Raw genomic sequence first — 115,343 nt, 5'->3', positions numbered from 1 at the left:
GCGCGGTCCGGTCGGTCTGGTCGCCCGACACCGGCGCGGTGACCAGCCGGACCAGCGAACTCGGCACGATCGGCAGGTCGTCGGAGGTGGAGAACACCACCGGCTCCTCGGCCTCCCCGCGCGCGGTGGCGACCTCGGTGCCCGCCAGGAGGTGCACGGTCTCCGGCTGCGGCGCGGACAGCCAGAAGTCGATCTCGGCCCGCGCCACGGTCGGCGGGAACAGCGTCACGCCCAGCAGGTCGAGGAAGGCCGCGTAGTTCTTGTCCGGCACCCGGTTCAGCCGGTACAGCAACTGGTCGACCAGGTAGGCGAACGTCTCGATCAGCGTGACCCCGGGGTCCGACACATTGTGGTCGGTCCACTCGGGGGAGCGCTGCTGGACGTACCGCTTGGCCTCGTCGACGAGCTGTTGGAAGCGCCGGTCGTCCAGGTTGGGCGAAGGCAGGGCCATCAGCGCACTCCCGCTTCCCGAGCAGTTCCGGACGAGCCCTCGGAAGAGCTCTCCGGCGACGGGATCGTGTAGAAGGGAAAGACGAGGTTGCGCAGGTCGTTGGTGGCCCGCACGGTGTAGTGCACGTCGATGTAGAGCGTGCCCTCCTCGATCGCGTCGAACGCGATCACCACGTCCGTCACCTCGATGCGCGGCTCCCACCGCTCCAGCGAGGTGCGGACCTCCTGCGCGATCCGCCCGGCCGTCGCCCCGTCGCCCGGCGCGAAGACGTAGTCGTGGATCCCGCAGCCGAACTCCGGGCGCATCGGCCGCTCGCCCGGCGCGGTGCCGAGAACCAGGCCGATCGCCTCCTCGATCTCCCGGTCCCGCTCGACCAGCGCGATCCCGCCCGTCGGCCCGACCCGCAGCGGGAAGCCCCAGCCGCGCCCGATGAATCCGCTGCCGTTCACATCGGACCCCCGATCAGGACGTTCAGCGCGCCGCTCAGGATGGGCGCGCCACAACTGGTGTTGTCCCGCATCCGGGCGGCGGGCAGCCCGCCGATCAGCACCTGACCGGTGAGCGCGGCGGCCGGGTTGGGCATGATCACGTTGGTCGGCCCCAGCGCGGCGTGCGGCGGGACGACGCACACATGGAGGCTCCCGGTGACGGCCGCGGGCCGGCCGCCGATGAACACGGTGGCCACGGCCACCGCGCCCGGGGGCGGGGAGCCGATGAGACCACCGTGGGCGGTGCTGTCGCCCGTGCGGGCTGCGGGGGGCATGGCCGGGGTTCTCCTTGCTGTGAGAGGGATGTCGCGGGGGCGGGAGTCGGAGCGCGGGGAGACGGGCCGTGGGGGACGGGCCGTGGGACAGGGGGCGCGGCCGGGTCAGTTGATCCTGATGATCTTGGCCTTGAGGATCCCGAGCAGTCCGCCGTCGACCGTGACCCCCGTCTTGCCGTTGACGCTCACCGAGCGGCCCCTGATGTTCACGTCGCCGGTGGCGCCGGCGTCGAGCGTGATGCCCGACGCGGACAGCGTCACCGAGCTGAGCTCCCGGGTGCCGCCGAGGGCCTTCACCGTCAGGGTGATCTCGCCCTTCTTCTCGTCGAGCACGACGTCCAGCCGCTTGTCGCCGGTGGCGATGCGCACCCCGGAGGGGCCGCGCGGGGCGTCCAGCAGCTCCAGCCGGTTGCCTGAACGCGACACCAGGGAGCGGCGGTTGACCTTGCCGCTCGTCGGGTCGACCAGCGGGACGTCGTGCGGCGAGGGCTTGTCGATCCCGTTGTAGAGGCCGCCGAGCACATACGGGCTGTCCAGCAGCCCCTGCTCGAACCCGACCAGTACCTCGTCGTTGACCTCGGGGCTGAACACCCCGCCGCCGCCCTGGCCGCCCCACTGCACGGTGCGGACCCAGTCGGTGACGTAGGTGTCGTCGAGCCACGGGAACTTCAGCCGCACCCAGCCGCGTTGGCCCCTGCCCTCCTCGCGGATGTCGGTGACCACCCCGATCGCCAGGCCCGGCATGCGCGGGCCGCGCGAGGGGGCGTTCCCACCGGAGGCCAGCCCGGACAGCGAACGGTCCGGCGAGGCGCTGACGATCACCGTCGTGCGGTAGCCGGTGTCCGGTTCGAGGACGTGGTGCGCGGCGGTGGCGGTGTAGCGGCCGGAGAACGCGGGCCCCACATTGCCGAGGGCCACCGGCAGGCCCGCCCGCAGCTGCGGGTTCCCGTAGGCGACCGCCTCGATCTCCCCGAAGCCCGAACTGACCGAGGCCGCCAGCGAGTCGGCGACGGCACGCGTCTCCGCCTGGGTGCGGTAGGGGGTGTCGGCGATCGTCGTCAGGGAGTTGGATCCGAACATCTTGGCCGCCGTCGACGGGCTCATTCCGGGGGTGACCGTATCGCTGCGGACGGCCTGCTTCCGGGCCACCAGCCGGGTCTTGGTGTCGACGTTCCAGCCGCGCACCTCGACGCTGTCCGCCCCGTCCGCGCCGGTCAGCACCGCCCGCAGGGCCAGCAGGTTGTTCCCGTACTCCAGGACCATCGGGTTGTTCGTGGCGGAGGTCGAGGGGGAGGGGGCGGAGGAGGCGGGGTCCGGCTTGGTGAACTGGAGCCGGCCCTTCTCGTCCACCCGTACGGTGGCCCCGCTCTCGGCCGCGAGGTGCTGGAGGAACTCCCAGTCCGACACGTTCGGCTGGGTCAGCTGCTTGTACGTGATCGGCGCGGCCTCGACCTTTCCGCAGGTGAGACCCGCGCCGGCGGCGACCTTGCGGACGATGTCCGCCGTCTTCATGTTCCGGTACGCCACGACCTTCCGGCCGCGCTGGAGCCGGTGCGCCTTGGAGAACGCCCGCACCACGGTGAACGAGCCGGTGGTGTCGGTGTCCAGCTCGACCGCCGTGACCTCCCCGGTGAACAGCCGCTCGCGCGCCCGGTCCCGCGCGGTGACGACCGAGATCTTCAGCGGGGTGCCCATGCCGATGCCGGTCGCGGTGAGGAAGGTGTGGTCGGGGTCCCGGTACATCAGCACGGCGGTGTCCGGCAGCCCCACGTTCTCGTCGACCACACAGCTCACCAGCTGGGTGGCCCAGGCGGCGGGCAGCTCGGCGGGCGCCTCGACGATCGGGTCGGCGGCGAAGGAGCGGCCGGGGGCTTCCTTGCCGCTCATCGGCTCTCCTCCGCCAGGTGGTCTTCCCGTCCGGGCACCAGGAGCTCACTGCCGGGGGTCAACCGCATCGGGTCGTCGATGTCGTTGGCGTGCGCGATGGTCCGCCAGGCGGTGGCGTCGCCGTACTCCCGCCAGGCCAGCAGCGGCAGGCTGTCCCCGGCCACGACCCGGTGCGTGCGCCGTGCCTCCTTCGAACCCGAGGTGGGGTTCTGGCCGGCCGGGCCGATGCTCGCCTCCTCGATCGACAGGGAGCAGGTGGCGCGTAGCGGCTTCCCGTCGACGTCGAACAGGGTGTAGGAGACCGAGAGGTTGGAGAGCACCCCGTCGAACGAGGTCGTCTTGGACGTCCCCCAGTCGAAGCGCACCCAGGGGCTGGCCGGCGTCTTGCGGGCCAGGCTCTTGGGGGTGGGGACACAGGCGGTCATCAGCTTCTCCACCGCCTTCTCCACGGAGTTGTCGTGGGTGGCGGTTGCGTCGAGGAAGACCTCCAGCGACAGGGACCGGGGCCCGCTGCCGACGAACTCGGGCAGCGCGGACTGCCCGGCCATCCGGGACGGAGTGCGCCGCCACTCGGTGCTCTTGCTCAGCGACAGCTGCGCGGGGTTGAACTGCAACGTGAGCCGGGCGAGCGCCCCGCCGGGCTTGGCGCCGACGGTCGAGGGCGGCTCCATGATGGTCAGCTGGGCACGAGCGCGGCTCGCGCGGAGCGCGGGTGACATTGCGTTCCTCCTTCCTTCGTCCGGTTCCTGTACCTGGTTGTGCCGGGCGCGGTCAGGAGGGCTCGAGACCCTCGTGCGCGATCTCCAGCGTCTCGATCGCCGCCTCGGAGTTGGCGGGGTCGAAGGACGGCCCCTGCCAGCGCACCGGCACGATGCCGTGGACCTGCCAGCTGATGATCCGGCTGAGGTCGGGGCGCAGCGCCACGATCTCGCCGTCCTTGGGTTCGACCCGCTGGATCGTCTCGTTCAGCCAGCGCGCGATCTTGAGGGTGTCGGCGGTCACCGGGCGGGTCAGCGTGATGTTCGTCCAGCTGATCCGCCCCGGCAGCTGCCAGGTGAAGCCGTTGTTGCCGCCCTCGGCGTACGTCTCCATCTCCACCTCGGCGCCGAGGCCGGAGCAGGTGTGGAACGCGCCCAGGTCGCTGCCGCCGATCGCGAGCTTGAAGAACACGCTCGTCGCGAAGATGTTGTCCGTCATGCGTTTCTCGTCTTCTCTGCTGTCTCTCGTACGGGTCGGGGCGTGCGGTGGTGCGCGGGGCGGGGCCCGGGGCGGTGCCCGGAGCCGTCAGCGGCGGCCGTCGTGCAGCCGCCCGCTGCGTTCCCTGCCCCGGCGCAGATCGGCCCGGATGAGCCGGCTCACCGGGTCGAGGAGCCGGCGGGCCAGTTCCTCGATCTCCGTTCCGCTCAGCCGGTTCCCCGGAGAAGCGTCGGAAGCGTCGTCGGATCCGGCGGGCGATCCCGTCGCCCCGGCCGCGGGCCCGGCCGTGGACGCCTGCACGGGAACCCCGGTGATCCCGGCGCGGGCCGCCGCGCGCTGGACCGCCTGCGCCCTGCTCTCCGGGCGACCCGCTCCGGTGGCCCGCGCGGGCGCGCGGGGCGGCACCCGTACGGAGAGGGCCGGCGGCCCGGCGGGAGCGGCGCCGGCCACGGGGGCCGCACCGGCGATGGGCGGACGGGCGCTGTCGGGCACCACCGGCATCGCCAGCCGCTGTACGGGTACGGCGGCGGCTTCCGCCCGTGCCGCCGCGGGCGGATGCGGCCGGACGACGGGAACGGGGCGCGGGCCGGGGGCGGTCGTGGACGACGCCGGGGGTCCCGAGGGCATCGGCCCCTTCCCGGACCGGGACGGCATCGCTGGTGGCAGCACCGGGGCGAGCGGCGCGGCGGGGGCGGCCGGCGCGGTGGCGGCGCGTTGCACGGCAGGGGCGGAGGCAGGGGCCTGTTGCGGGGTTCGGGTGTCGCGACCGGGAGCCGGCTGCGGAGCCGGCCCTGACCCGGGAGCCCCGTGCTGGTGCCGCGGCGGCGGCGTGCCGGGAAGGACGGGCGAGGGCGCTGCGGCCCGCCCGGACCGCTGGACGAGTCGCTGGAGCACACCGCCGGAGGACACGCCGCGCCCGACGTTCCGGGGGGCGGGCGCGGGGGCCGGGTCCGTGGCGGAAGTGCTGCCCCGGTGGGCCGGGTTCGCGGTCGCGGAGCGCTGGACCGGGGCGCCGGGCGTCGCACCGGAGGGCGTCGGCCGCCGGACGCTCGGCAGGCTGCCGGTCCGCCCGCCTGCGGGACCCGCGGCCGGAGCGCCGGCGCCCGGCTGCGGTACGTCGCGCCGCCAGGTGGCCGCCACGACCGGGCGCGCGGTGCCGCCGCCCGCCGTCGTCGCCGGAGGGGCCGAGAACCCTTCGGCGGAACCGGTGTTCACGGTGAGGGCGCGGCTGGGGAGCAGGGTCCGTGACCGCTGGACCGCGGGCGACGGCGTCGTACCGCCGGAGCTCTGTGCCGTCGGCCGGTCCCGGTCGACGGGCCGGACGCGAACCGGCGGCGGGGGAGCGGCGGAGGCCGCGCCCGTCCGCGTACCGGTGCGGGTACGGCCGGGGTCGGAGTCCGCCGCGCGCTGGACGGCCGCCGGTCCCGGCGAGGACGCCGAGGGCACGGGGGAGGCCGCCCGCACCGGCATCGCGGAGGGCGCGCCCGGCGGTGTCGCGGCGGGGTCCGGGACCACGGGCCCGGAGCCCGGACCGGTCGTCGGTCCGGGGCCCGGGGGCCGACCCTGATCCGTTGGTGTCCGGGCGGACCGGCGGTCACCGAGCAGCGGTGCGTCGCCGCCGAGCCGGGCGGTCGGCGGCAGCGAGGGAAGGGGCATGCCGATCCCGCCCCGCGCACGGGCCCGTGCGCCGCCGGAAGCGTCGGGTCGCGGCGCGGGCCGCGTCGTGCCGTCCGGGTCCGCTGCCCGCTGCACCGAGGGGGCGGGCTGCGCCGGCTTCGACGGCGGGGGCGGCTGGGCGGATCGAGGCGTCCGGGGTCGGCCGTCCGGCGACTGCTGCCGCGCCGACGCCTTCGACGAACCGGCCGACGGGGGCGTGGGCGTCGGGGCCCCCGGGGGCGACGCGGACGAAGAGCGCGAAGAGGGCGAGGAGGGTGTCGTGGGCGTCGTGGCCGGAGGGCTCGGCGGGTCCGACGCCCGCCGCTGGAGCACCGGCAGCTCCGCTGCCGGCCGATCCGTCGCGGGGGCGGACGGAACGACGCCCGCCGGTCCATCGGCACCGGCCGGCCGGGCCCCTGCGGGCAGTTCGCGCAGGGGTTTGCCCAGCGCCGGGCGGACGGCCTCGGCGGGGAGCCCGCCGGGGGCACGGCCGGGCGACGGGGCGCCGCCGTCCGAGGCGGGCGCAACCGCACGCTCCGGGCCGCTCTGCCGCTCGGCAGCGACGCGCTGGACCGGGGTGGCGGGAGAAGCCGCCGGAGCGGACGGCGGGACCGAAGCGGAAGCGGCGGAAGCGGCCGAAGACTTGGAGGGAGCGGGGGGAGCGGCGGGCGTGGCGGGCGGGAGCCCGGCGATCTGCCGCAGCGGCATCGCCGGACGGCGGGCGACGATCAGCGGCGGGGCGATCCGCTGCGGACGCACGGCTGCGGGCCGGGTCCGCTGCTCGGAGACCGGTCCGCTGCCGCCGGCTGCCTGCCGCGGCTGCGGCGGGGCCGTCGCGGTGTGCGGGCCGCCGCCGCGCGCCGCCCGCGCGGCAGGCCCCGAGCCGGTAGACCCGGAGCCGGAGGACCGGGCACCGGAAGACGCGGAAGACGCGGACGGGTTGGACCGGGTGGACGGGGCCGTGGAGCCGGCGGACCCGGATGAGCCCGGCAGCGACCGGGACGCGTCGGAGGAGGAGGAGGCCGAACCCCGGCCCCCGCCCGACCGCTGGACCGACGGCGCTCCAGGGCCCGGCTTCCGCTTCCCCGCCGACGCGGGAGACAGGTCCGTCGCGGGCTCCGCGTTCTCGTCGGCGCCCGGGGGCCGGACGGCGCGCAGCAGCAGGGGGCCGCCGGGGGACGCGGTCCGCGCGCCGCCCGGACGGGCGACGCCGTGGATGAGGCCGACCGGGGCCGACGGCAGGACGGCGTGGCCGAGTTCGCCGCCGAGGGCGGGGTTCTGCCACGAGGCGAGCCGCGACCGGAACCGCAGCCCGTCGCTCACCCCGATGGAGGACCGGGCGACGGTCACCGAAGGCGGGGCGACCCGCCGCCAGCCGCCGTCCCAGCCGCCGTCGCCCGTACCGCCGTCGCCCTCGCCCGACATCGCGGAGGCGGGGGCAGGGGCCGGGGCAGGAGCGGGTACGCCGGTGGATCCGCCGCTCTCCCGCGAGGGTGCGCCGGACTGCCGGTCCGCCCGGCGGAACCAGTCCCCGAACCCCACACGATCACCCGCCTTCGTTGACGCGGGTGTTGATCCGCGCTATCTCCCGCACCCACTGCTGACGTTCGCCGTGGGTGAGGTCGAGAATGTCCTCACGCTGCCAATGGAAGTGGTAGGCGACGTACGCGATCTCCTCCCGCAGCCGGGGAAGCGCGTACGTCACGATTCCCCCAGGCGCCCACCCGAGAGATCCACCTCGAACGACCCGTGGCACAGCGGGCAGGTCACCGCGGCATGCGTGTGGCCCTCGCTGTTGATCCGGCGGTAGAAGTCCTGGAGGAACGCCACGTCGGTCGCGTACATCCGCTCGACGACCCCGACGTGCACATCGGTGATCGGGCCGAGTTGGGTGATCACCTGGCTCAGCAGCACCACGGACAGGTACGCCGGGTTCTCCTTCACCCGCAGGTCGATCTGCGGGCGCAGCTCGTCCCGGGCCGTCGCGAGCCGCATGGTGCCGCTCCGGTGCACCTGGCCCTCGTCGTCGACGTACCCGCGCGGCAGCTCGAACGCGAACTCCGTCTGCAGCGTATCCCGTTCCCGGGGGCGGGCCGGAGCGGGCGCGGAGGTCTCCTCGCGCGCGGCGGGCGCCGCGGCGAGGTTGTCCAGGACTTCTTCGAGGCCGCCGCCCGGCGTAACGGTCCTGCGCCTCATTCGACCACGATCTCCTCGAAGGTGATGGTCACCGTCTCGGTCGCCGCGCTGGACTCGCCGGCCTTGAGGGAGGGGCCCTCCCACTTGGAGGCCCAGCCCTGCATCAGCTGGATGCGGCGCACGGTCTCACCGGTCGAGTCCTTGATCTCGATCGTGAGGTTCTGCCGCGCGGTGTCGACGGCCCCGTTGTTGAGGGTCTCCTTGATCCAGGTGGTGAACTCGCTGCTCTGGTCGAGCCCGCGGGTGATCGTCACCTCGCCCGCCTGGCGCGCGCCCGGCTGCTTGCGGATGATCTGCTTGCCCTCGGCGGTCACCTGACGGACCTCGACGACTTCTTCCTCGACGGTCATGCCGCTGATCTCCTGGATGGACTCCACGAGATAGCCGCCGAGCTGTACGCCGAAGACGTGGGTGGAAAGAGCGTCGCCCTCTGCCATGACTCTGTGTCACCTGTTCCGATCGGGAGTGAAGGGGTGGGGGAGGACCGCGAGGGTCACTCGTCGACGAGGCTGGTGCTGTCCGAGAACTGCGAGAGACGGAAGATGACGAACTCCGCCGGCTTCACCGGGGCCACACCGATCTCGCAGACGACCTGACCGAGGTCGATCGACTCCTGCGGGTTGTTGCTCCGGTCGCACCGGACGTAGAACGCCTCCTCGGCCGTGCGGCCGAACAGCGCCCCGCGTCGCCACTCCTCGGTGAGGAACGCGGTGACGTTGCGCCGGATGCTCGACCAGAGACGGTCGTCGTTCGGCTCGAACACCACCCACTGGGTGCCCAGGAGGATGGACTCCTCCAGGTAGTTGAAGAGGCGGCGCACGTTGAGGTAGCGCCAGGCCGGGTCGGAGGAGAGGGTGCGCGCGCCCCAGATGCGGATGCCGCGGCCGGGGAAGGCGCGTACGCAGTTCACGCCGATCGGGTTGAGGAGGTCCTGCTCGCCCTTGCTGAGGCGGATCTCGAGGTCCACCGCACCGCGGATGACCTCGTTGGCGGGGGCCTTGTGGACGCCGCGCTCACCGTCGCTGCGCGCCCAGACGCCGGCCACGTGACCGCTCGGCGGGACCAGGGAGTTGCGGCCGCTCGCCGGGTCGAAGACCTTGACCCACGGGTAGTAGAGGGTGGCGTAGCGCGAGTCGTAGCCGGCGTCCTCGTTGCGCCAGGTCCGCACGCGCTGGGCGTTCATGCCCGGCGGGGTGTCGAGGACGGCGACGCGGTCGCCCATCTGCTCGCAGTGCGAGATGACCGCCAGCTGTACGGTCTTGACGCCCTCGGCGTCGATGTCCCCGCGCTGGAAGGCGCTCATCAGGTCCGGGACGGCGACCATCGTGATCTCGTCGATCGCTTCGAGACCGGCGAACCCGGTACGCGCGGAGGCGTCGCCCACGTACTCGGACGGGTCGATCCGGGCCACACCGGAGCCGGGGGCGCCCGCGGCGGCCGGGGCGAGGGCGAGCGTCTGCTTCTCCGGGCGGCTCTGCGCCGTGCCGGGCTGCTCGGTGACCTGGACGAGCTTGGAGTCGCGGGCCTGGGTGACCAGGTAGCCCTTGACGTTCTTGCGGGTGGAGACGTCGTACGTCTCGACGGCCTTGCCGCCCTTGCGCACCAGCAGCCGGAAGCGGTCCTCCGGGGGGTTCTCGCCCTCGGCGTCGGCGATCTCCACGGAGAGGTCGGCGCCCGCGCCGGGCTTGGCCGAGATCAGGAACCCGCCGAGCGCGACGGGTGCGGGGGCCTGGGCGACCGCGCTCCGGTCCGCACCGTCCGACGCGCCCTGGGCGGGGCCGCCGATGCGCACGATGTAGGCCGCGCCGCCGCCGTTGGCGAAGAAGCCGTAGACGGCGTGCGTGAGGTAGGTGTCGGCGGTGAAGGTGCCGAACGCCTGGACGTACTGGTCCCAGTTGGTCACCAGGGTCGGCTGGTGGAAGGGGCCCGTTTCGGCGAAGCCGACGAAGGCTGCGACCGCGGTGCCGACTCCTTCGATGGGCCGTGCTCCGGACTGCACCTCCTCCACGTAAACACCGGGGGTGAGGTACGACGGCATGCTCGCTCCTTCTGGACGGTCACTCGATCACCGCCCAGTCTTGACCGGCCGGGCAGGCGGAGAGTAGGTCCCAGGGTCCTGCGCGCGGGGCAACGAGACTGCCCTTTCCGGGTCGTCGCGCACCGGGGACGCTGCCCTTGGCGGGCCGGTCGGAACGTGCGCCGTATTCCCGGCCGCCGACGCTTATTCCGCCGGGCGACATGAAGAGAACAAGAACAACGTGTTACGGAACAGTCCGGCGATGCCTCCCCTGCCGGGGATTGGGCGAAAGAGCGGACGGCGCGCCAGGGACCCGATGTGTTTGGTATCTCTTTTTCCCGGTAAACCCCGGAAGGCCGGGGGCCGTCCGGGGTCGTCGGAGAATCGTTCCGCGGTGACGCGATTCGGCCAGAATGCGCCAGGAAGCCGGGCGGATTCGGCCGGACGGCGAGGGGGAAAGCGGGCGCGAGGAGGCTCCGAACGGGCATCCGCCGACCGTCCTTGAACCGTCAGAACCGTTTCTGAGCAGGCCTGTTCGTTCTGACGGCCATCGGAAGCGGATATTCTTCCGATGCCGTCACCGCCGCGGGCGACCGAACTGGTCGAGACCTCTGGGGTATCCGGGAGGGTGAATCCGCCACCGCCCCGGAGGCCGGGCTTCCTCTCGGCCGGGTTTCTGCTGTTGTCTCGTCGACAGGCGAAGCAGAACGCTCGGCGTCGCTGTCTCTATCGTGCGAGATCGCTCAGCACGCCGCTGACATTGAGAACCTGATGGCACCCGGAAGCCTGCGTTCCGGTGGCCGGGGTGCCGGGCTTGGCACAGGTGACGGAAGCGGTGACGGTGGCGTTCTCCGGAATCTGAATGGGGGTGACCCAGTGATAGTCCTGGTTGCGGAAGGTTTCCAGCGCGATGGTCGTGATCTTGCGCTCTCCGAAGGAGATCGTCACGACGCCCTCGTCGCCCTGGAAGTTCGCCACCACGATGTCGGTGACGCCGAACACCTTCCCGGCCGGAACCTTGTAGGCCCGCTCCTCCGTTGCCCCCGCCCGGGTCTGCACGTCGATGGTCTCGGAGGCCTGCTGACCGCCGCCGCCTCCGCCGCCACCCGGGCCGGAACCGCCCGAGCCGGAGCCGCCACCGCCTGTGCCGGGGCCCGTTCCGTCCGGACCGGTTCCCTCTCCCTGACCGCCGGCCGGGTTGTCCTGACCGCCCGGCGGGGTCGAGCCCTGCTCCTTGCCGCGCGCGGTCTCCTCCTGTGCGGCCTCGGTCGCCGCCTGCTTGGCCGTGCTCTTGATCGCGGGCCGCACCAGGGCGAACCACGCGATCAGCAGGGCCAGCAGCGCCGCCAGCACGATCAGCAGCCACTTGGGCAGCACCGGTATCTGGGCGAACTCCCCGGGCAGCGGCTCGGATCCACCGGACTGCTCGTCCTCGGCCCCGTCCTCGACGCCCTCGGCCGCCCGGACCTCGAACGGCCAGGTGACGGGCTCGCCGAACCAGATCAGCTTCCGGGCCCGGACCTTCAGCCGCACCTCCGCCGACTCGCCCGGCTCCAGACGCTTCTTGTCCGGCGTGAAGGCCAGCCGCAGATCCTCCCCCGCCTGCTTGCCCGTGAGGGCCACGTCGACCGGGGTGTTCCCCTTGTTCTGCACCGCGGTACGGAAGCGGGCGCCCAGCCAGCCCCGGCGGCGGCGCGGTTCCAGCTCCGCGCGGAGCTCGTGGAAGGGCTCCACGGTCACCGTGCCCTCGGGGACCACCACCGACTCGGGCCGCTCCGCGGGCAGGACCCGTACGGCCAGGGGGGTTTCGCCCGCCCGGACCTCGTGGGAGCGCGGCGGGGCGAAGGTGAGGGTCACCGTCTCGGAGGTGCCCGGGTACAGCGACACACGCGCCGGCTCGACGGTGCTCCAGGCCGCGCAGTCGCCGACCACTTCGAGTGTGTAGGCCTCGACGATGTCGCCGTCGTTGCGCACGGTCAGGCTGGTCGTCGCGGTACCGCCAGGCGACACCGTCACCGTGGGGCTTTCGAGTTCGGCAGATGTGGTCACTCTGCGACGGTAGGCCGCCCGCACCGTCCGGCAGCAGAGACGCGAGGGCAACAAGCGGGCAGGGGCGGTGCCCCGAGGGCCCACCGGCACGGTGTCCCCGCACCCCCTCCACGGGCCCGCGCACCATGCCCCCGACCGGTGGGGCGACACGAGCAGCGGCAGATATATCGGGCTGAAGTACCTGAGGAAGACGGGCACGGAACGATGACGACGATCACGGACACGAAGCACAGCACGACGACCCGGGGGCACTACCGCAGGCCCGACGCGTCGCAGCGAGGCGCGGCCGGCTCCGGGGCGGCGCCCGGGGGCAGGGTCTCCGTGGCGGTGTACGCGGAGGACCTGATCCTGCAGACCGGCATGATCCACCAACTGCGCGTACGGCCCGAGATAGAACTGCTGCCGGAGGCCGAGGCGGACCGGGCGCAGGTCTCCCTGGTCGTGGTGGACATGGTCGACGAGCCCACCGTCCAGCTCCTGCACCGCCTCCAGCGCAACACCGCCACCCGCACCGGACTGGTCGTCGGGTCCTTCGAGTCGGGCGCCCTCCAGACCATGATCGAGTGCGGGGTCGCCGCCGTCCTCCGGCGCGGCGAGGCCGACCAGGACCGGCTCGTCCACCTGGTGCGGGCGATGGCCAACGGCGAGGGCGTCCTGCCGGGCGATCTGCTCGGCAAGCTCCTCGACCACGTCAGCTCGCTCCAGCGGACGGTCCTCGACCCCCGCGGACTCACCCTCTCCACCCTCACCGCGCGCGAGGCGGAGATGATCCGGCTGGTCTCGGAGGGCTGCGACACCGCGGAGATAGCGCGGAAGACCTCGTACTCGGAGCGCACCGTCAAGAACGTGCTGCACGAGGTGGCGACCCGGCTCGAACTGCGCAACCGGGCCCACGCGGTGGGATACGCGATGCGGCACGGGCTGATCTGAGGGCGGTGCGGGCGAACCCGCGCACGGCGCCCCGTCGCCGCAAAGGGCAGCGGTCCCTTCCCCCGCTCCGGGTACTCGCGGCCTGTCCTTCGCCCCCGCGCGGGGGCGAAACTGGCCGGTGGAGCGTCATCAACAGACTGTGAGGTGGGCCGTGACCGGCACTGCTGGCCCGGCAAAGCATTCCCGGCTGGGCCGACTGACCGGTGCGGTGGTGCTGTTGGCGCCGCTGCTGCTGGTCGGCTCGGCCGCCGCCCCGGACGGGGCGGGCGAGGCCGTCGCCGCCGTGGCGGACGCGGATCCGGCCGAGGCGGGGCGCATCGCCTTCGCCGGTACCGAACACCGCAGCCTGGGGCAGGCCAACGAAGCCGACACCAGCGACCCGCTGTTCGGCGACGGCCCCGTCCACTACGACCAGGACCCCTCCGCCCGCGGTGACGTGCTGGTCTTCACCAGCCTGCGCGACAGCGCCCGGCCCCAGGTGTACGTGCGCGGCGCGGACGGTGCGGTGCGCCGGCTCACCACCGACCGGGACGCGGCCCGCCCCGAACTCTCCCCAAACGGACGGACCGTGGTGTTCGACTCCGCGGAGCCCGGACCCGGCGGCACGGTCCAGCGCGACCTGTGGTCGGTCGGCGTCGACGGCTCGGACCTGCGGCGGCTCACCGACACCCCCGACAACGAGGAGTCCCCGACCTGGTCCCCGGACGGCACGAGGATCGCGTACGCCTGCGACGGCATCGCCTCACTGGGGTGGCAGATATTCGAGCGGGCCGTCGCCGGCGGCCCGCAGACCCGGATCAGCGACGGACCGGCCGGCGACGCCACCGAACCCTCCTGGAACCCGGTCGACGACGACGCCCGCCGGGGCCTCGTCGCGTACACCCTCACCACCGACCCCGATCCCGACGTCGACGACGGCACCGAACTGCGCGCCACCCAGGGCATCGGGACCGACCGGCCGCTGCTGGCCGGAGCCCACGCCGCGTGGGGCACCCGCTCGGCCTCCTGGCTGCCCGACGGCGAGGACATCGTCTTCCTCAGCCCCTACCACACCTGCGGCTGCGACGACTTCGACCACGTCTACCGGGTGACCGCCTTCGTGGACGAGCCGCCGGAGCAGCTGGTCAACGAGAACCGCGAGGTGGGACCGCCCACCTGGTTCCCTCCGGCCGGCACCGTCGTCATCCCCCGGATCAGCGCGAAGCCGGTCGAACTCCTGTCGGCGGCATCCGTCGTGACGCTCCAGGACGTCCGGCAGGACGGCTCCGACCCGCGCGACCTGAACCTCACCATCCTCAAGGAGGACCCGGCGGCGCTGACGAACCAGGACCCGGCGGTGGACCCCCTGTTCACCCCGGGTGAGGGGTTCGACCCGTGGACCGAGCGGCAGAACTACACCCCCGGCGGCCGCCGCATCGTCGTCACCCGCTTCGAGGACACCGACGCCGGGCGGATCGAGCGGATCTGGATGGCCGACGCCGACGGCACCCATGAGGCCGTGCTGCCGCTCGCCGGACGCGGCCCCGGCGACCGGGACACCGACCCCACCTTCTCGCCCGACGGGACCAAGATCGCGTTCACCCGGAGCTCGCCCGATGGCGCCGGGGACTTCGCCGGCACCGGCCGGATCCTCATCGCCGACGTCGCCACGGGCGCGATCCTCGACGAGGTCCGGCCGCCCGCGGGCCTGCCGGCGGGCGGCGACGCCCAGCCCACCTGGTCGTCCGACGGCGTCAACCTCGCCTTCACCCGTAACCAGGTCGTCAACGGCAACGCCGGCAACAAGCACATCTGGGTCGTGCCCGTGGCCACCCTGGACCAGCAGCGGGACCTGAGCGCCACCATCTGCCCCGGTGACTGCGACGTCATCGACGACAGCCCCGCGTTCTCGCCGGACGGTCTGAAGGTGGCCTTCAACCGCAAGGACGGCGGCGGCCGGGTCAACCAGCAGGCCGGCGTCCTCATCAAGCCGCTGCGCGGCGGCGGCTGCCGCGTCGTGCTGCCCTCCGTCCAGAAGGACAACCCCGCCGGCTGCGACCTGCCGGTCCCCGACACCACCGTGACCGGCCCCCACCAGCCCCGGGACGTGGCCTGGTCGCCCGACGGCAGCAAGCTCGTCTTCACCTCGCGCCGGGAGCTCGCACCCAACTCCATGGAGCAGCTCTCCGTGCTCGACGTCGCCTCCGGCGACGTGGCCCCCCTCGACAACGCGCACGACGGACGGCAGAAGGAGCCCGCCTACCAGCAGTCGGTCGACCTCTCGCTGACCGCACCGCCCACCGGACCCGCGGTGGAGGTCGGCGCGAGCACCGAGGTGACGATCACCGTCACCAACCAGGGCCCCTCGCCCTCGCCCGGCACCACGTTCACCGTCGACGCCCCGCCCGGCGTACGGCTGGAGGAGCTGACCACCGACGCCGGGACCTGCGCCCCCGGCACGCCCCAGTGCGACCTCGGCGTCGTCCCGCCCGGCACCGACGTGACGCTCACCGCCCGGCTCACCGGAGTGACCACCGGCGACCAGCGCGTCAACTGGTCCGTCACCGGGGCCGTCCTGGACCCCAACCCCACGGACAACGCCACCGGGACGATCGTCCCGGTCCAGGACGTGCCGCCGCCGTCACCGACCCCCACCCCGCCGACGCCGTCCCCGACGACGCCCGCACCGACCCCCACCCCGCCGCCGACGACCACTCCGCCCCCGCCGCCGGCCCCCGCGCCCCCGCCGCCCGCGCCCGAGGCCGGACCCGGCGTCACCGTGCGGGCCCAGCCCAGCCCCGGTTACGTCGGCGGCAAGGTCGTGGTGACGTACACCGTGCGCAACGGCAGGAACGCGCTCGCCACCGGACTCCGGCTGGACCTCGGACTGCCCCGGAACATCCCCGCTGCGCCGCTCCCGGCCGGCTGCGCCGGCGGCAGCTGCGCGCTCCCGGACCTCGCACCCGGCGCGTCCACGGTGCTCAGTGTCGTCCTGTCGCCCGACCGGGCCCTCCGTACGACGATCACCGCCTCGCTCACCACCACCGGCACCGACGCCAACCTCCGTGACAACGTCTCCCGGATCCCGCTGCGCATCCTCCAGCCGCGCATCATCGCGGTGCCCGCCATCGGCAAGCCCGGGTTCGTCACCTCCGTACGGGGCAAGGACTTTCCGCCGGGCGCACCCGTCACCCTCAGCTGGAAGCCCGGGATCACCGCCAGCGCGCCGCCCACCCGGCCGCTGGGCGACGGCACGTTCATCGCCCAGCTCCTCATCCTGGCCAAGGACCAGACCGGGCCGCGCACGATCACCGCGAAGGGCCCCGGGTTCAGCCCGGTGAAGACGCCGTTCCTGGTGGTGCTCGGCACCATCACCCCGCCGGACGAGGTGATCCGCCGATGATCCACGAAGTCGACGAGGGGCTGCGGCTGCTGCTGGTCGAGACCGGTCTGGAGGAGAGCGGCGTCGACCTGGTCTTCGACGCCCCGACGAAGGACTGGTCCGCCCGCCGCAACGCCCCCACCATCAGCGTCTTCCTGCACGGCATCCGCGAGGACGCGGGCAGGCGACGCACCGGTACCGCCGAGACGCACGACGAGGAGGGCGTGGTCACCGGCTGGCGGACCCCGCCCCGCTGGTTCGAGCTGACCTATCTGGTCACCGCCTGGACCAACCGCCCGCAGGACGAACACCGGCTGCTCTCCGAGGTGTTGCGCGCCCTCGTCCGCTCCGACGTGCTGCCCGCCCGGATGCACACCGGCAGCCTCGCCGAACTCGGCCTGACCGTGGAGCTGGAGGCGGCGGGGCCGGGAGCCGGCGGACCGTCCGCCTCCGACGTCTGGTCCGCGCTCGGCGGCGAGCTGAAGGCCGCCATCGACCTGCGGGTCGTCGCCCCCCTCGCCGGTGAACGCAGCGTCGCCGGCCCGCCCGTCACCGAAGGCCTCGTGATGAAGGCAGCACCCCACCTGAACGGCGGCGACGACGAGCCCGGCCGCCGCCTGCGCTACGACGGGGCCACCGACCCCGGCGGGGCGGGCTTCGCCGCGCCCCGTGAACGACGACTGCCGCCCGGCCGGCGCAGGCGGGGGAACGCGACCCGATGACCCTGGCACCACAACCGACCCGCGGGCACGGCCCGCCGACCGATGTCGAGGAGCTCTGGGAGCGGCTCGGCCGCGTCGAACAGCGGGTCCGGGAGGCCGTCGCGGCACGCCGGGCCGTCGACCCGGACCCCGACGACCCCTACCGGGGGCAGTACCTCACCCCCGAGGGGGCCGGGCGGATCCTGGAGACCCGCGACGCGTTCACGCCCGTACCGGCGTACGAGGACGGAGCCCCGCCGGACGCCCCCGCCGGGGGCAGGCTCGGGCAACTGGCCGAGAGCTTCGGCCTGACGCCGCTGGACGTCGAACTCCTGCTGGTCGCCATGGCCCCGGACATCGACACCCGCTTCGAGCGCCTGTACGGCTACCTCAACGACGACCTCACCCGGCGCCGGCCCACCATCGGCCTGGTCCTGGAACTCTGCGGGCTGCCCGCGGCGGGCTCCGGCCGCTTCCGGTTCTCGCCCGCCGCCCCGCTCGTCGCCGGCGGGCTGCTGGAGACCGCGGAGCAGGAACGCCCGCTGCTCTCCCGGACCCTGCGCGTACCGGACCGGGTCACCGCGTATCTCCTCGGCGACGACGAGACCGACAGCCGGCTGCGCGGGCTCGTCCGGGAGGCCGGGCACCCCCAGGAGCCGGACGAGCGGCCGGAGGCGCTGCGGATCGCGGCGGCCCTCGGCACGGGCAGCGGCCTGGTGCACCTGCTCGACCGGGGCGGCGACCCGCGCGGCCTCGCGGTCGAGGCCCTGCACGCTGCGGGCCGCCGCCCGCTGGTCGTCGACGTCACCGCGCTCGCCGCCGCCCCCGAACCGGCCCCGCTCGTACGGGCCCTGGCCACCGAGGCCCGCCTCGGCCGCGCCGGAGTGATCCTCGGCCCGCTCGAGACGCTCGCCCCCGAACGCCCCGAGGGGGCCCGGTTGCTCGGGTCGCTGTGCGCGGCGGTCGGCGGCACACCTCTGATCGCGTACGGGAAGAAGAACTGGGACCCGCTGTGGACCGCGGAGAGCCCGGTCCCCGTCACCCTCAAGCCCCCCGGCCCCGACGCCGCCGCACGGCGGTGGCGGCGCGCGCTCGCCGACGCGGGCCGCTCGGTCGGCCTGTCCGCCGAGCACGCGGCCGCCGACGACGCCCTCATCGAGGCGTCCGCCGCCTACCGGCTCGACGCCGACCAGCTGCGCCGGGCCGCGACCGTCGCGTCCCGACTGGCCGTGCTCGGGCAGCGGCCGGTGACCCCGGAGGACCTGCGGGCGGCGGTCCGCGCCCAGAACGGCGCGGGTCTGGAGCGGCTCGCCCGCCGCATCGAGCCCGCGGTCGGCTGGGACGACCTGGTGCTGCCCCCGGCGCCCCGCACCCAACTGGCCGAACTCGCCCTGCGCGCCCGCCACCGCGAGACGGTGCTCGGGCAGTGGCGGATGCGGCCGGGCGGCGGCCGGGGGAGGGGCGTCATCGCCCTGTTCGCAGGGGAGTCGGGCACCGGCAAGACGATGTCCGCCGAGGTGCTCGCCGCCGAACTGGGCATGGAGCTCTACGTCGTGGACCTGTCCACGGTGGTGGACAAGTACATCGGGGAGACCGAGAAGAACCTGGAGCGCATCTTCGTCGAGGCGTCCGACGTGAACGGCATCCTCCTGTTCGACGAGGCCGACGCGATCTTCGGAAAGCGGTCCCAGGTCAAGGACGCGCACGACAAGCACGCCAACGTGGAGTCGGCCTACCTCCTCCAGCGCATGGAGTCCTTCGACGGCATCGCCGTGCTCACCACCAACCTGCGGGCCAACCTCGACGAGGCCTTCACCCGCCGCCTCGATGTGATCGCCGAGTTCCCGATGCCCGACGCCCGGCAGCGGCTGGCTCTGTGGGACCGCTGCCTGGGCCCGGCGATCCCGCGCGACACCGCGCTCGACCTGGAGTTCTGCGCGGACCGCTTCGAGCTGGCCGGCGGATCGATCCGGGCCTGCGCGGTGACCGCCGCCTACCTCGCGGCGGAGTCGGGGACGCCGCTGGAGATGGACCAGCTCGTCACGGCGGTGCTCCAGGAGTACCGCAAGCTCGGACGGCTGGTGCTGGAGAGCGAGTTCGGTCCATGGCTGGCGAAGGAGCGGGCGCGCGCCGGGCGGTAGGGGCCCGCGGCCGACCGCACGCGGAACGCCCGGTTCGGTGGGAAGCGGCCGGGGGCGCTCACGGTCTCGCGCGCGCCCCCGGCCGGTCCTGTCACCGATGTGCTCAGTTGGTGTTGAGCGTCAGCCCGTAGTAGCGCAGGGCGTCGTCGAGCGGCTGGAAGTAGGAGGAGCCGCGTGAGTTGACCCCGCCGGTGCACTGCTGGTTGCTCGGGCCGCCGGAGGTCATGCCCTGGGCCTGGTTCCCGGAGATGTACGCGCCGCCGCTGTCGCCGCCCTCGACGCAGACGCTGGAGGTCGCCAGGCCGCTGACGACCGTGTCCGGGCCGCCGTTGCGGTCGGTGTAGGTGACGGTGTTGTTGTAGGAGCCGATGGAGCCGCAGGTCCAGCCGGTGGTGGCGCCGGACTTGCAGACCGAGGCGCCGGACGGGGAGCGGCTGCCGCCCCGGACGGCGACCGGGCTGCCGTTCCCCCAGGTGCCGACGCCGGTGGTGATCGAGTGGCCGGAGTTGACGGTCAGGATGCCCATGTCGACGCTGCGGGTGCCGAGCGCGTAGCGGGTCCGGTAGCCCTGGGCGAAGGCCGCCCCGTCGTAGCGCAGGGTGTTCGTGACGCAGTGCCCGGCGGTCACCAGGTACTGCCTGCCGGAGCTGTCACGGGCGCCGTAGCCGACGGAACACCACTGGGTGGTGTTGTTGAACGTCATCTTGCTGCCGGGGTAGATCGCGGCCTTGGCCTCGAGCTTCTCCTGGCCCCGCACGATCCGGACGGCGGAGCCGTGCCGGGCGGCCTGGGCGAGGAAGGCCCTGGCGGCGGCTCCCCGGTCGCTGTTGACCTTGACGGTCACCTGGTCGGAGGCCAGGTCCACGGACCAGGCGACCACCCCGGAGGGAACCTCCTCGGCGGCGGCGCGGTCCAGCTCGGCCTTGATTCTGTCGAGCGCGGCCTGGCCTCTGGAGGGCACCCGGGCATCGAGGCCGGCCTTCTCGATCCTGGCCTCCTCGGTCGTGTCACCGGCGTTGACGGTCAGTCTGCCGGAGGCGTCGAAGAAGGCCCCGTCGCCGGATATGCCGCGCTTGCGCAGGTCGGCGAGCTTGGCCTGCTGGGCGTCCTGCCGGTCCAGCCGGTCCACTGCGGCCTGCTCGCTCACTCCGAGCGAAGCGGCCAACGCCTGGACCATCTCGGGCTGGTAGCGGGGGACGGACGTCACGTCCTGTGCCTGCGCCAGGGTCGGGGTTCCCAGGATCGCGGAGGCCGAGAGCAGGACGCCTGCGGCGGCAAGACAGTACTTACGGGAGTTGCGCACGCTGATTCCTTCCGGATGACGGCCAGAACCCGAAATGGGGGGTGGGTCGCCGGAGCGCGAAAAAGCGCACCGGCTCGGTGTGGGTCCTGTCCGCCGACGAGTTCGGGCTCGCCGTGGGCCGAACTATTGCGCAGCGACCGAAAGGACTTCAAGACGTGTGCGCCGAAATGTTTTCCCAACAGCTGCGGTGAGATCCCTGGTGATGGAGCAAAACCTTTTGGGACGTCAATCCGCACGCTGTTGGCGCACGTCGGACGGGAAAACCGGAATTCGCCGTAATACCGGGCGGGCCGATTCACGGATACGTGGAAAACCTCGAATTCGCGCGGGGGCCTCCCGTACGGCGGCCGGTGGGGCGACGGGCCGCCCGGAGTCTCAGAGCCGGCGGAGTTCCCACAGGCGCCAGACGGCGTCCTCGGCGAGGCGATGCCCGCCCAGGACGGTGGAGCGCGTCACCACTTGGCGCTGCCGGTGCCAGACGGGGATCAGCGGAGCATCCTTCGCCACGGTGTCCTGGACCGCCCGGAACCGCTGCATGGCCTTGCGGCGGTCGGTGAACCGCTGGGTGTCCCTGATGGCGTGGTCGAGCTCGGCCGAGGTGTAGCCGTTGCCCAGGACGTTGCCGGTCCCCACCAGGGGCTGGACGAAGGTGTCCGCGTCGGGGAAGTCGGGCACCCACTGGTAGAGGTGGGCGTCGAACTCGCCGTTCAGAGAGCGTTTCTGGTACGTGGTGAAGTCGCGCTCCTCGAGCAGCTCGACCCGGAACAGGCCGTCCCTCTCGAGCTGTTCCTTCAGGGCGCGCGCCTCGACGGCGGCGATGCCGCTCTGGTGGCCGAGCCTGATGCGCACCGGGGTGGTGACGCCGGCGGACCGCAGGCGTCGGGCCGCGTACGCGGGATCCACCTCCGGGTAGCGGTCGAAGAACGCCGTGCTGTGTCCGGCGACGCCCTGCGGGACCAGTGAGTACAGCGGCGTCACCGTGTGCTTGAACACCTCGTTCGCCAGGGGGCCGCGGTCGATGAGTGCGGCGACGGCTCTGCGGGCCTCGACGTTGCCCAGGGGCTTCCGCGGGGAGCGCAGGTTCAGCACGAGGTAGTGGGCCTCGGCGCTGTCCCCGGCGGAGATGCGCACGTCCGGGGCGCTGGGGTCGATCTCGGCGAGGGTGGCGGCCGGAAGTCCCGCGTAGGCGACGTCGACCGTTCCGGCGTTCCAGGCCTTCTCGACGTTCTGCGATGTCTCGAAGTAGCGGAGTTCGACCGCGACCCCCCGCCTGGTCACGGCGCCGCTGTACGCGGGGTTCGGTTCCAGGGTGATGGACTTCCCGGCCGTGTAGGACGCGATGACGTAGGGCCCCGAACCCGAGGCGCTCTTCTCGCCCCGCAGCCGGTTCGGCGGGAACTCCGCCGGGTCGACGATGGACCCCGCCCCGGTGGCGATCTTCGACGGCCAGGTGGCGTCCGCGGTCGCGAGGTGGAACGTCACGAGAGAGCCCCGGGCGTCCACGGAGAGGAGGTTCGCGAACAGCGGGCCCGGCCCCAGCGGATCCCGAATGCGCAGAACACGGTCGAACGACTGCTTCACCGCGTTCGCGGTGAGCGGGTTCCCGTTGGAGAACGTGAGGTCACCACGGAGTTCGCATTGATACGTGGTGAGTGCGGGGCCGGTGAATGCGCAGGACTCGGCCGCGTCGGGTTTCGGGGTGGGCGACCCCGGCTCGAAGGCGAGCAGGTTCTGATAGATATTGTTGAAAACGGCCCAGGATCCGGCGTCGTACACTCCGGCGGGGTCCAGTCCTGCCAGAACACTGGACGTTCCGATGACGATGGGCTTTTCGTTCGCGGTCTCGGCCGGAGGTAACCGGCAGCCACTGGTGAACAGAAGCGCGAAAGATCCTGCCGCGATTCCGAGGCGGATGAATTTCATGGAGGTGCTCATGCTTCCCTTGATCATGGGCATGGCGGTGCGGTGCGTCGGTGAGGGGAACCTAGTCACCGAGCGTGCGCCTTTTTATCCGTAGGCGGGAATCACGGATACGGCGTCGTGCGCACCGCCCGGATCGTCTCGGTGCGGGTCCCGCCGGGCCCGGGGCGGTGCACGCGCGGCCCGCCCGCCGTCGCGGTGGCCGGCCGGTCCGGATGTGCGGCGAGTGAGGCCGCGCTCGCCGGTGGTCGGTCGAGATACGTATAGGTGATCGGGTCATTCCGGATATTGAGGACCGGGTGCGCCTCGTACGTTGGGGTGACCTGTCAGCGGTGGATCCGACGCGAGGCAGCCCTGCACACCGGCGCGCATCCGTCGCAGCCCGCGCCGGTAGGGCAGGAACCGCGACACCAAGGAGATGGCGTCATGACCGAGCTCTACTTCCAGGTCCATGTCCCCACCAGGAACTCCCTACAGCCGGAGCGCTGTGGCCTGCACGTTTTCACCGGGTCCGCCGAAACCGAGTCGGAAGCCCTCCGCATCGCCCGGGAGGCGTGCGACGCGGCGGTCGCCGCCCAGAAAGCGGGCTTCGCCCTCCCACGCCGGCGCCCGGACGGCTGGGGGGCGCGCGGGGTGCGCTCGGGCTGGGTGTTCGACTGGACGGCCGCGACCGTCGCCGTCTGGGAGCACGACAGAACCTTCTGGGCCGGCCGGTCCCCGCTGCCGCTGCGGGACGGCGGCCCCGGCAGCTGACGGCTACCCGGACGGTTCCTCGGCCGTCGCCCTCACGGAGTCGGGCCGCCCAGCCGGTGGGCGAGGTCGCGGCGGGAGAGCGCGCCGGTCTTGCGCATGGCGCCGGCGATGTGCTGCTCCACGGTCCGCGGGGAGAGATGCAGGGTCGCGGCGATCTCCCGGTTGGTCAGACCGGAGGACGCGAGCTGGGCGACCTCCGCCTCCCGGGGGGACAGCTGGTCGGAGTGCGACGGGCGGCCGGGCGGACGGCCCTTCTTCGCCGGCTGCCGGGTGCGCAGCAGGGCTCTGGCCCGCGTCGCATCCCACAGGGCGCCCAGATCGGTGAAGTGCTGGGCGCAGGACTCCAGTTCGGTGATCGCCGAGCTGGTGGAGGCGGGGTCGGACGCCGGGGCCGTCGGGGCGGCGGACTCCTCGCTCGCCGCGACCGGGCCGGAGTGTCCCGCGGTCTCCGCCGCGAGCACGCAGCGGACGGCGCCCTCCGCGGTCAGCGCCTCGCTGTAGGGACGGGGAAGCGCCGCGTAGGCCGCCGAGGCCTCCCGGTAGGACTCCGCGGCCGCCAGCAGACCGCTCGGCCGCTCCTGGGCCAGCGCCTCGGTCTCGGCGAGTACGGCCCGGCTCCACACCAGCGCGGCCCTGGCGGCGGGCGCGTCCCCTTCTCCCAGGCCCTGGGAGAAATCCCGGACGACGGCGTGCGCCGCGGTCGTGTCGCCCGCTCGCGCCAGGGCCTCCACGGCCCACGGCGCGAGTTCCGCCGCCCACGGCCATACGCCCTTGTCGGCCACCACCGTCCAGGCCGCACGCGCTTGTTCCGCCGCGGCTGTCACTTCCTGACGGGCCAGGGTCAGACGGATCACCGCGCCGGCCGCTGTCGCCCCCAGGGGCACCGGCAGGTTCTCCGTCCCGAAGGTCCCCCGCTGGGACAACCAGGATCTCGCCTCTCCCCAGTCCCCCTGGGCGACGGCGAGCAGGCCGCGCACGACGTAGGCGTCGGAGGCGATGAACGGCATGTCCGCGGTGGCGGTGATGAAGTCCTCGCACCGCCCGGCCAGGCCCAGCCACTGGCCGGTCCACCACTCCCGCAGCAGCCGCGTCCCCGACGCGCTGTGCTCCGTATAGGGCGCTCCGCTCCGCGCGGCCAGCTCGCGCCCTTCCGCCAGCAGGCTGTCCACCCGCTCGTAGAAGCCGAGCCAGACCGCGGAGTCCGCGGCGTTGCACAGCCCGCGTGCCGCCTGCCGGGCGCAGGCGGGGTCCGTGCTCTGCACCGGCAGCCGCTTCAGCAGCTCCCACGCCTCGGGGTCGGCCCAGCTCATGGCGAGTCCGACATGGTTGGCCAGGACCGCCGTACGCATGGCTTCGTCTCCGCTGTCGTCCGCGGCGGCCGCGGCCTTGATCAGCCACTCCTGGTGGACGGCGAGGGAAGGGCCCGGCCAGTAGGGGGTGACCAGCGCGGCCATGGCGCGGGCGGCCAGGACGGACCGGACCTCGCGCAGTTCGGCGGCGGCGATCTCCAGAACCTGCCAGCCCTCGGCGAACCGTCCCATCTGGTTGGACAGCATCAGCCCCAGGTCGAGCCGCAGCTCGCCGCGTACGGCCGGGGGCAGGTCCGCGTCCTGCACGATCTGCGCGAGCACCTCCACGGTCTGGTCCGAGCGCAGTCCGGTCACCGCGTTGCGGGCCAGCAGCGGCGCCAGCCGGGCCCGTGCCTGCGGAGGGATGCCGGGTGTGGCGAGCGTCTGTTCCAGGAGGGTGATCGCCTGCTGGTGCCGGCCGGACGCCGCCGCCGACCGGGCCGCCTTCTCCACCGCCCTGAGCCAGCCGCGGCCCTCGCCGGCCGCCCGGTGGTGCCCGGCCACGGCGGCCCAGGCCACGGGCTGTCTGCGGCTGAGCACGGTGGCCGCCCGGCGGTGCAGATCCTGGCGTACGGGGCCGGGCACGGTGGCGCGTACGGCCGACGCGGCCAGTGGGACGGCGAAGCCGTAGCGCCCTTCGCCCAGCTCCGCCAGGGCCGCGCTCTCCAGGGCCCGCAGCAGTGCGCTGCCTCCCGGTACGGCCTCGAGCCCCGACACCGCGATCAGCTCGTCACGGGCGGCGCTTCCGTCGAGGACGGCGGCCGCCCAGACCAACGGCCGGTGGGCCGGGGACAGCGCGTGCGTACGGCCCAGCACCAGCTCCGCCAGCCGGGTCGGCACACCGGCCGCGTCCACCTCGGCCGCCGTGCCGGTGAAGGCCGGCCGCTGTTCCCGCAGGACGGCCAGCAGATCGACGACCACCCGGGGCACGCCACCGGTGCGTTCGTGCAGCGTCCGCACGGCCTCGGCCGTACAGCTCTCGCCCAGTACCCCGGCGGCCGCCCGGCGGACGCGTTCCTCGTCCCAGGGCGCCAGCCGGTCCGTGCGCACCGTCAGCCGGAAGGGATAGGCCATCGCCGCACCGCCCAGCGGCAGACCGGGAACGGGGAGTTCCTCGGGGCGGTAGGTCACCGCGGCCGCCGAACCCGGCTCCAGCCCCTCCAGCGTCCGCCGCAGCCGCCGCAGCTCGTCCTCGTCCGCGCGGTGGACGTCGTCCACCAACAGCAGGATCGGCCCCCGCGGGGGCTCGTCCTGTTCCTTCTGCCCGTCGCCGGCTCCGCACCGCCACCACAGGCGGACGACATCCGGCGTCTGCGGCAGGCCCGCCAGCTCCTGCAGCAGATGGCTCTTTCCCAGGCCGGCGGAGCCCTCGACGAACAGCAGCACCGGTTCGGCGTGCTGGTCGGCGAAGGCCCGTGCGAGGGACCGCAGGGCAGAACCGCACGTCGCGATCACGTCGCCACCCTCGCTCTTCATCTTCCCTATTCTCGGTGAACGGCAACGGACCGCACCTCTTCACGGGCAGTCGCCCGCGGTCACCTCCCGTGCACGCCTCCGTCCGCACGCCTCCGTCCGCACGCCCACGTCCGCGCGTGCCCGGACGTGCGGAAGATCCATCGGCGCTACGGCGTGCAGCGGAGCACGCCGGCCGACTGCTGCACAGCAGGGCGCAGTGCCCTTCCGGCTGGGACCCGGAAGGGCGACGCGCGCAGGTTCCTTCCGCAAGCCCGGTCACGGCCGCCCGAAGCTATGCCGTCCCGCGCTCCGCCGACATTCGGGGAGGCGGAATCACGGATACCCGATCAAAGGGAACGAGGAGGAGGCCCAGGTCAGAGCGTCAGCTCGGGCACGTCCAGGCGGCGGCCCCCGCGTGCCGAGAGCAGGCCGAGCTCGGCGAGCTGGACGCCCTTGGCGCCTTCCAGGAGGTCCCAGGGGTAGGCCGAGCCGGTCACCACGTGCTTGAGGAACAGCTCCCACTGCGCCTTGAAGCCGTTGTCGAACACGGCGTTGTCCGGCACCTGCTGCCACTGGGAGCGGAACGGCTCGGTCACCGGCAGGTCGGGATTCCATACCGGCTTGGGGGTCGCGGTGCGGTGCTGGACCCGGCAGTCGCGCAGCCCGGCGACGGCGCTGCCCTCGGTGCCGTCGACCTGGAACTCGACCAGCTCGTCCCGGTCGACACGGACCGTCCAGGAGGAGTTGAGCTGGGCGGTGATGCCGCCCTCCAGGTCGAAGATGGCGTAGGCGGCGTCGTCGGCGGTGGCCCGGTAGGGGCGGCCCCGCTCGTCGACGCGCTGCGGTAGGTGGGTGGCGGTGTGCGCGTACACCGAGCGGACCGGGGCGATGATGCTGTCCAGCACGTACCGCCAGTGCGGGAACATGTCGAGGATCATGCCGCCGCCGTCCTCGGCGCGGTAGTTCCAGGACGGGCGCTGGGCCTCCTGCCAGTCGCCCTCGAACACCCAGTAGCCGAACTCGCCGCGTACGGAGAGGATCCGGCCGAAGAAGCCGCTGTCCACCAGGCGCTTGAGCTTGAGCAGGCCGGGCAGGAACAGCTTGTCCTGGACGGCGCCGTTGGCCACCCCGGCCGCGCGGGCCAGACGTGCCAGCTCCAGCGCCGCGTCGAGCGATTCGGCGGTGGGCTTCTCGGTGTAGACGTGCTTGCCCGCGGCGATGGCTGCCTTGAGCGCCTGCTCGCGCGCCCGGGTCACCTGGGCGTCGAAGTAGATCTCGGCGATCGGGTCGGCCAGCGCCTCGTCGAGGGAGGTGGTCCAGCGGGTGAGGCCGTGGCGGTCGGCGAGCTCCTCGATCCTGTGCGCGTTGCGGCCGACCAGGATCGGTTCCGGCCACAGCACCTCGCCGCCGTCCAGGGCGAGTCCGCCCTGCTCGCGGATGGCCAGGATCGAGCGCACCAGGTGCTGGCGGTAGCCCATCCGGCCGGTCACGCCGTTCATCACGATGCCGATGGTCCTGCGGGTCATGGAGGGGGTCCTTTCCTTGTGGCCGCGCTCCCCAGAGGTGGGGAAAGCGCTTGCTCCCGATCAGGGGGCGACGCGGGATCCGGCTCGGCGGATCAGCCCGCCGAGCCCGCCGCCCAGCGCAGGCCGCCCAACAGGTGGCGGCGGAAGGCCGGGTCGGTGTAGGCGTCGGCCGCGTGGCCGAGCGCCGTGTAGAAGGAGCGGCCCGCGCCGGACTCCTGGCACCAGACCAGGGGGTGATCGGCGCCCATGCCGCCTCCCTCGTAACCGGTCTCGTCGACGGTGGCGAGGACCCGCACGCCGGGGCGGCGCGGGGCGGCCCGGAAGTCGTACCATTCGTCGGTCCACTCCCAGCGCGGCGGGAGGTGGCGCGTCGCCGGATGGTCCGGGTCCTCGACCAGCACGGTGCCTGGCTGGACGTCGGGGTGGCCGGCGAAGCGCGCACCGAGCAGTTCGCCGTAGTACGGCCAGGCGTATTCGGTGCACGCGGCGGAGTGGATGCCCAGGAAGCCGCCGCCTGCGGTGGTCCAGCGCTGGAGGGCCGCCCGTCCCTCGTGGGTGAGGACATCGCCGCTCGTGGACAGGAAGACGACCGCGCCGCGTCCCGCGAGGGAGGCGTCGGTGAAGACCGCGGGGTCCTCGGAGGTCTCCACCGTGAAGCCCGCGTCCTCGCCCAGTTCGCGCAGGGCGGCGCGCGCGGCGGGGATCGAGTCGTGCCGGTAGCCCGTCGTGCGGGTGTAGACGAGGACGTCCGGCAGACGGCTGGTCGGGGACATGGGCGAACTCCCTTTCTCCGGCGCGGATCAGGCCGAGGTGGTCAGGGCGGCGCGGGTCACCGGATGGGCGAACTCCCGCCCGGCGCAGTAGCGTTCGACCTCGTCCAGGGCGCTGCGGGTGATGCGCTGGAGTTCGCCGCCGAGCGATCCCGCGATATGCGGGGTCAGCAGGACGTTCGGCAGCGAGTACAGCGGCGACGCCGCCGGCAGCACCTCGGGCTCGGTGACGTCCAGGACCGCGTGGATCCGTCCCGACAACGCCTCGGCGGTGAGGGCCTCGGTGTCTATGAGCGAGCCCCGGCCGGTGTTGACGAGGGTGGCGCCGTCGCGCAGGAGCGCCAGTCTGCGGGCGTCGAGCAGGTGGTGGGTCTCGGGCAGGGCGGGGGCGTGCAGCGAGACGACGTCGCAGAGGGCCAGCATCTCGTCGAGCTCCACGAGCCGGGCCCCCAGCGAACGCGCCGTCGCCTCGTCGAGGTGGGGATCGCTCAGCAGGACGTCGAAGTCGTGGGGGCGCAGCAGTTCCAGCACTCTGCGGCCCACGAGGGACGCACCCACCAGGCCCACCGTCCTGCGGTAGTTGCCGAAGCCGGGGTAGTGGGCCGCCCAGTCCAGGACGTCGCGGTGTTCGCGGTAGAGCCCGCCGATCTCCCGTACGCGCTTGTTGGCGAAGAGGATGGCGGCGAGCGTGTACTCGGCGACGGGTACGGCGTTGGCGGCGGCCGCGGTGGAGACGAGCAGACCCCGGTCCCAACAGGCCTCCGTCACATGGTGTTTGACGCTGCCCGCCGCGTGCACGACTGCCTTCAGCGCGGGCATCCGGTCCAGGACGGCGCGGTCGAGCGGCGGGCAGCCCCAGGAGGTGATCAGGATCTCGACGGCCGCCAGGCCCGGGACCCGGCCGAAGTCCTCGGCGAGGACCCGCGGGTCGATGTCGACGTGGCGGGTCAGCTCGTCGGTCACGGCCGGCGGGAAGAGGGCGTCGCGGTGCCGGCGGCCCATGGCGAACAGGGCGCGCGGGCGGGCGGGCACGGGAGGCACGGGGGTCATGGGAATCCTCGGGGAGATGGCCTACTTGACGGCGCCGGCGGTCATGCCGGACTTCCAGAACCGCTGGAGCATCAGGAAGAGGACGACCAGGGGGACCACGGACACCAGCGATCCGACGATCGCCAGGAGGTAGTCCTGCGGGTGCCCCTGGGAGAGGGCGGAGGAGTACCAGACGTACAGACCGAGGTTGACCGGGAAGAGATCCTCGTCGGACAGCATCACCAGGGGCAGGAAGAAGCTGTTCCAGATCTGGGTGAACTGGAAGAGGAAGATGGTCACGAAGCCGGGCGCGATCATGGGCAGGGCGATCCGGCAGAAGGTCCGGAACTCGCCTGCCCCGTCCATCCGGGCCGCTTCGAGGACCTCGCCGGGGACGTAGGACGCGCTGAAGACCCGGGCCAGATACACCCCGAACGGGAACACCAGCCCGGGGATGAACACCCCCCAGAAGCTGTTCACCAGTCCGAGCTCGGCCGCGATCAGATACAGCGGGATCGCCATCGCGGTCCCCGGCACCATCACGCCGAGCAGGACGAGGGAGAATATCCGCTCCTTGCCGGGGAAGCTCAGTTTGTCGAACGCGTACCCGGCGGCCACGCTGAACACCGTGGCCAGCAGCGCGCCGACACCGGCGTACAGGACCGTGTTGAGCAGCCAGCGCAGGAAGATGCCGTTGTCGGCCTCGAACAGGTACCGCAGGTTGTCGACGAGCGCGAACTCCTCGCCCGGGGCGAAGCCGTTCGTGGCGAAGAGATCCTGACGGCTCTTGGTCGACGACAGGACCAGCCAGAGCATCGGCAGGAGCGTGTAGAGGGCGGCGAGGCCCAGCATCGCGGTCACGCCGGCCTTGGACAGCAGGACCGAGGGACGCTTCCCCGGGCCGCGCGGGGCCGGGGCGGGGCGTGTCGTGGGCTGGGTCACGGCTTGCTCCTGCTGCGCGAAAGACGGGTGACGAGGAAGGACAGGGCCGCGGCGAACACCGCGATGAGCAGCGAGGCGGCGGCCGCGAGGCCGAAGTTGTTGTGGGTGAAGGCGGCGGTCTGGACGAACATGTTGGGCGTCCAGCTGCTGCCGATCGAGCTGGAGGCGCTGTAGATGACCTTCGGCTCCGTGAAGAGCTGGACCGATCCGATCACGGTGAACAGCACGGCGAGGGCGATGGCCGGGCGGATCATCGGCACCTTGATGGACAGGGCGGTGCGGATGCCGCCTGCGCCGTCGATCTTCGCCGCGTCGAGGGTCTCGCCCGGCACCGCCTGGAGTGCGGCGTAGAAGATGACCATGTTGTAGCCGATCCACTCCCAGACGGCGATGTTCGCCGCGGAGAACACCGCGTTGTCCGCCGACAGGAAGTCGATGTCGAGGCCGCCGGAGGCGAGGAAGTCGGTCACCGGGCTCAGCCCCGGCGTGTACAGGTAGACCCAGATGAGCGCCGCGATGAGACCGGGCACCGCGTGCGGGAGGAACAGGGCCAGCTGGAAGAAGGCCCGTGCCTTGGCCAGCGCCGTGTCCAGCAGCAGGGCGAGCACGAGTGCGCCGCCGATCATCACCGGGATGTAGATGGCGACGTACGCGGCGATGGTGACGAATCCGCTGCGGAAGGCGGGGTCCGACAACGCCTGGACGTAGTTGTCCACTCCGGCGAAGACGTCCTCCGCGCCGCCGAAGCCGAGGCCGGACGTGCGGGTGGTGAACAGGCTCATCCAGCCCGCGTAGACCAGCGGGGCGATGGTGACGGCGGTGAAGAGAACGAAGAACGGTGCCAGAAGCAGCGCGGCGGTTCGGCGCTGGGCGCGGGCTGACGGGCTTGTCATACCGGGCCTTTCTCGAGGAGAGCGGGAAGGTGCGGGGGGCGGGCCGATGCCGGCCTCGCCGGGTGGGGCGGACATCGGCTCACCTGTGGTTCGCGTCCGGGCCCCTTACGGGGCGACCTTCATCCCGCGGCGTTCCATGTCCTTGACCGTGGCGCCCTGGGCGTCGGCGAAGACGTCGATGAGCCGGGTCCTGCCGTCGGCGACCTGGGGGAGCCGGTCGACGATCGCGGTGTTCGTGGTTCCCATGACGGGGCCCCATGTCCAGCCGGGCCGGACCGCCCGGTAGGACTCACTGCCCACGGCGTAGACGTCCTGGCCGCCGAAGTAGTCGGTGGGGAAGGCGGCCTTGGTGACCGGCACGAGCCGGGGGTCGGCGGGGAACATGCTGCTGGTGCCGGTGGAGACCCACGCCTTCATGCCCTCGGGGTCGGTGGTGATCCACTTGATGAACTCGGCGGCGGCCGCGCTGTTCTTGGCGCCCTTGGGGATGACGAAGGAGGAGCCGCCGTACATGGCGGACGCCGGCTTGCCGTCCCAGGTGGGGACCGGGGCGACCGACCACTTGCCCTTCTGGTCGGCGACGGTGGCCTGCTGGGCTCCGGCGCACCAGCTGGCGCAGACGTAGGCGACGGTCCGGTTCTGCTGGACGCTCGTCCAGAACGGGTCCAGCGAGCTCAGCGAGTGGACGAGGTCCTGGCGGGCGAGGCCGCCCCAGTAGTCGGCGACCTTCCGGGAGGGCGCGTCGGTCAGCGACACCTTCCAGGCGTCCTTCTCCGTGTCGAACCACCGCGATCCGGCCTGCTGGGCGAGGGCGGTCAGCAGGCCCGGGTTGTCGGTGTACAGGACTCCGCCGCGGGCCTTGGGGTCCGCCTTCTTCACCTGAGCGGTCATGTCCCGGTACGCGTCCCAGGTCGTGGGGACGTCGATGTCGTGGGTCTTGAAGAAGTCGTTCCGGTAGAACATCATCAGCGGCGCGGCGTCGCGGGGAACGCCCCAGGTCTCACCGCCCAGCTCGACCAACTCCCGTGTCGGCTCCGGGAAATGGTCCTTGACCAGCGGCCCGAGCCGGTCGCCCAGGCCTTCCAGCTTGCCCTGCGTGGCGAACTCGGGCAGCTGGGCGAACTCGGCCACCGCGACATCCGGGACCGTTCCGGCCTTCACGGCGTTGGTGAGCTTGGAGTAGTACTCCTGGCCCGAGGGCACCGCCTCGAAGTTCACCTCGATGTCCGGGTGGGACCGGTTGAAGGCCTCCGCCACCTCGTCGGAGCCCTTGACGAAGGACCAGAAGGTGACCTTCCCCGTGCCCTTCTCCGCCGCGGGTTTCCCGCTGTCCGCGTCCCCACATCCCGTGGCGAGCAGGCCGAGGGCCGCGACGGTACAGACCAGCGCTGTCAGACGTCTACGAATCATGATGTGCCACCGATCGTTTACTGGGGTGTCACCGCAATCATTCGTTACGTACGACAGTCAGTCAATGCATTCGCTTTCGGTTTTTTGGAAACGAAGCCATACGGTATTAAGTGATCAGGCAGTTCCCCGGCGCACGGCCCCGCAGGACGCGCGGACCCGCAGTTCCGGGCGGAGCAGGATCTCGGCGAGCGGGGTGGAGGGGTCGGACAATCTGCGGACCGCCAGGTCAAGGGCCCAGGCCCCGACCGTCTGCTTGGGGGGAGCCACCGCGGTGAGGGGCACCTTGCTCATCTCGGCGACCTCGTCGTCGTAGGTGACCAGGGCCAGATCCTCCGGCACCCGCAGCCCTCGTGCTTCGAGGATGCCCACGAGAGCGATGGCATCGATGTCGTTGTGCACCAGAGCCGCCCGGACCTCACCGGCCTCCACGGCCCGGACGACCTCGTCGAAGCGCCGGTCGGCCTGGCTGGGGTCCCCGGCGGTGACGACGCGGTACTCCGGGCCCGGCCGCAGCCCGAGCGTCTCCACGGCCTCGGCGTACCCGGCGCTGAGCAGGGCCGTGTTGGGGCTCTCGACCCGGGCCACCAGGGCCACCCGGTCATGTCCCAGGCCCGCGAGATGATGGACCGCCAGGGCCGCGCCGTAGGCGTGGTCGGAGGTCACCTGCTCCAACCGGCCGGCCCTGATCCCCGCCCTGCGCTCCACCAGGACGGCCGGCACCTCCAGGGTGCTCAGCCACTGCTCGGTCTCGTCCACCGGGCGCAGACCCGGGTGCAGCATCAACAACACGCTGTCGATCCCACCGGCCATGAGTTGGCGGACCTGCTCCTGGTGCTCCGCGAGCGACTCCCCGGAGACGGCGAGCACGACGCGGACGCCGCGTGCGCGGGCCGCGTTCTGGACGCCGCGGATCACCTCCGCGTAGTAGTAGCCGCCCGGCGGCACCACCAGGCCGACCGCGTAGTTCCCGGCGGTGGGCGGCGGAGCGGGGACCGGGGCCTCGGCCGGCCCGGGACCGGCCGGGGCCAGGGCCTTGGCCCCGCCGTGCACCCGGGTCAGCAGACCCCGGCCGGCCAACTCCCGCACGTCCTGCCGCAAGGTGACGGCGGAAACGCCCATCTCCTCCGCCAGAGCCGTGACGGTGATCGCCCCCCGGAGCTCCACCGCCCGCAGGATCGCTTCCCGGCGCTCGTCAGCCAACACCTTCGTCCCCTCTCGGTAGCGAGTGAGCTGGATTTCACTCGACAACCGAAAGATATCAATCAAAGGTCAGCATCGGCCGGGAACGATGGATCTTCCGATCGGCCCCGGTTCAGCGCGGGGGCCGGTCGTCGATCGCGACGAGGTGGTGTCCGCGGAGCGTGTAGAGCAGCCCGTCGTACACGTTGAGATGGGGACCGCTGTACCAGGCGCCGTCGATCCCGGCGACGACCGTGCTGACGGCGAACGTCTTCGGGTGGAAGCGGAAGAGCGTGGTGTCCGAGACCCCGTAGACCGCGCCCCGGTTGGTGACCAGGGCGGCGAAGCCCTTGCTGACCGCACCGACGTCAGCGGTGTGCACCACCTTCCGGGTCCGCACGTCGACGACGAACAGACCGCCCTTCGTGGTGAGTCCGTAGAGGTTCCGGCCCTGCACCGCCAGCGCCGCCACGCCCGCCGCCTGCTCCGTATCGACCCGCCAGCGCTCCTCGCCGTCGACGGGATCGACGGCGACGACGGTGGCGCGCGGCCCCTCCTTCGCCGTGTTGTCGCCGCCCAGATAGGCGATGCCGTCGCGGTTGGCCACGGCCCTCACATGCTGGACGTCGTCGATCGGATTGACGTAGGAGGCCGACTTCCGGGTCTTCGGGCAGTACGTCCACAGCGCGCCGCCGCCCTCGGTGTCGGACTGCACGCCGACGAGGAGCAGCTTGTTGTCCGGATCCCACGAGGTGTCCAGCGGGCGGTTCTGCTCGTTGGGGAACTTCGCGGCCTGCTGCGGCTGCTGCCGCCGGGAGGGGTCGTACCGCCAGATGCCCTGCGAGTTGTACTGGCCGGTGTACAGGACGCCCTCGAGCACTTCGGCGTCCTTGGCCTCGCCGGGCGCCCGCAGGTTGACGACCTCGCCGGTCCTCAGATCGCGCCGGGAGATGGCGCCGTTGCCGCCGAGATAGACGTACCCGCGGCCGGCGGCGATCCCCATGCCCGCCTGCGGACCCGCCTTCGCGCCCGCTCCGTGCAGGTCGGTGACCACCGACGTACGGGCCGCCACATCGATCTCGGCGACGAAGCCGTAGCCCGAGACGACCGTCAGCCTGCCGTCGTTGTGGTCCACCCCCCAGATCTCACCGAGATCCGGTCCGGTGAACTCCACGGGGGAGATCGTCCCCTCCGCCTTCGTGTAGGCCTCCACACCCGACTCGGAGGCGAAGTAGATCCGCTCGGCGTCGGCGGCGAACGACTTGATGACCGCGCCCCCGGTCTCGACCACGGTGTACGAGGAGAGGTCGTCCAGGTCCATCACGGCGAGCTTCGCGGGATCGACCGCGCCCGAGGTGCCGACGATCAGCTTTCCGTCCAGGACGGCGAGTTCCCGCAGGCTGGGGTCCTTCTCCATCTCCTTGGGCACGATCGAGGTGAACGCGCGGCTCTGCCGGTCGTAGGCGAACAGGGACGCCTTGCTCGCGCCGCTCCCGCCGGACAGCACGCTGCCCGCCCCGAAGAAGACGGTGGTGTCGGTGGCCGCGACCGCCCTGGCCAGGGTCGCCTTCGGGTCGGGGGCGCCCAGATCGGTCACGGCGCCGCTGGCGGGGTCGTACTGCCACAGCACGGGGGGCTTCGCCGGGACGCCGCCCACGGCGAAGACCGTCCCGTCGGGGGCGACCGAGAGATCGCGGATGTCCCGGTCCCCGGTCCTGCCGACGGCCACGGCGGGGGTTTCGGGGGTCCGCAGGTCCCACCGGAAGAGGTTCGGCTTGCCCTGGTCGGCCTTCACCAGGAGCCCGATGTAGAGATACCGGCCGGTGGGGTCGGCGGCGAGCGCCTGGATGGAGGGCTCGGGCCCCGCGTCGAGGGTGGTCACGGACACCACCTCGCGGCTCGGCAGATGGAACCCGATCACGCTGGAGGGGTTCATGTTGCGCGACCCGATGTACACGGTGTCACCGACCAACACCCCGCTCATCAGCGAGAACTGGACCAGGCCGGGGCCCAGGTCCGTCACCGTCGCCGGGGGCTCGGCACCGGGCGCCGCACCGGCCTGCGCGGCGAGAACGGAACCCGCGGCCGTGGCCAGCCCGAGCGCGCCGCCGGCCTGGAGCAGTCGGCGCCTGCTCAGGGAAGGGGAGTCGGTCATCTGTACTCCTGGAGAGTGTCGGGTTTCGCGGGTGGGGGGTCAGGAGAGGTCCGACACGCGGATGTCGTCGTGCTGGACGATCCGCGTGGGCACGTCGCCGTTCTCGATCGACTGCGAGGGGCGGTAGAGCCCCCACTTGATGTAGCCGTGCTCGGCCGGGTTCTCCGGCTGGTAGGTGCGCACGTCCTCGTAGGAGACGGCGTGCTGGTAGTCGGACTGCCCCGGAAGCCGCACGAAGACCTTGAAGTAGCCCGTCCCGTCGCTGGTCCAGCGCGCGTCCACGCGGAAGCTCAGCCACTTGTTCACGTACGGCCGGAGGTCCTCCACGACCGTCGACTGGCGGTCCAGGTGCGGTGACCGGAAGGCGATCGCGTTGCGCTGCGCCATCAGGTAGAACGCCGGCGGATTGTCACCCGCGTGCTTGCCCTGGAAGACGATGTCGCCCGCTTCGCTGTCTCCCGGCGCGTACGCCTTCCAGTCCTTGAGCAGCACGCTGAACTCGTAGCGCTGCTCGTCACCCACGTCGAAGCGCCCCGACGGAACCAGGTCCGTCGCGCTCTCGCTGCGCGGCGCTCCGTTGGACTCGTAGCCCGGGTCGCCGAGCGTCACCTTGTGCTGAACCGCGTACGAGCCCTCGTGCGCGGTCCGCACGACGCCGGAGGCGTCCGGGGCCGTCGCGTGCGAGGTGCTCAGGCCTTCCACGCCTGAGTTCAGGGTTCCGCTCTCGTAGCCCACGTGCAGCTTCTCGGTGGAGCCCGCCGCCGCGGTGGAACCGACGACCGCCACCGCGACGGGGACCAGCAGCGCCCCCGCGCAGAGGGCGATCGACATCTTGTGAACCTTGCGCATGTCACTCCTCGACGTCATGAGGCAGGAGACGGGGCACCGGATGCCCCGTTAGATGCCATTTCCCGCACGATCCCCTGATGTGGCCGAAACCCAAGTGATCAAACGGCATCACTCGAGGTCACATGAGAGGGATTCGCGCCGCCTGCATGCTGACACGGTTCCGAACGAAAGCGGAAGACCGGGGACAAGAATGGGCACAAGGCAAGGTGGGGTGGCGGAGCAGCCGTGGTTTCGCAGCTCGATGGGGCCTCGCATGGGGGGAACCGATGGCTCCGCTCGCCTTCAATGCGATGTCGTTCGAAGAATATCGATACGTGTTGGCGAGAAAGTGGTGCGCGGTCGGGGGGACCCCGGTCGGGGGGAACCTGCCGCACCCGCGTCTGGTCAGGGAGACGTCACCGGACCGCGCAGGGCCTCGCGCACCGGTCCCAGGGAGATTCCCGGGACTCCTCGCTGCGGGGAGAAGGGCAGGCCCTGACCGTGCGCGCGGTGCTAAGGCACCGCGCGCACGGTCAGGGCCTGGGCGCCTAGCACTCGATGATGTTCACCGCGAGCCCGCCCCGGGCCGTCTCCTTGTACTTCACGCTCATGTCGGCCCCGGTCTCCTTCATGGTCTTGATGACCTTGTCGAGGGAGACCTTGTGGCTGCCGTCGCCCCGCAGCGCCATCCGCGCCGCGGTGACCGCCTTCACCGCCGCCATGCCGTTGCGCTCGATGCAGGGGATCTGGACGAGGCCGCCGACCGGGTCGCACGTCAGGCCCAGGTTGTGCTCCATGCCGATCTCGGCGGCGTTCTCCACCTGCTCGGGGGAGCCGCCCAGGACCTCGGCCAGGGCTCCGGCCGCCATCGAGCAGGCCGAGCCGACCTCGCCCTGGCAGCCGACCTCGGCGCCGGAGATCGAGGCGTTCTCCTTGAAGAGCAGGCCGATCGCGCCCGCCGCGAGCAGGAAGCGGACGACGCTGTCCTCCTTCTCCGCCTCGGTGCAGCCGCCGGCCGCGAAGTTCATGTAGTAGTGCAGGACGGCCGGGATGATGCCGGCCGCGCCGTTGGTGGGAGCGGTGACCACGCGCCCGCCCGCCGCGTTCTCCTCGTTGACCGCCATCGCGTAGAGGGTGATCCACTCCATCGCGTGGGCCTGCGGGTCGCCTTCGGCGCGCAGCTGGCGGGCCGAGTTCGCGGCGCGGCGGCGGACCTTGAGGCCGCCGGGGAGGATGCCCTCGCGGGACATGCCGCGCGAGACGCAGGCCTGCATGACGCGCCAGATGTCCAGCAGGCCGGAGCGGATCTCGGCCTCGGTGCGCCAGGCCAGCTCGTTCTCCAGCATCATCGAGGAGATGGAGAGGCCGGTCTCGCGGGACAGCCGCAGCAGCTCGTCGCCGGTGCGGAACGGGTGCCGCAGCGCCGTGTCGTCCGGGACGATCGGGTTCTCGCCGGCCACCGCGTCCTCGTCCACGACGAAGCCGCCGCCGACCGAGTAGTACGTCTTCTGCAGCACCGGAGCGCCCTCGGTGTCGTACGCGAGGATCGTCATCCCGTTGGCGTGGTACGGGAGCGCCTTGCGGCGGTGCAGGATCAGGTCCTCGTCGAAGGCGAAGGCGATCTCGTGCATGCCCAGCAGGTTGAGCCGGCCGCCGGAGCGGATCTCCTCCACCCGGGCGTCGGCCGACTCCACGTCCACGGTCTGCGGCGACTCGCCCTCCAGGCCGAGCAGGACCGCCTTGGGCGTGCCGTGCCCGTGGCCGGTCGCGCCGAGGGAGCCGTACAGCTCGGCCCGTATCGAGACGGTGTGCGCGAGCAGACCCTCGTTCTTCAGGCGGCGCGCGAACATCCGGGCGGCGCGCATCGGGCCCACCGTGTGGGAGCTGGACGGGCCGATGCCGACCGAGAAGAGGTCGAAGACCGAGATGGCCACGGGAGTACTCCTTGGGGTTGGAAGACGCCGTTGTCTGCCTGGGTGGTGCGGGAACGGGCCGGTGGTGCGGAACGGGCCGGGATGGGGCCCGCGGGGCAAGCAGGGACAAAGGGTGGAGCAGGGGACACGGTTCGGGGCACCGCGCTCACTCTGTTCAGTGTGCGCGGTGCCCCGCCCGAACGTGCAGAACCGCAGGCCAGGTGTTACTTCAGGCCGGGGTACAGCGGGAACTTGTCGGCCAGCGCGACCACGCGGGCCTTGAGGTCGTCCGCGTCGTAGGACGGCTTGAGGGCGGCGGCGATGATCTCCGCGACCTCGGTGAAGTCCTCGGTGCCGAAGCCGCGGGTGGCCAGCGCCGGGGTGCCGATCCGCAGGCCCGAGGTGACCATCGGGGGACGCGGGTCGTTCGGGATGGCGTTCCGGTTGACCGTGATGCCCAGCTCGTGGAGCCGGTCCTCGGCCTGCTGGCCGTCCAGCTCGGAGTTGCGCAGGTCGACCAGGACCAGGTGCACGTCGGTGCCGCCGGAGAGGACGGAGACGCCCACCTCGGTGACGTCCGGCTGGACCAGGCGCTCGGCCAGGATCCGCGCGCCGTCCAGGGTGCGCTGCTGGCGCTCCTTGAACTCCTCGCCCGCCGCGATCTTGAACGAGACGGCCTTGGCCGCGATCACGTGCTCCAGCGGGCCGCCCTGCTGACCCGGGAAGACCGCGGAGTTGATCTTCTTGGCGAGCTCCTGGGTGGAGAGGATCACGCCGCCGCGCGGACCGCCGAGGGTCTTGTGCGTGGTGGTGGTGACGACATGGGCGTGCGGCACCGGGTTGGGGTGCAGACCGGCCGCGACCAGGCCCGCGAAGTGCGCCATGTCGACCATCAGATACGCGCCGACCTCGTCCGCGATCCGGCGGAAGGCGGCGAAGTCCAGCTGGCGCGGGTAGGCGGACCAGCCGGCCACGATCAGCTTCGGCTGGGACTCCTTGGCGAGGCGCTCGACCTCCTCCATGTCCACGACGCCGCTCTCGTCGACGTGGTAGGGGACCACGTTGTAGAGCTTGCCGGAGAAGTTGATCTTCATGCCGTGGGTCAGGTGACCGCCGTGGGCCAGGTTCAGGCCCATGATCGTGTCGCCCGGCTTGAGCAGCGCGAACATCGCGGCGGCGTTCGCCTGCGCGCCGGAGTGCGGCTGGACGTTCGCGGCCTCGGCGCCGAACAGGGCCTTGATCCGGTCGATCGCGATCTGCTCGACGACGTCGACGTGCTCACAGCCGCCGTAGTAGCGGCGGCCGGGGTAGCCCTCGGCGTACTTGTTGGTGAGGACGGAGCCCTGCGCCTCCATGACCGCGACCGGAGCGAAGTTCTCCGAGGCGATCATTTCGAGGGTGGACTGCTGACGGTGGAGCTCGGCGTCGACGGCGGCGGCGACGTCCGGGTCCAGCTCGTGGAGGGAGGAGTTCAGAAGCGACATCAGGGGGTCCCTTAGGTCTCAGTTGCCGGAGAACGCGGTGTACTCGTCGGCGGAGAGCAGGTCGTCCGGCTCCCCCTCGACGCGCACCTTGAACAGCCAGCCGCCCTCGAAGGGAGCGGAGTTCACCAGCGAGGGGTCGTCCACGACGTCCTGGTTGGCCGCCGTCACCTCACCGGTCACCGGCGCGTACAGATCGCTGACCGACTTGGTCGACTCCAGTTCGCCGCAGGTCTCGCCCGCGGTCACGGTGTCGCCGACCTCCGGGAGCTGGGCGTAGACGACGTCACCGAGCGCGTTGGCCGCGTACTCCGTGATGCCGATGGTGGCCACGCCGTCCTCGAGGGCCGACAGCCACTCGTGCTCCTTGCTGTACCGCAGCTGCTGGGGGTTGCTCATGACCTGAATTCTCCTGTACGCGGGGGAGTGCTGATGAACGGTGGTCTTGCGGTGTGAGACGGAGGTACGTCACTTCTGTGACGCCTGCGTGGGGTGAGAAGGTCCGGGTTCTCCCGGGATATCACTTCTGGCGCTTGTAGAACGGCAGCGCGACGACGTCGTACGGCTCGTGCGTGCCCCGGATGTCCACGCCCACGCCCTCGGTGCCGGGGGCGGCGAAGGCCGCGTCCACGTAGGCCATGGCGATCGGCTTGCCCAGGGTCGGGGAGGGGGCGCCGGAGGTGACCTCGCCGATCACCTTGCCGTCGGCGACGACCGGGAAGCCCGCGCGCGGGACCCGGCGGCCCTCGGCGATCAGACCGACCAGCTTGCGCGGCGGTGCTGTCTCTGCGCGCTCGGCGGCGGCGGTCAGCGCCTCGCGGCCGACGAAGTCGCCTTCCTTCTCGAACTTCACGACCCGGCCCAGCCCCGCGTCGAACGGGGTCAGCGCGGTCGTCAGCTCGTGCCCGTACAGCGGCATGCCCGCCTCCAGGCGCAGCGTGTCCCGGCAGGAGAGGCCGCAGGGGATCAGCCCGTGCGCGGAGCCGGCCTCGGTCAGCGCCCGCCACAGCTGCTCGGCGTGCTCGGGCGCGACGAACAGTTCGAAGCCGTCCTCGCCGGTGTAGCCGGTACGGGCGATGAGCGCCGGGACCCCGGCCACCGTGCCCGGCAGGCCCGCGTAGTACTTCAGCCCGTCCAGGTCGGCGTCGGTGACGGCCTTCATGATGGCGGGCGACTCCGGGCCCTGGACGGCGAGCAGCGCGTACGCGTCCCGGTCGTCGCGCACCCGGGCGTCGAAGCCCTCGACACGGGCGGTCAGCGCGTCCAGCACGATCTGCGCGTTGCCCGCGTTGGCGACGACCATGTACTCGGTGGCCCCCGGCTCGCCCAGGCGGTAGACGATCAGGTCGTCCACGATCCCGCCGTCCTCCTGGACGATCATCGTGTAGCGGGCCCGGCCGTTGCCGATGGTGGCGATGTTGCCGACCAGCGCGTAGCCGAGGAAGGCGGCGGCCTCGGGCCCGGTGACGGTGATCTCGCCCATGTGCGACAGGTCGAAGAGGCCGGCCCGGGTACGTACGGCGTTGTGCTCCTCGCGCTCACTGGCGTACCGCAGGGGCATGTCCCAGCCCGCGAAGTCGGTCATGGTGGCGCCGAGCGAGCGGTGCAGCGCGTCGAGGGCGGTGAGACGGGGGGGCGTGCTCATGGATACGGCTCCAGGGCATGACGACGTCAGGACGAATCCTCCCCATCTGTCATCGGAACCTGAGAGGTTCGCCGATAGCCCCTGACGGGGTATGCCCCCGGAGGGCGCCCCTGTTCACAGGGCTCGGCTTGCACCTTGGGTGGAGCCGCGGGGCGGCTCGCTTTTCAGATCTGCCTCATCCACGCGGTACGGGGCCTGAGAGATTCAAGGGAGGATCTTGCTCCTTCGGCGCCCGGCTCACACTGTGGCCGGAACTCTCCCGCGTGGATTCGAACGGCCGGTATGCAGTTGGCGGGGTCATCATCGCACGCATTGCGGGAGAGTGGGGGGCCAGGTCCCCACGCCGGTGAGGACAGCGAGGCCGGTTGTGCCGCATTGCCTTTTCTTTACACTTCAGGGGCAGGCGTGGGTGACCCGACGGCAGGGGGATGGGCGATGACGTTGCAGCGGTCGGCACCGACCGCGGGGGTCGCGCACGGCGCGATGCCCGCACAGCCCGGCGCACCCGTGCGGGAGCTGCTGACCGAGCACGCGCCGGTGGTACGCGACCTGCGCGGGCGCACCGGATGCGGCCCGTACAGCCTCGATTTCACCGCCGGCGATGTCGTGGTGGTCTCCGGACTCCCCGGCAGCGGCAAGTCGACCCTCATCCAGCGGGCCGCGCGGGGCCGCGCCATCGACTCCCAGAACACCCGCGACAGCTGGGCTGCCGCGCTTCCCGGCTTACTTCCCTACGCCCTGTACCGCCCGCTCGTGCGCGTCGCGCACTACCTCGGCCTCTGGAACGCCCTGCGCTCCGGCGCATCCGTCGTCGTGCACGACTGCGGAACCCAGACCTGGGTACGCGGCTGGCTCGCCCGGCACGCCGTGAGCCGGGGCCGCACCCTGCATCTGATCCTGCTCGACGTGACGCCCGAGGTGGCCCGGCAGGGACAGCGCGAGCGCGGCCGCGGGGTCTCCGGATACGCCTTCGCCCGCCACCGGCACGCGGTGGCCCGGCTGCTCCGCGACACCGAACAGGGGCTGCTGCCCGTCGGCTGCACCTCCGCGGTGCTGCTGGACCGCGTGGCCGCGACGGCGCTCGGCCGGATCTCCTTCACGGAGGCCCGGGACAGGGCCTGAGCCTTCGCCGCCCGCGGAGGCTATGGTGCTGGCCGGAGCACGACGGCCGCCGCGCGCGGCCGAGGCGGTGGAGAGAGGGCACAGAGGCAGTGGATATTCCGGCACCCGCACCGGCGCACCCCCAGCAGGGATGGCCCGCCAACGAGCTCGAAGAGGTGCTGACGGCCTCGCTCGGCGTCCCGGAAGCGGGCGGCCGCCTCGTCGAGGTGCTCGGCCGCAGCTCCGTCTGGGTGCCGCTGCCCGGCGGCGGCACCCCCGCCAGCTCCGACCTCGACCTGCCGATGATGGAGATCGACGGCGCGGCCTTCGTCCCCGTCTTCAGCTCCGAGGGCCAGTTCCTCAGCTGCGTCGGCAGCCACATGTCGTTCGCCGTCGCGCCCGCCCGCGACTTCGCCCGGGGCCTGCCCCCGCAGGTCGGCATCGCCGTGAACCCGGGCGGCGCGGTGGGCATACCGCTTCCGCCGCCCGCCGTCGCCGAGCTCTGCCGGGCCGGCCGCACCGTCCTGGACGGGCCCGCCACCGGCGGCCGGGTCCGCCTGTTCGAGCCGGACTGGCAGCACGATCCCGTCGACTTCCTCACCGCCGTGTCCGAGGAGTTCGAGGCCATCGGCGTGGTGAGCACCGCCCGCCGGGCGCTGGCCAGCATCGAGGGCGGTGACCCGGTCCTCTTCGTCGGCGTCGAGTTCGCCACCTGGGACGGCGCGGGGCAGAGCGCCCCCATGGACGCCATCGGCCGGGCGCTCGGCCGGGTCCAGGCGCCCTGGCCGGTCAACCTGGTCCTGCTGGATGTGGCCGAGGACCTCGTCGGCGACTGGATGCGGGAGAGAGTGCGGCCGTTCTACCGCCGCGAGGGCCACTGATCCACCGGTACGAGACCGACTGATCCACCGGTACGGGGTCCACGGACCGCACCGGGACCGGGCGCCGCCGGACCGTGGCGTCAAGTCGGTGTCAGAAGTGACGCATAAGCTGGTTTGATGGCGTGGTCGCTCCCCTGTGCCCGGGAGCGATGGCGCGAACGCGACGGATCGACGAGGGGCGGAACCCAGGGTGAGTGCGTCAGGCACTGCGGCGGCCGGGAAGGTCGAGCACATGCTGCGCCAGGTGGCCCCCGGGCGTTACGACACCTACGAGGCGCTGCTCGACGCGGTCGCCGAGGGCCGGATCTGGATGCTGCTCTGGCACGGCACGGCCCGCTCACCGGACGCCCAGTACGGGAACATGGAGATCGACGGCCTGGGCTACGCCCCCTGCGTCACCTCCGCCCAGGAGCTCTCCGCCAGCGGCTGGAACAGGGCCCACGAGCTGGTCACCGGACGTGACATCGCCCGCGCGCTGTTCCCCGACCGCTGGGGGATCTGGCTCAACCCGCACGCCCCCGGCGGCGGCGTCGGCATCCCCTGGCTCGACCTGCGCCGCATCGCCACCGGCCTGGACCGGCTGCCCGCCGGACCGCTCCGGCTCTCCGACCCCGCCATCGAACTCCCGCAGTTCTACGCCCTGCTCACCCAGAACGCCCACCGCACCCCCGCGATCCGCTCCCTGCGCCGCGCCTGGGTGCACCCGGCGGTCGGCGTCCCGTATCTCGCGATCGGCCTGGACCTCTACGACACCGGCCGCGCCTCCGTCGAATCGGTGCGCGAGATGATGCGGCAGTCGGTCGGGGCGGTCCCCGAGGGGCTGCCGGTCTCCACCGTCGCCATGTCCGACGAGTACGACCCGGTCGGCATGTGGCTGCGCGCGAACGCCCGCCCGTTCTACGACCGCGAGGCACACGCCCCCGCAGGCCCGCCGCCCGTCGCCGCCCCGGGATACGGCTACCCGCCCCAGCCCCGCTGAACGGCGACGGGCGAGCCGTCCGGACGCTCGGCCCGCACCCGCTCAGGAGTCCTTGGCGGCGTTCAGGCGGGTGATCTCCGCGGCGTACGCGGCAGTGCGCAGCGCCGACGTGCCGGAGGCGTACAGCGCGGTCCCGACCGTGGCCGGCGGGAGGGAGAGCAGGAAGGCGGCGAGCATCGGCCCCCAGTCGCGTGCGGCGTCACAGCGCTCGCCCTCGGTCTCCCGGTACGACGCGTGGGAGGGGGCGTCCCCGTGGAAGGCGCGGGATGCGCACGCGACGGTCCCGGAGTTCCCGCCGTGGTCGATGCTGAAGGAGAAGACGAGCAGGTAGGCCAGCCAGAGCCAGATGAGGACGGCCACGGCCACCAGGCCCCGGCCCCAGCCCTGTTCGCGCACTCCCCTCCTGCGGAACTCTCTGTCGTACACCTGTGCCTGTGAGCTCATGGGGGAAAGCATGAGGGGAAGCTAGCGCAGGCCGGCCGGCCCCTACGACCGGGGCGGCGCGGTCGGGCGCGGCCCCCGCCTCCGGTCACCCTCCGTCGAACACCCCTCGATGTCCGGCTTGTTAACTTCCCCCGTGAGGATGTCCCGGAACTGGACGGTTTGTTAACTGTCCGGGTCTCGACTAGGTCTCACCGCTATCCGGACTGTTCTCTTGCGGTAGCCACCGTCTGTAGTGTGCGGCCATCAAACCTCACCACATGGCGAACCAGGGGTGGACCCATGCGAATATTCAAGTCCCGGGCTGTCCGGGCGATCACGACAGCGGTTGCTGTCGGTCTGATCGCCACGGGCTGTTCCAGCGAGCGGGACGAGGGCGGTTCCAAGGGGGGAGACAAGAACACCTTCGTCTTCGCCGGATCCGGTGACCCCGGTTCCCTCGACCCGGCCCTTGCGACCGACGGCGAGACGTTCCGCGTCACCCGCCAGGCCTTCGAGGCCCTGCTGGAGCACGAGCCCGGCGGCAGCAAGCTGGTCGGCGGTCTCGCCGAGAAGTGGTCGAGCGACCCGGCCGGCAAGGTCTGGACGTTCAACCTGCGGCAGGGCGTCAAGTTCCACGACGGCGAGGCGCTGAACGCCGCCGCGGTCTGTGCGAACTACGACCACTGGTTCAACTGGAAGGGCACGTACCAGTCCAGCGCGGTCTCCTATTACTGGCAGACCATCATGGGCGGGTTCGCGAAGAACGAGGACGCCGAGGCGCCCAAGCCCAATTACAAGTCCTGCACCGCCAAGGACGAGAACACGGCCGTCATCGAGGTGAACGAGACCTCGGCGAACCTGCCGGGCGGCTTCTCCCTCCAGGCGCTCGCGATCCACTCGCCGAAGGCGCTGAAGGAGTACGAGAAGCAGGACGCGACCGCCAAGGGCGACGCGATCACGTACCCCAAGTACAGCCAGGAGGCCGGCACGGTCGCCGGCACCGGCCCGTACAAGATCACGAAGTGGAACAAGGGAAACAAGGAAGTCTCCCTCGAGCGCTTCGACGACTACTGGGGCACCAAGGCCAAGGTGAAGAACCTGGTCTTCCGCACCATCTCCACCGAGGAGACCCGCCGCCAGGCGCTCCAGGCGGGTGACATCGACGGCTACGACCTGGTCTCCCCGGCCGATGTGACGACGCTGGAGAAGGAGGGCTTCGAGGTCCCGACCCGCGACGTCTTCAACATCTTCTACGTCGGCATGACCCAGTCGGCCAACCCGGCGCTGAAGAAGCCCGAGGTCCGTCAGGCGATCACGCACGCCATCGACCGCGAGAACCTCGTCAAGACCCAGCTGCCCGAGGGCGGCAAGGCCGCGACCCAGTTCATGCCCGACACGGTCGCCGGCTTCTCGGACAAGGTGAAGACGTACCCGTTCGACACCGCCAAGGCGAAGGACCTCCTCAAGCAGGCCGGCGAGGAGAAGCTCTCCGTCGAGTTCTGCTACCCGACCGAGGTCACCCGCCCGTACATGCCTGCCCCGCAGGACCTCTTCGAGCTGATGAAGGCCGACCTGGAGAAGGCCGGCATCACCGTCAAGCCGAAGGCCATGAAGTGGGCCCCGGACTACCTGGACGCCACCGAGGCGGGCTCCTGCGCCCTGCACCTGCTCGGCTGGACCGGTGACTTCAACGACGGCTACAACTTCATCGGCACCTGGTTCGCCGGGCCCGACAAGCAGTGGGGCTTCAAGGACAAGAAGGTCTTCGACGCCGTGCAGGCGGCCTCCAAGATCGCCGACCCGGCCGGTCGCACCGAGGCCTACAAGAAGGCCAACGAGGCCATCATGGAGTACGTCCCGGGCGTGCCGATCTCCTCGTCGCCCCCGGCCATCGCGTTCGCCAAGAACGTCAACCCGCCGAAGGTCTCTCCGCTGACGCAGGAGAACTTCGCCGAGGTCTCCTTCAAGTAATCGCACACCAGCGGGTCCGCCCGGCCACAGCAACCAGGTGGCCGGGCGGACCCGCATCGACGCACGTGAGAAAGGGGCATGCGGGGTGCTGCGACTCGTCGTAAGAAGACTTCTCCAGCTCATTCCCACCCTGCTCGGCCTGTCGGTCCTGCTGTTCCTCTGGCTGAACCGACTGCCCGGCGGACCCGCCTCAGCGATCCTGGGCGAGCGGGCCACCGAAGCCGAAGTAGCGAGAATCAACCGGGCACTCGGGCTCGACGAGCCCGTGACCGTCCAGTACTGGCGGTTCCTCAAGCGCATCTTCGAGCTCGACCTCGGAACCTCCACCCAGACCGGCCAGCCAGTGTGGGACGAATTCACCCTCCGCTTCCCGGCCACCGTGGAGCTCAGCGTCGCCGCGATCCTGATCGCCGTGGTCGTGGGCATCCCGATGGGCTACCTGGCGGCGAAGCACCGCGGCGGCTGGCTGGACGTCGCCTCCGTCTCCGGATCGCTGCTCGGCATCTGCATCCCGGTCTTCTTCCTGGCCATGCTGCTGCGCGGGATCTTCTCCGTGGAGCTGGGCTGGTTCCCGAGCCAGGGCCGGCTCACCACCGGGCTCAACGCCACCGAGGTCACCGGATTCTCCGTACTGGACGGGGTGTTGACGGGGGAGCTCGACGCGAGCTGGGACGCGATCATGCACTTGGTCCTGCCCTCCGTCGCGCTGGCCTCGATCCCGCTCGCCGTCATCGTCCGGATGACCCGCGCCAGCGTCCTGGAGGTGCTCGGCGAGGACTACATCCGCACCGCCGAGTCCAAGGGACTGGACAAGCGCGTCGTGCGCGGCCGTCACGTGCTGCGCAACGCGCTGCTGCCCGTGATCACCGCGGTCGGCCTGCTGACCGGCAGCCTGCTCTCCGGCGCGGTGCTCACCGAGTCCGTCTTCGACTTCGGCGGCATCGGCTCCTTCATCCGTACCGCGATCGACGGCCGCGACTACCCGGTCCTCGTCGGATTCATTCTCTTCATCGCGATGGTGTACGTGCTCATCAACCTCTTGGTCGACCTCGCGTACAGCATCATCGACCCGAGAGTGCGGGTGCACTGACGTGACGATCCTGACCAACAAAGCAGACAAGATCGACCGTCTCGCGGAACTGACCCAGAGCTCCGAGACCGTCGCCGGCACCAGCCTGTGGCGCGAGGCGTTCCGCCGTATGCGGTCCAGCAAGATGGCCGTCATCGGCGCGGCGATCATCGCCGTGTTCATCCTCGTCGCGATCGTCGGCCCCTGGGTCGCACCGCACGGGCCCACCGCGCAGACCTGGCGCGGCGAGGTCTTCCCGAACCAGGGCAGGTTCGTCGGCATGCGCGGCGAGAACTGGTTCGGCCTGGACCACCTGGGCCGCGACATGTTCTCCCGCTGGCTCGTCGGGGCCCGGCAGACCTTGCTCGTGGGTGTCGTCTCCATGCTCATCGGCCTGATCGTCGGTGCGCTGGTCGGTGTGCTCTCCGGAGCCGCCGCCACCCTCGGCGGCAAGGTCGGCCAGCGCGTCGACACCGTGGTCATGCGCTTCACCGACATCATGCTGTCGCTGCCGTCGCTGCTGCTCGCCGTCTCCATCGCCGCGGTCCTCGGCCAGTCGCTGACCACCGTGATGATCGCCGTGGGTGTCGTCCAGATCCCCATCTTCGCCCGCCTGCTGCGCGGTTCGATGCTGGTCCAGGGCGGTGCGGACTATGTGCTCGCCGCCAAGGCGGTCGGCATCCGGCGCAAGCGGATCGTGCTCACGCAGATCCTGCCGAACTCGCTGAGTCCGGTGATCGTCCAGGCCACGCTGAGCCTGGCCACCGCGATCATCGAGGCCGCGGCCCTGTCCTACCTGGGCCTCGGCAACCCCGACCCGGCCGTTCCCGAGTGGGGCGTGATGCTCTCCCAGGCACAGCGCTTCTTCGACAACGAGCCGATGATGGCCGCCTATCCGGCCGTCGGGATCATCATCACCGCCCTCGGCTTCACCCTGCTCGGCGAGTCCATGCGCGAGGCCCTCGACCCGAAGTTGCGAGGCTGAAGTCCTATGTCACTGCTCTCCGTTGAGGAACTCAGCGTCACTTTCACCGCCCGCGGCCGCAAGGACGCCACGGCCGTGGACGGCGTCTCCTTCGAGGTCGACCAGGGCCAGGTCGTGGGTCTGGTCGGCGAGTCGGGCTGCGGCAAGTCCGTCACCTCGCTCGCCCTGATGGGCCTGCTGCCCCGCAAGGGCGTACGGGTCGGCGGCCGTGCCGAGTTCGACGGCCAGAACCTGCTGGGCATGAGCGAGCGCACCCTCCGCGACCTGCGCGGCAGCCAGCTGGCGATGATCTTCCAGGACCCGCTCTCCTCGCTGAACCCGGTCGTCCCCATCGGGATCCAGGTCACCGAGATCCTCCAGCGCCACCGCGGGCTGAAGGGCGAGAAGGCGCGCAAGGAAGCCGCCTCGCTGCTCGACCGGGTCGGCATCCCGGACCCGACGCGCCGGCTCAAGGAGTACCCGCACCAGCTCTCCGGCGGTATGCGCCAGCGTGCGCTGATCGCCATGGCGGTCGCCTGCGCGCCCCGGCTGCTGATCGCCGACGAGCCGACGACCGCGCTGGACGTGACCATCCAGGCGCAGATCCTGGAGCTCCTGAAGGAGCTGGTCGACCAGGAGGGCACCGCCCTGCTGATGATCACGCACGACCTCGGCGTCGTCGCCGGCCTCTGCGACGAGGTCAACGTCCTCTACGCCGGCCGGGCGGTGGAATCGGCGGGCCGCCGCGAGCTGTTCGCCCACCCCACCCACCCGTACGCGCACGGGCTGCTCGGCTCCATTCCGCGCCTCGACGCGCCGCGTGGCGAGCCGCTGCACCCGATCCGCGGGTCCATCAACGACAAGATCGCCTGGGCCGACGGCTGCGCGTTCGCGCCCCGGTGCGACCACTACACGATGGAGTGCCTCACCGGCACCCCCGAACTGACCGAACCACGCACGGCCGGACACCAGGTGCGCTGCGTCAACCCGGTCCTGCCCAAGGCGGAGGTCCCGGCATGAGCCTGCTCGAACTGGACGGCATCAAAGTCCACTTCCCGGTCAAGAAGGGCCTCTTCTTCGACCGTACGGTGGGCCACGTCTACGCGGTCGACGGCGTCTCGCTGAGCGTCGAGGCCGGCCAGACCTACGGCCTGGTGGGCGAGTCGGGCTGCGGCAAGACGACGCTCGGCCGCGCGGTCCTGCGGCTGAACGACATCACCGAGGGCGGGGTCGTCTTCGACGGCACCGACCTGGCGAAGCTGCCGTCCGAGGAGATGCGGGCTTTCCGCCGCCGTCTCCAGATGGTCTTCCAGGACCCGCTGGGCAGCCTCAACCCCCGGCAGAACATCGAGTCCATCCTCGCCGAGGGCATGGCCGCCCACGGCATCGGCAAGGACGCGGCGGAGCGCCGGGACAAGATCAAGGACATCCTCGCCAAGGTCGGCCTGCCGTCCAACGCGATGTCCCGCTACCCGCACGAGTTCTCCGGCGGCCAGCGCCAGCGCATCGGCATCGCCCGCGCGCTGGTCCTGGAGCCGGACGTGATCATCTGCGACGAGCCCGTCTCGGCGCTGGACGTCTCGGTCCAGGCGCAGGTGATCAACCTGCTGGAGGAGCTCCAGGAGTCGCTGGGCCTGACCTACCTGGTCATCGCGCACGACCTCGCGGTCGTCCGGCACATCTCGGACGTCATCGGGGTGATGTACCTCGGCGGGCTCGTCGAGGAGGCCCCGAGCGACGCGCTGTACGCGGGGCCCCGGCACCCGTACACCAAGGCGCTGATGTCGGCGGTCCCGGTGCCCGACCCCGAGGTCGAGGACCGCCGGGAGCGGATCCTGCTCCACGGCGACCTGCCGTCCCCGGCGAACCCGCCGGCCGGCTGCCGCTTCCACACCCGCTGCCCCTGGGTGCAGGAGACCAAGTGCGCCACGGAGCGCCCGCCGCTGCTGGACACCGGCGACGGGCACAAGGTGGCCTGCCACTTCACCGCGGAGATCGAGGCCGGGACGGTGAAGCAGACCCTGGTCACGGGCATCGAGGCGGTCACCGGCACGGAGACGGTGGCGGCCGAGGCGGTGGAGACCGCGGAGGGCGAGACCTCCGAGCCCGCCACGGAGAAGTCCGCGAAGGTGCCGGGACAGGGCGACGCGCCCGTCGCCGTACCGGCCAAGGACGGAGCCCCGGAGTAGGACCGGCACAATTGCCCGGTGCTCACCGAACTGTTCACGCCCTCCGTCCAGCATGCGCTCGACCTCGTCGGGATCTTCGTCTTCGCGATCTCGGGCGCCCTGCTCGCCGTCCGCAAGAACTTCGATGTCTTCGGCATCGCGGTCCTCGCGGAGGTGACAGCGCTGGGCGGAGGGCTGTTCCGCGACGTGATGATCGGCGCGATCCCGCCCGCCGCCTTCACCGACCTCGGCTACTTCATCACCCCGCTGTTCGCCGCCGTCCTGGTCTTCTTCCTCCACCCGCACGTGGAGCGCATCCAGGTCGGCGTCAACGTGTTCGACGCGGCGGGGCTCGGCCTGTTCTGTGTGACCGGCACGGTCAAGGCGTACGAGTACGGCCTCGGACTCACCGCGTCGGCGGCGCTGGGCCTGGCCACCGCGGTCGGCGGCGGTGTGCTGCGCGACGTGCTGGCCAACGAGGTGCCCTCGCTGCTGCGCTGGGACCGCGACCTGTACGCGGTGCCCGCGATCGTCGGCGCGAGCACGGTGGCCCTGTGTATCCGCTTCGACACCCTCAACGCCCTGACCAGCGGCCTGGCGGTGGTCGCCGCGTTCGCCCTGCGCCTGCTGGCGCTGCGCTTCCACTGGCGGGCGCCGCGCGCGTACAACCGCTCCTCCGCACGGGCCGAGGAGGGTTCGGCCGCGACCTGACGCGGTGATCCCGCTCTCAAAAAGCTACCGCTCAGTAGGCTTATCGATGTAGCGTGCATGCCATGGCACAGGCAGCGACAGAGGCGGCGCAGACCGCACGGGCAACCATCGGTGACAGCGAGTTCGACCGGGACACCGCGGTCACTCTGCGCGAGGAGGGCGTCTACGACGCCGAGCTCTCCGCGGGCTGGACCATCATCCACGCCGTCAACGGCGGCTACTTGCTGGCCCTGCTCGGCCGTGCGCTGGGCGAGGCCCTGCCGCACTCCGACCCGTTCTCCGTCTCGGCGCACTACCTCACCGCCTCCGTGCCCGGACCCGCCGTCGTGCGCACCCAGGTCGTGCGCAGCGGCCGCAGCCTCTCCACGGGCCAGGCCTCCCTCTTCCAGTACGCGGAGGACGGCAGCGAGATCGAGCGCATCCGGGTCCTGGCCACCTACGGCGACCTGGACACCCTCCCCGACGACGTCCGCACGACCGCCCTGCCGCCCGCCCTGCCCGACCGGGACCACTGCCTCGGACCGAGCGACGGTGCGCCGAAGATCCCCGGAAGCTCCGCCATCACCGACCGCCTCGACATCAAGCTCGACCCGGCGACGGTCGGCTGGGCCGTCGGAGCCCCGTCCGGCAAGGGGGAGATGCGCGGCTGGTTCGGGCTGGCCGACGGCCGCGACCCGGACCCGCTGTCGCTCCTGCTCACCGTCGACGCGCTGCCGCCGACCTCGTTCGAGCTGGGCCTGAGCGGCTGGACCCCCACCGTCGAGCTCACCACCCACATCCGCTGCCGCCCCGCCCCGGGCCCGCTGCGCGTCTCCATCACCACCCGCAACCTCGCGGGCGGCTTCCTGGAGGAGGACGCGGAGGTCTGGGACAGCGCCGACCGCCTCGTCGCCCAGTCCCGCCAACTGGCCAAGGCCCCGCGCGGCGCGTAGCCGTACAGGATCGGACCCCGCGCGGCGCGTAGCCGTACGGGATCGGACCCCGCGCCGCCCGGGGGCGCGGGCACCCGGGCGGCGCCGGCCATCATGGACCGGTGAAATCCGACCGGCTGCTCTCCGTCCTCCTCCTGCTCCAGACCCGGGGCACGGTCCCCGCCACCGAACTGGCCGAGCGCCTCGACGTCTCCGTGCGCACCGTCTACCGGGACGTCGAGGCGCTCTCCGCCGCCGGAGTCCCGGTCTACGCCGAACGTGGCCGGTACGGCGGCATCGCCCTGCTCCCCGGCTTCCGCACCGACGTCACCGGCCTCACCGCCGACGAGGCGCGCGCCCTGTTCGTGTTCACCGCCGACGACGCGCACGCCGCCCTCGGCCTGGACGCCGCGCTCGCCTCCGCCCTGCGCAAGGTCATGGCCGCCCTGCCCGCCCCGCACCGCCCGGCCGCCGAGGAGACCAGCCGCCGCGTCCTCGTCGACCCGGTCCGCTGGATGAGCGGACCGCGGGCCGCCGTCGACGTCGCCGAACTCCACGAGGCCGTCCTCGCCGACGTCCGGCTGCGCCTGCGCTACCGCCACAGCGGCGCGGACACCCCGAGCGACTACACCGTCGACCCCTACGGCCTCGTCGTGAAGGCCGGCGTCTGGTACCTGGTCGCGGACCTCGACGGCGACCCCCGCCTCTTCCGCGCCGACCGCGTCCACACGGCCGATGCGACCGGGGACCCGGTGCGGCGGCGCGCCGGGGCGGAGCTCGCGGCGGTGTGGCAGACGCTGCGCGCCGAGGTGGAGGAGCGCCCCTCCGCCGTACGCCTGCGGGTCCGGGTGCACCGCCCCCGCCTGGAGCTGTTCCGGCGGCTGAACGCGGGCGCGCTGACCGGGGAGCCCCGGCCGGACGCGCCCCGGCCGGGGGAGGCCCCGGGGGAGTGGCTGCTGGCGGAGCTGGCCGTGTCCGAGATCGGCTGGGCGAGGTCCCTCCTCGCGTTCGGCGCCGCCGTGGAGGTCCTCGACCCGCCCGAGGCCCGCACGCTGCTGGCCGAGGCGGCCGCCCAGGTCGTCGCGGTGTACGCGGCCGAGGGCTGAAGGGCCCCGCCGCCGTCGCTCACTCGCGGACCGCGGACTCCGGATCGACGCCGTGGGCCCCGGCGTTCGCGGCGATCACCGCGCACAGCCACCTGTTGAGCCCCGGCGAGATCGCGTCGTAGTACGCGGCGTACCCGGGGTCGGTGACGTACGTCCGGCCGATGCAGACCTGTAGGGCGTAGGTGCAGTCGAAGTACGTCGAGATCTGCGCGCGGTGCCGCTCCGCGAGGGCGTCCGCGACGTCCGAGCCGGGAGCGACGCCCGTGCGGTGCGCGGCGGCGAGATCGGCGTCGAGGGCCTCGGTGGCCGCCGCCACGTCCTTCCAGTCCTCGGCGCTCATCCCGGCGGCCCGCTCCGCGTACTGCGCCCACTGGTCCGTGCCGCCCCAGCGCTCCTCGGCCTCCCGGGTCCAGGAGGGCTGCCAGTCGGCCCCGAAGATCTCCACCTGCTCCTCGGGTGTCAGCCGGATCCCGGGCTTCGACTCCAGCAGCATGCGGTCCACCGCCCCCACCATCCGCTCCAGCCGGGAGATCCGGTCCACGAGCTGCCCCCGCTGCCGGTGCAGGTGCTCGCGCGCGTCGACCTCCGGGTCGTCCAGGAGCCGCCCGATGGCGGTGAGCGGAATGCCGATCTCCCGGTAGACGAGGACCCGGTGGAGCCGGGCGACGTCGTCGTCCCCGTACACCCGGTATCCGGCCCGGGTACGCCCGCCGGGCCGGACGAGGCCGATCGCGTCCCAGTGGTGCAGTGTCTTCACGCTCACCCCGAGGAGCGCGGCCGTCCGCCCCACGGTCAGCCCGTCGGTGGGCGGTTCCTGCGCGGGTGGCTGCTGGCTCCTCATCGCTCCAGTCTCCCGCAGCCCGGGGCCCGGGTCCCGGCGCCGGGTCAAGCGGCGGTCGGCACGCCCGCGTGGCCGAGGACCTCGCGCGCGGGCAGGGCGACGCTCGCGGCGGCGGTCAGTCCGGAGACCGTGAGGTGGGCGTCCACAAAGCGCAGTCCGGCCGCGTACCCGGCGAAGTCGGGCAGCCCGACGGCCCGCTGTCCCAGGTGGTGCATGGTGCTGTCGCCGTACAGGTACCCGGCGATGTTCGGCATCCCGGCGACGTCGATCCCGGCCGCCACCTTCGCGCAGACCTCGTCCAGCTCCGTGCCGGACAGCGACCTCGTCCACGGCCCCATCGCCGGCTCGCCCGCCAGCTCCCGTACGAAGGCCTCGGCCAGCCCCTCGGCCACGACCTGCTCGCCGACCGTGACCGCCACCGGGTCCCAGACCACGTTGGCGTAGCGGACGTTGTGGTGCAGCTCGTGCGCGGCGGCGTGCCCGATCTTCGCCAGGCCGGTGGCGGTGGGCCACATCGTCAGCAGGATCGCCCCGGGGATGCCGCCCAGGCCGAAGTAGCCCTGGTTGAGGGCCAGCAGCGGGTCGTCCGGGTCGCCGAGGACCAGGACCACGTGCACGGTGTCGGCGGTCCGCGCGTCGGGCGCCGCCGCGGCCAGCCGGTCCTGCGCGGCGGCGAGGGACTCCTCGACGCGCTGCCACACCCGCGCCTCCCGCATCTGCTCCAGGGCCGCCCGATGGCGTGGCTCGTCCCGGTCGAGCCGGAATCCGCTGCCGGCCCGGTGCGTCTCGACCAGGTCCCCGACGCCCACCCGCGACATCACCTCCTGCAACGGGGCGAATATCTCCCGCAGGGCGTCGGGCCGTTGAGCCTGCGGGCGGTGCAGGAGGTCGAGCAGGGCGGAGGCGGTGTCATGGACGACGATCTTCATACCCGGGGACCGTAGAGCCTCCTGTTACGGCAGGGTCAAGCGCGGGCGGTGTCCTTCGCTCACCCCTCGTCCAGCCAGTGCGCGCGGCCCAGGGTGACCAGCCGCAGTCGCCGCCGGGCCACCCGGACGACCTCGCGCTCACCCGCGGGACCGGCCTCCAGCAGGGCCGATGCGCTGATCACCATGTGGTCCACATAGAGGCCGCCCAGCATCAGCAGGTCCTCCGCGCTCCACCCGGCCGACCCCGGCTCCTCGCCCAGCGCGAGCGCCACCTCCTGCGCGAACCGCAGCAACTGGGCGGCGATGGCCCCGCGCACCGGGCCCACCCCGCCGTGCTGCTCACGGGCGATGAAGCGGAAGTGGGCGGGCTGCGCGCCGACATGGCGCGCCAGCACCTCCACGCTGCGGTCCAGCCGCTCCTCGCTGTCGCCCGTCTCCGCGAGCACCGCGCCGATCAGTCCGTGCAGGCTGCCCAGGGTCTCCTCGACCAGGGCGACGCCGAGCGCCGCGGTGTCCTCGAAGTGCCGGTAGAAGGCCGTCGGGGTGACGCCGGCGGCCCGGGTGACCTCCCGCAGTCCCAGGCTGCTCAGGCTCTGGTGCTCCAGCAGGACGAGCGCCGCGTCCAGGAGGGCCTTGCGGGTTCTGAGCTTCTGGGTCTGGCGGATGCCGGCGGTGTGACTCATGCCATTCAGTAAACAACCGTTCTCCGAGACCAGGAAGGGGTGCGAGGATTAGACTCCTAAGTCAGTGCACACTCGTACTCCGAATGGTTCTCGTCGTCGCACAGAGAGGGTCCGTCGTGCTTGTTCTCGTCGCCGCGCTGCTTCTGCTGGGGATCGTCCTCGGGACGGTCACCCATATCCCGCTGCCGCTGACCCTGGCCGGCACGGCCGTGATCGGCTGCTGGCTGCTGATCTTCGCCGTCCGCGAGCGCACCGCGCGCCGCACCCGCTGACCCCGCCCGACGCACCCGCCCGACGCACCCGCACCCGCCGAGCCTGCCGTGTCCCGGACCGATCCGAAGGAGCTCGCACGATGACCCTCACCGACTTCGCCCGCAGCGTGACCGACACCGACACCGACACCGACACCCGCGCCGCAGGCCCTTCCGATGCCGGATCCGCTCCCGGGGCCCCCGCCCCGGACGCGGGTAAGGGTGCCGCCGCCTCCCGGGCCGTGGGCCGTGAAGCGGACGGTCTGGCCGTCGCCTCGTTCGTCCTCGGCCTGGTCGGGCTGCTCGTCTTCAACATCCTGCTCGGCCCCACCGCGATCGTGATGGCGCTGCTGGCCCTGGCCCGCCGCACCCGCCGCCGCGGACGCGCCTACCTGGGCCTGGCCCTGGGCGTCGCCGACCTCGCCGTGATCGCCGTTCTGGTCACCGTCAACGGCACGGTCGCCTGGACCTTCGGCGGCTGACGCAGCCGGCCGACACGGCCCCGCGAGCCGCTCTCCCCGTACCGGATCGGGCTCCGGGCCGGGGGACCCGACCGCTCCGGAAGCCGGTCCGCTCCACCTCGCGCGGACGTGCGCGGGGACCGGGCCGTGACGCGCCCGGCATGCGCCCCACCCCGGGCTCGTAGAATCGGCTCCACCATGGCTTACCTCGACCACGCCGCGACCACCCCGATGCTTCCCGAAGCGATCGGGGCGATGACCGCCCAGCTCTCCGTCACCGGCAACGCGTCCTCGCTGCACGCCGCCGGCCGCCGGGCCCGCCGTACCGTCGAGGAGTCCAGAGAAGCCCTCGCCGACGCCCTCGGCGCCCGTCCCAGTGAGGTCGTCCTCACCTCCGGCGGCACCGAGGCGGACAACCTCGCCGTCAAGGGCCTCTACTGGTCCCGCCGCGGCGCGGACCCCCGCCGCACCCGGGTCCTCGCCGGTCCCGTCGAGCACCACGCGGTCCTGGACGCCGTCGACTGGCTCGCCGAGCACGAGGGCGCGACCGTCGACTATCTTCCGGTCGACCGCTACGGCCGGGTGCACCCCGAAGACCTGCGCGAGGCGATCCTCCGCAATCCCGACGACGTCGCGATGATCACCGTGATGTGGGCCAACAACGAGATCGGCACCATCATGCCGGTACGTGAACTGGCTTCGGTGGCAGCCGAGTTCTCCATCCCCATGCACGCCGACGCGGTCCAGGCCTTCGGTCAGCTGGAGGTCGACTTCGCCCGCTCCGGACTGGCCGCGATGACAGTCAGCGGGCACAAGATCGGCGGCCCGTTCGGGATCGGCGCGCTGCTGCTGGGCCGCGACCACACCCCCGTACCCGTGCTGCACGGCGGCGGCCAGGAGCGGCACGTGCGCTCCGGCACCCTGGACGTGCCCGCCGTCGCCTCCTTCGCGGTCGCCGGGCGGCTGGCGGCCGAGCGGCGCGAGCAGTTCGCCCGGCGCGTGGGCTCCCTGCGCGACGACCTCGTGGCCGCCGTGCGCCGGGCCGTGCCGGACGCCGTGCTCGGCGGCGACCCGGATCCGGCCGGACGCCTCCCGGCCAACGCCCACTTCAGCTTCCCGGGCTGCGAGGGCGACTCCCTCCTGTTGCTGCTGGACGCCCAGGGCATCGAGTGCTCCACCGGCTCCGCCTGCACCGCCGGGATCGCCCAGCCCAGCCACGTCCTGCTCGCCACCGGCACCGACCCGGACCTGGCCCGGGGCACCCTGCGCTTCTCGCTCGGCCACACCTCGACCGAGGAGGACGTGAAGGCGCTCGCCGAGGCGATCGGCCCGGCGGTGGAGCGGGCGAGGACGGCCGGGCTCAGCTGACGGCCACCACCCGCCGCCTGTCAGCCGTCACCCGGAGGCCTTCGCCGAAGACCTGGGCGAAGGGGTGGGCGGAGCCGTCGCGGCCCTGCGCACCAGCTCCAGATAGCGGTCCCAGTCCCAGTGCGGCCCCGGATCGGTGTGGTCGGTGCCCGGCACCTCCACATGCCCGATGATGTGCTCCCGGTCGACGGGTATGCCGTGCCGGGCGCAGATCGACGCCGTGAGCCGCGCCGAGGACGCGTACATCGCCTTGGTGAGGTCCTTCGGCCGGTCCACGAACCCCTCGTGCTCGATGCCGACGGCGCGCTCGTTGTAGGCGCGGTTGCCCGCCTGGTACGCCACGTCCAGCTCGCGGATCATCTGCACCACCCGCCCGTCCTGCCCCACGATGTAATGCGTCGCGGCCTGGTGGGCGGGGTCCTGGAACACCTTCACCGCGCTGGCGAAGCTGCCCTGGGTGACATGGATGATCACCCGGTCGATCCGGAAGTCGTCCGGGCGGTCGGCCCGCCGCCAGTTCCCCTCCGACGCGGCCACCCAGGTCGCCCCCGCGTAGTCCAGCTCGCCCGGCTTCCGCGGCTTCTCGACGCCCGGCACCTGCCACCACCATCGCTTCACCCGGTCGCGCGCGAGCACGGCGACCGTGCCGGCGGTCACCACCGCACCGCCGCCGATCAGCAGCGCGCGCCGGCCGACGCCCTCGGCGGGCTTCTTCCGCGACGGCCTGCCTGCGGGCTTGTCCGACGCCCGGGTGCTCCCGTTGTTCCCCATGGAACCGACAACGCATATCCGCGAGCGTTCGGTTCCCGGCGACCCGTACCCTGGAGGAGCTATGACTCAGACTTCCCAGCGCCCCCTGCGTGTCCTCGCCGCGATGTCGGGCGGCGTGGACTCCGCCGTCGCCGCCGCCCGTGCCGCCGAGGCGGGCCACGACGTGACCGGTGTCCACCTCGCCCTGTCCGCGAACCCCCAGTCCTTCCGGACCGGGGCGCGCGGCTGTTGCACCATCGAGGACTCCCGGGACGCCCGCCGCGCGGCCGACGTCATCGGTATCCCGTTCTACGTCTGGGATCTCGCGGAACGCTTCCGCGAGGACGTCGTCGAGGACTTCGTCGCGGAGTACGAGGCCGGGCGCACGCCCAACCCCTGCCTGCGCTGCAACGAGAAGATCAAGTTCGCCGCGCTGCTCGACAAGGCCCTCGCCCTCGGCTTCGACGCCGTGTGCACCGGCCACTACGCCACGGTGGTGGTCACCGAGGACGGCAGCCGTGAGCTGCACCGCGCCTCCGACATGGCCAAGGACCAGAGCTATGTGCTCGGCGTCCTGGACGCCAGGCAGCTCGCCCACGCCATGTTCCCGCTCGGCGACACCCTCACCACCAAGGACGAGATCCGCGCCGAGGCCGAGCGCCGGGGCCTGGCCGTCGCCAAGAAGCCCGACAGCCACGACATCTGCTTCATCGCCGACGGCGACACCCAGGGCTTCCTCGCGAACCGCCTCGGCGGCCCGGCCGAGGGCGACATCCTCGATGAGACCGGCGCGAAGCTGGGCACCCACGAGGGCGCGTTCGGCTTCACCATCGGCCAGCGCAAGGGCCTGAAGATCGGCCACCCGGCCTCCGACGGCAAGCCGCGCTACGTGCTCGACATCTCCCCGGTGAACAACACCGTCACCGTCGGCCCGGTCGAGGCCCTCGACGTGATGTCGCTGACCGCGATCAAGCCCCGCTGGTGCGGTACGCCCCCGTCCGGCCCCGGTACGTACACCGCCCAGCTCCGCGCCCACGGCGGCGAGACCGAGGTCACGGCCGAACTGGTCGACGGCTCGGAGCTGAAGGTCGGCTTCACCGAGCCGGTCCGGGGCGTGGCCCCCGGCCAGGCGGTCGTCCTGTACGACGGCACGCGCGTGGTCGGCTCGGCCACCATCGCGACGACGGCCCGCCGCGAGCGGGTGGCGGCGGGCTGACCCCGAGGCGGCGCCTATCGCCGCCCGGCGTGTGCCGAGGGCGGCACCCCTTTCCCGGGGGTGCCGCCCTCGGGCGTTTCCCGGACCGGGCACGGCGGCGCGCGCCAGGGTCAACTCCTCGGCCGGTCATGCGCGTTGCGACCCTTGCTGCCATGCGCGTTCCCACCTCTGGCACCAAGCGGTCACCGTCCTTGCCCGGCCACCCCCCGGGGCCGTGAACATGGTGCCCGGCGGTCGCCAGGCCGCCCTGTCAGAGAGAGGACTGAACCATGGTGAAGAAGGCTTACGAGACGCCGGAGTTCGTTTCCGCCGGTTTCTTCCACGACGTCACCGGCTTCTTGGCCGTCGTGGGCAACGACGGCACCGGCCGCGGCTGGTTCTGACGGATAGCCGAGGCAACCCCTGATGACGAGCCGCGGCGCACCGCACTTCTTGGCGCTTCCTGACCGCGAGGACGCGGGCGCCGTGGCCCGTCGCCTCCAGCCCGACGCCCTCGGCCTGCGGGTGCTGTACCACCCCTCGGGCCGCCCCTGGATCATCGGCCGATGGGCGGACGAGGACATCGCCGTCGCCCGGACCGGCACGGACGCCGTCGCGCTGATCGGCATGCTGCCGAAACGGACGGACGAGCTCGCCCGCCGGACCGGGAAGCTGCAAGGCCGCACCGAACGGCTCGAGGCCCTGTCCGGGGCGTTCCCCGGCAGCTTCCATGTGGTCGGCAGCGTCAGCGGCGCCCTCTACGTACAGGGCACGGCCTACGGCATGCGGCGCGTGCACCACACCGTCGTCGACGGCTGCCCCGTCGCCGGCGACCGTGCCGTGGCGCTGGCCGACCTCGCCGGCGCCGAGATCGACCTCACCGCCCTGGCGATGCGGCTGCCCGAACCCCTGGCCGCCCAGCTCCCGCCACGCTCCATGTGGCGCGGCGTCACCGATGTGGCGCCCGGCGCCTGCCTGATCGTCCCCGCCGGGCGCGCCGCCCCCCGGCACGTCCGCCGGCACACCCCGCCCGCCCCGGTGCGCCCGGCGGCCGACGGCGCGGCGGCCGTACGCGAGGCGCTGGCCGCCGCCGTCGCCGTACGAACCGAGCGGGACGGCCTGCTGAGCGCGGACCTGTCCGGCGGCCTGGACTCCACGACGCTCTGCTCCTTCGCCGCCGGACAGCTCGGCGCGGGCGAACTGATCGTCGGCGGCATCCCCGGCGACGAGACGATCAGCGACGACGCCCACTACGCCCGTCTCGCCGCCGCGCACTGGCCGCACGTCGAGCACGTGGAGCTGACGCCGGAGCAGACACCGCTGTTCTACCGGGGCATCCTCGACGAGGGCTGCCGCACCGACATCCCCGCGGGCGTCGCCATGAGCCGGGACCGGGCCACCGCGGTGCTCTCCCTGATGGCGCGGCGCGGCTCCCGGCTGCACATGACCGGACACGGCGGCGACCACCTCTTCTTCCAGACCGGCGCCTACTGCCACGACCTGATCGCCCGCCGCCCGCTGCTCGCCTGGCAGCGGATCCGCGGCTACCGCACGCTCTACGGATGGCGCTGGCGCCCCGTGCTGCGCCAGCTCGCCGACCGGCGCTCCTACCGCCGGGCGGTGGCCGGGATGGACCTGAACACCCCCGGCGACCTCGGCTTCTGCACCCCGCAGCTCGGCTGGGTCGCCCCGCCGGTGGTCCAGCCCTGGCTCACCCCCGAGTGCCGCGAACTGGTCGCCGCCGGACTGCGCGAGGCCGCTGGGACGGCCGAACCGTACGCACCGACCCTGGGCCGTCACCGGGAGCTGTCCGCCCTCTACACCGGCACCCAGGAGTGCGCGGCGATCGCCGAGGCCGGGCGCCGGGCCGGTGTCCCCGTCACGATGCCGTACTTCGACGACGCGGTCGTCGACGCCGCCCTGTCGGTGCGCCCCGAGGACCGGACCGACCCCTGGCAGTTCAAGCCCGTCCTCAAGGAGGCGGTACGCGGCGTCCTCCCCGAGGAGTGCCGGGTCCGGGTCACCAAGTTCGAAGGGACCGTCGACGCGGTCGCCGGCCTCTACCGGCACCGCGACGAGATCCGGTCGCTCTGGGAGGACAGCGCCCTGGCCAAGGCCGGACTCATCGACGCCGAATCCCTCTCCCGGCTGACCGGGACGCCCGGCACGCCCGCCTTCAAGGACGGCGCCGTGGACTCCACCATCATCTGCGAAGCATGGCTGCGCGCAGTCGCCTGACGTGCCCGGCCGGAAGAAAGGAATGCGATGAAGCTGCGCAACCGCCCCTATCTCACCGTCACCCAGACCGAATACGGTGCGGTCCTGCTGGACACCAAGACCGGCCAGTACTGGCAGATGAACCCCAGCGCCGCCGCCGCGGCCCAGGCCCTGCTGGACGGCGGCGACGCCGCTGACGCCGTCCGCAGCGTCACCGAGCAGTTCGACGTGGACGAGGCGCGCGCGGCCGACGACGTACGGGCCCTGATCGAGGCCATGCGCTCCGCCGGGGTGGTCCAGGAATGAGCATCGACGTCGCCCTGGCGCGCGACCGCACCAGACGGCCGCTGCGGCTGCGACTGCTCACCCGGCTGGCCATCTGCACGGCCCGGCCGCTGGCCCTGCTCAAACCCCACCTGCTGACCCGTGTGCTCACCCGGCTCAGCCGGGGTGCCGCGCCCGCGAGCAGCGCGCAGGCCCATGCCGCCCGCAGCTCCGTCCTCGCCGCCAGCCTCGGCCTCAACGGCCTGCGCTCCTGCCTGCCGCGCTCGGTCTCCATCACCCTGCTCTGCCGCCTCCAGGGCGTCTGGCCGACCTGGTGCGTCGGGGTGCGGGCGGCACCGCCCTTCGCCGCGCATGCCTGGGTCGAGGCGGGCGGCGAACTGATCGGCGAACGGGGCCGCCCCGAGAGTTTCGCCCGCCTGATCGCCGTGCCGCCGCGTGACGGGACGAAGAGCTGACGGTTCGCCAGGTCACCGTGTCCGGGGCGGGCGCCGGGCCCCGGGCCGCGCCCGGTTCGGGCGGACGCCCCGGACGTCTCGCGAGATCCGCCTCACGACGCCTGTCGGTACGCGTACACATCCCTGGCGAAGAAGCCCGCCAGCACCGGGGCGATCACCTGGGGCGCCACCTCGCGCACCTGGCCCGTCAGGGTGCGGTGCCGACTGCGCGGCAGGGCCTCGGCGAGCGTCCGGGTCGCCGCGCGCGCGGGGGCGCTGCTGAAGCCGCCGCAGATCACCAGCGTCCGGGCGGCGACGGCCGCGAACCGCTCGACCGGGATCGCCCCGTTGCCCAACAGGGCGTCGTCGTACGCCAGCGTGTGCGCCCTCGCCTCCAGCTCCGCCCACACCGGGGTGCGCCGCATCCGGGCGGCGGTCTCCTCCGCGACGCCCGTCATCGACAGGAACAGCTCCACCGCCCCGCCCCGGTCCCCGGCCGCCAGCAGCCGGTGCAGCCGGACCGTGCAGCGGGCCTTGAACAGCAGGCCGGACGTGCCCGGCGTGTAGGGCGGCTCGTACACGGCGAGCAGCTCCACGGGCAGCCCGGCGGCCGCCGCCTCCAGAGCCAGCGCCCCGCCCGACGACATCCCGAAGACCGAGGCGCCCGGCCCGGCCGCACCGACGACGGCGGCCAGATCCTCGACCTCCCGCGCCACGTCGTGGCGCCCGGCGTCACCGCTGGCGCCCCGGCCCCGGCGGTCGTAGGTGAGCACCGTGAAACGCGGGGCCAGCAGGGCGGCCAGCGGTGCGTCGGTCGCCGCGGCGCTCAGCGCCCCGCCGACCAGCACCAGCGGCGGCCCCTCGCCCTGGCGGCGGTAAGCGATCGGGGTGCCGTCGGCGGAGAGAATCCTGTCCATGGGAGAGGAGACCGGAGCGGTGCGGAAAACTCATCGTTCCGCCGGAAGAAATCTTGGAGAAGACGAAACGGCGGTCAGCCGGCCGGTGTTCCCGGCGCTGCTGCCCCCGTCTCCGAGGCCGTCTCCGAGGCCGTCCCCGGCACCGTCTCCGTGGCGTAGAAGCAGAAGTGGTCCTTGATCGCGGCGACTTCGGGTTTCGGGTCCGGGTAGGCCCAGACGAGATCGGCGGCCCCGGGCAGTGACCAGTAGGAGGCGTCCCCCTTGAACGGGCAGTGGGTGCTGGTGTCGGACGGGCCGAGCAGCTCGGTGCGGACGTCCTCGGGCGGCAGGTAGTAGCGGACCGGACAGCCGGTCTCGCGGAGCACGAGCGGGCGGCGGCTCTCGGCCAGCACCTGTCCCTCGTGCACCACCCGGACGTGCTCGGTGCCCGGCTCGACGGTGATGCGGTGTCCTCGCGTGGCAGTCATGCCTCTCTCAGCGGCGTACGGGCCCGGAATCTTCCCGACACCGCGGCGCCGGCCGGAATCCTCCCCGGAACGGGGGACGGTCCGGGGCGGGTCGTACCGTTGCCCCATGAACATCTGCGTCTTCCTCTCCGCCGCCGACCTCGACGACCGCTACACCGTGCCCGCCCGGGAGTTCGCCGAGCTGCTCGGCAGGGGCGGGCACACCCTCGTCTGGGGCGGATCGGAGAGCGGCCTGATGAAGGTCGTCGCGGACGGCGTGCAGGCGGCGGGCGGGCGGCTCGTGGGCGTCTCGGTCGACTTCCTCGCCGCGAAGGCCAGGGAGAACGCCGACGAGATGGTGATCGCCCGCGACCTCGCGGAGCGCAAGGCGCTCCTCCTGGAGAAGGCCGACGCCGTCGTGATCATGGTCGGCGGGACCGGGACGCTCGACGAGGCCACCGAGATCCTGGAGCTGAAGAAGCACGGCAAGCACACCAAGCCGGTCGTCCTGCTGAACACGGCGGGCTTCTACGACGGGCTCCGCCGGCAGTTCCAGCGCATGGAGGACGAGGGCTTCCTGCCGCTGCCCCTGACCGAACTGGTCTTCTTCGCCAAGGACGGCGTCGGCGCCCTCGCCTACCTGGAGGAGTCCGCCGGTCACCAGTGAGGAAGGGCGTCCGCCGGGCCGCGGTGATCACGGCTCCGCCTAGGATCGCCCCATGTCTACCCACCTCATCACCGGCGCCGGATCCGGCATCGGGGCCGCTGTCGCCCGCCGTCTCCAGGAGCGCGGCGACGACCTCGTCCTGCTCGCCCGCGACGCCGGCCGCGCCAAGGAGTTCGCCGACCGCTACCCGGGCGCGCGCACCCTGGTCGGCGACCTCGGCAACCCCGACCGGCTTTCCTGGGCGTTCGGCCAGCAGTCCATGCCCGAGCGGATCGACACCCTGCTGCACATCGCGGGCGTCGTCGAGCTCGGCGAGGTCGGGGAGCTCACCCCCAAGGCCTGGCACTTCCAGCTCAACGCCAACCTGATCGCCCCCGCCGAGATCACCCGCCTCCTGCTCCCGCAGCTGCGCGTCTCCCAGGGCCAGGTCCTCTTCGTGAACTCCGGCGCCGGGCTCGCCGCCCACGCCGGGTGGAGCGCGTACGCCGCGAGCAAGCACGGCCTCAAGGCGCTCGCCGACTCCCTGCGCCACGAGGAGCACGGCAACGGGGTGCGCGTCACCACCGTCTACCCCGGCCGCACCGCCAGCCCCATGCAGGCCAAGGTGCACCAGCAGGAGGGCAAGGAGTACGACGCGGCCCGCTGGATCGACCCCGAGTCGGTGGCCACCACGATCCTCACGGCGCTCGACCTGCCGCGCGACGCCGAGATCAACGACCTCACCGTCCGCCCCGGCCGCTGACGTCCCGCGGCGCGGGTTCCCCGCCCCGGACCGTAGGCTTCCCGCGTGAGCGAGAAGAGCAAGTTCAGCGGGTGTCCGGCGACCGGCATCGGGTCGATGCCCGGGGGAGACGCGAGGGAGGCGGCGAAGACCGTCACCGGCTCCTTCGCCGACGGCCAGGGCATGCCGTACCTGGCGGAACTGCCCGCGCGCGGGCCCGGCGCCGACATGATCGGCCGGACCGTCGGCCTGCTCGTCGAGATGTACGGACATCTCGAGCCGAGCGGCTGGCGGATCAGCGACCGGCCCGGCCGTGACACCCGCCGAGCCCGCTCCTGGCTGGGGGAGGACCTGGACGCCCTGGAGGAGTTCACCCAGGGGTACGAGGGCCTGCTCAAGGTCCAGGCCGTCGGGCCCTGGACGCTCGCCGCCGGCCTGGAACTGCGCGGCGGGGAAGCCATGCTGGCCGACCCCGGCGCCTGCCGCGACCTGGCCGGATCCCTGGCCGAGGGGCTGCGCGCCCACCTCGCGGACGTCCGCCGCCGGATGCCCGGGGCGCAGGTCGTCCTCCAGCTGGACGAACCCTCCCTGACCGCCGTCCTGCTGGGCCGGGTCCGCTCCGCCAGCGGCTACCGCACCTACCGCGCCGTGGACCGCCAGGTCGTCGAGGCGACCCTGCGCGAGGTCCTCGCCGTCGCCGGCGAGGACGGGACGACGCTCGTCCACTCCTGCGCTGCGGAGGTGCCGTTCGCGCTGCTGCGCCGGGCCGGCGCCGACGGCATCTCGTTCGACTTCTCCCTGCTCACCGAGCGTGAGGAGGAGGCGATCGGGGAAGCCGTCGAAGGCGGTACCCACCTCTTCCTCGGCGTGCTGCCCTCCACCGACGCCGCCTCGGACGGATTGTCGGACCCGGGCGGTAGCGTCAGGGGAGTCAGGACGCTGTGGAGCAGGTTGGGGCTGAATCCGGGGACTCTCGCCGAGTCCGTCGCGATCACCCCGTCGTGCGGTCTCGCGGGGGCGTCGCCCGCCTACGCCCGCACCGCGCTCGCCCACAGCGCCCGAGCGGCGAGGTCGCTCGCGGACAACCCTGAGTGACGGGGACGACGGGCAAACGGGAGGACGGGACGATGGCCGGCGAACAGCGGGTAGAGCAGGAGAGCACGGTCGCGGCGGACGTGCGGGAGCAGCACGCGCTGCTGGCCGAGCAGCTTGAGGAGCACCGCTTCCGCTACTACGTGAAGGACCAGCCGGTCGTCAGCGACGGCGAGTTCGACCGGCTGATGCGCGCGCTGGAGGCCCTGGAGGAGGAGCACCCGGCGCTGCGCACCCCGGACTCCCCGACGCAGAAGGTCGCCGGGCCCTACCGCACGGAGTTCACCTCCGTCGAGCACCGCGAGCGCATGCTCTCCCTGGACAATGCCTTCGACGACGAGGAGCTGGCCGCCTGGGCGGACCGGGTCGCCAAGGACGTCGGCACGCCCGGCCACCACTTCCTGTGCGAGCTCAAGGTCGACGGCCTCGCCGTCAACCTCACCTATGAGCACGGCCGCCTCACCCGGGCGGCGACCCGCGGCGACGGCCGCACCGGCGAGGACATCACCCCCAACGTCCGCACGATCGCCGAGATCCCGCACCGCCTGAAGGGCGAGCACATCCCGGCGCTCGTCGAGATCCGCGGCGAGGTCTTCTTCCCCATGGAGGACTTCGAGGAGCTGAACGCCCGGCTGGTCGCCGCCGACGACAAGCCCTTCGCCAACCCGCGCAACGCGGCGGCCGGTTCCCTGCGCCAGAAGGACCCCAAGGTCACCGCCACCCGCCCGCTGCACATGGTGGTGCACGGCATCGGCGCCCACGAGGGCCTGAGCATCGACCGCCTCTCCGGGGCCTACGAGCTGCTCCACGGCTGGGGCCTGCCCACCGCCCAGCACAACAAGGTCGTCGACTCCCTCGCCGGCGTACGGGAGTTCATCGCGTACTTCGGCGAGCACCGGCACTCCGTGGAGCACGAGATCGACGGGGTCGTCGTCAAGCTCGACGAGATCCCGCTCCAGGGGCGCCTGGGCTCCACCTCGCGCGCCCCGCGCTGGGCCATCGCCTGGAAGTACGCCCCCGAAGAGGTCAACACCAAGCTGGTCAACATCCGCGTCGGCGTCGGCCGCACCGGCCGCGTCACCCCCTACGCCCAGGTCGAGCCGGTCGAAGTGGCCGGTTCCGAGGTCGAGTTCGCCACCCTGCACAACCAGAACGTGGTCCGGGCCAAGGGCGTCCTCATCGGCGACACCGTCGTCATCCGCAAGGCGGGCGAGGTCATTCCCGAGATCCTCGGCCCCGTCGTCGATCTGCGCGACGGCACCGAGAAGGCCTTCGAGATGCCGACCCACTGCCCCGAGTGCGGGACGGAGCTGCGGCCGATGAAGGAGGCCGACATCGACCTCCGCTGCCCCAACGCCCGCACCTGCCCGGCCCAGTTGCGCGAGCGGGTCTTCTACCTCGCCGGGCGCAAGAGCCTGGACATCGACTACTTCGGCTATGTGGCCGCCGCCGCCCTGACCCGTCCGCTGGAGCCCGCCGAGCCCGTCCTCAGGGACGAGAGCGACCTGTTCTCCCTCACCGTCGACCAGCTGTTGCCGATCCGGGCGTACGTCCTGGACCAGGACAGCGGGCTGCCCAAGCGCGACCCGAAGACCGGCGAGGAGAAGATCGCGACGGTCTTCGCCAACCAGCAGGGCGAGCCGAAGAAGAACGCCCTCGCCATGCTGGAGGGCATCGCCGCCGCCAAGGATGCCCCGCTCGCCCGGATCCTCACCGGGCTCTCCATCCGGCATGTGGGCCCGGTCGCCGCCCAGGAGCTGGCCCGTCAGTTCCGTTCCATCGAGCGGATCGACGAGGCGAGCGAGGAGGAGCTGGCCGCCGCCGACGGCGTCGGGCCGACCATCGCCGCCTCCGTCAAGCAGTGGTTCGCCGAGGACTGGCACCGCGAGATCCTGCGCAAGTGGCGCGAGGCCGGCGTGCGGATGGCGGACGAGGGATCCGACGAGGAGGAGGGCCCCCGCCCCCTCGAAGGACTCACCGTCGTCGTCACCGGCACCCTCGCCGGCCACACCCGCGACGGCGCGAAGGAAGCGCTCCAGGCCCTCGGCGCGAAGGTCGCCGGATCGGTGTCGAAGAAGACCGCCTTCGTGGTCGTCGGCGACAACCCCGGCTCCAAGTACGACAAGGCGATGCAGCTGAAGGTGCCCGTGCTGGACGAGGACGGATTCGCGATTCTGCTCGAACAGGGACCCGAACGTGCCAAGGAGGCGGCCCTGCCCGTCCCGGAAGCCGCGCCCGCGACCGGCCCGGGGGACAGCGGGGAGTAACCGCCGCCGGGCCGCCGTTCGCCCACCGTTCTCCGGATCGAGACGCCTTCGAGACGCTGCCCTCGGCGTGGCGCGCCCCGAGCGGGGAAGGAAACGGGGCAGAGGGGTGAAGAAGGGTCGGCCGGTCCCCGAACGGCCCTCCAGCACCACCCGTTCGGTGCACTAGCAGATGGTGACGGGTGGTCGGTTCGCATTCGGGCAAGAGCTGTAGAGCGCTGCCCCTGGAAGCCTTTCGCGGCCTACTGTTGAGAGGTGCGCCTTTCCGGCACGGCCGCTCGACCGGGCCGTGGCGCCATGGGAGCGGGCGCCACCGAGGGCCATCGGCACCGCCGGCTGTGAGAGGGACGGAATGAAACCGACCGAGAGCGCCGCCCCGGTGTCGCGGCTGCAGGGTTTCGTCGGCCTCACGCCGCCTGTGGGCGCCGCCGTCGTGGGGATCGCCGCGTTACTGCTGGCGGTCGGGTCCTACCGGACCGTGTCGCAGGGCCACGCGCTCTTCCCGGACGGGGCGGTGGGCTGGTCCCTCGCCGTGCTCACCGGGATCATCGTCGGCCATCTGGTGGCGCTCGGCCGCGACCGGTGGTGGGGCGGCACCGGCTCCGGAGCCGCCCTCACCCTCGCGGTGCTGCTGCTGTACGGCTGGCTGCCGGCCGTCCTGGTCAGCCTCGCCGTCGTGGTGCTCGTCGGGACCGCCCGCCGGCACCGCTGGTGGCAGGGGCTGCTGCACGGCGGCGTGGACATGCTGGGCATCGGCGCGGCGGCGCTCGTCCTGGCCGCCTTCGGCGAGGTGCCCACCGTCGAGGAACCCTGGCAGCCACTCGACTGGGGCATCGCGGCCGTCCCGGAACTGCTCCTGACGGCGTCGACGTATCTGCTCGTCACCCGGGTCCTGCTGTGGTACGCCCAGGCCCCGCACAACGGCGGGCTGCCCACCATCGCCCGTACGGCGATGCTGCGGCAGGGGCTCGTGGCCGTCGCGCTCCTCGGGCTCGCCCCGCTGATCTGCGCCGTCGCGATGTCCATGCCCGTCCTGCTGCCGCTCTTCGCGGTGCCCCTGATCGCCCTGGACTCCACGCTCTGGATCGCCCGCGCCCGCGCCGAGGAGCAGCTGCGCGACCCGCTCACCGGGCTGCCCAACCGTCAGTGGCTGCTGGAGCGGACCTGGTCGGCGCTGGAGGACGCGGAGAGCATCGGCACCCGCTCGGCCCTGGTCCTGATCGACCTGGACCGCTTCCGCGCGGTCAACGACACCCTGGGCCACCTGGCCGGCGACCGGCTGCTGCTGCAGATAGCGGAGCGCCTGCGGCTCGCCCTGCCGCGCGGTGCCGAGGCGGCCCGGCTCGGCGGCGACGAGTTCGCCGTCCTGCTGCCGCACACCGACTCGACCACGAGCGCCCAGCAGGTCGCCCGCCATCTCGTCGCCGAGCTGTCCTCGCCGCTCGACCTCGACGGACTGGTGCTCGTCCTGGAGGCCAGCGCCGGGGTCGCGGTCTACCCGGACCACGCCCTGGACGCCGAGGGCCTGCTGCGCCGCGCGGACGTCGCGATGTACCAGGCCAAGCGGGACCGCACGGGCGTGGAGGTCTACGAGTCCAAGCGGGACAGCAACACCCCCGACCGGCTCGGGCTCCTCGGCGACCTGCGCCGGGCGCTGGACGCGAGCGAGGTCGAGCTGCACTACCAGCCCAAGGTCCGCTTCGACGGGCAGGTGGCCGGTCTGGAGGCGCTGGTGCGCTGGGTGCACCCCGAGCGCGGCCGGGTCCCCCCGGACGAGTTCATCGCCATCGCCGAGTCCTCCGGCCTGATGCCGCACCTCACGGAGTACGTCCTGGAGACGGCGCTGGCCCAGGTGGCCCGCTGGCGGGCGCAGGGCCTGTTCGTGCCCGTGGCGGTCAACGTCTCCCCGCGCGACGTCCACACCCCCGGTTTCGCGGGGAGCGTCGCCGCCCGCCTCGCCCGGCACGGCGTGCCCGCGGGAGCGCTCCAACTCGAGATCACCGAGCATGTGCTGCTGGAGGATCCGCAGCGCGCCGCCGACACCCTGGCCGGGCTCACCGCGCACGGCGTGAAGATGTCCCTCGACGACTTCGGCACCGGCTACTCCTCCCTGGTCCACCTGCGCAGACTTCCGGTCAGCGAGCTGAAGATCGACCGGTCCTTCGTGGCCCGGCTGGCCGTCGACCACGAGGACGCGGAGATCGTCCGCTGCACGATCGACCTCGCCCACTCGCTGGGCCTGGTCGTGGTCGCCGAGGGGGTCGAGGACGACGAGACGTGGGAGCGGTTGCGGGACCTGGGATGCGACGCGGTGCAGGGCTGGCTGGTGGCGGCCGCGATGCCGCCCCAGGAGACGACGGCCTGGCTGCGGGCGCGCGGCGAGCACGGCTGGCGGCGGCCCGCGGAGCTGAAGGCCCAGGCGGCGGCCGCCGCGGCCGCCGGTTCGGCGACCGGCTCCCTGAACGCGTCGCTGAACGGCGCGGTGAACGGCGCCGTGAACAGCGCGGCGGAGACCGAGAGCCCCTGAGAGCCGCCCCTTCGAACGCCTCCCGTGAGCCCCGGGCCCCGGCCCGGGGCTCACCCCTTTCCGGTCCCCGGGACCCGGAAAGACGTAGCCCGATCGGGGTGGGGCACCCGCTCCCGGGAGACCCCATAGGATTGGGCTCAAAACCACACACCAACCCCTGAGGATCGCTGCATGCCTGGCATCACGCGCGAGGAGGTCGCCCACCTCGCCCGGCTGGCGCGTCTGGAGCTGAAGGGCGAAGAGCTCGATCACTTCGCCGGTCAGCTCGACGACATCATCGGCGCGGTCGCCCGCGTCTCCGAGGTCGCCGACCAAGACGTACCGCCGACCTCCCACCCGCTGCCGCTGACCAACGTCATGCGCGCGGACGAGGTCCGTCCGTCGCTCACCCCCGCGCAGGCGCTCTCCGGCGCCCCGGCCCAGGAGCAGCAGCGTTTCAAGGTGCCGCAGATCCTGGGGGAGGACTAACCGCCATGACGGACATCAGCACCATCATCAAGCTCACCGCGGCCGAGATCGCCGGGAGGATCGCCTCCGGCGAGCTGACCGCCGTCGAGGTCACCGAGGCCCACCTGGCCCGGATCGACGCGATCGACGAGAAGGTCCACGCCTTCCTGCACATCGACCGCGAAGGCGCGCTCGCCCAGGCCCGTGCCGTGGACGCGAAGCGGGAGGCGGGCGAGAAGCTCGGCCCGCTGGCCGGCGTTCCGCTCGCGCTGAAGGACATCTTCACCACCAAGGACATGCCGACCACCGTCGGTTCCAAGATCCTTGAGGGCTGGGTCCCGCCGTACGACGCCACGCTCACGCAGAAGCTGCGCGCCGCCGACGTCGTCATCCTCGGCAAGACCAACATGGACGAGTTCGCCATGGGGTCCTCCACCGAGAACAGCGCCTACGGTCCCACCGGCAACCCCTGGGACCTCACCCGCATCCCCGGCGGCTCCGGCGGCGGCTCCTCCGCCGCCCTCGCCTCCTACGAGGCCGCGCTCGCCATCGGCACGGACACCGGCGGCTCGATCCGCCAGCCCGCCGCCGTCACCGGCACGGTCGGCGTCAAGCCCACCTACGGCGGCGTCTCGCGCTACGGCATGGTCGCCTTCTCCTCATCCCTGGACCAGGGCGGGCCCTGCGCCCGTACGGTCCTGGACGCGGCGCTGCTGCACGAGGCCATCGCCGGGCACGACCCGTTGGACTCGACCTCCATCGACGCCCCGGTCCCGCCGGTCGTCGAGGCCGCGCGCAACGGCTCCGTACAGGGCATGCGGGTCGGCGTCGTCAAGCAGTTCCGCGGCGAGGGCTACCAGGCCGGTGTGGTCCAGCGCTTCGACGAGTCGGTCGAGCTGCTGAAGTCGCTCGGCGCCACGATCGTCGAGCTGGACTGCCCGTCCTTCGACCTGGCGCTCTCCGCGTACTACCTGATCGCGCCGTCCGAGTGCTCCTCCAACCTGGCCCGCTTCGACGCCATGCGCTACGGCCTGCGGGTCGGCGACGACGGCACGAAGTCGGCCGAGGACGTCACCGCCCTCACCCGCGAGGCCGGCTTCGGCGACGAGGTCAAGCGCCGCATCATCCTGGGCACGTACGCGCTCAGCTCCGGCTACTACGACGCGTACTACGGCTCGGCCCAGAAGGTCCGCACCCTCATCACCCAGGACTTCGAGAAGTCCTTCGAGCAGGTCGACGTGATCGTCTCCCCGACGACCCCGACCACCGCCTTCCCGATCGGCGAGCGCGCCGACGACCCGATGGCGATGTACCTCGCGGACCTGTGCACCATCCCCACCAACCTGGCCGGCAACTCCGCCATGTCGCTGCCCTGCGGCCTGGCCCCGGAGGACGGTCTGCCGGTCGGACTGCAGATCATCGCCCCCGCCATGAAGGACGACCGGCTCTACAAGGTCGGAGCGGCCGTCGAGGCCGCGTTCGTGGAAAGGTGGGGGCACCCGCTGCTTGAGGAGGCTCCGTCGCTGTGAGTGCCATGGCAAAGAAGGCCAAGAACTTCAAGAAGTCCAAGACGGGCGCGTACATCGCGATCGGCAGTACCGCGTTCGGCGCGATCAGTGTCGTGAAGCAGGCGAAGCTCGCCCGCAACGACAACGACATGCTGCGCCTCGTCGACGCGGCCGTCTCGGCGGCCGCCATCGTCACCGGACTCGCGATCCTCTATCGCGAACTGAAGCGTCTCGGCGACGACGACGTTCTGCTGGGCTGAGAGGGAAAGTTTCACCGTGACTGTCACTGACCTGGTGTCGTACGAGGACGCGCTCGCGTCCTACGACCCCGTCATGGGCCTCGAAGTCCATGTCGAGCTCGGCACCAAGACCAAGATGTTCTGCGGCTGCTCCACGGAGCTGAAGCAGGACGCCAACTCCCAGACCTGCCCGGTCTGTCTCGGACTGCCCGGCGCGCTGCCGGTCGTCAACGAGATCGGCGTGGAGTCGGCCATCAAGATCGGTCTCGCGCTCAACTGCGAGATCGCCGAGTGGTGCCGCTTCGCCCGGAAGAACTACTTCTATCCGGACATGCCGAAGAACTTCCAGACCTCCCAGTACGACGAGCCGATCGCCTTCAACGGCTATCTGGACGTCCAGCTGGAGGACGGCGAGATCTTCCGGGTGCAGATCGAGCGCGCCCACATGGAGGAGGACACCGGCAAGTCGACGCACGTCGGCGGCGCCACCGGCCGTATCCACGGCGCGTCCCACTCGCTGCTCGACTACAACCGGGCCGGCATCCCGCTCATCGAGATCGTCACCAGGCCGATCGAGGGAGCCGGCGCCCGCGCTCCCGAGGTCGCCAAGGCGTACGTCGCCGAGCTCCGCGAGCTGATCAAGGCTCTCGGGGTCTCCGACGCCCGCATGGAGATGGGCCAGATGCGCTGCGACGTCAACCTGTCGCTGCGCCCGCACGGCCGCGAGGCGTTCGGTACCCGCTCCGAGACGAAGAACGTGAACTCGCTGCGTTCGGTCGAGCGGGCCGCGCGCTTCGAGATCCAGCGGCACGCCGCCGTGCTGTCCTCGGGCGGCACCATCGTGCAGGAGACCCGGCACTTCCACGAGGAGGACGGCTCCACCACGGCCGGCCGCATCAAGGACAACGCCGAGGACTACCGCTACTTCCCCGAGCCGGACCTGGTGCCCGTGGCGCCGGCCCGCGCGTGGGTCGAGGAGCTCCGCAAGGGTCTCCCCGAGCTTCCCCGGCTGCGCCGGGCGCGGCTCAAGGAGGAGTGGGGCGTCACCGAGCACGACATGCAGTCCATCCTCAACGCGGGCGCGGTCGATCTGATCGTCGCCACGACCGAGGTGGGCGCCCCCTCGGACCAGGCCCGCAAGTGGTGGATGGGCGAGCTGGCCCGTAACGCCAACGAGACCGGCCGCGGCCTGGACGAGCTGCCGATCACCCCGGCGCAGGTCGCCCGGGTGGCCGCGCTCGTCGCCGCGGGCGACCTCAACGACAAGCTGGCCCGCCAGGTCATCGAGGGCGTCCTCGCGGGCGAGGGCGACCCGGACACCGTCGTGGAGAAGCGCGGCCTGAAGGTCGTCTCGGACGAGGGCGCGCTGTCCACGGCCGTCGACGAGGCCATCGCGGGCAACGCAGCCATCGCGGACAAGATCCGCGGCGGCAAGGTCGCGGCGGCGGGCGCGCTCGTCGGCGCGGTCATGAAGGCCACCCGCGGCCAGGCCGACGCGGCGCGCGTGCGCGAGTTGATCCTGGAGAAGCTCGGCGTCGAGGGCTGATCGACCCGATCACCACCCGGAGGGGCGGTGCACCCGTAATACGGGGGCGCCGCCCCTTCACCCGTCCGGAGAGTCCCGCCGGAGAGCCCGGCCTGGGAGTCCCGCCGAACACGGCCCCCGTCCGGAGAGCCCCGCCTGAGAGTCCCGCCGAACACGGCCCCCGCCTGAGAGATCCCCCTGAACACCGTCATCGCCGAGCTCGTCTCCTTCGCCCTGCTGCTGGGCGTCCTCGCCTTCGCCGTCCTGCGCCCCCGGGGCCTGCCGGAGGCGACCGTCGCCGTGCCCGCCGCCGTGCTGGCCGTGGCCGTCGGGGCGGTGTCCTGGCCCGAGGCCCGGGAGCAGGTCGGGGAACTGCTGCCGGTCGTGGGCTTCCTCGCCGCGATCCTGGTGCTGGCCCAGCTCTGCGCGGACGAGGGGCTGTTCCGGGCGGCCGGGGACCTGGTGGCGCGCGCCTGCCGGGGGCAGACCGGCCCGTTGCTCGGCGGCGTCTTCGTCGTGGCCTCGCTCATCACCGCCGTCCTCAGCCTGGACGCCACCGTGGTCCTGCTCACTCCGGTGGTCCTCGCCACCGCCGCCCGGGTCGGCGCGCGCCCGCGCCCGTACGTCTACGCCTGCGCGCACCTGGCCAACTCCGCGTCCCTCCTGCTCCCCGTCTCCAACCTCACCAATCTGCTGGCGTTCACCGCGAGCGGTCTCTCCTTCACCCGGTTCGCCGCGCTGATGGCTCTGCCGTGGCTCGCCGCCATCGCCGTCGAGTACGCCGTGTTCCGGCGGGCGTTCCGGGCCGACCTCGCCGCCGGGGCGCACACGCCGGACCCCGGGGCGGAGGGCACCCCCGTCCCCCTCTTCACGCTCGTCGTGCTGGCGCTGACCCTGGCCGGGTTCGTCGTGACCTCGTTCGAGGGGGCCGAGCCGCTGTGGGCGGCGCTGGCGGGGGCGGCCGTGCTGGCCGTCCGGGCACTGGCCAAGCGGGAGACCACGCCGGTCGCCGTCGTCCGCTCGGCCAACCCGCTGTTCTGCCTCTTCGTCCTCGCGCTCGGCGTCGTCGTCAAGGCGGTCGTCGACAACGGGCTCGGCTCCGGGATCGCCGCCCTGCTGCCCGACGGGGACACCCTGCCCGCCCTGCTCGGCGTCGCCGTCGTCGCGGCGCTGCTCGCCAACCTGATCAACAACCTGCCCGCGATCCTCGCCCTGCTGCCGATCGTCGCGGCGGCCGGGCCCGGACCGCTGCTCGCCGCCCTGATCGGGGTGAACCTCGGGCCGAACCTCACGTACGTCGGGTCGCTGGCCACGCTCCTGTGGCGGCGCATCCTGCACGCCCACGGGGACACCCCCGAGCTCGGCCACTTCACCCGGCTGGGGCTCGCGACGGTACCGGCGACGCTCCTCGCCGCCACGCTCGCGCTCTGGGCGTCGCTGCACCTCATCGGGGTGTGAGGACGCCGGTACGCGGGGTTGGACTTCCGGTCCGGCCTGTTGGACGTTCACCACCGGGCCGTACCCAGGCCTTCCCGGCGCCACCTGACCTGACTAGCTTCCGGGCTGTAACCACCGGAACCAGGAGGCTCTTTTGACCACGGACATGTCACGGCGACGGCTCTTCGCGCTGGGCGGTGGCGCACTCGGCGCCGCTGCGGCCGGATCGTTCCTGCCGCCGTCGCTCCAGGCGGCCATCGCCGCGCAGCCCGCCCACGCGGGGTCCGGCGGGGGAGGCCTCGGCTCCATCAAGCACGTGGTGATCCTGATGCAGGAGAACCGCTCCTTCGATCACTACTTCGGCACCCTGCGCGGCGTTCGCGGCTTCGGCGACCGCAACGCCATCGAGCTGCCCACCGGCACCACGGTCTTCGAGCAGCCCGGCGCCTCCGGCTCCACCGTCCTGCCCTTCCCGGTGCGCGGGGCGGCCGAGGAGCAGAAGAAGGACCTCCAGTACATCGGCGCCCTCGACCACTCCTGGAACGGCGGGGCGAAGGCCTGGGGCGGCGGCTGGATGAACGGCTGGATCAGCGCCAAGACCGCGGCCACGATGGCGTACTACGACCGCCGCGACATCCCGCTGCACTACGAGCTGGCCGACACCTTCACCGTCTGCGACGCCTACCACTCCTCGATCCACACCTCCACCAGCCCCAACCGCAACCATCTGTGGAGCGGGAAGACCGGCTTCGAGCCGAACGGCGAGCGGGCCGTCGGCAACGACGCGTACAGCGAGGGGACCCACCCCGGCTACGACTGGTCCACCTACGCCGAGCGGCTGGAGGCGGCCGGGCGCAGCTGGCGGACGTACACCGAGTGGGAGAACTTCACCGACAACCAGATCGAGTTCTACGCCACCTTCAAGGCCATCGCCCGCAAGGCGCTCGCCAAGGCCGGCGGTCCCACGTACATGGAAGCCTTCTATGCGCAGGTCCGGGGCGCGTCCGAGGCCGAGCGCGAGCGGCTGCTCGGGCTGCTGGAGGAGGGCGTCGCCACCCTCACCCGGCACGAACGCAGCCTGTTCGAGCGGGGGCTGCGCCGGGTCCCGACCGGGACGCTGGCCGAGGAGTTCGCCCAGGACGTGGCGGCCGGGACGCTTCCCGAGGTCTCCTACCTGGTGCCCTCGGCGATCGACTCCGAGCACCCGAGCGTCTCGTCGCCGGTGCACAGCGCGACCGTCGTCTACAAGATCCTGGACGCCCTCGGCAAGAACCCGGACGTGTGGCGGCACACCGCTGTGCTGATCAACTACGACGAGAACGACGGCTTCTTCGACCATGTGCCGCCGCCCGTCGCACCCTCCGAGGTGACCGACGAGCAGTGGGAGGGCCGGCCCACCGGCCTCGGGATCCGGGTGCCGCTGCTGGTCGTCTCGCCGTGGACCGTCGGCGGGTACGTCTGCTCGGAGGTCTTCGACCACACCTCCGTCATCCGCTTCCTGGAGCGCTGGACCGGCGTGCGGGAACCCAACATCGGCGACTGGCGGCGACGCGTCACCGGCGACCTCACCTCCGCCTTCGACTTCACCCGGGCCCGGCGGCAGCCGGCCGTCGAGCGGCCCGGCGCGATCCCGCCCGTCGCCGGGCGCTGGCAGCCGAGGCCGCCCGCCGTCCAGCGCCTCCCCGAGCAGGAGCCGGGCGCGCGCCCGGCGCGCCCGCTGCCGTACCAGCCCGACGCGCGGGCGAGCCGGTCGGGCGACGCGCTGCGGGTGGACCTCGCCAACACCGGCCGGTCCTCGGCGCACTTCGCGCTGTACCCGTACGCGGGCGAGTTCCCGGCCCCGCAGCACAAGGACGTCCGGGGCGCCGCCCACTGGACCGTTCCGCTGACGGGTCAGGCGTACGCCTTCACGGTCACCGGGCCGAACGGCTTCCGGCGCGAATTCGCCGGACCGGCCGACGGGGGCGCGGAGGTCGCGACCCGCATCGACCACCGCGACCTCGACCTGCACCTCACCCTGCGCAACACCGGCCGCCGGACCCTGACCTTCCTGGTGCGGCCGCTCGGCTACGTCGACGAGGACGACGTGCGGGACTGGACCCGCCGCGTCACGGTCAAGCCGGGCCGCGACCGTACGCTCGTGCACTCGGCGGCCGACGCCCACGGCTGGTACGACCTCGCCGTCACGGCCGAGGGTGAGGACGGCTTCCGGCGGCGGCTCATGGGACACATCGAGAACGGCCGGGCGAGCGTCTCCGGCTGACCGAACCCGGCGGCCGCACCGACGGTCACAGGGCGTGATCCCTCGCGTGTAGGGAACAGATCAAGCCCTGTGACCATGGCCACGAAACGGACAAACGATCACGTTCTGCTGTAAGAGTGGCGGTCTCAGGTCATGAGACGTTTGCGGGCAGATCACGCTATATCTGCGGGTAAAGGTCCACGAACCCGCAGGGAGCTCATCCGTTGGCTGCCATCGCCCGCTGGTGCATCAGGCACCGCCTCGTCGCCCTCCTCATCTGGCTCGCCGCCCTCGGCGGGACCGCCGCAGCGGCGGGCTTCGCGGGGTCGGCGTACTCCAACGACTACGAGGTCCCGGGCACCGAGTCCGGCCGGGCCACCGAGCTCCTCTCGCGGGGCTTCACCGACCTCGGCGGCGACACCGACACCGTCGTCTGGCACACCACCGGCTCCACCGTCCGGGCCGCCGACGTCGAGCAGACCATGACCCGCACGCTCCACGCGATCGAGGAGCTGCCGGGCATCGGCGGGGTCACCGGCCCCTACGCGGGGGCGGGCCCCGGCCAGATCAGCCAGGACGGCCACACCGCCTACGCCACGGTCACCTTCGACCGGCCCGCCGACGAGATCCCCGCCGCCCAGGCCCAGGCTCTCGTCGACACCGCGAAGGGAGCCGAGGCCGACGGGCTCCAGGTCGAGCTGGGCGGCACCGCCGTCGCCCTCACCGAAGCGCCCGCCGTCCACCTCGCCGAGGGCATCGGCGTCGTCGTCGCGGCCCTCGTGCTCTTCCTCGCCTTCGGCTCGCTCGCCGCCAGCCTGCTGCCCATCGCCACCGCCCTCGTCTCCGTGGGCACCGCCTACGCGGGCATCGTGCTGCTGGGCCATCTGATGACGGTGGCCGACTTCGCCCCGATGCTCGGCATGCTCATCGGGCTCGGCGTCGGCATCGACTACGCGCTGTTCATCGTCACGCGGCACCGCAGAGGGCTGAAGCGCGGCATGTCGGTCACGGAGGCGGCACAGAACGCCGTCACGACCACCGGCCGCGCCGTCGTCTTCGCCGGGGCGACCGTCTGCATCGCCCTGCTCGGGATGCTGATCCTGCGGCTCGGCTTCCTCAACGGCGTCGCCATCGCCGCCTCGCTCACCGTCGTCCTCACCGTGCTGGCCTCGGTCACCCTGCTGCCCGCGCTGCTCTCCCTCATCGGGATGCGGGCGCTCAGCCGCCGTGAGCGGCGGCAGCTCGCCGAACACGGGCCGCGGCCCGAGCTGCCCACCGGCTTCGCCGCCCGCTGGTCCGCCTTCGTGGAGCGGCACCCCAAGCTCCTCGGCGGGATCGCGGCCGTCGTCATGCTGGTGCTCGCCCTGCCCGCCCTCGGCCTCCACCTGGGCACATCGGACCAGGGCAACAACCCGGCCGGCGCCACCACCCGGCAGGCCTACGACCTGCTCGCCGACGGCTTCGGCCCCGGCGTCAACGGCCCCCTGACCGTCGCCGCCCAGCTCGACGGCGCGGACGACCGGCTCGCCCTGGACGCGCTCCCCGAGCAGCTGCGCAACACCGAGGGCGTCGCCTCGGTCGGCCCGGTCACGTACAACAGCGCGGGCGACACCGCCTTCCTCACCGTCGTCCCCGACTCGGCGCCCCAGTCGCAGGACACCAGCGAGCTCGTCGACCGGATCCGGGGCGAGGTACTGCCACCGGTCCAGGACAACACCTCGCTGGAGACCCATGTCGGCGGGGTGACGGCGAGCTACGACGACTTCGCCGAGATCATCGTCGGGAAGCTGCCGCTCTTCGTCGGGGTCGTCATCGGACTCGGCTGCCTGCTGCTGCTTCTGGCCTTCCGGTCCATCGGCATCCCGCTCAAGGCCGCCGTGATGAACGTGGCCGCCGTCGCCTCCTCCTTCGGCGTCGTGGTGGCCGTCTTCCAGTGGGGCTGGGGGAGCGAACTGCTCGGCCTCGGCAGCGCCGGGCCCATCGAGCCCTTCCTCCCGGTGATCATGGTCTCGGTCCTCTTCGGCCTCTCCATGGACTACCAGGTCTTCCTGGTCGGCCGGATGTACGAGGAGTGGCTGGAGACCGGCGACAACCGGCGCTCCGTCCGGGTCGGCCTCGCCGAGACCGGCCGGGTGATCAACTCCGCCGCTGTGATCATGATTTCCGTCTTCCTCGCGTTCGTGCTCAGCGGCGACCGGGTCATCGCCATGTTCGGCATCGCGCTGGCCACCGCCGTGGCCCTGGACGCCTTCGTCCTGCGCACCCTGCTGGTGCCCGCCCTGATGCACATGCTCGGCGGGGCGAACTGGTGGCTGCCGGGCTGGCTGGAGCGGCGGCTGCCGCGGATCAGCATCGAGCCGCCCGACTGCGTGCCGCTCCATGCGAAGATCCCCGAGGCACGCGGTACGCAAGAGGGCGCCGGGCCGGTGCCGGCCCGGCCCACCGAGGAGGAGCACGATGTTCGCCATATCCCTGGGTGACGACAAGGCGGAGCTGCGCCCGCTGGAGGTCTGGCAGGCCGAGGAGTTCCTCACCCACATGGACCGGGCCCGGGACCTGATCGACCCCTGGATCCCCTTCGCCTCCTTCGCCACCGACCTGGAATCGGCGCGCGCCCTGCTCCTGAGGTACGCGCAGAAGCAGGCGGCGGACACCGGGCGGCTCTACGGCATCTGGCTGGACGGCACCCTCGTCGGCGGCGTCCTCTTCCGGATCTTCGACGCGGAGTCCGGCAACTGCGAGATCGGGGTGTGGCTGGAGCCCGCCGCCCAGGGCCGGGGATTGATCACCCGCGCCGCCGAGCGCCTGATCGACTGGGCCGTGTACGAGCGCGGCATGCACCGCGTGGAGTGGGACGCCTCCGCCGCGAACACCCGCTCGATCGCGGTGGCCCAGCGGCTCGGCATGACCCGGGACGGGGTGATCCGGCAGAACTACCTCTACCGGGGCGTGCGCCACGACTCCGAGATCTGGTCCGTCCTCGCCCCGGAATGGCGGGCCCGAGCCGGGCGCTGAGCCCCGCCGGGGCCCCGGCGTTAAGCGGGCTCTCATCCGGGCCCCCTAGCGTGCGGCGCATGAACACCACCCCCTCCAAGACGACCCCTGCCACGACGACCCCGCCCGCCGGGACGACCGACCCCGCCGAGGGCACCGTCGACGCCACCACGGAGGAGGCGACCGCGAACGACGCGGCGGCGAAGGACGCGACCGCGAAGGACACGGCGGCGAAGGACCCCCTGGCCAAGGACGCCACCGGTACGCCGTCCGACGCCGCCGACCCCGCAACGGCCTTGGACGACGCCGAGCGGGCCGAGGACGAGGACCTGGAGCCCGACCCCTTCACCGAGGCCCGGCACGGCGTCGGCGCGGGCGCGGCGGCCGTCGTCTCCGCGGCCCTGGGCGTCGTCGCCCTGACCGGTGCGTGGTCCGGCCGGGTCGCCGCCGAGCGCGAGACGCTCATCGGCCAGATCAAGACCTCCGGCGGCGGCAGCGCGTCCCAGCAGATCTCCGAGATCTACGGGGACGCCTGGCACACCACCGCCCTGGTCAACGGCGGCTTCGCCCTGCTGGCCCTGCTCGTCGGCGCCCTCGTCCTGGTCCGCCCCGCCTTCGGCGTCCCCTCCGAGCGGCCGCAGCCCACCTGGGTCCGGGCGGTCGCCGTGGCCGGTGTCGCCCTCGGCGCCCTCGGCGTGCTGATCTCGCTCGGCATGTACTTCGACCTCTTCGCCGCACTGCCCAGCGCGGGCGCCCCGGCCGCCGGCTGACCCCCGGGGGCGAGATCCGCACGGCGGACCCTAAGGCCCCCGCCCACCCCTCGGACACGGGGTGCGCCCGCCTAAGGCCCCCCGTGCGGGGAAGATGCGGAACTCGCCCGATGCGGCGCCCCCTCCTGGCCGACGACAGTGGACACACAGCGAACACAGGGCCCCGGCCGACCGGCCGGGCACTCCTCCGGTCCGCTGCCACGACCAGGAACCAGGGGCACCCCATGTACGAGTACGAGCTCTACCGCTCCACCTCCGCCGAACTGATCCGCCGGGCCGACGCCGAGCGCGAGATCGGCCGGGCCCGCCTCGCCCGCCGGGCCGCCCGCCGTACCGGACGCCGCGATCCCGAAGGGAAGGTGGTGCAGGGCGAGCGGACCCGCTTCGCCCCAGCCGCCTGACGATGTCCCGGCCCGGGACGACCACCGCGCCGGACCCCGGTCCCGCCGGCACCCCCTCCGGACGGGGCGCGGCGGGGCCGGACCGCGACCGGAGCATGATCACCGTCCGCGAAAAGAGTGCCGCCGCCTCGTACGCGTATGCGATGCTCTGCGGCGTGGAGACCAGGTCAGTCAGCCCCGTGTTCGTCGGGCGCGCCGAGGAGCTCGCCTCGCTCACCGAGGCGCTCGCGCGGGCCGCGTCCGGCGACCCCCAGGCGCTGCTGATCGGCGGCGAGGCGGGCGTCGGCAAGACCCGGCTGGTCGAGCAGTTCGTCACGGCGGCCGAGCGGCGCGACGCCGTGGTGGCCGTCGGGGCCTGCGTCGAGATCGGGGCCGACGGGCTGCCGTTCGCCCCCTTCCCCACCGCCCTGCGCGCCCTGCGCCGGGCCCTGCCCGAGGAGATGGCCGCCGCCTGCGCCGGCCAGGAGGGCGAGCTGGCCCGGCTCCTGCCCGAACTGGGCGAGGCCCACCGGGACGCGACCGACGAGCACAGCACCGCCCGCCTCTTCGAACTCACCGCACGCCTGCTGGAGCGGATCTCCGCCGACCGGGCGGTCGTCCTCGTCCTGGAGGACCTGCACTGGGCGGACGCCTCCACCCGCCATCTGCTCGCCTATCTCTTCCGCACCCTGAGCAGCGGCCGCCTCATGGTCGTCGGCACCTACCGCGCCGACGACATCCACCGCCGCCACCCGCTGCGCCCGCTCCTCGCCGAGCTGGACCGGCTGCGTACCGTCACCCGCGTCGAACTCGCCCGGTTCAGCCACGACGAGGTCGGCCGTCAGCTCGCCGGCATCCTCGCCGAGACCCCCGAGGCCGCACTCGTCGACGAGATCTTCGACCGCTCCGACGGCAACGCCTTCTTCGTCGAGGAGCTCGCCCGCTCCCTGGAGTGCTGCGGCGACAGCTCCGGGCTGACCGAATCGCTCCGCGACCTCCTGCTGGTCCGCGTCGAGGCGCTTCCCGAACACGCCCAGCGGGTCGCCAGGATCGTCGCCGAGGGCGGCTCCTTCGTCGAACACGAACTGCTGGCCGCCGTCGCCGGCCTCGGCGAGGACGAGCTCGACGAGGCCCTGCGCGCGGCCGTCGGCGCCAACCTGCTGCAACCCGCGCCCGACAACGACGGCTACCGCTTCCGGCACTCCCTGGTCCGCGAGGCCGTCAGCGACGACCTGCTGCCCGGCGAGCGCACCCGCGTCAACCGCCGGTACGCCGAAGCCCTGGAGGCCGATCCCTCCCTCGTCCGGGACGACGAACGCGCCACCCGCCTCGCCAGCTACTGGTACGCCGCCCACGACGCCCCCAAGGCCCTGCCCGCCGTGCTCCGGGCCGCCGTCGAGGCCCGCCGCCGCTACGCCTACTCCGAGCAACTGAGGCTGCTGGAGCGGGCGATGGAGCTCTGGGACGACGTGCCCGACGCGGTGCGCGCCACCCTGCGCCCCTTCGACTACGCGGAGGTCTACCCGGCCTCCGCCCGCGACCCGGAGAACACGCCGCTGCGCTACCTGGACGTGATGGCCGAGGCCACCGTCGCCGCCCACTTCGGCGGCGACCGCAAACGCGCGCTGGCCATCTCCAAGAAGGCCATGCGCGTCCTGGCCGCCGAGACCGACCCGCTGCGCGAGGCCTGGTTCCTGGTGCAGCGCAGCCGGCTGGTGCAGGGGCTCGACAAGGGGGACGGCTGGGAGGAGCTGGCCACCGCGCAGGAGCTGGTGCGCGGGCTGCCGCCGTCCCCCGTGCAGGCCGACGTCCTGACCAATGTGGCCAGTTGGCGGGCGCTGCACCAGCCGGGCCCGCAGGCGCTCGCCGACAGCGACCGCGCGGTGGAGTACGCCCGGCTCGTCGGCGACGAGTACATCGAGCTGCACGCCCGCCTCACCCGGGGCTGGCTCACCGCGGACGCGGGCGGCGTCGAGGACGGCCTCGCCGAGATGTACGCCGTCCGGGACCGCGCCGAGCAGCTCCACCTGATGAACCTCCTCGGCCGGGTCAGCGTCAACCTGCCCTCCTCGCTCGAGGCGATGGGCCGCTCGCTGGAGGCCGTCGCCGCCGCCGACCACGGCATCGAGATCTGCCACAGCCACGGCCTGGCCGACTCCGGGGCCTGGGTGTACGCCAACCAGGCCCAGTCCCTGTTCTCCCTCGGGCACTGGTCCCAGAGCGAGGTCGCCGCCGCGTCCTCCGCCCGCCTGGCGCTGGGCCCCAAGTCCAAAGGCCTCGCCGCCCTCCGGCGTACCGAACTGGCCGTCGCCCGCGGGGACCTCGCCGAGGGGGCGGAGCTGCTCGCCCTGGTCCGCAAGCACTTCGGGCAGCGCGATCCGCAGCACCAGCACCTCATCGACCCCGTCCGGCACGGCATGGTGCTGGCCGCCTCCCAGGGCAGGCTCGTCGAGGCACGGGCCGCGTTCGAGGAGCTGGCCCGGCCCGGCTTCCCGCCCGGCACCCAGCGCTACGCCCTGCCGCTGCTCCAGACCGCCGCCATGATCGAGGCGGACGCCCGCGGGCTGCCCGCCGCCGAACCGGACCGTCCGGAGCTGCTGGCCCTGATCCGCCGGTGCGTGAAGAACCTCCCGATGCTCGTGCCCGTATGGGTGGCCCACGGCGTCTTCATCGAGGCGGAGCTGGCCCGCGCGGAGGGCACGGACACCCCCGGACACTGGGCCCGCGCCGCCGAGGCCTTCGGCCCGCTGTGCCGCCCCTACCAACTGGCCCAGATCCACCGCCGCTGGGCCGAATCGCTGCTCATCGCCCCCGGCGACCGGTCCACCGCCACGGCCCTGCTGCACCGCTCCCTCGCGGCCGCCCGCCGGCTCGGCGCACGCCCGCTCGCCGAGGCGGTCGAACAGCTGGCGGCCAGGGCCCGCATCCCCCTGGACGGCTCCGGCGCGGCGCCCGGCCACGACGCCGCGATCCACCCGGCCGTCCTGACCACCGCCCCCGCCGGCGGCGGCCCGGGAGGCCACCCCGACGAGGAGCAGGACCCGGCCATCGCCGCCGTGGCGTCCTTCGGGCTGACCCCGCGCGAGCAGGACGTGCACCGGCTGGTCGCGGCCGGGCACACCAACCGCAGGATCGCCGAGGAGCTGTTCATCTCGCCGAAGACCGCGAGCGTGCACGTCTCCAACATCCTGGCCAAGCTCGGCGTCTCCAGCCGGGGCGAAGCGGCCGCCCTCGCCCACCGGCTCCGGCTCTACCCGGCCGCGTAAGGCCCTCTCCCGGGCGACGGACCGCGCCGCCGGCCCTCGGGGCCCCGGGCGGCCATCACACCCCCGGCTCCTCCTCGGCCCGCCGCTCCGGCCCGCTCACCGGCTTCCCGGGCCGGGGCCGGTCGAGCACGGCGTCCTGCTCGGGCGCGACCGGCCGCATCCGCCCGTGCCGGGGCTCCGGAGCGCCATCGGCGGCCGGAGCGGCGGCCGGGGTCCGGGCACGGTCGGGAAGCGGACCACCGTCCGGGCCCGGGGCACGGACGGTCACCTTCCCGGAGGTCAGGTCTATCGGCCCCCGGTCCGGATCGCCGATGCCGAGATCCACCCGGCTCAGCTCCAGCCGCTTCTGCTCGTCGGAGACGTGTTTGCGTCCCGGCGCGAAGAGCTCCTCGAAGAAATTGAACACCGGCCGTGCTCCCTCCGACATGCCGCGCGGGCGGCCGGCTAGCGCACTTCCACCTGGAGGATCCTGTCGTCCCCGGGCTTCTGCGCGCCCCGTCCGTCCGTGTTGCTGGTGACCAGCCACAGGCGGTCGCTCCCCGCACTCACCACGGTGCGCAGGCGGCCGTGCTTCTCCTCCAGGAACGCCTGGGGGTCCGCAGAAGGTTCCTCGGCCTTCTCGCCCGACAGCGGGATCCGCCACAGCCGCTCGCCGCGCAGCCCGGCCATCCAGATCGAGCCCTCCGCGTACGCGATCCCGCTGGGGGAGGCCTCCGAGGTCTTCCACTGCGCCACCGGGTCGATGAACCCGTCCTCGCCCTCCTGGCCCTCGACCTCGGGCCAGCCGTAGTTCCCGCCGGGCTCGATCAGATTCAGCTCGTCCCAGGTGTTCTGGCCGAACTCGGCCGCCCACAGCCGCTTCTCCGCGTCCCAGGCGAGCCCCTGCACATTGCGGTGCCCGGACGAATACACCACCGAGTCCGCCTCCGGATTGCCGTGTACCGGCTCCCCGTCGGGGGTCATCCGCAGGATCTTGCCCGCCAGCGACTCCTTGTCCTGGGCCAGCCCGGTGTCCCCGGTCTCACCCGTGCCCGCGTACAGCATCCTGTCCGGACCGAAGGCGATCCGGCCGCCGTTGTGGATGCTGCCCTTGGGGATGCCGCGCAGGATGGTGTCCGGAGCGCCGAGCTGCTGACCCACCGGGCGCTTCTCGTCGTAACTCATGCGGACGATCCGGTTGTCGGACGTGGTGGTGAAGTAGGCGTACACCAACTGGTCCGCGCCGAACGTGGCGGAGACGGCGAGCCCGAGCAGTCCGCCCTCGCCCGCCGGGGACACCCCGGGCACCGACCCCAGCAGGGTCTGCTTCCCGCTCTCGCCGTCGATGCGGTGGACCGTGCCCTCGTCGCGCGAGGAGACCAGCAGATCACCGCCCGGCAGCGCGACCAGCCCCCAGGGCGACTTCAGGTCCTCGGTCAGGGTCGAGACGACCTTCGCCGACCCCTTGGCCGGCGGCAGGTCGGCCGACCTGCTCGGGGAGGCCGGGGGAGCGGAACCCCCCGAGGCCGTCGGGGAACCGGCGGGCTGCCCGGACGAACCCCCGTCCCCATCGGCGGAACACGCGGCGGACAGGAACAGCGCGGCCGAAGCCAGCGCGGCCACCACCCCCCTGCGCATCGCGGGGGACTGCACAGGTCCGAACAGAGCACCACGCACGGAACCGATCCTTTCGACGGTTGCCTGACTACCTGTTCCTACACCGCGGCCGGCCCAGGAGTTCCCGATGCGCCCATTCTCCCGCCGCCCGGACGGCGGCGCTCAGTCCCACGACTCGCGGGCGGCGGGCAGCCCGTCGATCTCCGCCAGGTCCCGGTCGTCCAGGACCACCCGCGCCGCCCCGGCGTTCTCCACCGCCCAGCGCTCCCGCTTCGCCCCCGGCACCGGCACCACATGCGGGCCCTGACGCAGCACCCAGGCCAGCGCCACCTGGGCCACGGTCGCCCCACGGCGCTCCGCGATCCGCCGCAGACCGGCCACCACCGGCTGGTTCGCCGCCATCACCTCCGCCGTGAACCGCGGGTGCCTGGCCCGCAGATCCTCCGGTTCGAAGCCCTGGCCCGGCTTGAGCGTCCCGGTCAGATAGCCGCTGCCCAGCGGCATCGCCGCCAGCAGCCCGACCCCGCGCGCCGCGCACCACGGCAGCAGCTCCGCCAGCGCCCCGCGCGACCACACCGACAGCTCCGCCTCGACGGCGCTGACCGGGAAGACCTGCTGGATCCGCTCCAGCTGCCGGATCGTTCCCTCATGCTGACCCTCGCCGGAGCGGCGCGGGGCCCGCGCCCCCACCGCGCACAGCCCGAGCGAGCGCACCTTGCCCGCGGTGACCAGCTCCGCCAGCGCCCCCCAGGTCTCCTCCACCGGCACCTCGGGGTCGGCCCGGTGCAACTGGTACAGGTCGATCACATCGGTCTGGAGCCGCCGCAGCGAGGCGTCGCAGGCCCGTCGGACGTACCCCGGCCGGCCGTTGGCGACGATGTGCTGATCGCCCACCAGCAGCCCGCACTTGGTGGAGATGAACGCCTCCTGGCGGCGGCCCTTCAGCGCCCGCCCCACCAGCAGCTCATTGGTGAACGGGCCGTACATGTCCGCCGTGTCCAGCAGCCGGACGCCCGCGTCCAGCGCCGCGTGCACCGTCCGCACCGAGCGGTCGCCGAGCTGCTGCGACGCGCTGTAACCCCAGCTCATCGGCATGCAGCCGAGCCCGACCGTACCCACGGCGAGCCCCGCCGCCCCGATAGTCCTGCGCTCCAACTCCCCGAACCCTTTCCTGGACGAGCCATTCCGCCTTCCCGGCCGCCGACACAGGCCCCTGCCGGGTGAGTTCGGTGAGTGATTGACGGAAGCGTTTGGGCGATGTGACGATACGCCGATGCCTGGCCTACACGCACGGATGGCTGCTCGCAGAGGTGATTTCACCGCCGCCGTGGTCGCTCGATGTGCCGCGGAGGTCCCCTTCTACGGGGAGTTGCCGCGTCGGACGCTCGACGGCGAGGTGACGCGGTCGATCACGGCCGTGCACGATCTGCTGCTGCGGGCCCTGCGCCAGGACGGCGTGATGGGCCCCGGTGACCTGACCCGGCTCATCGAGTGGTCGGGGCGGCGGGCCGAGGAGCGGGTGCCCCTGGAGGCGGTGATCGCCGCCTATCTCGTGGGCGCGGAGGTGTGGTGGCAGGTACTGGCCGAGACGGCGGAACCCGAGGAGCTGACCGGGGCCGGAGCCAAGCTGCTGGCCTGCCTGCACGCGGCGATGCCCGCCGTCGTGCTCGCCCACCGCACGGCCCAGGAGGACATCCACAGCGAGGACAAGCGGGTCCGGCGGGCGCTGCTGACCGCGCTGCTGGCCGGTCGGCCGTACGAGGAACTGGCGGAGGCTGCGGGGGTCACGGTGGCCGGCGGACACGAGGTGGTCGCCCTGGCCTTCGAGGCCAATCCGCCGGCCCGGCTGGTGCAGTCGTCGCTGGAGGCCCACGCGGGCGTCCCGGTGCTGATGGATCACGTCGCCGGGATCGCCCTGCTGCCGGGCGGTTGTGACCCCTCCGGCCTGCCGGAGGCGCTCGGGAAGGACATCGGGCAGCGCGTGTTCGCGGCCGCGGCCCCGGCCGCCGGACCGGCCGCGGTTCCCGCGGCGGCCGAGGAGGCGGGGCGCATCCGCGACCTCGTCCAGCGGCTGGGCCGCCCGCCCGGCCTGTACCGGCTCGACGACGTGCTCCTGGAGTACCAGCTCGCGCGTCCGGGCGACGCACTTCAGCGGCTGGCGGCCAAGCTCGACCCGCTGGAGGAACATCCGTACCTGCTGGAGACCCTGCGGGTGTTCGTCGGCCACGGACACCACCGCAGCCGCAGCGCCGCGGAGCTGTGCGTCCACCGCAACACGCTGGACTACAGGCTGCACCGGGTGAGCACGCTGACCGGGCTGGACCCGGCCGTCCCCGCCGAGGCGCGGCTCCTGCACGCGGCGCTCGTCGCCCGGGACCTCATCTGACGGCGACCCCGGTCACGGGACCCGACCGCAGGCCCCGCAGCGGGCCGGGACGCCACTACAACCAGGCCGCCAGCTCCTCCTGGCGCGGCGCGAGGACCGTGGACGTGCCGGGATGGTCGAAGACCCTGACCGGCCGGCGGGCGTCCCAGGCGCTCCAGCCCGGGTCGCCGGATGCGGCGAAGTCGACCCAGGCCCGGTGCATGGCATCGGCCAGCGGCTGAGGGGCGTCGGGCCCGGTCAGGGCCTCGCCGTGCCGGAGGTTGTCGAAGACGAAGCCGATCTCCAGCGCGTGACAGGCGCCCAGCTCCAGCACCGGGGAGGACCAGGCGAACTCGTAGAGGAACGTCCGGGCGGGCCGGGAGTCGGCGAGCCGGTTGAGCGGCCCGCGCAGCAGCAGATCGGTGGCCATCTCACCGAGGATCACCCCGGGTTTCGCGCCCGGCCGGCCCGCCCGGTAGAGCCGTGCCACCCGACCGGGGATCCCGAACTTCAGCAGCGCCAGCCGCAGGGTGAGCCCGCTGACCCGGTCCAGCGCTCCGCTCGGCACGAACCACAGCCGGTACTCCTCCCGGTTGCAGCCCAGCAGCAGGTCGGCCGTGGGCAGCGGAGGATCGGCCGGCACCACGTCGTCGTCGACCACGATGTGGAAGCCCGGCCCGCCGCTGACCGGATCGGCCCGGCCGGTCAACGCGTCCTGGGCGTCCAGCAGCCGTTCGCGGTCCACGGCGGCGAACCCCGCGGCCGTGGCGGGCACCCGCAGCGCCTTCGCCATCGCTCTCACCGTCTTCGCGCCCCGGCCGCGCGTCACGGTCTGCGGCGGGCCGCTCTGCAGGATCGCCCGGTGGAACAGACCGGCCGCGCGAGGGCTGGTCAGCAGGGCGGCGATGCTGACGGCTCCGGCGGACTCGCCGCACAACGTGACGCACCCGGGATCCCCGCCGAATTCCGCGATGTTGTCCCTCACCCAGGTCAGGGCGGCGATCTGGTCCAGCAGCCCCCGGTTGTCCGGTGCGTCGGGGAAGACGCCGAATCCCTCGACCCCGAGCCGGTAGTTGACCGAGACGAGGACCACACCGTCGCGCGCGAAAGCCCGGCCGTCGTACAGGGGCAGGGCGGCGGAGCCGTTGCGCAGCGACCCTCCGTGGATCCACACCATCACCGGCAGCGGTCCGCCGGGGGCCCGGGGAGCCCAGACGTTGAGGTTGAGGCACTCCTCCCCCGGGATGTCCACGTCGGGGATCAACCGGTCGAGGGGCGGCCGGTAGCGGCGTTGCGGAGCGGTGGGCCCGAACTCCAGCGCGTCGCGTATCCCCTCCCAGGGCTCGACGGGCGCGGGGGCGCGGAACCGGTGGACCCCGAAGGGCGCGGCGGCGTACGGGATCCCCAGGTAGGAGGCGATTCCCTGGTCGACCCGGCCTCGTACGCTGCCGCGGTCTGTCGTGGCGATGATGTCCATGTCGGTCCTTTGACGAGAAGGGCCGCCTCCCCGGTCGCGGGGGCGACCGGGAAGGCGGCGGTGAGGGGGATCGGGACGCCGCCCGCCACGGCGACGGCGATCAGGCGGGGCGGGTTACGCAGGATCGGCCGGGACGCTCAGGGCCAGGCTGTTGCGGCGGACGTCGGACCAGGTCGCGGTGTCGGTGCAGATGCCGCAGTCGGGGCCGAAGAACTGGGCGCGGGCCGCCTGGTCGCCCATGAGATGGGCGCGGAACCAGGCGGTGGTCGGTGCGGCGAACGGGCCGGGGTCGCCGACGACGGTGAAGTGGTCGGCCCCGCGCACCTCGCCGTAGAGGGCCGGAATGTGGTCGGCGGCGTTGTAGAAGGCCTTGACCAGGGCGGGGAAGACGATGCTGTCCTGCTGGCCGGCCAGCAGCAGCGCGGGCACGCGCACCGCGTTGATGTTGGCCAGCGGACCCGGCTGGATCGGCAGGATGGCGTCGATGCGGGGGTCCGCGCCGACGACGATGGCAGCCGCGCCGCCCTGCGAGTGCCCCGATGCGCCGATGTGCTCCAGGTCGACGTGGCCGGAGAAGATGCTGCCCGGGTCGGCGTTCCTGCTGGTGAGCATGTCGATGCCCGCCCGCATGGAGATGCCGAGGTTGGACTGCGGGGTGTTGGCGGCGGCGACGATGAAGCCCTGACTGGCCCAGTGCAGCAGCAGATCCCGGTAGACGAGGGGGACGCCGCCGGTGCCGTTCCCCCACACGATCACCGGGTGGCGGCGGTCGCTGTCGGCGATGTCGCGCGGGTAGTACAGGGTGGTGATCGCCCCGACCTCCACGGCGGTGGCGTACGGGCCGGGCGCCCCGAAGTCACTGGCGGCCGCAGCCGCGGGTGCGGCCGCGGCGACCACGGTCGTGTCCGTGGACGCCGCCGCCGTGCCCGCGCCGGCCGACGCGGTCAGGACCGATGCGAGCAGGGCCAACGGGACGAGCAGATTCCTTCTCCACAACACGGCGACTCCTGACGTCAAGGTGAACCGAGTGATGCGTCCGGACCACATCGGTGCTTGACCGCACATCCTGGGCGAGTAATCGGCCCTCGTCCCTGCGCAATCGCGGCAATCACCGACGCCGGAGTTTGTGCAACCTCCCTAGAGGCTCCGGGCCTCGGCGGCGAGTTCGCGCTTGAGGATCTTGCCGGTGGACGTCAGCGGCAGACTGTCGCGGAACTCCACGCTGCGCGGGTACTTGTAGGCGGCCATCCGCTCACGGCACCAGGCGATCAGTTCGTCCTCGACCGGTTCCGTGCCGGGCACGGGGACGACGAACGCCTTGACGTCCTCCCCGTGCGTGGCGTGGGGCACCCCTACCACCGCGACCGTGCCCACGGCCGGATGCGTGATCAGGACCTCCTCGATCTCGCGCGGGTAGACGTTGAAGCCGCCGCGGATGATCAGGTCCTTGACCCGGTCCACGACGTAGTAGTAGCCGTCCTCGTCGCGACGGGCGATGTCACCGGTGCGGAACCAGCCGTCGCGTACCACCGCGTCCGTGTCGTGGGGCCGCCGGTAGTAGCCCTTCATGACGTTGTGGCCGCGGATCGCGATCTCGCCCTGCCCGTCGCCCGGGACCGTCCGCCAGGAGTCGTCGACGAGCTTCATCCGCACGCCCCAGACCTGCCGGCCGATGGACCCGGGCCTCGGCGGCGAACCGGCCGGGTTGAAGCAGGCGACGGGCGAGGTCTCCGACAGGCCGTACCCCTCCTGCACCCCCACGCCGAAGACCCTGCCGAACCGCTCGAACACCTCGACGGGCAGGGCGGCTCCGCCGGAGACGGCCGTACGCAACCGGTCGGGCGGGGGCCGTTCGCCGAGTTCGCTCAGCAGCGCCCCGTACATCGTCGGCACCCCCGCGAAGAACGTCACCCCTTCCCGCCGCATCAGCCGGAGCGCCTCCCCGGCGTCGAAGCGGGGCTGCAGGACGAGGGTGGCGCCCCGGAGCAGGCCCATGTTCATCACCGCGCTCTGGCCGAAGGCGTGGAACAGCGGCAGGGCGGCCAGCATCACCTCGTCCTCCACCCGGGTGAACAGCCGGTCGGTGATCAACGCGTTCATCACCATGTTGCGGTGGGTGAGTTCGGCCCCCTTGGGCCGGCCCGTCGTGCCGCTGGTGTAGAGGATCACGGCGGTGTCCTCCGCCGCCGTGGCCGCCGCCTCGACCGGCGCCGCAGGGACCGAACCGTCGCCTTCGCTCCCGGGCAGCGGAAGGAAGTGCTCGCAGTCGGGCGCCCGGTCGAAGCCCGCCCGCCCCACCCGGGCCAGCGGCAGTCCGGGGGTGTCCCCGAAGCAGAGGAAGGCCTTCGCACGGGAGTCCGCGAGGTGGTAGGCGACCTCCTGCGGGCGCAGCAGGATGTTCAGCGGCACCACGACCGCTCCGGTGCGGAGGATGCCGAAGTAGGCGGCCGGGTAGTCCGGTACGTTCGGGCAGCTCAGCGCCACCTTGTCGCCGCGGCCGATGCCGAGGCGCCGCAGCCGGTCGGCGACGGCCTCCGCTCGCGCCTGCAGTCGGGCGTAGGTGGTGCGGGCGTCACCGAGGACCAGGGCGGTACGGTCCGGGTGCTCCTGGGCGGTGTGCTCCAGCAGGGACGACAGGTTCAGCATCAGCTCTCCTCAGCGGCTCGTGAGGAAAATGCTGCGGCACAACACGGACCGTACGGAGTGGGCGGACGACCTCGGATACGGCCACCGCCCTGTGCGCCCGCACAGGGGCGGCCGGCGGGATGAACCGTATGCTGACGCGCATGTCGGAGCAGCACGCCGATGGCGGCCTGATCGTCCCCCCACTGCTGGCGGTGTGCGCGGCGGAACTGCTGGAGCGGCTCGATGCCCTGGCGGACGACCTGTTCCGTGCGATCACCACGGAGATCGCGCCGTACGCGCGGTTGAGCGCCGAGATCCTGGCCGACGTCCGCGACTTCAACGAACGCAATCTGCGCGAGCAGTTGACCTGCATGGCGCACCACCGGCCGGTGCGCACCGACATCACCCGGCAGAGCGTGCGCCGGCGGGCCACGCAGGGTGTCCCGCTCGACGCCGTCCTGCACGCCTTCCTCATCGGCTACCGCCTGGTGGCCGACGCCCTCATCGACCGCGCCAAGCACCGGCCCGGCACGACGATGGACGACATCGCCCAGGCCTCCATGGCGGTCTGGTCCCTGCTGGACGCGGCGTCCCGGACGGTGAACGACGTCTACCGGGACACCCTGGTCGGGCTGGCCCGCGCCGACGAACTGCACCGGCTGCTGCTCCTCGACGCGCTCCTGACCGGGAAGACGGCCGACTGGGCGATGCTCGGCGGCACCGCCGCCTCCCTCGGCCTGCCCGAGCAGGGACCGTACGTGTGCGTCGTCGCCGATCACCGGGACGTCACCGCGATGGAACAGGCCATGCTGCGGGGCGGGTTGCGCTCCGCCTGGCGCCCGCGCCCCGACGGCCTCGCGGGCATCATCGCGCTGCCCGACCCCTCTCCCGTCCCCGGCCGGGCACCCGCTGGGGCACCCGCCGGGGCACTCGCCACGGTCCTGGACGCGGTCGGCACGGCGGTCACCGGGCGTGCGGGACTCAGCCCCGCCTACACCCGGCTGCGGGAGAGCGCCGACGCCCTGGGCCTGGCGACGCTGGCCAGGGCCTCGCTGCCCGCGGGCACGCGCAGGGCGGTCACGCTCGACCATGATCCGGCCGCTGCCCTGGTCGCCGCCGGGCCCGACCTGGCGCTGCGGATGGCCCTCACCGTGCTCGACCCGGTCCTGGCCGCACCCGACCGCAAGGACCTGATGGAGACGCTCACCGCCTGGCTGGACTCGGAGACCGGATCCACCACCGAGATCGCCGAGATCCTCTACTGCCACCGCAACACCGTCCGCAACCGCCTCGACCGGGTCTCCCGCCTCACCGGACGCTCCCTGCTCCGGCCCGCGGACGTCGCCGCCCTGTACGCCGGGGTGCGGGCCCTCGGGCTGCGACCGGGCTGACGGCCCGTCGCGCGAAGGGCCCCCGGCGGAGGTCCGGCAGCCCTGGAGCGCTCACCCGTCCGTCGCATAGCCTCCTGACCATGACTGCGACGACTGCCGACGTGTGGCTGCCCTACCCGGCCGAGGAGATCGACGGGCTGCCCGAGGGCCTCGACTACCTCTTCTGGAACGGCGAACCGGACTACCCCGGGGATCCGGCCCACTGCGCCTACTACGTCGTTCCCTACATGAAGGGTCCCGCCGTAGCGGTGCGCCCGCTCGCCGCGATGAACGCCGTCCAGGTGGTGCAGACGCTCTCCGCCGGCATCGACCACGTGGAGCCGGGGCTGCGCCTGCTGCCCGCGGGGGTCCGGCTCTGCAACGCCAAGGGGGTGCACGAGGCGTCCACCGCCGAGTTGACGCTCACGCTGATCCTCGCCTCCCTGCGCGGTGTTCCCGGGTTCGTCCACGGCCAGGACAAGGAGGAGTGGCGTTCCGGCTTCTACCCGGCGCTCGCCGACAAGTCCGTCCTCATCGTGGGCTACGGATCCATCGGCTCGGCCATCGAGGACCGGCTCGTCCCGTTCGAGTGCGCGCGGGTGGCGCGCGTCGCGCGCTCCGCACGGACCACCGCGCGCGGTCCCGTACACACGCTCGACGAGCTGCCCGCCCTGCTGCCCGAGGCCGACGTCGTGATCCTCTCCACCCCGCTGAACGCGTCCACCCAGGGGCTGGTGGGCGCCGACTTCCTCGCCGCGATGCCCGACGGCGCCCTCCTCGTCAACGTCGCGCGCGGTGGAGTCGTCGACACCAAGGCCCTGTTGTCCGAGCTCGAGTCCGGACGGCTGCGGGCCGCGCTCGATGTGACCGACCCCGAACCCCTGCCCCAGGGCCACCCTCTCTGGCATGCTCCGAATGTCTTGATCACGCCTCATGTGGGCGGCAGCACCTCGGCGTTCGAACCGCGCGCGAAGCGGCTGCTGGCCGCACAGCTCACCCGGTTCGCCGCCGGAGAGCCGGTGCACAACGTGGTCACCACCACCGGCTGACCCGCCGCGGCGGCCACGCTACGGGGCGGTCCGGATGCACGCAGTGCCGCTCACCTCGCCTTTCGTCACGGAGCGTAGAGAATCTATGGCCCTGAGTGACGGATCTGGTGTATCGTCCGATCCGGGGGGCTGCGCCGTGGAAGGGACGGCGCGGGGGGAGCACCGGAACGCGAGGGGGCGACGGGCGATGTGCTGGCCATGGAGAGACGATCCGACGCGTACGGGCGGACGGTTGCGGCCGCCCGCGCGGACGGAGCCCCGCCCCCGGCGATGGCCGGATTCCTGCCCCGCACCGGCGTCGCCGGCGAGGCCGGTGCCGGAGCGGGCCGAGCGGTGCCGGAGAGGCCCGCAGCAGTCCCCGGCGCCGGTGGGCGCGCGCCCGGCGGGCCCCGGACGGGGAGCCCTCCGGTGAGCGCGCTGGGGGCCCTGCTCTCCCCGCGGTCCGCATCCGGCACCACGGGGATGTGGTCCCGGATCCTGCTCGGCGTCGTCTGCGCGGGGTATTCGGTGGGCGCCGCCGTCGGCTGGGGCTCGCCACAGGTGGCCGTCTTCATGGGGGACTTCGGTCTCGCCGCGGCAGCGTTGATCGCCGCGGTCTCCTGTTTCCTCTACGCGCGGGCGGGTGCGGGCCGACTGCGCCCCGCCTGGCTGCTGTTCTCGCTCTCCTCCGCCATGGCGGCCTGCGGAAACGCCGTCTGGGGCTGGTACGAGGTGATCCTCGGCGTCCCCGTGCCCACGCCCTCCCTCGCCGACGTCTTCTTCCTCTGCTTCGCGCCGCCCGCCATCGTCGGACTGCTGGTGCTCGCCAAGCGTCCCGTCACCCGCGCCGGCTGGGTGTGCCTGGCCCTGGACGCCTGGCTGATCGGCGGCTCCCTGCTGACGCTCGCCTGGAGCCTCGCCCTCGCGCACACCACGCACCTGGCGGGCTTCCAGGACGCCAGCGTGGCGCCCGCGGCCCTCTCACTGGCCTATCCGCTGCTCGACATCGTGCTCGTCTCGATGGTGCTCGCCCTGCACTTCCGCCGGGCCGGGGTGAACCGCTCCGCGGTGAACACCGCCATCGCCGCCCTGGCGCTGACCGTGCTGAGCGACGCGGTGTTCACCTCGCCGCTGCTGCGCTCCACCTACCACTCGGGCCAGCTCCTGGACGCCGGCTGGTTCGCCGGGTCGCTGCTCCTCGCCTACGCCCCGTGGGGCGCCCGGCGCGGGGCCCGGTCGCCCGACCGCCCCGGGCCCCCGCGCGTCATCGTCAGCCGCCCGATCGCCGGCTCGCTGGCCGCGCTGACCCCGTATCTCGCCGCCGCCGTCTGCACCCTGGGCATTCTGTACAACGTGGTCGAGGGTCGCCGGGTGGACCGGGTCGTGATCTTCACCGGCTGCACCGTCGTCCTGGCGCTGGTCGTCCGCCAGGGCATCATGCTCCTCGACAACATCTCCCTCACCCAGGAACTGGCCCAGAAGGAGAACCACTTCCGCTCCCTGGTGCAGGGCTCCAGCGACGTCATCATGATCGCCGCGCCCAACGGCACCCTGCGCTACGTCAGCCCCGCCGCCGCCGGGGTCTACGGGCGCGAGGCGGAGGACCTCGTCGGTTCCGAGCTGTCCTCGATCATCCACCCCGACGACCTCGGCCGGGTCGTCCACGAGGTGCGCCGCTTCCTCGCCGCCCCGCCGCACGAGGAGCCCACCACCCGCATCGAATGCCGCTTCCGCTCGGGCGCGGGCGACTGGCTCAACGTCGAGTCCACCGTCAACCGCCACCAGGGAGGCCTCCTCCTCAACAGCCGGGACGTCACCGAACGGGTCAGGCTCCAGGCCCAGTTGCAGCACAACGCCGAGCACGACCCGCTCACCGACCTGCCCAACCGGTCGCTGTTCACCGCCCGGGTCCGCCAGGCGCTCGGCGGCCGCCGCTCCGGCGACCCGGGCACCGCCGTCCTCTTCATCGACCTCGACGGCTTCAAGGCGGTCAACGACACCATCGGCCACCTGGCGGGCGACGAACTGCTCGTCCAGGCCGGCCGCCGCCTCCAGGACTCCGTCCGGACCGGGGACACCGCGGCGCGGCTGGGCGGCGACGAGTTCGCCGCGCTCATCATGGGCGACGGCACCCGCGACCAGGGTGCCCGCGAGTACCAGGTCCACGAGATCGCCGACCGGCTGCGCCTCACCCTCTCCCAGCCCTACCGGATCGGCCCCAGCGAGGTCCGGGTGGCCGCCTCCATCGGCGTGGCCTTCGCCGAGCCCGCCATCAGCCCCACCGACCTCATGCGCAACGCGGACCTCGCGATGTACCGCGCCAAGGCCGGCGGCAAGGACCGGGTCGAGCTGTACGCCCCGCAGATGCAGGCCGACGTCGTACGCCGCTCCGAGCTGGCCAACCGGCTGCGCACCGCCCTGCGCGACGGCGAGTTCGCCCTGCTCCACCAGCCCGTCGTCCACCTCGCCAGCGGGTCCGTCGCCGCCGTCGCCGCCCAGGCCCGCTGGCGCTCCGCCCAGGGCATCCTGTTCACCCCCGCCGAGTTCCTCCGGGTCTCGGGCGACGACGACCGCACCGCCGAGCTCGGCCGATGGCTCCTGGAGGAGGCGGTGGCCCAGGCGGCCGACCGGGCCAGGGCCGGGCATCCCGTCTCCGTCTCCGTGCGGCTGTCCGCCGCCCGGCTGCTGGACACCGCCCCGCCCTTCGGCTCCATCGAGGCGTTGCTGACCCGACACGGCCTGCCCTCGGGCGCCCTGATGATCGAGGTCGCCGACAGCGACCCCCGGGTCTCCTTCGACGCCCTGGAGCAGCGCCTCGTGGCCCTGCGCCGGCTCGGCGTACGGATCGCGCTCGACGGCTTCGGCAGCGGCTTCGCGGCGATCAACGCGCTGCGCCGGCTCCCCATCGACGTACTGAAGCTCGACCGGAACCTGGTCGAGGGGGTGGTCGAATCGGCCAGACTGCACAAGATCACCAGTGGCCTCCTGCGGATCGCCTGCGACCTCGGCCTCCAGTCCGTCGCCGACGGCGTCGACGTCCCCGAGCAGGTCCTCGCCCTGCGCGCCATGGGGTGCACCCACGGGCAGGGGATGGCCTTCTCCGGCCCGCTCGACGAGTACCGGCTCCGCCGTGCCCTGGTCCGCGGGGAGTTCCCCGTGCCGGGCATTCCGGGCCCCCGGACGGTGATGGCGGGCGGCTCGATCCCGCTGCTCACCGGATCACATGCTGAGACGCCCGTCCCACCTACTTGACACGTCATGCGTGCCGGAGAGAGGGTCAATGCCATGCGCACCCGAATTCTCGTACTTGGAAAGCGCGTCGGCTGAAGCAGAGTCACTCCACGACACTCTGCGGACCGCACCCGGCGCGCTCCCCTCGCTTGCCTCACGGCACGAGGGGTTTTTTGTTGCACTGACACCTCTCAAAACGCTGCAAAACACCCGCGAAAACCCTCAGCTTCGAGAAGAGAATGCCGATGACCGAGCAGGCCACCGGGGCCCACCACCCGCAGCCGCGCGCCCGTACCGGCGGACAGCCGTCCGTCACCGTTGAGCACGTCACGGGCGCGCAGTCCCTCATCCGTTCTCTCGAGGAAGTCGGCGCCGACACGGTATTCGGCCTCCCCGGCGGTTGCATCCTCCCCGCCTACGACCCGCTGATGGACTCCACCCGCGTCCGCCACATCCTGGTCCGCCACGAGCAGGGCGCGGGGCACGCGGCCACCGGCTACGCACAGGCCACCGGCAAGGTCGGCGTCTGCATGGTCACCTCGGGCCCCGGCGCGACCAACCTGGTCACCCCGATCGCCGACGCGGCCATGGACTCGGTGCCGATGGTCGCGATCACCGGCCAGGTGGCCTCCTCGGCCATCGGTACGGACGCCTTCCAGGAAGCCGACATCTGCGGCATCACGATGCCGATCACGAAGCACAACTTCCTGGTCACCCGCGCCGAGGACATCGCGCACACCATCGCCGAGGCCTTCCACATCGCCTCCACCGGCCGCCCGGGACCCGTCCTCGTCGACATCGCCAAGGACGCGCTGCAGGCCCGGACGACCTTCAGCTGGCCGCCGGCGATGGACCTGCCCGGCTACCGCCCGGTGACCAAGCCGCACGCCAAGCAGATCCGCGAGGCCGCCAAGCTGATCACCCAGTCCAAGCGGCCCGTGCTGTACGTCGGCGGCGGCGTCCTGAAGGCCGGGGCCACCGCCGAGCTGAAGGTCCTCGCGGAGCTGACCGGAGCGCCCGTCACCACCACCCTGATGGCGCTCGGCGCCTTCCCCGACAGCCACCCGCTGCACGTGGGAATGCCGGGCATGCACGGTGCGGTCACCGCCGTCACCGCGCTGCAGAAGGCCGACCTGATCGTCGCCCTCGGAGCCCGCTTCGACGACCGCGTCACCGGCAAGCTGGACAGCTTCGCCCCGTACGCCAAGGTCGTCCACGCCGACATCGACCCGGCCGAGATCGGCAAGAACCGCGTCGCCGACGTGCCGATCGTCGGGGACGCCCGCGAGGTCCTGGCCGACCTGGTCCAGGCCGTCCAGGCCGAGCACACCGAGGGCCGCACCGGCGACTACGCCGCGTGGTGGAAGGACCTCAACCGCTGGCGCGACACCTACCCGCTCGGCTACGACCTGCCCGAGGACGGCAGCCTCTCCCCGCAGCAGGTCATCCAGCGCATCGGCAAGCTCGCCCCCGAGGGCACGATCTTCGCCGCGGGCGTCGGCCAGCACCAGATGTGGGCCTCCCACTTCATCGACTACGAGCAGCCCGCCACCTGGCTCAACAGCGGCGGCGCCGGAACGATGGGCTACGCGGTCCCGGCCGCGATGGGCGCCAAGGCCGGCATGCCCGACCGCACGGTCTGGGCCATCGACGGCGACGGCTGCTTCCAGATGACCAACCAGGAACTGACCACCTGCGCGCTCAACAACATCCCGATCAAGGTCGCCGTCATCAACAACGGCGCGCTCGGGATGGTCCGCCAGTGGCAGACCCTCTTCTACAACCAGCGCTACTCCAACACCGTGCTGCACTCCGGCGCGGACACCGATGGCGTCCCGGCCAAGGGCACCCGCGTCCCGGACTTCGTCAAGCTGTCCGAGGCCATGGGCTGCCACGCCATCCGCTGCGAGGACCCGGCCGACCTGGACAAGGTCATCGAAGAGGCCAACTCCATCAACGACCGCCCCGTCGTGATCGACTTCATCGTCCACGAGGACGCCATGGTCTGGCCGATGGTCGCCGCCGGCACCTCCAACGACGAGGTCCAGGCCGCCCGCGGAGTCCGCCCCGACTTCGGCGACAACGAAGACGACTGAGAGACAGAGAGAGACCGACTCCATGTCCGAAAAGCACACACTCTCCGTCCTGGTCGAGAACAAGCCCGGTGTCCTCGCCCGGATCACCGCCCTGTTCTCCCGGCGCGGCTTCAACATCGACTCGCTCGCGGTCGGTACCACCGAGCACCCCGACATCTCCCGCATCACCATCGTCGTGAATGTCGAGGGCCTGCCCCTGGAGCAGGTGACCAAGCAGCTCAACAAGCTGGTCAACGTCCTGAAGATCGTCGAACTCGAGCCCGCCGCTGCGATCCAGCGGGAGCTCGTCCTGGTGAAGGTCCGCGCCGACAGCGAGACCCGCTCCCAGATCGTCGAGATCGTCCAGCTGTTCCGCGCCAAGACCGTCGACGTCTCCCCGGAGGCCGTCACGATCGAGGCGACCGGAGGCGCCGACAAGCTGGAGGCGATGCTCAAGATGCTGGAGCAGTACGGCATCAAGGAGCTCGTCCAGTCCGGCACCATCGCCATAGGGCGCGGCGCGCGCTCGATCACCGACCGGTCGCTGCGCGCCCTCGACCGCTCCGCCTAGCCGGCGCACGGAGCGGCGCCCGCGCCGCTCGCATGGCGAGACCCGACAACGCATACGACGCACCCCGCCGTACGGTGGGACGCAACACCTGCACACCAAGGAGAAGACCCAGTGGCCGAGCTGTTCTACGACGACGATGCCGACCTGTCCATCATCCAGGGCCGCAAGGTCGCGGTTCTCGGTTACGGCAGCCAGGGCCACGCCCACGCGCTGTCGCTCCGTGACTCCGGCGTCGACGTCCGCGTCGGTCTGCACGAGGGCTCGAAGTCCAAGGCCAAGGCCGAGGAGCAGGGCCTGCGCGTGGTGACCCCGGCCGAGGCCGCCGCCGAGGCCGACGTCATCATGATCCTCGTCCCGGACCCGATCCAGGCCCAGGTCTACGAGGAGTCCGTCAAGGACAACCTCAAGGACGGCGACGCGCTGTTCTTCGGCCACGGCCTGAACATCCGCTTCGGCTTCATCAAGCCGCCGGCCGGCGTCGACGTCTGCATGGTCGCCCCCAAGGGCCCCGGCCACCTGGTCCGCCGCCAGTACGAGGAGGGCCGCGGCGTTCCCTGCATCGTGGCCGTCGAGCAGGACGCCTCGGGCAAGGGCCTGGAGCTCGCCCTCTCGTACGCCAAGGGCATCGGCGGCACCCGCGCCGGCGTCATCAAGACCACCTTCACCGAGGAGACCGAGACCGACCTGTTCGGTGAGCAGGCCGTCCTCTGCGGTGGCACCGCCGCCCTGGTCAAGGCCGGTTTCGAGACGCTGACCGAGGCCGGCTACCAGCCCGAGATCGCGTACTTCGAGTGCCTCCACGAGCTGAAGCTCATCGTCGACCTCATGTACGAGGGCGGCCTGGAGAAGATGCGCTGGTCCATCTCGGAGACCGCCGAGTGGGGCGACTACGTCACCGGCCCGCGCATCATCACGGCCGACACCAAGGCCGAGATGAAGAAGGTCCTCACCGAGATCCAGGACGGCACCTTCGCCAAGGCCTGGATGGCCGAGTACCACAACGGTCTGCCCAAGTACAACGAGTACAAGAAGGCCGACAGCGACCACCTGCTGGAGACCACCGGCCGTGAGCTGCGCAAGCTCATGAGCTGGGTGAACGACGAAGAGGCCTAGGCCTCTTCGGGAGCGGGGCGGTCCGGAAGGGCCGCCCCGCTCCGCAGTACCGGAGGAGCCGCTCCCGTACGGAGTACCGGAGGGGCGTTCCGTACGGGTGTACACGGCGTCCACCCTCGTGCGGGTGATCCTTCCACCGGGGCGCAGTAGCAGGCCCGGCGCATGACTACACTTCTCAACACATACACGCGTCAGGGCCCACAGTGTCGTGCGTCTACCACGCGGCTAGCCCCTCCACCGCCTGCGGCCGTCGGGACGGCCGTCCGCACTGGACTTGTGAGGACTCACGTGAGCTCGAAACCTGTCGTACTCATCGCTGAAGAGCTGTCGCCCGCCACGGTCGACGCTCTGGGTCCGGATTTCGAGATCCGGCACTGCAACGGCGCGGACCGCGCCGAGCTGCTCCCCGCGATCGCCGACGTCGACGCCATCCTGGTGCGCTCCGCCACCAAGGTCGACGCCGAGGCCATCGCCGCCGCCAAGAAGCTCCGGGTCGTGGCCCGCGCGGGCGTCGGCCTGGACAACGTCGACGTCTCCTCGGCCACCAAGGCCGGCGTGATGGTCGTCAACGCCCCGACCTCCAACATCGTCACCGCGGCCGAGCTGGCCTGCGGCCTGCTGGTGGCCACCGCGCGCAACATCCCGCAGGCCAACACCGCTCTGAAGAACGGCGAGTGGAAGCGCTCCAAGTACACCGGGGTCGAGCTCAGCGAGAAGGTCCTCGGCGTCGTCGGCCTCGGCCGCATCGGCGTCCTGGTCGCCCAGCGCATGTCGGCCTTCGGCATGAAGATCGTGGCCTACGACCCCTACGTCCAGCCGGCCCGCGCCGCGCAGATGGGCGTCAAGCTCCTCAGCCTGGACGAGCTGCTGGAGGTCGCCGACTTCATCACGGTGCACCTGCCCAAGACCCCCGAGACGCTGGGGCTCATCGGTGACGAGGCGCTGCACAAGGTGAAGCCCTCGGTGCGCATCGTCAACGCCGCGCGCGGCGGGATCGTCGACGAGGAGGCGCTGCACTCCGCGCTCAAGGAGGGCCGCGTCGCCGGCGCCGGCCTCGATGTGTACGCGAAGGAGCCCTGCACGGACTCCCCGCTCTTCCAGTTCGACCAGGTCGTCTGCACCCCGCACCTCGGCGCCTCCACCGACGAGGCCCAGGAGAAGGCGGGCATCGCGGTCGCCAAGTCCGTCCGCCTCGCGCTGGCCGGCGAGCTGGTCCCGGACGCGGTCAACGTCCAGGGCGGCGTCATCGCCGAGGACGTCCGTCCCGGTCTGCCGCTCGCCGAGAAGCTCGGCCGGATCTTCACCGCGCTCGCGGGCGAGGTCGCGGCCCGCCTCGACGTCGAGGTGTACGGCGAGATCACCCAGCACGACGTCAAGGTGCTGGAGCTCTCGGCGCTCAAGGGCGTCTTCGAGGACGTCGTCGACGAGACCGTCTCCTACGTCAACGCCCCGCTGTTCGCGCAGGAGCGCGGGGTCGAGGTCCGCCTCACCACCAGCTCCGAGTCGCCCGACCACCGCAACGTGGTCACCGTGCGCGGCACCCTCTCCGACGGCCAGGAGGTCGCGGTCTCCGGCACGCTGGCCGGCCCGAAGAACCTCCAGAAGATCGTCGCCATCGGCGAGCACGACGTCGATCTGGCGCTCGCCGACCACATGGTCGTCCTGCGCTACCAGGACCGTCCCGGCGTGGTCGGCGCGGTCGGCAAGATCCTCGGCGAGGCCGGGCTGAACATCGCGGGCATGCAGGTGTCCCGGGCCGACGTGGGCGGCGAGGCGCTCGTCGTCCTCACCGTCGACGACACCGTCCCGCAGCCGGTGCTCACCGAGATCGCCGAGGAGATCGGCGCGTCCTCGGCCCGATCGGTGAACCTCACCGACTGACGCAGGCGTACCGCCGCACGACCCCGCTCCGTACCCGGTGGCGGGCCCCTCGTTCCGTACGGGAGGCCCGCCGCCGGGTACGTTGCTTTTCTCCGCGCCCCCGCACGGGCCGAAGCCGCTCAACCCGGCAAGGTGGGCCCGGGGTTGGGCCCGGGGGCCCACGACGCGAGGGGGTCCCCGACCCTAGGGTGACCGGTTGTCATGTCACTCATGGGCACCGGGGGTCGGATCACGTATGTCTGCTGTCGGTGGCATACCCGTAGCGGGAGGCCCGGCTCCGGCCGTCGCCCCGCAGCGTGAACTCCCCGGTCCGCTCGTCCTGGTGCGCGTCCTGCTCCTCGTGCTGTTCGGCGCGACGGTGCTGGGGGCCGTCGGCCTCTCCGGCTCGGCCCTCGCGGTGGACGCGATGGGCGCCGAGGTGCTCGGCATCCTGCTGTACGCCTCCGCGCCCGGGGTGCTCGCGGCGCTGCTGGCCCGGCACGTACGGACCGGCTCCACGCGGGTGCGGTGGGGCGTCGTCGCCGTCCAGGTCTGGCTGATCCTCGGCGGACTCGGCAACCTCGGGGACGGATCGCCGGACGGGCTGACCCAGCTGGTCCTGCCGGCCTTGATCATCGTCCTGATCAGCCGCCGGGGGAGCCGGGAGTGGTTCCGGCTGCCGTCCCGCGAGCGGGGGCAGCCGCCGAAGTTCTCGCTCCCGCACATGATCACCTGGCGCCGGGACCGGGGGCAGACCGCCCTGGAGTACCTGGGCCTGGTCCTGATCGTCGTCGCGCTGATCGCGGCCCTGACCGTGGGCGGTCTCGGCGGCCGGATCACCGAGGGACTCCAGTCCGCGATCTGCTCGCTGACCGGCAGCTCCTGCCCGGTCTCCCCGGGCAGCGGCTCCGTCGAGGCGGGCGACCGCACGACCGGCGGCACGGACGGCGGAGGGACCGACGGCGGGGGAGCCGACGGCGGTACGTCGGGGAGTGCGGACGGCGGCGCGGACGGCGGCTCGACGGCCACGGGCGGCAGCACGGGAAGCACGGCCGGGTCCGGCGGTACCGAAGGCAGCGGCGGTACGGCCGGCGCCACCGGGGGTGAGAGCTCGGGCGGCTCCGGCTCCACCACGACGAGCGGCGGCACCGGCGGACCCGACGACTCCGGACGCCCCGGCACCGGCGAGGACACCTTCCCCGAGGACAGCGAGGAGCCGGAGGCCGCCTACGACGTCCAGGCGTCGGACGACGGCGAGGGCGGCGAGCAGGCCGAGGAGAAGGAGGACTGCGGCGGCTGGGGCTTCTTCGGCTGTGCCTGGGACCGGACGACGCAGGTCGTCAAGGGCCTCGTGGTCGACGGGATCTGGGGCGACATCACCGGGATCATCGACCTGTTCAAGCCGGAGACCTGGGCGGGCCTCGCCGACTACGGACGGCAGCTCGGCGACCAGTGGGTCAAGGACTCATCGGGCGCGGGCGACAAGTGGGCGGACGGCGACTACCTGGGCGCGGTCTGGGACTGGGGCAAGGCCTCCGTCGGCACCGTGGTCACGGTCGGCGACGACATCTTCGTCGGGGACGAGGTCCGCGAGCGCTGGGACAACGGCGAGAAGACCCGGGCCGTCACCGATGTGATCTGGAACGTCGGCTCGCTCTTCATCCCCGGCTACAACGTCGGGAAGGTCGTCGGCAAGGTCGGCAAGCTCGGTGTGCTGGGCAAGGTCGCCGGAGCCGTGGCCCGCGCCGCGGACGACGCCGGAGCGGCGGCCCGCCGGGCCCGCAAGGCCGCCCAGGCCGGAGACCTCGACGGTGTGCGGAAGGCGGCGAAGGAGGCCGACGAGGCGGCGGACTCCGCCGAGGACGCCGCACGCCGCACCGGCTGCGCGATCGCGGCCGGGCCGCCACAGGTGCGGTACGGCGGGGGCGGGACCGGCGGCGTGCCCGGCTCCGGCACCGGGGTGCTGGCGGGCGGCTCGCAGGGCCGGACCGTCCTCGCCGACACCGGCTGCGACGAGGCGGCCAAGGCCGCCGCCGCCGAGGCGCGGGCGGCCGAGCGGGCCGCGCACCTGGAGCAGAAGCGGCTGGAGGAGCCCGAGCGGGCGCGCAAGGCGGAGCTGGAGAAGAAGCAGTACCCCGACCCGCAGCGCAACGACACCTCCGACCCGCGCAACTACACCCCGCCGTCCTGGGCGAAGGACCTCGTCGACCGCAAGCTCGGCGACGCCGACGCGGGCGACGGCTACTGGGCGAGCCGGGACCGCAACCCCGCGCCCAACTGGAAGCGGAACGAGCCCTGGCTGCGCTACCAGGAGCAGGTCACCGGCACCAAGCGCGGCCAGGAGTACGTCGTACCGCACCCCCGCGAGGGCAAGCCGGCGGTGGAGTACGACGGCTGGGACTCCTCCCGGCAGACGTTCCTGGAGGCCAAGAACGGCTACGGCAGCTATCTGTCCAGGACCGACAGCGGCACCCTCAACCCGTCCGGCAAGGACAAGTTCATCACCGAGGCCCGCGCCCAGGTGGAGGCGTCCGGCGGCCGGACCGTGGAGTGGCACTTCTCCGACCCCGACGTGGCCAAGGCGGCACGCAAGGCGTTCCGTGACGAAGGGCTGCCGGTCAAGGTGGTCCACAGCCCGACGAAGCCCAACGACAGCACGAGGAAACCGGGAGCCTTCGACGAGTAGCCGAGTAGCCTGCAACGCGTGGCGCCCCCGGCCGTCCGGCCGGGGGAGCGCCGTGCAGCGGGCCGGCCGACGGAGGAGAGACGAGCATGCGACGTGTAGTGCGGGGCTTCTGGGGTCCCCGGCCCGAACCGGTCGAGGCATTGGCGGACCGGTGGCGGCAGACCCTCGACGGGCTCGCCGAGCTGGTCCCGCAGGCGGCCGACGCCTGGAGCCAGGTCCACGGGAACGGACCCGCCACCGCCTTCACCGCAGAAGGCGACGCCCTGCCCGCCGCGCTCCGCACCGCCCAGAGCGCGGCCGACTGGTCGGACCTCACCGGCACCGGTCTGCGGCTCGTCGGCACCGGGACGCCCGGCTGGGAGGCGGAGATCAGCGGACTGGCGGGCGGCGCACCGGAGTTCCTGCTCCAGTCGCTCGCGATCGTCCTGCACGCCCCGGACGAGGCCGTGGTGCCGGAGGAGGCGCTGTTGTCCCTCGTCGCCCGGGTGTGGGAGCCGGACTTCGGCGATGTGAGCGACGACGACGTGCTGGACGCGCTGGAGGACGACGCCGGGTACGGCGTCGGCGATCCGGTGGTCGGCCGGACCGGCTATCTCTCCCCGGCCCGCGCCGCCCTCGTCCCCGACGATCTGGGGGCGGTCCGCGAACCCCTGCCCGGCGGCGGGGAGTTGCTGAGCATCGCGGCTCCGGGCGACAGCGCGACGGTGGTGCGGGTGTACGGGCGGCTGCGCGAGGCGGGGGCGCTGGCCCCGCTGCCCCGCCCGATGGACCGGGCCGTCCTGTGACCTCCCGGGCGGGCGAGGCCTTCGACGCGGACCGTGCGGCCGCCGAGGTGACCGCACTCCTTACCGCTCCGGTACCGGCCACCGGCCCCACCACCGCCGAGGGCGACCCCGCCACCGGCGAGTGGACGGTCACCACCGGGGAGGGCTTTCGGATCGTGCCGCTCTGGGAGGGCGACTCGCTCACCGGCGTGTACGCCCCCGAGTGGAACGACGCCGAGGAGGCGGCCGAGGCCCATCTGACGGAGCTGGCGGCGGCGTTGGACGACCGCTGGGGCCCGCACCGGGCGATCCCGCTGCACGAGGCGCTGATGAGGTGGCAGGGCGGCTCGCCGGTGGAGCCGCTGATCGGGGCGCTGTTCGCCGAGGACCTGTACGGGGACCTGGTGGTCTGGGGTCCGGCCGTCTCCGGCGGCCGCTGGATCGCGCTGATCCTCGGCCACAGCGACGGGGACGCGCCGCTGGTGCTGGCCGCCCTGGTCAGCGACCGTCCGATCACCGAACCGGACGGCCGCTGACCACGACGGCCCGTTGCGAGGTCCCGCTGCCGTCGGCCGGGGGAGGCCGGAGCCGCTGATAAAGTCCTTCGACATCAGCCGTCCCGTGCCGGAGAGGGTTCATGAAGCTGCTCCCCCTGTTCCTCCGACGGCCGATCGAAGCGGTGTACGAGCGCCGGCTCGCCACCACCCTGGTGGGCCTGCCGCGCCCCCAGCACGTCGGGATCATGGTCGACGGCAACCGGCGCTGGGCCCGGAAGGCCGGGCACACGGACGTCCGGGAGGGCTACCGGGCGGGCGGCGCCAAGGTGACCACCTTCCTGGGCTGGTGCACGGCCGCCGGAATCGAGCACGTGACCCTCTTCATGCTCTCCGACGACAATCTGGGCCGCCCCGCCGAGGAGCTCGGACCGCTGATCGAGGTCATCGAGGAGACCGTCCGGGACATCACCGCCGAGGGCCGGGACTGGGAGGTCCGGGTGATCGGCTCGCTCGACATGCTGCCCGGCACCAGCGCCCGGGTGCTCAAGGAGGCCACCGCCCCGACGACCGGGCGCGGTGGCCTCAAGGTCGACGTGGCGGTCGGCTACGGAGGCCGGCGCGAGATCGTCGACGCCGTGAAGAGCGCCTTCGAGGAGCACATCGCGGCCGGCGGCGATCCGGCCGAACTGGTCGCCCGGTTCGGGATCGACGACATCTCCCGGCACCTGTACTCACCGGTCGCCGACCACACCGACTTCATCATCCGCACCTCCGGGGAGCAGCGGCTGTCCGGCTTCCTGCTCTGGCAGTCCGCCTACGCCGAGATGCACTGGGTGGACTGCTTCTGGCCGGCCTTCCGGCACGTGGACTTCCTGCGTGCGCTGCGCTCGTACGCCAACCGGGAACGCCGCTTCGGCAAGTGACCGGAGGGCGGGGGCGTCACAGCCGGGCCCGCTTGACCGCCATGTGCAGCAGCAGCCGGTCCTCGCCGTCGTTCAGGTCGAGGCCGGTGATCTGCTGGATCCGGGAGAGCCGGTAGTACAGCGTCTGGCGGTGGATGCCCAGCGCGGCGGCCGTCCGGCTCGCCTGGCCGGCGCAGTCCAGGAACACCTCGGCGGTGTGCGCCAGCTCCCGGTGCAGCGGGGTCAGCAGCGAGGCGACCGCCGGGTCCCCGGGGTCGCCGCCGGTGCCCGGGAGAGCGGTCAGCAGGCGGTAGGGGCCGATCGCCGACCACCGGGCGACCGGCCCGAACCGGGTCTCGGCCCGTGCCGCGCGGGCCGCCGCCACGGCCTCGCGCCAGGAGACCGTCAGCTCGTCCAGGCCCCGGCGCGGCGCGGCGATCCCCCCGGTGGCGGCGGGGCCCGAGCTGGTGCGCAGCCGGTCCGCGGCGCTCAGGGCCGGGTCCAGGCGGTCCGGCGAGCGGAGCCGGACGAGCGCGGCCAGCGACAGGGGCCCGGCGGACCCGGGCGCGGCGACCGTCGCCAGCGCGGCCGCCGAGGCCACCCCCCGTACGGACGGCGTGTCCTGCGCCCACGGGGTCACGCACACCACCGTGTGCAGCCCCTCCGCGTCCCGCCCCAGGGCCTCGCCCAGCGCGGCGACGGCCAGGTCGTGCTGCCGGCCGGGGCCCGCCGCGAGCACCGCGCCGAACTCGCGCGAGAGATCCGCGCCCGCCCGCGCCTCGTCGGACATCAGCGCCCCGATCCGGGCGGCGACCTCCATCGCGGCGGCCAGCTGCTCGTCGGCCGGGCCCGGCTCCGCGTCGAGCAGCCAGACGTAACCGAGGACGACACCCCGATGGCGTACCGGAAGGCAGATCCGGTCCCGGAACACCCCGGCCTCCGGCGCGGCGGGAATCCGGACCGGACCGGTCGCCCGGGTGATGCCGAACCCCTCGAACCAGGCGCGGACCGCGGGTGTGGAGCGGCGGGTCAGGATCGACCGGGTGCGGACCGGGTCCATCGCGGAGTCGTCGTCGCTGTCGTGGGCTCCGAAGGCGACCAGGCCGAAGTCCCGGTTCTCCAGGGTGGCCGGGGCGTCGAGGAGGGCCGAGATCTCGTCGACCAGTTCCTGGTAATCGCCTGTCACCCGGTCATTCTCGCACCCCTTCAGACAGATGTCTGAGATGGCGGCCACGGATGCGTGACAGGTGTCGATGGCACAGGATCGGAGCGGTCCCTAGATTTCACGGTGGTTATCCGTGCCGTACCGGTCCGTTCACGTTCGTACCGTTGCGGCCCTTCGTCCGTATCTTCGTGGAGGTGCCCCGTGCTGGGTCCCGTGATTCTCGCCGCATCGCGCAGCGACAGGATGCGCCGGTTCGTCTCGGCCGCGCCCGGCACCAAGCAGGTCGTCGACCGCTTCATCGCCGGGGAGACCGTCGACCAGGTCCTGCCGATCGTCGAGGACGCCGCGGACCGGGGCCTGGAGGTCACGCTCGACGTCGTCGGCGAGGACATCACCACCCCCGCGCAGGCCGAGGCCGCCCGTGACGCGTACCTGGAGCTCATCGAGCGCCTGAAGGCCCTGGACCTGGGCACCCGCGCCGAGATGTCCGTGAAGCTGTCGATGTTCGGTCAAGCGCTGGAAGGCGGCCACGAGCTGGCCCTCGCCCACGCCCGCCCGGTCGTCGAGGCCGCCGCCGCCATCGGCACCACGGTCACCCTGGACGCCGAGGACCACACCACCCTCGACTCGATGTTCGCCATCCACGAGGAGCTGCGGAAGGACTTCCCGCAGACCGGCTGCGTCATCCAGTCCTATCTCTTCCGCACCGAGGACGACGCCCGCCGCCTGGCCGAGGCCGGCAGCCGCGTCCGCATCGTGAAGGGCGCCTACAAGGAGCCCGCCTCCGTCGCGTACGAGGACAAGGCCGAGATCGACAAGGCGTACGTCCGCATCACCAAGATCCTGATGGAGGGCGAGGGATACCCCATGATCGGGTCCCACGATCCCCGTCTCATCGCCATCGCCCAGGAGCTGGGCCGCCAGGCCGGGCGCAAACTGGACGAGTACGAGTTCCAGATGCTGTACGGCATCCGCAGCGACGAGCACATCCGGCTCGCGGCCGAGGGCCACCGGATGCGCGTCTACACGGCGTACGGCACCGACTGGTACGGATACTTCATGCGCCGCCTCGCGGAGAAGCCGGCCAACCTGCTGTTCTTCGGCCGCTCGATCCTCACCAAGGGCTGAGCCGGCCCAGGCCGACCCCCATCCCCGCCGACACCAAGGAGACAAGGCACTCATGGACGCCGTCACCCAGGTCCCCGCGCCGGTCAACGAGCCGGTCCACTCCTACGCCCCGGGCTCCCCGGAGCGCACCCGCCTGGAGAAGAAGCTCAAGGAGCTCAGCCAGAACCCGATCGACCTGCCGATGACCATCGGCGGCGAGAAGAGGATGGGCGGCGGCGAGCGGGTGAACGTCGTACAGCCGCACAACCACCAGGCCGTCATCGGTACCTTCGCCGGGGCCACCGAGCAGGACGCCCAGGACGCCGTCGACGCGGCCCTCGCCGCCGCTCCGGCCTGGCGTGCGATGTCCTTCGACGACCGCGCCGCGATCATCCTGCGCGCCGCGGAGCTGCTGTCCGGCCCCTGGCGCGAGACGCTGGCCGCCTCCACCATGCTCGGCCAGTCCAAGACCGCCCAGCAGGCCGAGATCGACACCCCCTGCGAGCTCATCGACTTCTGGCGCTTCAACGTGCACTACGCGCGCCAGATCCTCGCCGAGCAGCCCCCGGCGAACTCCCCGGGCGTGTGGAACCGCATGGACCACCGCCCGCTGGAGGGCTTCGTCTACGCGATCACGCCGTTCAACTTCACGGCCATCGCGGGCAACCTCCCCACCGCCCCCGCCCTCATGGGCAACGTCGTGGTGTGGAAGCCGTCCCCGACCCAGACCCACTCCGCCGTGCTGCTGATGCAGCTCCTGGAGGAGGCCGGTCTGCCCAAGGGCGTCATCAACCTGGTCACCGGTGACGGCATCGCCGTCTCCGAGGTGGCGCTGAACCACCGCGACCTGGCCGGCATCCACTTCACCGGCTCGACCCCCACCTTCCAGCACCTGTGGAAGACGGTCGGCACCAACATCGCCAACTACCGCACCTACCCGCGGCTCGTCGGCGAGACCGGCGGCAAGGACTTCGTCGTCGCGCACCCCAGCGCCGACCGCGCCATCCTGAAGACCGCGCTGACCCGCGGCTCCTTCGAGTTCCAGGGCCAGAAGTGCTCGGCGTCCTCGCGGGCGTACGTCCCGGCCTCCATCTGGAACTCCGGTTTCCAGGAGGAGTTCGCGGCCGAGGTCGACTCCATCACGATGGGTGACGTCACCGACCTGACGAACTTCATCGGGGCCGTCATCGACGAGCGCTCGTTCGCCAAGAACAAGGCCGCGATCGACCGCGCGAAGTCCGACCCGGCGTGCCGGATCGTCGCCGGCGGCACCTACGACGACTCGGTGGGCTACTTCGTCCGCCCGACCGTCATCGTCTGCTCCGACCCGGCGAGCGAGGTCTTCACGACCGAGTACTTCGGTCCGATCCTCGCGATCCACGTGTACGAGGACGAGAAGTACGACGCCATGCTGGAGCAGATGGAGTCGGTCTCCGACTACGCGCTGACCGGCTCGGTCATCTCGGGCGACCGCGCGGCCGCCGCGTACACGATGGACAAGCTCCGCTACGCCGCGGGCAACTTCTACATCAACGACAAGTCGACCGGCGCCGTCGTCGGCCAGCAGCCCTTCGGCGGCGGCCGCGCCTCCGGCACCTGCGACAAGGCGGGCGCCCCGCAGAACCTCCAGCGCTGGACCCTGACCCGGGCCATCAAGGAGACGCTGGTCCCGCCGACCGACTACACCTACCCCCACCAGGGCTGACACCCTCCCGGGGCGCCGCAGCACGACGCCCCGGCCCCGGGGCGTCCTCCTGAGCCCCCCACCCAGAGCACCGCCCCCCGACCGGCCCCCCTGCCGGCCGGGGGGCGGTTTCCATGGGGCCGGCGCGGGAGCCGCCCCCCGTCCGGTGTCCGGTGACCGGTATCGG

Annotated in this window: 96 protein-coding genes and 1 riboswitch (1 of these 97 only partly in view); of the genes, 54 read left to right on the top strand and 42 right to left on the bottom strand. The window is 72.4% G+C overall.

The annotated features are described in order from the left end of the window. The 12 genes from ACH4UK_RS08370 to ACH4UK_RS08315 form a co-directional block, all read right to left on the bottom strand. Positions 1-451, bottom strand: the start of a protein-coding gene (locus tag ACH4UK_RS08370) for a putative baseplate assembly protein (RefSeq protein ID WP_398355228.1). It extends 1,511 nt beyond the left edge of the window; only the first 451 of its 1,962 coding nucleotides appear in the window; the start codon lies at positions 449-451; its stop codon lies off the left edge, out of view. Beyond that, complete coding sequence (locus ACH4UK_RS08365; protein ID WP_398355227.1) at positions 451-900, bottom strand: GPW/gp25 family protein; 450 nt, start codon at positions 898-900, stop codon at positions 451-453. Before ACH4UK_RS08365 ends, ACH4UK_RS08370 begins: the two co-directional genes overlap by 1 nt. Next, positions 897-1,214, bottom strand: coding sequence for a PAAR domain-containing protein (locus ACH4UK_RS08360; protein ID WP_398355226.1), 318 nt, complete (start codon positions 1,212-1,214; stop codon positions 897-899). The genes ACH4UK_RS08365 and ACH4UK_RS08360 overlap by 4 nt, the downstream gene beginning before the upstream one ends. A 105-nt stretch (positions 1,215-1,319) precedes the next feature. Beyond that, the gene (locus ACH4UK_RS08355) at positions 1,320-3,101 is read right to left on the bottom strand and encodes a VgrG-related protein (RefSeq protein ID WP_398355225.1); all 1,782 of its coding nucleotides are present in this window, start codon (positions 3,099-3,101) and stop codon (positions 1,320-1,322) included. Next, on the bottom strand, positions 3,098-3,820 hold the full coding sequence (locus tag ACH4UK_RS08350; RefSeq protein ID WP_398355224.1) for a peptidase M23: 723 nt from the start codon (positions 3,818-3,820) through the stop codon (positions 3,098-3,100). The genes ACH4UK_RS08355 and ACH4UK_RS08350 overlap by 4 nt, the downstream gene beginning before the upstream one ends. A gap of 52 nt (positions 3,821-3,872) precedes the next feature. Further along, positions 3,873-4,298: a phage tail protein gene (locus ACH4UK_RS08345; RefSeq protein WP_018959947.1), complete on the bottom strand. Its 426-nt coding sequence runs from the start codon at positions 4,296-4,298 to the stop codon at positions 3,873-3,875. Positions 4,299-4,385: 87 nt separating this feature from the next. After that, the gene (locus ACH4UK_RS08340) at positions 4,386-7,496 is read right to left on the bottom strand and encodes a hypothetical protein (RefSeq protein ID WP_398355222.1); all 3,111 of its coding nucleotides are present in this window, start codon (positions 7,494-7,496) and stop codon (positions 4,386-4,388) included. A gap of 4 nt (positions 7,497-7,500) precedes the next feature. Beyond that, positions 7,501-7,659, bottom strand: a complete 159-nt coding sequence (locus ACH4UK_RS08335) for a DUF6760 family protein (RefSeq protein ID WP_003966147.1) — start codon at positions 7,657-7,659, stop codon at positions 7,501-7,503. Then, positions 7,656-8,150 (bottom strand): hypothetical protein, encoded by a 495-nt coding sequence (locus ACH4UK_RS08330; RefSeq protein ID WP_398355221.1) that lies wholly within the window; start codon positions 8,148-8,150, stop codon positions 7,656-7,658. The genes ACH4UK_RS08335 and ACH4UK_RS08330 overlap by 4 nt, the downstream gene beginning before the upstream one ends. Further along, positions 8,147-8,587 (bottom strand): phage tail protein, encoded by a 441-nt coding sequence (locus tag ACH4UK_RS08325; protein ID WP_073802749.1) that lies wholly within the window; start codon positions 8,585-8,587, stop codon positions 8,147-8,149. The genes ACH4UK_RS08330 and ACH4UK_RS08325 overlap by 4 nt, the downstream gene beginning before the upstream one ends. A gap of 56 nt (positions 8,588-8,643) precedes the next feature. Further along, positions 8,644-10,188, bottom strand: a complete 1,545-nt coding sequence (locus tag ACH4UK_RS08320) for a phage tail sheath family protein (RefSeq protein ID WP_398355220.1) — start codon at positions 10,186-10,188, stop codon at positions 8,644-8,646. Positions 10,189-10,893: 705 nt separating this feature from the next. Next, positions 10,894-12,183 carry a hydrolytic protein gene (locus tag ACH4UK_RS08315; protein WP_398355707.1) on the bottom strand — a complete coding sequence of 430 codons (1,290 nt, stop codon included), beginning with the start codon at positions 12,181-12,183 and terminating at the stop codon, positions 10,894-10,896. Positions 12,184-12,420: 237 nt separating this feature from the next. Between ACH4UK_RS08315 and ACH4UK_RS08310 the strand changes: the two genes are divergently transcribed. The 4 genes from ACH4UK_RS08310 (at position 12,421) to ACH4UK_RS08295 (ending at position 19,349) form a co-directional block, all read left to right on the top strand. Further along, entirely contained in the window at positions 12,421-13,146 is a 726-nt protein-coding gene (locus ACH4UK_RS08310) for a response regulator transcription factor (protein WP_398355219.1), read from the top strand. A 151-nt stretch (positions 13,147-13,297) separates the two neighbouring features. After that, positions 13,298-16,528 carry a hypothetical protein gene (locus ACH4UK_RS08305; RefSeq protein WP_398355218.1) on the top strand — a complete coding sequence of 1,077 codons (3,231 nt, stop codon included), beginning with the start codon at positions 13,298-13,300 and terminating at the stop codon, positions 16,526-16,528. After that, a complete protein-coding gene (locus ACH4UK_RS08300; protein ID WP_398355217.1) occupies positions 16,525-17,229 on the top strand; it encodes a DUF4255 domain-containing protein in 705 nt (234 codons plus the stop codon). The genes ACH4UK_RS08305 and ACH4UK_RS08300 overlap by 4 nt, the downstream gene beginning before the upstream one ends. Beyond that, positions 17,226-19,349 (top strand): ATP-binding protein, encoded by a 2,124-nt coding sequence (locus ACH4UK_RS08295; protein ID WP_398355215.1) that lies wholly within the window; start codon positions 17,226-17,228, stop codon positions 19,347-19,349. The genes ACH4UK_RS08300 and ACH4UK_RS08295 overlap by 4 nt, the downstream gene beginning before the upstream one ends. A 103-nt stretch (positions 19,350-19,452) precedes the next feature. On the opposite strand, the gene ACH4UK_RS08290 is transcribed toward ACH4UK_RS08295, so the two are convergent. Further along, entirely contained in the window at positions 19,453-20,652 is a 1,200-nt protein-coding gene (locus tag ACH4UK_RS08290) for a S1 family peptidase (protein ID WP_398355213.1), read from the bottom strand. Between the two features lie 375 nt (positions 20,653-21,027). Beyond that, entirely contained in the window at positions 21,028-22,587 is a 1,560-nt protein-coding gene (locus ACH4UK_RS08285; RefSeq protein ID WP_398355212.1) for an ABC transporter substrate-binding protein, read from the bottom strand. Between the two features lie 411 nt (positions 22,588-22,998). Here ACH4UK_RS08285 and ACH4UK_RS08280 point away from each other — a divergent pair, with 411 nt between their 5' ends. Then, positions 22,999-23,325, top strand: coding sequence for a hypothetical protein (locus tag ACH4UK_RS08280; protein ID WP_398355211.1), 327 nt, complete (start codon positions 22,999-23,001; stop codon positions 23,323-23,325). A 32-nt stretch (positions 23,326-23,357) separates the two neighbouring features. Here ACH4UK_RS08280 and ACH4UK_RS08275 read toward each other — a convergent pair whose 3' ends face one another. The 14 genes from ACH4UK_RS08275 to gcvT all read right to left on the bottom strand — a co-directional run bounded on the left by ACH4UK_RS08275 (position 23,358) and on the right by gcvT (position 41,900). Continuing rightward, positions 23,358-26,150, bottom strand: a complete 2,793-nt coding sequence (locus tag ACH4UK_RS08275; RefSeq protein WP_398355210.1) for a LuxR C-terminal-related transcriptional regulator — start codon at positions 26,148-26,150, stop codon at positions 23,358-23,360. A gap of 353 nt (positions 26,151-26,503) precedes the next feature. After that, on the bottom strand, positions 26,504-27,655 hold the full coding sequence (locus ACH4UK_RS08270) for a Gfo/Idh/MocA family protein (protein WP_398355209.1): 1,152 nt from the start codon (positions 27,653-27,655) through the stop codon (positions 26,504-26,506). Positions 27,656-27,747: 92 nt separating this feature from the next. Beyond that, on the bottom strand, positions 27,748-28,428 hold the full coding sequence (locus tag ACH4UK_RS08265; RefSeq protein WP_398355208.1) for a ThuA domain-containing protein: 681 nt from the start codon (positions 28,426-28,428) through the stop codon (positions 27,748-27,750). Positions 28,429-28,455: 27 nt separating this feature from the next. Beyond that, entirely contained in the window at positions 28,456-29,475 is a 1,020-nt protein-coding gene (locus tag ACH4UK_RS08260) for a hydroxyacid dehydrogenase (protein WP_398355207.1), read from the bottom strand. A 21-nt stretch (positions 29,476-29,496) separates the two neighbouring features. Continuing rightward, the gene (locus ACH4UK_RS08255) at positions 29,497-30,396 is read right to left on the bottom strand and encodes a carbohydrate ABC transporter permease (protein WP_398355206.1); all 900 of its coding nucleotides are present in this window, start codon (positions 30,394-30,396) and stop codon (positions 29,497-29,499) included. Beyond that, on the bottom strand, positions 30,393-31,289 hold the full coding sequence (locus ACH4UK_RS08250) for a carbohydrate ABC transporter permease (RefSeq protein WP_398355205.1): 897 nt from the start codon (positions 31,287-31,289) through the stop codon (positions 30,393-30,395). The genes ACH4UK_RS08255 and ACH4UK_RS08250 overlap by 4 nt, the downstream gene beginning before the upstream one ends. Before the next feature lie 105 nt (positions 31,290-31,394). After that, a complete protein-coding gene (locus ACH4UK_RS08245) occupies positions 31,395-32,699 on the bottom strand; it encodes an ABC transporter substrate-binding protein (protein ID WP_398355204.1) in 1,305 nt (434 codons plus the stop codon). Positions 32,700-32,813: 114 nt separating this feature from the next. Further along, positions 32,814-33,902 carry a substrate-binding domain-containing protein gene (locus ACH4UK_RS08240; RefSeq protein WP_398355203.1) on the bottom strand — a complete coding sequence of 363 codons (1,089 nt, stop codon included), beginning with the start codon at positions 33,900-33,902 and terminating at the stop codon, positions 32,814-32,816. Positions 33,903-34,011: 109 nt separating this feature from the next. After that, the gene (locus ACH4UK_RS08235) at positions 34,012-36,033 is read right to left on the bottom strand and encodes a PQQ-binding-like beta-propeller repeat protein (RefSeq protein WP_398355202.1); all 2,022 of its coding nucleotides are present in this window, start codon (positions 36,031-36,033) and stop codon (positions 34,012-34,014) included. 39 nt (positions 36,034-36,072) lie between these two features. Continuing rightward, positions 36,073-36,882 carry a heparin lyase I family protein gene (locus tag ACH4UK_RS08230; RefSeq protein ID WP_398355201.1) on the bottom strand — a complete coding sequence of 270 codons (810 nt, stop codon included), beginning with the start codon at positions 36,880-36,882 and terminating at the stop codon, positions 36,073-36,075. Between the two features lie 527 nt (positions 36,883-37,409). Continuing rightward, positions 37,410-38,795: an L-serine ammonia-lyase gene (locus ACH4UK_RS08225; protein ID WP_398355200.1), complete on the bottom strand. Its 1,386-nt coding sequence runs from the start codon at positions 38,793-38,795 to the stop codon at positions 37,410-37,412. A 203-nt stretch (positions 38,796-38,998) separates the two neighbouring features. Next, positions 38,999-40,258 carry a serine hydroxymethyltransferase gene (gene glyA / locus ACH4UK_RS08220; protein WP_398355199.1) on the bottom strand — a complete coding sequence of 420 codons (1,260 nt, stop codon included), beginning with the start codon at positions 40,256-40,258 and terminating at the stop codon, positions 38,999-39,001. Positions 40,259-40,276: 18 nt separating this feature from the next. Then, positions 40,277-40,654: a glycine cleavage system protein GcvH gene (gcvH, locus tag ACH4UK_RS08215; RefSeq protein WP_398355197.1), complete on the bottom strand. Its 378-nt coding sequence runs from the start codon at positions 40,652-40,654 to the stop codon at positions 40,277-40,279. Between the two features lie 121 nt (positions 40,655-40,775). Next, positions 40,776-41,900 carry a glycine cleavage system aminomethyltransferase GcvT gene (gene gcvT, locus ACH4UK_RS08210; protein ID WP_398355196.1) on the bottom strand — a complete coding sequence of 375 codons (1,125 nt, stop codon included), beginning with the start codon at positions 41,898-41,900 and terminating at the stop codon, positions 40,776-40,778. Between the two features lie 174 nt (positions 41,901-42,074). Next, positions 42,075-42,172, bottom strand: a riboswitch (glycine riboswitch). Positions 42,173-42,335: 163 nt separating this feature from the next. On the opposite strand from gcvT, the gene ACH4UK_RS08205 reads away from it, so the two are divergent. From ACH4UK_RS08205 to ACH4UK_RS08195, 3 genes are all read left to right on the top strand, one after another. Next, entirely contained in the window at positions 42,336-43,022 is a 687-nt protein-coding gene (locus tag ACH4UK_RS08205) for an AAA family ATPase (RefSeq protein ID WP_398355195.1), read from the top strand. Positions 43,023-43,111: 89 nt separating this feature from the next. Beyond that, a complete protein-coding gene (locus ACH4UK_RS08200; RefSeq protein ID WP_398355194.1) occupies positions 43,112-43,882 on the top strand; it encodes an enhanced serine sensitivity protein SseB in 771 nt (256 codons plus the stop codon). Positions 43,883-44,114: 232 nt separating this feature from the next. After that, entirely contained in the window at positions 44,115-44,861 is a 747-nt protein-coding gene (locus tag ACH4UK_RS08195) for an enhanced serine sensitivity protein SseB C-terminal domain-containing protein (RefSeq protein WP_398355706.1), read from the top strand. Positions 44,862-44,903: 42 nt separating this feature from the next. On the opposite strand, the gene ACH4UK_RS08190 is transcribed toward ACH4UK_RS08195, so the two are convergent. After that, a complete protein-coding gene (locus tag ACH4UK_RS08190; RefSeq protein ID WP_398355193.1) occupies positions 44,904-45,305 on the bottom strand; it encodes a hypothetical protein in 402 nt (133 codons plus the stop codon). Positions 45,306-45,584: 279 nt separating this feature from the next. On the opposite strand from ACH4UK_RS08190, the gene ACH4UK_RS08185 reads away from it, so the two are divergent. The 8 genes from ACH4UK_RS08185 to ACH4UK_RS08150 all read left to right on the top strand — a co-directional run bounded on the left by ACH4UK_RS08185 (position 45,585) and on the right by ACH4UK_RS08150 (position 54,184). Next, positions 45,585-47,255 (top strand): ABC transporter substrate-binding protein, encoded by a 1,671-nt coding sequence (locus ACH4UK_RS08185; RefSeq protein ID WP_398355192.1) that lies wholly within the window; start codon positions 45,585-45,587, stop codon positions 47,253-47,255. 85 nt (positions 47,256-47,340) lie between these two features. Continuing rightward, positions 47,341-48,345 carry an ABC transporter permease gene (locus ACH4UK_RS08180; protein ID WP_398355191.1) on the top strand — a complete coding sequence of 335 codons (1,005 nt, stop codon included), beginning with the start codon at positions 47,341-47,343 and terminating at the stop codon, positions 48,343-48,345. Between the two features lies 1 nt (position 48,346). After that, positions 48,347-49,309, top strand: a complete 963-nt coding sequence (locus ACH4UK_RS08175) for an ABC transporter permease (RefSeq protein WP_398355190.1) — start codon at positions 48,347-48,349, stop codon at positions 49,307-49,309. A gap of 6 nt (positions 49,310-49,315) precedes the next feature. Continuing rightward, the gene (locus ACH4UK_RS08170; RefSeq protein WP_398355189.1) at positions 49,316-50,308 is read left to right on the top strand and encodes an ABC transporter ATP-binding protein; all 993 of its coding nucleotides are present in this window, start codon (positions 49,316-49,318) and stop codon (positions 50,306-50,308) included. Next, complete coding sequence (locus tag ACH4UK_RS08165; protein ID WP_398355188.1) at positions 50,305-51,477, top strand: ABC transporter ATP-binding protein; 1,173 nt, start codon at positions 50,305-50,307, stop codon at positions 51,475-51,477. The genes ACH4UK_RS08170 and ACH4UK_RS08165 overlap by 4 nt, the downstream gene beginning before the upstream one ends. An 18-nt stretch (positions 51,478-51,495) precedes the next feature. Next, positions 51,496-52,167, top strand: a complete 672-nt coding sequence (locus tag ACH4UK_RS08160) for a trimeric intracellular cation channel family protein (protein WP_398355187.1) — start codon at positions 51,496-51,498, stop codon at positions 52,165-52,167. Between the two features lie 62 nt (positions 52,168-52,229). After that, a complete protein-coding gene (locus ACH4UK_RS08155; protein WP_398355185.1) occupies positions 52,230-53,099 on the top strand; it encodes a thioesterase family protein in 870 nt (289 codons plus the stop codon). A 101-nt stretch (positions 53,100-53,200) separates the two neighbouring features. Further along, positions 53,201-54,184: a helix-turn-helix transcriptional regulator gene (locus ACH4UK_RS08150; protein ID WP_398355184.1), complete on the top strand. Its 984-nt coding sequence runs from the start codon at positions 53,201-53,203 to the stop codon at positions 54,182-54,184. 19 nt (positions 54,185-54,203) lie between these two features. Here ACH4UK_RS08150 and ACH4UK_RS08145 read toward each other — a convergent pair whose 3' ends face one another. From ACH4UK_RS08145 to ACH4UK_RS08135, 3 genes are read right to left on the bottom strand one after another with little or no spacing between them, the layout of a single operon-like run. Further along, positions 54,204-55,025 (bottom strand): MerR family transcriptional regulator, encoded by an 822-nt coding sequence (locus ACH4UK_RS08145; protein WP_398355183.1) that lies wholly within the window; start codon positions 55,023-55,025, stop codon positions 54,204-54,206. Between the two features lie 44 nt (positions 55,026-55,069). Further along, positions 55,070-55,954, bottom strand: a complete 885-nt coding sequence (locus ACH4UK_RS08140; protein WP_398355182.1) for a DUF2268 domain-containing protein — start codon at positions 55,952-55,954, stop codon at positions 55,070-55,072. Positions 55,955-56,013: 59 nt separating this feature from the next. Then, complete coding sequence (locus ACH4UK_RS08135) at positions 56,014-56,637, bottom strand: TetR family transcriptional regulator (protein ID WP_398355181.1); 624 nt, start codon at positions 56,635-56,637, stop codon at positions 56,014-56,016. Between the two features lie 116 nt (positions 56,638-56,753). Here ACH4UK_RS08135 and ACH4UK_RS08130 point away from each other — a divergent pair, with 116 nt between their 5' ends. The 3 genes from ACH4UK_RS08130 (at position 56,754) to ACH4UK_RS08120 (ending at position 58,717) form a co-directional block, all read left to right on the top strand. Next, on the top strand, positions 56,754-56,909 hold the full coding sequence (locus ACH4UK_RS08130; protein WP_398355180.1) for a hypothetical protein: 156 nt from the start codon (positions 56,754-56,756) through the stop codon (positions 56,907-56,909). Positions 56,910-56,989: 80 nt separating this feature from the next. Further along, the gene (locus ACH4UK_RS08125) at positions 56,990-57,370 is read left to right on the top strand and encodes a hypothetical protein (RefSeq protein ID WP_398355179.1); all 381 of its coding nucleotides are present in this window, start codon (positions 56,990-56,992) and stop codon (positions 57,368-57,370) included. 177 nt (positions 57,371-57,547) lie between these two features. Continuing rightward, positions 57,548-58,717, top strand: a complete 1,170-nt coding sequence (locus tag ACH4UK_RS08120; protein ID WP_398355177.1) for a cysteine desulfurase family protein — start codon at positions 57,548-57,550, stop codon at positions 58,715-58,717. A gap of 27 nt (positions 58,718-58,744) precedes the next feature. Here ACH4UK_RS08120 and ACH4UK_RS08115 read toward each other — a convergent pair whose 3' ends face one another. Beyond that, the gene (locus tag ACH4UK_RS08115; protein ID WP_398355176.1) at positions 58,745-59,488 is read right to left on the bottom strand and encodes an N-acetylmuramoyl-L-alanine amidase; all 744 of its coding nucleotides are present in this window, start codon (positions 59,486-59,488) and stop codon (positions 58,745-58,747) included. Between the two features lie 61 nt (positions 59,489-59,549). Here ACH4UK_RS08115 and mnmA point away from each other — a divergent pair, with 61 nt between their 5' ends. From mnmA to ACH4UK_RS08090, 5 genes are all read left to right on the top strand, one after another. Beyond that, positions 59,550-60,683, top strand: coding sequence for a tRNA 2-thiouridine(34) synthase MnmA (mnmA, locus tag ACH4UK_RS08110; RefSeq protein WP_398355175.1), 1,134 nt, complete (start codon positions 59,550-59,552; stop codon positions 60,681-60,683). 269 nt (positions 60,684-60,952) lie between these two features. Further along, positions 60,953-61,066 carry a keywimysin-related RiPP gene (locus ACH4UK_RS08105; protein WP_398355174.1) on the top strand — a complete coding sequence of 38 codons (114 nt, stop codon included), beginning with the start codon at positions 60,953-60,955 and terminating at the stop codon, positions 61,064-61,066. 22 nt (positions 61,067-61,088) lie between these two features. After that, positions 61,089-62,900, top strand: coding sequence for an asparagine synthase-related protein (locus tag ACH4UK_RS08100; RefSeq protein WP_398355173.1), 1,812 nt, complete (start codon positions 61,089-61,091; stop codon positions 62,898-62,900). A 27-nt stretch (positions 62,901-62,927) separates the two neighbouring features. Next, positions 62,928-63,185: a lasso peptide biosynthesis PqqD family chaperone gene (locus ACH4UK_RS08095; RefSeq protein WP_398355172.1), complete on the top strand. Its 258-nt coding sequence runs from the start codon at positions 62,928-62,930 to the stop codon at positions 63,183-63,185. Continuing rightward, on the top strand, positions 63,182-63,619 hold the full coding sequence (locus ACH4UK_RS08090) for a lasso peptide biosynthesis B2 protein (protein WP_398355171.1): 438 nt from the start codon (positions 63,182-63,184) through the stop codon (positions 63,617-63,619). The genes ACH4UK_RS08095 and ACH4UK_RS08090 overlap by 4 nt, the downstream gene beginning before the upstream one ends. 92 nt (positions 63,620-63,711) lie before the next feature. On the opposite strand, the gene ACH4UK_RS08085 is transcribed toward ACH4UK_RS08090, so the two are convergent. Further along, entirely contained in the window at positions 63,712-64,515 is an 804-nt protein-coding gene (locus ACH4UK_RS08085) for an alpha/beta fold hydrolase (protein ID WP_398355170.1), read from the bottom strand. Positions 64,516-64,589: 74 nt separating this feature from the next. Continuing rightward, positions 64,590-64,982: a DUF427 domain-containing protein gene (locus ACH4UK_RS08080; protein ID WP_398355168.1), complete on the bottom strand. Its 393-nt coding sequence runs from the start codon at positions 64,980-64,982 to the stop codon at positions 64,590-64,592. A 106-nt stretch (positions 64,983-65,088) separates the two neighbouring features. On the opposite strand from ACH4UK_RS08080, the gene ACH4UK_RS08075 reads away from it, so the two are divergent. The 16 genes from ACH4UK_RS08075 to ACH4UK_RS08000 all read left to right on the top strand — a co-directional run bounded on the left by ACH4UK_RS08075 (position 65,089) and on the right by ACH4UK_RS08000 (position 87,040). Next, complete coding sequence (locus tag ACH4UK_RS08075; RefSeq protein ID WP_398355167.1) at positions 65,089-65,628, top strand: TIGR00730 family Rossman fold protein; 540 nt, start codon at positions 65,089-65,091, stop codon at positions 65,626-65,628. A 52-nt stretch (positions 65,629-65,680) separates the two neighbouring features. Then, a complete protein-coding gene (locus ACH4UK_RS08070; protein WP_398355166.1) occupies positions 65,681-66,370 on the top strand; it encodes an SDR family oxidoreductase in 690 nt (229 codons plus the stop codon). 45 nt (positions 66,371-66,415) lie between these two features. Continuing rightward, positions 66,416-67,444 (top strand): methionine synthase, encoded by a 1,029-nt coding sequence (locus ACH4UK_RS08065; protein WP_398355165.1) that lies wholly within the window; start codon positions 66,416-66,418, stop codon positions 67,442-67,444. A 32-nt stretch (positions 67,445-67,476) separates the two neighbouring features. Beyond that, entirely contained in the window at positions 67,477-69,708 is a 2,232-nt protein-coding gene (gene ligA / locus ACH4UK_RS08060) for an NAD-dependent DNA ligase LigA (protein ID WP_398355163.1), read from the top strand. A gap of 349 nt (positions 69,709-70,057) precedes the next feature. Continuing rightward, entirely contained in the window at positions 70,058-72,232 is a 2,175-nt protein-coding gene (locus tag ACH4UK_RS08055; protein WP_398355162.1) for a putative bifunctional diguanylate cyclase/phosphodiesterase, read from the top strand. 171 nt (positions 72,233-72,403) lie between these two features. Beyond that, positions 72,404-72,700 carry an Asp-tRNA(Asn)/Glu-tRNA(Gln) amidotransferase subunit GatC gene (gene gatC / locus ACH4UK_RS08050; protein ID WP_003966094.1) on the top strand — a complete coding sequence of 99 codons (297 nt, stop codon included), beginning with the start codon at positions 72,404-72,406 and terminating at the stop codon, positions 72,698-72,700. A gap of 5 nt (positions 72,701-72,705) precedes the next feature. Then, positions 72,706-74,208: an Asp-tRNA(Asn)/Glu-tRNA(Gln) amidotransferase subunit GatA gene (gatA, locus tag ACH4UK_RS08045; protein WP_398355161.1), complete on the top strand. Its 1,503-nt coding sequence runs from the start codon at positions 72,706-72,708 to the stop codon at positions 74,206-74,208. 5 nt (positions 74,209-74,213) lie between these two features. Continuing rightward, positions 74,214-74,447 (top strand): hypothetical protein, encoded by a 234-nt coding sequence (locus ACH4UK_RS08040; protein WP_164609992.1) that lies wholly within the window; start codon positions 74,214-74,216, stop codon positions 74,445-74,447. A gap of 16 nt (positions 74,448-74,463) precedes the next feature. After that, on the top strand, positions 74,464-75,972 hold the full coding sequence (gene gatB, locus ACH4UK_RS08035; RefSeq protein ID WP_398355159.1) for an Asp-tRNA(Asn)/Glu-tRNA(Gln) amidotransferase subunit GatB: 1,509 nt from the start codon (positions 74,464-74,466) through the stop codon (positions 75,970-75,972). A 177-nt stretch (positions 75,973-76,149) separates the two neighbouring features. Then, positions 76,150-77,409, top strand: coding sequence for an SLC13 family permease (locus ACH4UK_RS08030; protein ID WP_398355705.1), 1,260 nt, complete (start codon positions 76,150-76,152; stop codon positions 77,407-77,409). 133 nt (positions 77,410-77,542) lie between these two features. After that, complete coding sequence (locus tag ACH4UK_RS08025; RefSeq protein WP_398355158.1) at positions 77,543-79,651, top strand: phosphocholine-specific phospholipase C; 2,109 nt, start codon at positions 77,543-77,545, stop codon at positions 79,649-79,651. A gap of 203 nt (positions 79,652-79,854) precedes the next feature. After that, entirely contained in the window at positions 79,855-82,110 is a 2,256-nt protein-coding gene (locus ACH4UK_RS08020) for an MMPL family transporter (RefSeq protein ID WP_398355156.1), read from the top strand. Then, on the top strand, positions 82,088-82,645 hold the full coding sequence (locus ACH4UK_RS08015) for a GNAT family N-acetyltransferase (protein ID WP_398355155.1): 558 nt from the start codon (positions 82,088-82,090) through the stop codon (positions 82,643-82,645). The genes ACH4UK_RS08020 and ACH4UK_RS08015 overlap by 23 nt, the downstream gene beginning before the upstream one ends. A 59-nt stretch (positions 82,646-82,704) precedes the next feature. Continuing rightward, positions 82,705-83,394, top strand: a complete 690-nt coding sequence (locus ACH4UK_RS08010; RefSeq protein ID WP_398355154.1) for a hypothetical protein — start codon at positions 82,705-82,707, stop codon at positions 83,392-83,394. 224 nt (positions 83,395-83,618) lie between these two features. Further along, complete coding sequence (locus tag ACH4UK_RS08005; protein WP_398355152.1) at positions 83,619-83,795, top strand: hypothetical protein; 177 nt, start codon at positions 83,619-83,621, stop codon at positions 83,793-83,795. A 2-nt stretch (positions 83,796-83,797) separates the two neighbouring features. Next, on the top strand, positions 83,798-87,040 hold the full coding sequence (locus ACH4UK_RS08000; protein ID WP_398355150.1) for an AAA family ATPase: 3,243 nt from the start codon (positions 83,798-83,800) through the stop codon (positions 87,038-87,040). A 55-nt stretch (positions 87,041-87,095) separates the two neighbouring features. On the opposite strand, the gene ACH4UK_RS07995 is transcribed toward ACH4UK_RS08000, so the two are convergent. The 3 genes from ACH4UK_RS07995 to ACH4UK_RS07985 form a co-directional block, all read right to left on the bottom strand. Next, positions 87,096-87,446, bottom strand: coding sequence for a DUF6191 domain-containing protein (locus ACH4UK_RS07995; protein WP_398355149.1), 351 nt, complete (start codon positions 87,444-87,446; stop codon positions 87,096-87,098). 38 nt (positions 87,447-87,484) lie between these two features. Beyond that, positions 87,485-88,696 (bottom strand): PQQ-dependent sugar dehydrogenase, encoded by a 1,212-nt coding sequence (locus ACH4UK_RS07990; RefSeq protein WP_398355148.1) that lies wholly within the window; start codon positions 88,694-88,696, stop codon positions 87,485-87,487. A 102-nt stretch (positions 88,697-88,798) separates the two neighbouring features. Then, positions 88,799-89,755 carry an aldo/keto reductase gene (locus ACH4UK_RS07985; RefSeq protein WP_398355704.1) on the bottom strand — a complete coding sequence of 319 codons (957 nt, stop codon included), beginning with the start codon at positions 89,753-89,755 and terminating at the stop codon, positions 88,799-88,801. A gap of 175 nt (positions 89,756-89,930) precedes the next feature. On the opposite strand from ACH4UK_RS07985, the gene ACH4UK_RS07980 reads away from it, so the two are divergent. Beyond that, positions 89,931-91,022 (top strand): PucR family transcriptional regulator, encoded by a 1,092-nt coding sequence (locus ACH4UK_RS07980; protein WP_398355147.1) that lies wholly within the window; start codon positions 89,931-89,933, stop codon positions 91,020-91,022. Positions 91,023-91,077: 55 nt separating this feature from the next. On the opposite strand, the gene ACH4UK_RS07975 is transcribed toward ACH4UK_RS07980, so the two are convergent. The 3 genes from ACH4UK_RS07975 to ACH4UK_RS07965 all read right to left on the bottom strand — a co-directional run bounded on the left by ACH4UK_RS07975 (position 91,078) and on the right by ACH4UK_RS07965 (position 95,124). Next, the gene (locus tag ACH4UK_RS07975; protein ID WP_398355146.1) at positions 91,078-92,478 is read right to left on the bottom strand and encodes a carboxylesterase/lipase family protein; all 1,401 of its coding nucleotides are present in this window, start codon (positions 92,476-92,478) and stop codon (positions 91,078-91,080) included. A gap of 114 nt (positions 92,479-92,592) precedes the next feature. Beyond that, positions 92,593-93,477 (bottom strand): alpha/beta hydrolase family protein, encoded by an 885-nt coding sequence (locus tag ACH4UK_RS07970; protein ID WP_398355145.1) that lies wholly within the window; start codon positions 93,475-93,477, stop codon positions 92,593-92,595. Positions 93,478-93,615: 138 nt separating this feature from the next. After that, the gene (locus tag ACH4UK_RS07965; RefSeq protein WP_398355144.1) at positions 93,616-95,124 is read right to left on the bottom strand and encodes a long-chain fatty acid--CoA ligase; all 1,509 of its coding nucleotides are present in this window, start codon (positions 95,122-95,124) and stop codon (positions 93,616-93,618) included. A 140-nt stretch (positions 95,125-95,264) separates the two neighbouring features. On the opposite strand from ACH4UK_RS07965, the gene ACH4UK_RS07960 reads away from it, so the two are divergent. The 11 genes from ACH4UK_RS07960 to ACH4UK_RS07910 all read left to right on the top strand — a co-directional run bounded on the left by ACH4UK_RS07960 (position 95,265) and on the right by ACH4UK_RS07910 (position 111,221). Beyond that, a complete protein-coding gene (locus tag ACH4UK_RS07960; RefSeq protein WP_398355143.1) occupies positions 95,265-96,494 on the top strand; it encodes a PucR family transcriptional regulator in 1,230 nt (409 codons plus the stop codon). Between the two features lie 80 nt (positions 96,495-96,574). Then, positions 96,575-97,522 (top strand): 2-hydroxyacid dehydrogenase, encoded by a 948-nt coding sequence (locus ACH4UK_RS07955; RefSeq protein ID WP_398355142.1) that lies wholly within the window; start codon positions 96,575-96,577, stop codon positions 97,520-97,522. A 408-nt stretch (positions 97,523-97,930) separates the two neighbouring features. Beyond that, on the top strand, positions 97,931-100,753 hold the full coding sequence (locus ACH4UK_RS07950) for a putative bifunctional diguanylate cyclase/phosphodiesterase (protein ID WP_398355703.1): 2,823 nt from the start codon (positions 97,931-97,933) through the stop codon (positions 100,751-100,753). 218 nt (positions 100,754-100,971) lie between these two features. After that, the gene (locus ACH4UK_RS07945) at positions 100,972-102,828 is read left to right on the top strand and encodes an acetolactate synthase large subunit (protein WP_398355141.1); all 1,857 of its coding nucleotides are present in this window, start codon (positions 100,972-100,974) and stop codon (positions 102,826-102,828) included. Between the two features lie 22 nt (positions 102,829-102,850). Next, positions 102,851-103,378, top strand: a complete 528-nt coding sequence (gene ilvN, locus ACH4UK_RS07940; RefSeq protein ID WP_003966072.1) for an acetolactate synthase small subunit — start codon at positions 102,851-102,853, stop codon at positions 103,376-103,378. A gap of 111 nt (positions 103,379-103,489) precedes the next feature. Further along, positions 103,490-104,491: a ketol-acid reductoisomerase gene (ilvC, locus tag ACH4UK_RS07935; protein ID WP_215104806.1), complete on the top strand. Its 1,002-nt coding sequence runs from the start codon at positions 103,490-103,492 to the stop codon at positions 104,489-104,491. A 288-nt stretch (positions 104,492-104,779) separates the two neighbouring features. Next, positions 104,780-106,372: a phosphoglycerate dehydrogenase gene (gene serA, locus ACH4UK_RS07930; RefSeq protein WP_398355140.1), complete on the top strand. Its 1,593-nt coding sequence runs from the start codon at positions 104,780-104,782 to the stop codon at positions 106,370-106,372. A gap of 235 nt (positions 106,373-106,607) precedes the next feature. Beyond that, a complete protein-coding gene (locus tag ACH4UK_RS07925; RefSeq protein WP_398355139.1) occupies positions 106,608-109,037 on the top strand; it encodes a Tox-REase-5 domain-containing protein in 2,430 nt (809 codons plus the stop codon). Between the two features lie 86 nt (positions 109,038-109,123). Further along, positions 109,124-109,822, top strand: coding sequence for a hypothetical protein (locus tag ACH4UK_RS07920; protein WP_398355138.1), 699 nt, complete (start codon positions 109,124-109,126; stop codon positions 109,820-109,822). Next, positions 109,819-110,337, top strand: coding sequence for a hypothetical protein (locus ACH4UK_RS07915; protein ID WP_398355137.1), 519 nt, complete (start codon positions 109,819-109,821; stop codon positions 110,335-110,337). The genes ACH4UK_RS07920 and ACH4UK_RS07915 overlap by 4 nt, the downstream gene beginning before the upstream one ends. A gap of 101 nt (positions 110,338-110,438) precedes the next feature. Further along, positions 110,439-111,221, top strand: coding sequence for an isoprenyl transferase (locus tag ACH4UK_RS07910; protein WP_398355136.1), 783 nt, complete (start codon positions 110,439-110,441; stop codon positions 111,219-111,221). Positions 111,222-111,237: 16 nt separating this feature from the next. Here ACH4UK_RS07910 and ACH4UK_RS07905 read toward each other — a convergent pair whose 3' ends face one another. Further along, positions 111,238-112,386 carry a PucR family transcriptional regulator gene (locus tag ACH4UK_RS07905; RefSeq protein ID WP_398355135.1) on the bottom strand — a complete coding sequence of 383 codons (1,149 nt, stop codon included), beginning with the start codon at positions 112,384-112,386 and terminating at the stop codon, positions 111,238-111,240. Between the two features lie 180 nt (positions 112,387-112,566). Here ACH4UK_RS07905 and ACH4UK_RS07900 point away from each other — a divergent pair, with 180 nt between their 5' ends. Both ACH4UK_RS07900 and pruA read left to right on the top strand, forming a co-directional pair. After that, the gene (locus tag ACH4UK_RS07900) at positions 112,567-113,493 is read left to right on the top strand and encodes a proline dehydrogenase family protein (RefSeq protein WP_398355134.1); all 927 of its coding nucleotides are present in this window, start codon (positions 112,567-112,569) and stop codon (positions 113,491-113,493) included. Between the two features lie 52 nt (positions 113,494-113,545). Further along, positions 113,546-115,177 (top strand): L-glutamate gamma-semialdehyde dehydrogenase, encoded by a 1,632-nt coding sequence (pruA, locus tag ACH4UK_RS07895; RefSeq protein WP_398355133.1) that lies wholly within the window; start codon positions 113,546-113,548, stop codon positions 115,175-115,177. Positions 115,178-115,343: the final 166 nt, after the last annotated feature.

It is taken from the genome of Streptomyces sp. NPDC020884, from assembly GCF_044333935.1.
Taxonomy (GTDB): Bacteria; Actinomycetota; Actinomycetes; order Streptomycetales; family Streptomycetaceae; genus Streptomyces.
This window is presented reverse-complemented; position numbering and strand designations above follow the sequence as displayed.

Coding starts and splice junctions, on each gene's coding strand:
- ACH4UK_RS08360 (WP_398355226.1), bottom strand. CDS start 1,214: ATGCCCCCCGCAGCCCGCACGGGCGACAGCACCGCCCACGGTGGTCTC.
- ACH4UK_RS08355 (WP_398355225.1), bottom strand. CDS start 3,101: ATGAGCGGCAAGGAAGCCCCCGGCCGCTCCTTCGCCGCCGACCCGATC.
- ACH4UK_RS08350 (WP_398355224.1), bottom strand. CDS start 3,820: ATGTCACCCGCGCTCCGCGCGAGCCGCGCTCGTGCCCAGCTGACCATC.
- ACH4UK_RS08345 (WP_018959947.1), bottom strand. CDS start 4,298: ATGACGGACAACATCTTCGCGACGAGCGTGTTCTTCAAGCTCGCGATC.
- ACH4UK_RS08330 (WP_398355221.1), bottom strand. CDS start 8,150: ATGAGGCGCAGGACCGTTACGCCGGGCGGCGGCCTCGAAGAAGTCCTG.
- ACH4UK_RS08325 (WP_073802749.1), bottom strand. CDS start 8,587: ATGGCAGAGGGCGACGCTCTTTCCACCCACGTCTTCGGCGTACAGCTC.
- ACH4UK_RS08320 (WP_398355220.1), bottom strand. CDS start 10,188: ATGCCGTCGTACCTCACCCCCGGTGTTTACGTGGAGGAGGTGCAGTCC.
- ACH4UK_RS08310 (WP_398355219.1), top strand. CDS start 12,421: ATGACGACGATCACGGACACGAAGCACAGCACGACGACCCGGGGGCAC.
- ACH4UK_RS08300 (WP_398355217.1), top strand. CDS start 16,525: ATGATCCACGAAGTCGACGAGGGGCTGCGGCTGCTGCTGGTCGAGACC.
- ACH4UK_RS08295 (WP_398355215.1), top strand. CDS start 17,226: ATGACCCTGGCACCACAACCGACCCGCGGGCACGGCCCGCCGACCGAT.
- ACH4UK_RS08285 (WP_398355212.1), bottom strand. CDS start 22,587: ATGAGCACCTCCATGAAATTCATCCGCCTCGGAATCGCGGCAGGATCT.
- ACH4UK_RS08280 (WP_398355211.1), top strand. CDS start 22,999: ATGACCGAGCTCTACTTCCAGGTCCATGTCCCCACCAGGAACTCCCTA.
- ACH4UK_RS08275 (WP_398355210.1), bottom strand. CDS start 26,150: ATGAAGAGCGAGGGTGGCGACGTGATCGCGACGTGCGGTTCTGCCCTG.
- ACH4UK_RS08270 (WP_398355209.1), bottom strand. CDS start 27,655: ATGACCCGCAGGACCATCGGCATCGTGATGAACGGCGTGACCGGCCGG.
- ACH4UK_RS08265 (WP_398355208.1), bottom strand. CDS start 28,428: ATGTCCCCGACCAGCCGTCTGCCGGACGTCCTCGTCTACACCCGCACG.
- ACH4UK_RS08260 (WP_398355207.1), bottom strand. CDS start 29,475: ATGACCCCCGTGCCTCCCGTGCCCGCCCGCCCGCGCGCCCTGTTCGCC.
- ACH4UK_RS08250 (WP_398355205.1), bottom strand. CDS start 31,289: ATGACAAGCCCGTCAGCCCGCGCCCAGCGCCGAACCGCCGCGCTGCTT.
- ACH4UK_RS08245 (WP_398355204.1), bottom strand. CDS start 32,699: ATGATTCGTAGACGTCTGACAGCGCTGGTCTGTACCGTCGCGGCCCTC.
- ACH4UK_RS08235 (WP_398355202.1), bottom strand. CDS start 36,033: ATGACCGACTCCCCTTCCCTGAGCAGGCGCCGACTGCTCCAGGCCGGC.
- ACH4UK_RS08230 (WP_398355201.1), bottom strand. CDS start 36,882: ATGCGCAAGGTTCACAAGATGTCGATCGCCCTCTGCGCGGGGGCGCTG.
- glyA (WP_398355199.1), bottom strand. CDS start 40,258: ATGTCGCTTCTGAACTCCTCCCTCCACGAGCTGGACCCGGACGTCGCC.
- gcvH (WP_398355197.1), bottom strand. CDS start 40,654: ATGAGCAACCCCCAGCAGCTGCGGTACAGCAAGGAGCACGAGTGGCTG.
- gcvT (WP_398355196.1), bottom strand. CDS start 41,900: ATGAGCACGCCCCCCCGTCTCACCGCCCTCGACGCGCTGCACCGCTCG.
- ACH4UK_RS08205 (WP_398355195.1), top strand. CDS start 42,336: ATGACGTTGCAGCGGTCGGCACCGACCGCGGGGGTCGCGCACGGCGCG.
- ACH4UK_RS08195 (WP_398355706.1), top strand. CDS start 44,115: ATGCTGCGCCAGGTGGCCCCCGGGCGTTACGACACCTACGAGGCGCTG.
- ACH4UK_RS08190 (WP_398355193.1), bottom strand. CDS start 45,305: ATGAGCTCACAGGCACAGGTGTACGACAGAGAGTTCCGCAGGAGGGGA.
- ACH4UK_RS08185 (WP_398355192.1), top strand. CDS start 45,585: ATGCGAATATTCAAGTCCCGGGCTGTCCGGGCGATCACGACAGCGGTT.
- ACH4UK_RS08170 (WP_398355189.1), top strand. CDS start 49,316: ATGTCACTGCTCTCCGTTGAGGAACTCAGCGTCACTTTCACCGCCCGC.
- ACH4UK_RS08165 (WP_398355188.1), top strand. CDS start 50,305: ATGAGCCTGCTCGAACTGGACGGCATCAAAGTCCACTTCCCGGTCAAG.
- ACH4UK_RS08155 (WP_398355185.1), top strand. CDS start 52,230: ATGGCACAGGCAGCGACAGAGGCGGCGCAGACCGCACGGGCAACCATC.
- ACH4UK_RS08145 (WP_398355183.1), bottom strand. CDS start 55,025: ATGAGGAGCCAGCAGCCACCCGCGCAGGAACCGCCCACCGACGGGCTG.
- ACH4UK_RS08140 (WP_398355182.1), bottom strand. CDS start 55,954: ATGAAGATCGTCGTCCATGACACCGCCTCCGCCCTGCTCGACCTCCTG.
- ACH4UK_RS08135 (WP_398355181.1), bottom strand. CDS start 56,637: ATGAGTCACACCGCCGGCATCCGCCAGACCCAGAAGCTCAGAACCCGC.
- ACH4UK_RS08125 (WP_398355179.1), top strand. CDS start 56,990: ATGACCCTCACCGACTTCGCCCGCAGCGTGACCGACACCGACACCGAC.
- ACH4UK_RS08120 (WP_398355177.1), top strand. CDS start 57,548: ATGGCTTACCTCGACCACGCCGCGACCACCCCGATGCTTCCCGAAGCG.
- ACH4UK_RS08115 (WP_398355176.1), bottom strand. CDS start 59,488: ATGGGGAACAACGGGAGCACCCGGGCGTCGGACAAGCCCGCAGGCAGG.
- mnmA (WP_398355175.1), top strand. CDS start 59,550: ATGACTCAGACTTCCCAGCGCCCCCTGCGTGTCCTCGCCGCGATGTCG.
- ACH4UK_RS08105 (WP_398355174.1), top strand. CDS start 60,953: ATGGTGAAGAAGGCTTACGAGACGCCGGAGTTCGTTTCCGCCGGTTTC.
- ACH4UK_RS08100 (WP_398355173.1), top strand. CDS start 61,089: ATGACGAGCCGCGGCGCACCGCACTTCTTGGCGCTTCCTGACCGCGAG.
- ACH4UK_RS08095 (WP_398355172.1), top strand. CDS start 62,928: ATGAAGCTGCGCAACCGCCCCTATCTCACCGTCACCCAGACCGAATAC.
- ACH4UK_RS08090 (WP_398355171.1), top strand. CDS start 63,182: ATGAGCATCGACGTCGCCCTGGCGCGCGACCGCACCAGACGGCCGCTG.
- ACH4UK_RS08085 (WP_398355170.1), bottom strand. CDS start 64,515: ATGGACAGGATTCTCTCCGCCGACGGCACCCCGATCGCTTACCGCCGC.
- ACH4UK_RS08080 (WP_398355168.1), bottom strand. CDS start 64,982: ATGACTGCCACGCGAGGACACCGCATCACCGTCGAGCCGGGCACCGAG.
- ACH4UK_RS08075 (WP_398355167.1), top strand. CDS start 65,089: ATGAACATCTGCGTCTTCCTCTCCGCCGCCGACCTCGACGACCGCTAC.
- ACH4UK_RS08070 (WP_398355166.1), top strand. CDS start 65,681: ATGTCTACCCACCTCATCACCGGCGCCGGATCCGGCATCGGGGCCGCT.
- ligA (WP_398355163.1), top strand. CDS start 67,477: ATGGCCGGCGAACAGCGGGTAGAGCAGGAGAGCACGGTCGCGGCGGAC.
- ACH4UK_RS08055 (WP_398355162.1), top strand. CDS start 70,058: ATGAAACCGACCGAGAGCGCCGCCCCGGTGTCGCGGCTGCAGGGTTTC.
- gatC (WP_003966094.1), top strand. CDS start 72,404: ATGCCTGGCATCACGCGCGAGGAGGTCGCCCACCTCGCCCGGCTGGCG.
- gatA (WP_398355161.1), top strand. CDS start 72,706: ATGACGGACATCAGCACCATCATCAAGCTCACCGCGGCCGAGATCGCC.
- ACH4UK_RS08040 (WP_164609992.1), top strand. CDS start 74,214: ATGGCAAAGAAGGCCAAGAACTTCAAGAAGTCCAAGACGGGCGCGTAC.
- ACH4UK_RS08015 (WP_398355155.1), top strand. CDS start 82,088: ATGTTCGCCATATCCCTGGGTGACGACAAGGCGGAGCTGCGCCCGCTG.
- ACH4UK_RS08010 (WP_398355154.1), top strand. CDS start 82,705: ATGAACACCACCCCCTCCAAGACGACCCCTGCCACGACGACCCCGCCC.
- ACH4UK_RS08005 (WP_398355152.1), top strand. CDS start 83,619: ATGTACGAGTACGAGCTCTACCGCTCCACCTCCGCCGAACTGATCCGC.
- ACH4UK_RS08000 (WP_398355150.1), top strand. CDS start 83,798: ATGTCCCGGCCCGGGACGACCACCGCGCCGGACCCCGGTCCCGCCGGC.
- ACH4UK_RS07980 (WP_398355147.1), top strand. CDS start 89,931: ATGGCTGCTCGCAGAGGTGATTTCACCGCCGCCGTGGTCGCTCGATGT.
- ACH4UK_RS07975 (WP_398355146.1), bottom strand. CDS start 92,478: ATGGACATCATCGCCACGACAGACCGCGGCAGCGTACGAGGCCGGGTC.
- ACH4UK_RS07965 (WP_398355144.1), bottom strand. CDS start 95,124: ATGCTGAACCTGTCGTCCCTGCTGGAGCACACCGCCCAGGAGCACCCG.
- ACH4UK_RS07960 (WP_398355143.1), top strand. CDS start 95,265: ATGTCGGAGCAGCACGCCGATGGCGGCCTGATCGTCCCCCCACTGCTG.
- ACH4UK_RS07955 (WP_398355142.1), top strand. CDS start 96,575: ATGACTGCGACGACTGCCGACGTGTGGCTGCCCTACCCGGCCGAGGAG.
- ACH4UK_RS07945 (WP_398355141.1), top strand. CDS start 100,972: ATGCCGATGACCGAGCAGGCCACCGGGGCCCACCACCCGCAGCCGCGC.
- ilvN (WP_003966072.1), top strand. CDS start 102,851: ATGTCCGAAAAGCACACACTCTCCGTCCTGGTCGAGAACAAGCCCGGT.
- ACH4UK_RS07925 (WP_398355139.1), top strand. CDS start 106,608: ATGTCTGCTGTCGGTGGCATACCCGTAGCGGGAGGCCCGGCTCCGGCC.
- ACH4UK_RS07920 (WP_398355138.1), top strand. CDS start 109,124: ATGCGACGTGTAGTGCGGGGCTTCTGGGGTCCCCGGCCCGAACCGGTC.
- ACH4UK_RS07910 (WP_398355136.1), top strand. CDS start 110,439: ATGAAGCTGCTCCCCCTGTTCCTCCGACGGCCGATCGAAGCGGTGTAC.
- pruA (WP_398355133.1), top strand. CDS start 113,546: ATGGACGCCGTCACCCAGGTCCCCGCGCCGGTCAACGAGCCGGTCCAC.